Raw genomic sequence first — 115,343 nt, forward strand, 5'->3', positions numbered from 1 at the left:
TTCCGGGGCGCTGTATGTATTTTATGTCTGTAACCCTGAAGCCGTTTTTATTCGACTAATACGCCGACATAGTAGTTAAACGTATCGATATCAATATTATCTTTCGTTAATCCGGCGATTTTAATAGGTCTGAAACGTTGATCCAATTGGATAAGTTCTCTTTTCTGACCCTTTAGCCCAATATGTATAGGCATATGGAAGCCCTTGACTTCGCTGATCCAGCGGCCCAAGACTCTCCCTGAAGGATCTTGTTTGATTTCCAGTGTAGGAATGGCGGTATGCTGAACATACTGCTCAAATACTTTTAACAAGTCTAAACCAGACTGTTGGCTTACATAGTTGACAATATCATTATAATCGACTTGTTGATGATAAAACTTGCTGTTTAATCCCCGAAGAATATTCCGCCACTTTTCATCGTTGTCAATCATCGTACGGATCATGTTGAGCATAACACCACCTTTGGGATACATATCCCCAGATCCTTCTTTATTGACGTGGTAGGGACCCTGAATCGGGCTGTCATTTTGAATCCCGCTTCGGATACCATGGGCATAAGCCTGACTGGCTTCTTTACCATAGAAATAGTCGATAAATAAGCCTTCGGAATAATTCGTGAAGCTTTCGTGAATCCACATATCGGCCAGATCAGCGGAAGTAATATTGTTCCCAAACCATTCGTGACCAGATTCGTGGACTACAATAAAATCCCATTTATGTCCCCAGCCGGTTCCCGACGCATCCCCGCCACGATAGCCATTTTGGTAATGGTTTCCGTAGGCGATCGCACTCTGGTGTTCCATGCCTGTATGGTAGGTTTCAACAAGTTTATAGCCATCTTCATAGAATGGATATGGACCAAACCAATGTTCAAAAGCCTCCAGGGTTTGGTTGGCATTTTTTTGAAGATGGGCTTTCTTTTCTGCCGTATTGTTTTCGCGCAAAATATAGTAGTCTACATCCAATGGTCCTTTTTCACCTTTGTATTTTTCCTTAAAATGAACGTAGTCGCCGATATTGATAGCGACATTGTAGTTGTTGATCGGATTGGCGACTTTCCAGTGATATTTGGTGTAGCCATCCTTCATCTTTTCTACCTTGACCAAACGACCGTTGGATACATTCATCACCTCTTTGGGAACGGCGATGGAAATCAGCATACTATCCACTTCATCGGATTGATGGTCCTTGTTTGGCCACCAGACACTAGCGCCCATACCCTGGCAGGCCGTGGCTACCCAAGGCTTTCCATTGCTGTCTTTTTTCCAGTCAAAGCCGCCGTCCCAGGGAGCTTTGACCGCTTCTGTAGGATGACCTTCGTAATATACCGTAAATTCTTCCTGTGTCCCTTTCTTTATAGTCTCCGTAAATTCGACAAAGACAGCATTGTGTTCTCTGGTAAAAGAAAGCTCTTTCCCTTTATAAACGACTTTGTCTACTTTAAGATTTGCAAAAAGATCAAATTGCAGGCGATTAAAATCAGTAGTCGCCTTAAAACGGAAAAGGTTTGAACCCGAAATAAACTTGTTGTCTATATCCACCTTAACATCCAGATGATAGTATTGGATGTCGTAGCAGGTTCGCAGCGGTGACAGGTATCCACGCAGTGAATCCGCTCTGGTGAATTCATTTTTTTCTTTCATCAGCTGGGCCGCTGATTGCTGTATGCCTGCGGTCAGTAGACCGCAGGTTCCCAATGCATATAATAGTATTCTTTTCATCTGTAAATAATAGCTATTCAGTCTATCTTCCCCCCGGAGGGCAATGCAATTTTAGATAGTTTGTAAATAATGTTTTTAAATGCTCATGTGTACCTTGTCCCTCGCTTATTGAATGGCTTCGGTTCGGGTAAGACATCAACTGGAACTGCACGTTATTTTTGACAAGTTCATTGATCAGGACCTCCGCATTTTGATAATGCACATTGTCGTCTCCGGTTCCATGAATATAGAGTAAATTACCTTTGATGTTTTTTGCATATTTCAGTGGCGAGCCGTTTTCAAAGTCTGCCAGATTTTCTTGCGGAAGGCCCATGTAGCGTTCTTGGTATACATTGTCGTACAGTAACTGATTCGCTACAGCTGCAATGGCGATACCCGTTTTATAGATTTGCGGGTATTGTCCCAGTAGGTTGAGCGTGCTTGATCCACCACCGCTCCAGCCCCAAACGGCCACACGTGAATTGTCGACAAAGGGCCATTTCAGTATTTCTTGCGTTGCTAAAGCCTGATCGCGAATATTGAGCTGCCCGATATTGCGGTAGATGCTTTTTCGCCACAAGCTCCCTTTAGGCGCAGGCGTTCCGCGATTATCCAAAGAAATGTAAATGTAGCCGTCCCGCGCCATACTTCCTTTATATAGGCTGTTATAACCTGCACCAAAATTATCTATGACAGTTTGTGATGCCGGTTCGCCATATACCATAAAGACGACAGGATATTTTTTGGCCGGATCAAAATCCAGGGGTTTCACCATCCAGCCGTCCAATTCGACACCTTCGGTTGTTTTAACTTTAAAAAACTCAGCAATGCCATCGCTGACTTTCTTTTCACGTTTCAAGTCAAAGTCTACGAGTATTTTGTGAGTCGGTAATTCAATGACGGCGTTGTGTTTTAATGTCGCCCGGTTGCTAAAGCTGAAGATGGCAATTTTACCGTCCTTTGAAATATCATAATCGCAGGTGCCTTCGTATGAGGCCGGAGTCAGTCTTTTTGGAACCCCACCTTTCGTTGATACACTGTATAGGTACTTTTGCGTGGCATTGTTTGGCGAGGCGGTAAAATAAATAGTTTCATTTTTCGGATCGAAAAAGTCAAGATTGATCATATCATAGTCCGCTTTCATAACCAGCTTCTCGTTGCCCGATAAATCAATCTGATAGATTTTGCGCCAGCCGTCCTTTTCCGAAACCCAGATGAAGGCCTTTCCTCCTTGAACCCAGTCCCATCCGGACGGATCGTTGTTGTTCCAGCGTGCTTTGATATCAATCCACGAGTCGCTTTGCTCCTGATGTATATTTTGCGCTTTATTATCGGAGAGAGCGACGGTATAGATTTTACTCTCATTTTGTTTTCTGTTGAGCTGCTCTAGGATAACCTGCTTGCTATCAAGACACCATTCCATGCGGGGAATATAGTGCTGGTTGGGATCTCCCGGGATATTCAGCATCGTACTTTTTCCAGTGGCGATTTCATAGGTCCATATCGAACAGGCACTCGGTGACTGTCCGACTTTAGGATATTCCACGGGAATGGTGTAAGAGTAGAGGCTATCCGTATTATTGATCATCAGAAAATTACGGATGTTGCGAGCATCAAGCTTCCAATAAGCAATGGATGTACCGTCCGGCGACCAGCGGAAACCATCTTTACAGCCAAATTCTTCCTCGTATACCCAGTCGAACGTACCATTGATTAGACGGTCCGTGCCGTCTTTGGTAACGGCAACAATGCTGCCATTGGCGAGATCTTCCACGTAAACGTTGTGATCAGCTTTATTGACGTAGGCTACTTTATCTGCTTGCGGATTAAACTTCGCAAACATCAGTTGTGAAGCCGGAAATTTTTTGCCCAGCTGCTGTAATTGATTGGACTTCTTATTATAGACCCAATAATCACCTCTAGTATTCTCGCGCCAAACTCTTTTGCTATTGGTATAGAGTAAAATCAGTTCCCTGTTTTGGGAAATGGAAAAATTTTCCACCTTTAGCGCTTTCGTTGTACCTGTTGGAATAAGCGATTGTTGTGAAAGGAAGATGGAGCGCATCCCATTTTTGGGGTTGACCATTTCTATCCCCTTGTCAGAAAATTCATAATATTGATCACCATGGTCTGTCCAAAGTCGCTGCGCAAAAATGGAAGCTGGAACCTGAAAAATCAGTATTAGAATAATAAAGATCGACTGTTTAATGCTGTTCATTTGTTTATCTATTAGAGTTGACCCCAAAAGGTTCACTTTTCGGGATTATCACGATGTTGGTTCTTCGTTATTTAATCAATTGGATTGTCTTTGAGCTGATAGATTTCCTGGATTTCACGTTCAAGATATTTTCCTAAACGACGGTATCCACCTGTTTCAATCACATAATTATCTTCAATACGAACGCCACCGAAATCAAGATGTTTTTTTAAGAAATCATAATTAATAAAGTCCTTGTGTAAATTCTGTTGCTCCCAAAGCTGCGTTAATTCAGGAATGATATAGATTCCGGGTTCAACGGTGAGCACATTGCCAGCTTCCAGTTTCTTGCCTAGTCGCAGCGATTTGATCCCAAAAGTCTTGGTATCTTTTGGCTCAGCTTCGGTATATCCAACATATTGTTCACCAAGATCCTCCATATCATGTACATCAAGACCGAGCATATGGCCTAGTCCGCATTGAAAGAAAAGCGCATGCGCGTGATTCATGACCGCATCTTGCGCGTTGCCTTTCATAAATCCTGTTTGTATAAGTCCGTCTACAAGCGCTTCACAGGCTTTTAAATGGATCTCCTTAAAACGTATTCCGGATGTCAGCAGCTGCTCAGCTGATTTAAACGCATGTAAGACAATCTGGTAAATTTCCTCTTGTAAAGCCGTAAAACGTTTTCCTACGGGAAAGGTTCTGGTTAGGTCCGAAGCATAGCCCATGGCCGTTTCTACGCCTGAATCATTGAGCAGGAGATCACCTTCATCAAGTTGGTGAAATTGCATATGATTGTGCAGAATTTCACCCCGTTTTGTGACTATCGGCGGATAGGAGAAGGATGTTCCCTGATCTTGTGCAAAATGTTGCATAGCATTGCTGATCTGATATTCATAACGATCAGGTTTTGTCATTCGCATAGCAAGGCGGTGCATATCCACGGCAATATCTACGGCTTTTTCTAGTTCGATAATTTCTTCGGCCGATTTGATGCTCCGTTGTGCCACGACAGCTTCAATTAATGCGACGGAAGGCTGTAGCTGATTCGCAGAACGGCCAGTTAGCTGCTCCAGTAATAATTTATTATGCGATTGATAAGGAGGGAGGTAGTGAATCGCTTCCTGCGTTTCCTTCTGGAGGTAGTCAAAGAGTTGGTTGAAAGGAAGTACCTTGCTGATACCCGAAAGATCGGCCTTTTCAGCTAAAGTCTGCTGCTGTCCCATCCAGACAATATCGTCGATTGTCATTTCGTCGCCAAACAGTATGGTTTCGTTTTTTTCAGTATCCAATACCGCCGCCAAACGTGGACTTTTGATACCTATATAATATAAAAAACAGCTGTCTTGGCGGAATGGATAGGTATTGTGCTCAAAATTGATCGGATTTTCAATGCTACCTAGCAAAAGAATTTTGCCAGTTGTGATCTTTGATAATAGATGATTTCGGCGATTAAGATATATTTCTTTTTTAAACATAAGTTTTGAGAATTATTTGAAGTTGGATTGTCTACTTAGGTGCCTATTGTCTAATACGAATATCGTAAAATTTATGGGCTTCAAAATGATTTATTTAAGCTTCAAAATGATTTAATTAAAAGGTCTCTCTTTAATGTGTAGTGTTTGTTTTTGTTACAAATGATATGCTCTCCGTTTTCATACTAAAAATAGCTAATAACGAAATTTAATAAAGTTCAATCTTTCTATTGAATAATAATTAGCACAATTTATCAAAGTCTAATTGTATTTTAACCCATTTTTTTACTATTAACCCATTTTTATTGTGAATTCTCTGTTTCGTTGGTGCTATTATTAAAGGATTATTAAATATTGTCGAATTCTAAACATATTTTAGTATAGTTTTTTTATGTTTTATTTCTAAGTCGTGTTGTTGCTTTGGAGTTGTTATATTTATGTTAACTAAGCAGTAACATAAACTAAACAAACCTATGAAAACGCTCCAATTTAATGTGCCGACCATGCGAGGACAAAGTTTGACAATACAAGAAGATGTTTTGGAAACTTTTTATCCTCATTTTCATCGACATCAAGAAGCTCAATTAATGTGGATAAAAAAAGGTAAGGGAGTTTTGATTGTGGAAGACACGCTACATCCATTTAAGGAAAATGATATTTTCTTTTTGGGAGCGAATCAACCGCATGTATTTAAGTCGGCATCTCAGGACGGGTTCTCCAATGAATCTCGCTCTGTTTCCATTTTCTTCGATCCGAATGGCAAGTTGAAATCGTTGTTTTCTCTGGAAGAATTTGAATCGCTGAATCAGTTTATATATAATAACTCCAGAGGATTTAAGGTTCCAGAGAGATACTTTGAGCAGATATCAGAACGAGTTTGTCAATTGAAATCTGCGGACCAGATGGATAAATTGATGCATTTTTTCTATTTATTGCGATCTTTGGCCAATATTTCCCGTGAGGCGGAAGCGCTTTGTAACGAAAGGGTAGAAGTGGTTTTTGATAATATACAGGGACCGAATCGCATTAATTTCATCTGCAATTATATTAAAGAACACTATAGGGACGAAATTACCTTAGAGGATGTTGCGGATCACGCTAATCTTACGCCACAGGCGTTCTGCCGGTATTTTAAAAAGCATTGCGGAGTTACTTTTGTGACTTACCTCAATAGAATAAGAGTTAAGGAAGTTTGTAACCAGTTAAATGAGGACCATTTGGATAGTGTTTCTTTTATCGCCTATAACTGCGGGTTCAATAGCATTACTAATTTTAATCGGGTGTTTAAACAAATCGTGGGCTGCAATCCAAAGGAATATGTGCAGCAGTACAAACAAACACTCTATTCTATTATCTAGCACAGGATTTCCGTTGGGAACTGCGGAATTCCTTTCTGGACCCTATTCCAAACTCCGTGAATATGACTTCAGGGTGGTCGGTAAATTTACGGATTTATATTAACTAGATGTTAATTATGGTTTTCTCACTGAGCCTTCTTAAAGCTGTTCTTTTGAGCTGCTTTACAGTTCCAGTATGGATAAAGCACAGATAAAGCACAGATATAGCACGGATATAGCACTAAAGTCATACTAGGAGTTAGTGCTATAACAGTGCTTTAAACAAGCTTTATGTGTCTCTGAAATGGGTATAAAATGGTCAATTTTAGCTGAAATAAATGACTTGTTTTATTTAACTTTTAAGAAATTATTGGTTTAACTCGCGCTGCCTAAACATAAGATCAAATGCAACTTTTTCCCGACGTATGCTATACCTAAAAATAACGAATTGAAAAATATCTCGTTGGAACGTTTAATTGGCCATAGGATAGGAATGCATTAATGGAAACTATATTTAGTCGGTGTTGGAACTACTTTGGATCCTGATAAATTGACAACTGATTTGCGAAGGCGGTTTCTATCAATTGGAATAAGGAAGTAAAAAAAAAGGTTTTCAAACGGGGAGAATGAAAACCTTAAATAACCAATTATAAACCTAAATTATGATAGTACAAAGATAGTGTGTTTATTACACTCTGTCAAGTATTATTTCAAAAAAAATTAAATTTTTTTGAAAACGATACTCGAATTGTGCCCACCGAAGCCAAAAGCATTGCTCATTGCTGTATTTACGCTTTTTTCCAGTGGCTGATTGACCACAATGTTAACTCCTTCGGGAATCTCTGGATCTATATTTTCGATGTTGATCGTTGCGGGGATGACATTATTATTAATAGATTTTATGGCAATGATTGCTTCGATAGCTCCAGCTGCACCAAGTAGGTGTCCTGTCATTGACTTGGTAGAACTGACCCAAAGATTGTTGGACTTGCCAAAAGCACGTTGCATGGCTTTTAGTTCAGCGATATCTCCAACCGGAGTTGAAGTGGCGTGAAGATTTAAATAGTCGAGCTCGCTGGTATTAATTTGGGCCTCCTCCAAAGCCAGCGACATCGCCTTTGCTGCGGCCACTCCTTCGGGATGGGGGGAAGTCATATGGTAGGCATCTGCGGTCATTGAAGCTCCTACAAGTTCTGCGTAAATTTTTGCGCCTCTGTTCTTTGCATGTTCGTACTCTTCCAGGATGAGCGCACCTGCACCTTCTCCCATGACAAAACCGTCACGATCGCGGTCAAATGGTCTGCTCGCAGTCTGCGGACTATCATGCCGGCTCGACATCGCTTTCATGGCAGAAAAGCCACCGACAGAAGCGGGCGTAATGGGAGCCTCTGAGCCGCCGCTGATAAAGACTTTCGCTTTTCCTAATCGGATGTAATTGAAAGCGTCCATAAACGCAGTATTGGATGTCGCACAGGCCGATACTGTGGTGTAATTGATTCCTTTTAAACCATATTTCATCGATATCATTCCTGAAGCCATATTGACGATAAGTCGGGGAACGAAAAATGGGCTGAATCGTGGTTTGTAATCTCCCGTAACGTAGCCTTCTACCTCTTTTTCGAAAGTTTCCATTCCGCCCTGACCAACACCCCAAATGACACCGATGTCAAAAGGATCCATGTTTTCAGGTACGAGTCCCGAATCTTCCAGCGCCTGGGCCGCACTGTATAAAGCATATTGTGTGAAAAGATCGCTCCTTTTGATTTCATTTCTATCTAAATATTTTTCGGGTTGAAAGTGCTTAATTTCACTTGCAATCTGTGTTCGAAATAAGGAAGCATCAAAACGGCTGATCATTGCTGTGCGGTTTTCCCCGCGTAAAATATTGTTCCAGAATGTATCAATGTTTTCTCCCAGTGGGTTTATGGTTCCCATACCGGTAACTACAACTCTTTTCATCTCTTTTTCTTTTAATATTAATCCAATAACATACCGATTGGTATTTGCTTTTTGTAAAAAAAACTAGCTTTTGATCTCCCGATCAATCATTTCGCGCATTTTATCGATGACAATTGCTAAATCTTTTCCTCTTCCGGTAATTTTTGAAAGCAAAATTCCGCCCTCGATCATCGCTATAAATGTAATGGCGTAATTTTCAGCAGAAACATTTTGCTTAAATTCTCCATTTGATATTCCTTCCTCCAGAATCAGGATTAAACGCTGACGCCAGAGGTCAAATGAACGTCTGACTTTTGGCGTTAGGAAAGATAAAGAATCATCTGCTTCAACCGCAGCATTCATCATTGGACATCCACCAGAAGCCGCAATGGATTTAAAGTTATCTTTATAAAAATCCAGGAAAGACAATAGTTTTTTTAGTGCTGTTTTTTGCTGTGTAATCTGCTCATTAACGGCCTCTGCTATTTTTTTGCTCTGATAACTATAGACATGAATGGCCAGGTCGTCCTTATCTTTAAAATTACCATAGATACTTCCCTTGGTTAAACCGGTAGCTGTGGTGATATCTGACAGGGAAGTAGCAAAGTAACCTTTTTTATTAAAGATTGGGGCCGTTTTTTCAATAATGAACTGTCGGGTCTGCTCTGCTTTTGACATAATTATTCCACGTATTTTGATGCAAATATAAAAAATACTTTTTGGTATATTATTAATTTATTTGCTGTGTTTTTAGCAGGGCTGCTTTATTTCTTTTTCATGATGCGATATGTACAACGCGGAGCGCTGTCTATCATGTATTCCGTTCTGCTGATCACATAGGCCGGACCGATCAATTGTTGGAAATTATTTAGTTCTGAACGGCAAAATCCCTGACACTCAGTTGCCGCTGCACATATTGGACAATGATTTTCAATGAGAAGATAATGGTCACTTTCTTTTCTCCATTCCGCCATATAGCCTTCCTCAGTTCGTTTTGCGGCGATAACCTCAAGTTTTTTTTCAATAGATTCTATATTCAATAATGCCTCGGTGTACTTGTGATATACCTTCGACTCCCGGTCACTGATAAGTAAATCTAAAGCATTCTCGCCAAGCACTTGTTTAATCGATTGTAACAACTGTACCGTAATGTCAGCGTGACTATCCGGAAATCTTGCCATGCCCTGTGCAGACAGACTGTAGTAAGTCGAAGGACGGCCTATACCTTCGCTTCGGCTGTTGGAGACGATCAGGTTCTGATTTGCAAGGTTCAATAAGTGTTTACGGGCACCTTCTTTTGTTATCGCCAATTCTGTTGCGATCAAAGCTGCTGTGGCTTCTCGGCGCATTTTTAAGAACATTAATATTCGATCAGCTGGACTTTTCTGCATTTGACAATAAAAAAGTTGTTTTATAGACTATCAGCAAAGGTAGTGTTTTTATTTTTTGTATTAAAATAGGCGACAAGCAATGGTTTTGTGTTTTTAATTTATTTTTATGACTTTAATAAAACAACTTAATGGTTGTTTTATTAAAGCGAATTCTCTAGTTTTGACTTATCATAAAAACAATAAAACTATGTACAAATTTCAATTACCTCAGTTACCATATGCCTATGCGGCGCTTGAGCCTTATTTTGATCGTGAGACCATGACGATTCATCATCAAAAGCATCATCAAGCCTATGTCGACAATCTCAATAAGGCATTAGAAGGAAAGGAAAGCGAAGCCGGCGAATTATCGGATATTTTGGGAAAGGTCAGCGAATACGGTCCAGCGGTCCGCAATAATGCCGGCGGTCACTTTAACCACACGTTATTTTGGGAAATTTTATCGCCCAATCCAAAAACGGCACCCACAGGAAAATTAGCGGACGAAATAAACGCAGCCTTCGGTTCTTTGGATCAGCTCAAAGCCCAGATAAAAAATGCAGGACTTGGGCAATTTGGTTCGGGCTGGTCATGGCTTTATGTGAAGTACTCCGGTGCTTTGGATGTAGCAGCCACTCCAAATCAGGATAATCCGTTGATGGATACTCAATTGACCAGCAGAGGTTTCCCTATTTTAGGGGTCGATGTCTGGGAGCATGCTTACTATTTGAAATATCAGAATAAAAGGGCTGACTATTTGGATGCATTTTGGTCACTTTTGGATTGGTCTGTTGTGGAACAAAAATATGAGGCGGTAATCGCTAGTTTGGTGTAAAGACGACATGTTTGTAAACAAAGTTGAAAACACGGGCATATTGGCCTTAGATCTGATTGATTTTAAGACCAATCTGACGATCGAAAGCTTTGATATCAAAGCATTGCTTTATCAAGAGGCTATCGTCAGAGAAAAGGAATTTAGAGAAGCTTTGGCCGCAGTGGATTGGTCCGTTTTTGCGAATAAAGCCGTTGCCATCAGCTGTTCTGTCGATGCAATTATCCCGCCTTGGGTCTACATGACCCTAGCGGAGAAACTTCATCCTATTGCAGGTTATTACGATTTTAAGGATGTGGAGGCGCTGGCTATAGATCTATGGAGGCAGACTTTGCAATCGATGGATTTATCGCATTTTCAGAACCAAAAAGTTGTTGTACGGGCCCGTCCGGATATCCCGCCATCACTTTATATGTTAGCAACAGAACGTTTGGTTCCGATTGTACAAACGTTGATGTATGGTGAGGTGGGCATGCCTAAAGTTATTTTTAAAAAAAAGTAAAATATAATGAAAGCATTGATATTTAATGGTGCCTTGGAAAGAAGGCAAGAATCTACATCAGGAAAACTTTCGAATTATTTTTCCGAAAAATTGAACCAGATAGGCATCGATAACACGATTTTTAATCTAGCTGACAGCGGGATACCTTTATTTGATCTGAGTCTCAACCGCGTGCCTAATGCAGTAAAGATTATGAATAACTTATTTCTTGAAGCAGATGTACATTTTTGGCTGTCTCCTTTATATCACGGAAGTATTCCCGGCGTCATGAAAAACTGTCTGGACTGGCTAGAAGTGAGTGCCCAGAACAAACCTGCTTATCTAACGGACAAACATATTGGACTGGTTTGCTGGGCCGATGGTGTACATGCACTGCAAGGGATCAATGCTATGGATGCGATCGCAAAATCACTTCGCGCCTGGACATTGCCCTTTAGTGTCCCTATGATGAAATCGGCGCTTTTTGAGTCCGATAATCCAAATATGCTTTCTTCGGCCTATCAGTGTAAGCTGGATTTGCTGATCGATATTGCAACGAAAAAGAGCAGTGCATATCGTTGAAAAACGCCTCCCAAGCTATCGGGAGGCGTTTTTTTTTAAGGTGAAATGTGTTAGCTGGATATAAATACATTAGCCTATCCGTATGTTGGCAATTAATTTCAAAAAAGTAGAAGAATGTCTTTAGCAATTCATCGCGGAGATATATCTTTGTTTTTTGGACCCGCCGTTTGATTATGCGTTTTCCGGCCTATATTTTCTACTGTCGGCTTTGATGAAGTCTGATTGGCGGCGAATTTAGACGTAGATAGAAGTCTTGAACCAACATAAGACTTTCCGTATACATATTATGAAACCATAGGCTGAAAAGGCCCCATTTAGTTTAATTGTTTAAATGATATAAGATATTGGATTAATGATGTTTCAGTTGAAAGAGTTAATGAGGATAATTGCATTTTTTATAGTATACTTTATTATACATGCTGCAGCTGCCCAGAGTTTCCTGCCATTGGATGAGAACAAATATCGAACTGATGCAGAAAAACTATTGATGACAAGTTCGGATGACAGTGTAAAAGCCATGCAATGTTTTTATTTGGCAGATTACTATAGATTTAGAGATACAGCTAAATTTTGGGATCATATGCGAAAGGGGGAGCGTTTGGCCGCACCATTCCGGAGCTTACAGGCAATGGGAACGCTTTATAAAAGCTATTATTATGGTCAATTTCTGGATAGTAAAAACGCTGGAATTGAAGCCCAAAGATGTGTAGACCTGCTTGGAAATACGCAAAAGCCCTTTCAGCAGGGACTTTTGGCCAAAGCATGGTATAATCTGGGCCTGATTCGATTTCCTAAAAAAGGATTTGCTGATTTTCTGGATATCCTCAATGGGAAGTGCCTGCCATACGCCAAAGCACATGATCCCATCATGGAAGGTAGTATAAATACGATGATCGGCATGACATTTATGTCATCCAACCAGCTTGCAAAAGCTGATGAATACCATCAATTGGCGATCAAACAGCTCGAACAGCAACCACCGAGTGCTGCACTGGTTGTGGCTTATCTCAACGCCGTCAGCAATTATTGCTATCAAGTCAAATCCAAAGAAGCAAGAGCATTGTTGGACAAGGTCAAACTGCTGTTGAAAGATTATCCAAGTTCTTCCCAATTGCCCAATTACTATTACAACGAGGCCCTTTACTTTACGACAAAACAGAACACCGATGAAGCACTTCGCTTATTGGATATCGGGTTGGATTGGTCGGTGAAAATGAACAATTGGAAATTATTCCAGATGATGCGGTTCAGAAAGTTTAATGTGTATCTCCTGCAGAAAAAGTATGCCGATGCTAAACTGCAGTTGGAAGAAATCGTAAAAAATGGCTTATTGACCCGAGATCTTTATAATAGTAAAATTGTGTATAGTCAACTCGCGAGTGTAAATGAGCTAATGGGTAATTATCAGGATGCACTGAAGATGTCAACTATGGCAAATAAACTATCCGATAGCATTCAGAAGGTGCAATTGCTGGAAAAAATGAATGAGATGGAGACGAAGTATAAGACTGTTGAAAAAGAAAAAGAGATTCTGAATCTGCGCGCAGAAAAGGACCGGAACCAATTTCGGATTTTTCTAGTTTTGGGTATTGCCATTTTGCTTTTCTTTATTGTGTTATTTGTTGCTTTTTTCTATAGAAAACAGCGGAAGCTCAATACACAGATACAGCTCAACCACGAAATTGTATTGGAGAAACTGGAAAAGGAAAAGCAACTGCAAATTTCGGAATCTATGCTCAAGGGGGAGGAGCAGGAGAGGCAACGCATTGCTCAGGATCTGCACGATAGCATAGGTGGCATGTTGACAGGGTTAAAATTCAAGATTGCCGGCGACGTAGCAAAGAGTACACTCTTGGCGGATGAGGTACCTCAAAAGCTGAATGACATTTTAGGAGAAGTAAGGCGGATATCACATAATCTGATGCCCGAATCGTTGCGTCAGTTTGGATTGATAGCAGCCTTGGAGCAGTTGTGCGTGGCGATGAAAAATAGTCAAGTTTCGATCCAGTTTGAGAATTATGAACCTGAATTGAATGTGGATTTTCAAAAAGGATTGGCCATATACCGAATTGTTCAGGAAGCCATTTCAAACGCACTAAAGTATGCAAATGCAGATGCGATTATTGTTCAGGTAAGTAAATCGGAAGAAATATTGCATATACTCGTGGAGGATAATGGCAAAGGCTTCGATTCCTCTGTATTAAATTATGGATTGGGGTTAAATAATATGGTAAATAGGGTTAAATGGATCAATGGATCAATTGACATTCAGAGCAAGCTCGGATCCGGAACCCAAATCGAGATTGGTGTAACTGTGTAAATAGGCGGAGTCATGAAGATAATTGCAGTGTTAGACGATCATCCCTTATTGTTGGAAGGAGTTGTTTCTTTTCTCAATAATCAGGATGGGTATCGGGTATATCCTTTTTTGGAAGAGGTATCATTGATTGAATTTCTAAATACAACCAAAGTTGACCTGTTGCTGATGGATATGCAGCTTTTGAATATCAGCGGAGTGGAGGTCTGTGCACAGGTAAGGAAGCTGTTCCCTATGATTCCCATTGTCGCGTTAAGTAACCTGGCCGACGGCAACCTTATTTTTCAGTTTATGCAGGCTGGAGGAAATGGCTATATTTTAAAGGACGTGTCCAACGGGGAGTTTCTGGACTGTGTGCAGCTGGGGCTCGAGGGCAGAGAAGCCATCTGTGATCGTGCAAAAGAATTATATACCGGTGCAGTTTCTACGATGAAGAGCCTTCCCCGGCTTACACAGCGTGAAAAGGAGATTTTGATCCTGATCTCAAATGGTCTTACGACGAATCAGATCGCTGAACAGCTGTTTTTAAGTCCAGTTACCGTGGAAACACATCGACGCAATCTATTGACTAAATTTAAAGTAAAAAACATGATAGAACTTGTCCAGCTTGCGCTGAAACATAAACTATTGGGACTGTAATAAGAAACGATTACTTAGTGTTCGCCATAACCTACGTCATCCAGTTTACCTTTGAATACCCTGAACTGGATGATGAAATAGGCTACCACCAAAATAGCTGCAAACATAAACCAACCTAAACCGACCGAAAGACCATATTCATGTGCCGCGGCATTTTGAATAGTCAAGGAAGGATTTACGCCATTTGTCGAAGGTAACAATATGGGGAACATGGACGCAACAGTGGTCGCAAAACTACCTAGTATAAAAAGTGATGAAAATAAAAATCCAGTACCATCTCTTTTAAATGTTCGGATCCAAAATTGGCCAAGCAATCCGACTGTTGCGATAAGCGGAAATATCCAAAGCCAATAATGATTTTGAAGATTGTTTAAGGAGATGGGTTTTACATAGTGCCATACGTACGCCGATAGCATGACGAGAATAAGCAGGACAAAGTTGAGTTTAAAAATAATATTTTTTAATCTAGCATTGAGTGTGCTGGATGTTTTCAGGATTACCCATCCTGCACCGTGAATTGTTAAGGTAACTACGGCAACCAGACCTAATATAATAGTGAACCAGTCTATAATGCCTTGATGCTGGGCTAAAGGGTCAAATGTTGGGTTCCAAAGTGCTAAGAAGAAATAATGAGGTTCTTGCGTCGATACACCATTTTCCACCATACCCAGGTTGACTCCCCGGACGACATTTCCTAGGGCAGCGCCAAAAAAAAGTGCGAGCAATAAGCTTGCTAGTCCAAAGGCTCTGTCCCATAATGCTTCCCAGAGGCGGTGGTGAACCTGACCCCGCAGCTCGAGACTTATCGCTCTAAAAATAAGCAGCCATAATACAAGCATGAGTGGTAAGTAGAATCCACTGAACGAAGAAGCGTAGAGTGTAGGAAAAGCAAAAAATAATACCCCTCCGGAAGCAATGAGCCATACTTCATTGGCATCCCAAAATGGTCCAATGGAATTTGTTACAGCTTTTTTTTCCTGTTCGGTCTTAGCGAAGAACAGATGGACAATTCCCGCCCCAAAATCGTACCCATCGAGTACGATATAAATTCCCAGCATGAAAGTTAATACGATAAACCAGAATATTTCCATAGCTAATTAGGTTAATGCAACTGTCGTTTCAGGACCTTTTCTAATAATTTTTAGGACTAACATCAAGAAGAGCAGTCCCAGGAGAATATATAATCCGACGAAACCCAGAAAGGTAAATAAGGTGTTGCCGGAAGATACGGTAGGTGAGACCCCGTCGACCATCCGCATTAAATTATAGACGAGCCAGGGCTGCCGTCCGAGCTCTGCCGTATACCATCCGGCGGTATTGGCGATGTAGGGAAAAGGGATCATAAACATGATGATCCATAATAACCACTTGGTTTGATAGAGCTTGTTCCGCCAGAGCAAAAGAGCCCCAAGAACCATAATTCCAATAAATATTGTACCCAGACCGACCATAATATGATAACTGTAATACAACCCCGGCACGTTGGTTGGATGCAGAGACTGATCAAACTCATTTAATCCTTTAATTTCTGCATCCCAGCGTTGATAAGTGAGGAAACTTAATACGTTCGGTACCGCTATTTTATTGTCCAATTTTTTATTTTCCATGTCCGGCTGGCCAATCAGAATAATCTCTGATCCACCTTTTTCGGTTTTGAAAATCCCTTCCATGCCAGCGAATGCTGCGGGCTGGTATTTAACCACATTTTTGGCGGCAAGATCTCCCGTAGGAAATGCAAGCATCACCGAGGAGATTGCACCAAAGATGACACCGCTTTTAACGAATATCTTCCCAAATTTACTATGCTTGTCACTTAGTAGATAAAACGCGCCGATAGAAGCAACGAAAAATGAGCTAGTCACCAATGAGGCGGCTTGATTGTGGAGATAGGAGGGCCATAGCCAAGGATTGCTAAATAGTGAACTGAAGTTGTTGAGGACAAACTTGCCATTTTCGAGTATTTCATACCCAACGGGATGCTGCATCCAGGAGTGGGTGGCAATAATCAGAAAGCCGCTGGCCCAAGATCCAATAAAAACCATGAGCCCAGATAAAAAATGGAGCTTATGCCCGAGCAACTTCTCTCCAAAAAGAAACATCCCCAGAAATGACGACTCCAGAAAAAAGGAAAACATGCCTTCCATGGCTAACGTCTGTCCAATAATCCCACCGGTAAGTTCAGAAAATTTGGCCCAGTTGGTGCCAAATTGAAACTCCATCGGAATACCCGTTACAACACCCATGGTGAAATTCAGCGCAAAGATTTTCATCCAAAATTTTGAAGCATGGTTGTAATCTTCGTTTTGTGTTTGCAGAAATTTCCATTTGAAATAGACGATCATGAGGGATAAACCCATGGTCAATTGGGGGAATAAATAATGGAATGTAATTGTAAAAGCGAACTGAAGCCGATTATAGAGAATCATATCTTCCATGGATCCGAAGTTTTGGTTAAAAGACAGTTAAATATAGCCATTTTATTTGCGTATATATCCATGAAAAGTTTTATTTTTTGATAAAAAAGCTGGATTTCTGCTGATTTCTGTCCTGATTGTAAAATATGAAAGCCAACCGAAGCAATCCATCACTGTAATCTCTTTTTTATCTTATCTTCGTCCAAATTTTAAGATAATGGCGGAAGGGTAGAAGAGCATTAGGGAAATGAAGAAAGTGATGATTTTGATGGGTGTTTTATTGATACCCATACTTTTTATTATACTGAATAATACCGGGCGGGGAACAATTGCTAAAGATAATTTGGTATTCAGGGATAAATTATCTGATTATAATTTATTCAAAGGCAAAATCGCTGATCTTGTTCCAAATGACCAGGGTTTTTCCTACGAATTAGCTTCGGCCTTATTTACAGACTATACCGATAAAAAACGTGTCATCTTTCTTCCACAGGGAAAAAAAATGACAGCTTCAGACGATGGTTTACCCAGCTTCCCGGATGGGACCATCATTGCCAAAACTTTTTTTTATCCCCCGGGAGATACAGTAGAAAACTCAAAACTGCAACTGCTTGAAACGCGGCTTTTGATCCATAAAGACGGACAGTGGAATGCGGCTACCTATCAATGGAATGCGTCCCAAGATGAAGCGTTTCTGTTGATGGAGCGTGCTTCCGTACCGGTTTCGTTTTTGGACGACAAAGGTGTCGAGCGAAAAACAAATTATATTATTCCTTCACGGAAGGATTGTATGGCATGCCATCGGCAAGGAAACCATCTGCTTCCAATAGGGCCGAAGATCAGAAACCTGAACCGGATCATCGTTCACGATCGCGACAGTATTCCACAATTGGTGCTGTTGGCGAAGCAGGAAGCACTCGATCTGAAGTCCCTGAATGGCTTCAGTCATTTGCCGGCTTATGATGATACTGATCAATCGACCGTAGAACGCGCACGAGCTTATCTGGAGGTTAATTGCGCCCATTGTCATAATCCTAAAGGGACTGCTTATATGACAATGCTGGACCTTCGATATGAAAGCCCCCTGAATGAAACCGGGATTTGGTTGAAACAAGCCAAGATTATTGGACGGATGTCTACATTGGGAGAGATGCATATGCCTCAAAAGGGAACCACCGTACTGCATGATGAAGGCATTCTGCTGATTAAAACCTATTTAAAAACGCTAAAATAAGAACTCGCCGGTTAACCCCAATCGCCAATTCTGTAAAACTTACTAGCATGCTTTTGTAAAGCTCCGGCATGTCCTATTTATTATTTTAATAAAATCTATAGGATTAGTAGATTATATTAAAATTACTTCTATATTTGTGAAGAGATAACGGGTAGCTGTTGAAAATAGGTTACTTTTTCAGCGTACCGTATGAATATATTATTATGGAACATATCAATATTAGTAAAAGCACATTTTTCGTAAGTATTACTGCAAAGTCTTTGAAGGCTAAAACCCCTGATGTAAGAAAGATGCGAATGTGTTATATAGGATAATTTCCCTTATCTTTTCTCAAACTGACACTAGGGGAGGCGCTCGCTTCCCCTGATGTCTTCAAAATAAAAACAAGTTTTCGATTGGCGTTGGCACTTGTTCGTATTCACCATTAACACTTTATCTATGAAAAATCTTAGGGTACTCCGGTATTCTACCTTGTCGCTATGTTTACTATTATCTGGCCTTGGGCATCGGGTATATGCGCAAACAGATGTCAGACCGATTATCAATGCATCCTTATCAGGATATGTCTATGACAGCCAGCATAAGCAGCCGCTTGAAGGCGTAACTATTCAGCTCGAAGCGGTAACTCATGCGGTTACAACAGATCAAAAAGGATTTTTTCAAATTGTAACCGGACAGAAATTACCTTTTTCCATCACGCTCTCGCGCATCGGTTATAAAAAGAAGACCTTGTTAGTTTCCGAGTCTCCTACGAAAATTGAATTGGAGCCCATTACGCAGGATCTTGATGAGGTGGTCGTTGTTGGCTATGGAACACAGAAGAAAATTTCGCTGACCAATTCAATTTCTAGTATTGAAGGCGATAAACTGACGAAAAGGCCGGTTTCTAATACCCAACAGGCTTTACAGGGGCTGCTGCCAGGGATAACTGTTCAAGACCTTGGTGGAAAACCGGGGCAATCAGCTGCCAATATCCGAATCCGGGGATTAACGACATTTAATACCAATTCGAGCAGCACCAGTGGATATGATCTCAGCAAGAATAATGCTTTGGTTATTGTGGATGGAATCGAACAGCCCTGGTCCAAACTCAACCCGAATGATATCGCCTCAATTTCAGTCCTAAAGGATGCCGCTTCCACAGCGATATATGGTTCACGCGCGACCAACGGTGTTATCATTGTCACCACCAAAAGTGCAAAATCGGGACATGTCGTGATTGACTATAATGGCTATTACGCCCTACAGAAGTCAATTAATAAGCCTAAGCAAATGGATGCCTTATCTTATCTGCAATTGCAACAGGATGCTTACAGCAATGCAGGACTAGCGGTGCCAGCGCGATTTAGCGATGAATCCATCGCGGCCTATCGCACAGCAACAGACCGGGAAAAATACCCTTTACCGAATACCTGGTTTGACACGCTATTGAAAACAGCTCCGCAACAAGACCATTCATTGTCATTTGCTGGCGGGAATGAGATTCTCCGGTCCAGACTGGCGGTCCGTTATAATAAGCAGGATGGTATTATTGAGCACTATGGATCGGAGTTGGCTGACATACGTCTAAACAACGATTATAAAGCAACTTCTTGGCTCAATTTTACAGGGAGCATCAATTACCGGTACAGCAAAGCTTCGGAACCCGGACGTGATCCGATCAATAACTTTTTTCACGGTTCAATGTGGGTCGTGCCTAAATACGATGATGGTACATATGGATTGAGTACACAGGGCAATAATCCGTTGATGTTGATTGAAAAAAGCGGATTTAAGAATGTCAATGAAAATTATTTGAGCTCCATTGTGAAAACCGATATTCAGCTCTTGAAAAATTTGCTGTTTACCTCTCAATTTGGGGCAAGGATAAACTTTAATAATAGCAAGACATTTTTGAATGCATTTGAAAATAAGGATCGAAGTACGGGGGTGGTTAAGAGTTTTCCCATCAATTCACTGACAGAAATTCGCGATAATAGTAAGGAATATACTTGGAACAATTTGTTGACTTATCAGCTGGAGCTAGGTGCCCATCATATCAAGGCACTTGCTGGATATTCACAGATCCATAACGATCAAAATTACCTGAGTGCCTATCGCGAACGATTTTACAATAATGACATTACGTCTATTGGACAGGGAGCCGATGATGCGACAAAAAGTAATGGCGGGTATGATGTACAGTATGGTTTGCGCTCTTTCTTTGGACGGGTAAATTATGATTGGAATGGCCGGTATCTCCTGGAGGTGAATGGCAGATACGATGGTTCTTCCCGTTTTACCGGAGACAAGCAATATGGCTTTTTCCCTTCCGCATCCGCTGGCTGGCTCTTATCGAAAGAACAGTTTTGGACCCCGCTAAAAACCTGGTTAAACGAGTTTAAGCTAAGAGCCTCATGGGGTAAAACCGGAAATCAGTCGGTGGATCTATATAGCTATTATTCGGCCCTGATTGCTGCAGGTTACAATTTCGGCGGTAAATCGGTACAAGGCTATCGGCTGGACAGTTATGCCAATCAACAACTGGGCTGGGAATCGACGACGCAGTATGATTTAGGTCTGGACGTTTCTTTTCTGAACAATAAATTGACGTTTACGCTGGATTATTATAACAAGGTAACGGATGATATTCTGCTGAATTTGGATATTCCTGCGGTACTGGGATTGAAGCCATCACCCCAGAATGCAGGAACGGTACTTAACCGGGGCTGGGAATTCAGTGCCAATTATCAGAAAAGACCGAGTGCTCCGGGAGCCTTTGCTTATCAGTTAAACGCAAATTTTAGCATCAACCATAATGAGGTAACGGATCTAAAAGGTACTGGCCCATATATCTCGGGGTCGGATATAGATCCACGGTATATTATTGCCAAAGGGCTTCCGGTCAATACCTTATGGGGGTATAAAACCGATGGTCTTTTTCAATCTGCGGAGGAAATTAAAGCTTATGGAGCCACCTATGCGACAAATACCAAACCGGGTGATGTTAAATATGTCGATTTAAATGGAGACGGCGTTATTAATGCCGATGATATGACCGCTATTGGGAACTCTTTCCCGAAATATACGTTCGGCCTCAATGGTCATTTCACCTTCAGGAATTTTGATCTTGATCTGTTATTTCAGGGCGCCGCCAAAGTTGATACACGATTATCAGGAGCACTGGCAGAGATGGGAAACCAGGAAGGATTTACGCATGAAATATTTACGGCTGATTACTGGACACCAACACATACAGATGCACGTTTCCCGCGTGTTGTCAAATATGATCTGCGTAATGTAGCGACCGCTGATCGCCTAGTCGTCAATGGATCTTATCTGCGTCTGAAAAATATTCAATTTGGTTATACCATACCTTTACACGCCATCGGAAAAACAACGGTCAATAAACTACGTGTATATCTATCTGCGACAAATTTATGGACAATTTCAAAATTGAACGAATGGAATCTGGATCCGGAAGCAGAGTCCGGAAGAGCTGTTTACTACCCACAAACTGGACTCTATACACTGGGGGTGAATTTGACCCTATAATGTGATTGTTTATATCATTTATAATTGAAGAATAATGAATTTTTACAAATATCTATCTCCTAAAAGAAACTTGTTTTTTTACCTTGGACTTCTGTCATGCACGCTATTTGGCTGCGATAAGAATCTGTTGGATTCAGTACCCACTGACCGACTGTCTGAAAATATATTCTGGAAGAGTCAAGCTGATGCGGAACTGGCTGTCAATGCCCTTTACAATGATCTTGATGGCGCGGAAATATTCTATTTGGATGGCTTGACAGATATCGCCCATGTCAATCAGCCATTCGCTGTTGACGCCTATATCGAGCTCGGTACCTATGACGCTTCAAGTTCCCGCTTGTACAATACATGGAGCAATGCATACAAGGGAATTGGCGCGGCCAATTATTTTTTAGCCAATGTCGGCAAGATCGAGGGCAGCAAAGATGAAACACTGATTGCTCGATATATCGGCGAAGCACGCGTATTGCGTGCATACCAATACATCAAATTGGCCTATTTGTTTGGCGAGATACCTTTGGTAGAAGCACCGCTGACTTTGGAAGAAGGAAGGGCGGTAAAACGTGCGGACCTTAAAGAAATTTACGATTTTATTGACACCGAATTGGAACTAGCTGCGGCAAGTTTGCCTGAAAGTTACTCCAGTAACGATATCGGGCGCATAACCCGTTGGGCCGCATTGGGCCTGAAAGCAAGGGCAGATTTATACGCAGGACGTTTTGAAGCAGCAGCAAAAGCCGCAAAAGCTATTATCGATAGCAGACGATTTGAGCTATACCCTTTGTATGCAAATCTTTTTACGTATGCGGCCGAAAATAATAAAGAGGTGTTGTTAGACAAGCAATTTCTGGAGAATATATACACACAAAGTGTTTTTAACCTATTAGCACCTTATAGCCAGCAGAACGGACAGAGTACCTATGTGCCTACTAAAGCCCTGACAGATAGTTACGAAACTTCCGGTGGGCTTGTAATTACCGATGCGAATAGCGGATATGACCCCAAAAAACCCTATAAAAATCGAGATTCCAGGCTTGCTCTTTCAATTTTTTTGGATGGCGATCCGCTTCCAAATGGAGCTGTTTTCCATCCTGCACCCAACAGTGGTACTGCGGATGCGGTAGGGAGTACCTATATCGCTTCTACAACAGGCTTCAATATCAAAAAATATATCGATAAAAAAGATCTGGCCAATCCTTCCAAGAGTGGTTTGAATATTATACTATTACGTTATGCGGAAGTATTATTGACCTATGCGGAGGCAAAGATTGAGCTTGGCGAAGTTGATGCAAGTGTTTATGATGCCATCAATCAGGTTAGAAGCGGGCGTACTGATGTCAAACTTCCGCTAGTCAGTAATCAGCTCAATCAGTCTCAGCTTCGTCAGCTGGTTCGTCGTGAGCGTACGGTTGAACTAGCATTTGAGGGGCTGCATCTCGCGGATATAAGACGATGGAAAACTGCTGAAAAGGTTGTTCCCGGTAAAGTATATGGCATCACATATCAAAATAATAACGGCGAGGCAGTTGTTGTTGAAGCCGCTTCGGAAAGCCGTGTATTTGATGCGAAAAAGCATTATCTCTGGCCTATTCCACAACGGGAAATTAATCTCAATCCGAATTTAAAACAGAATCCAAATTGGTAAAAATTGTTATCTTGTGACACGATTCCAATTAACTCATATACATATGATGCGATACACTAAACTTATGACCTCTATGGCTCTATTTTTACTGGTGGCTTTGGCCAATGCCCAGCAAAAAAAGCCTAACATTATCTTGATTCTGACCGATGATCTCGGTTATAGCGACATTGGTTGTTATGGAAGTCCGAATATTTCCACCCCTTTTTTGGATTCGATCGCCAGTAAGGGTGTGAGAGCAACAAACTTTATGGTTTCTACGCCCTCCTGTACGCCTTCAAGAGCTTCATTACTAACCGGAAGATATGCTTCACGTTATAATCTTCCGGCACCCATTGGTCCAGGCTCCAATTTAGGCTTACCTGATGATGAGGAAACAATTGCCGAATTATTAAAAAAGGTAGGCTATAGAACCGCATTGATCGGAAAATGGCATCTCGGAGACAAACAGTCTTACCATCATCCCAATCAGCAGGGCTTCGATTCTTTTTATGGGATGCTGTATAGCCATGACTACCGCGATCCCTATGTAAAGACCGATTCTGTCATTAAGATCTTCCGGAATCGGAAACCTGAAGTCGTCGCTCCCGATGACTCGGACTTAAGCTCACTTTATCACAAAGAAACAGTGAAGTTTATAGAAGATCAAGATAAAGATCATCCATTCTTTTTATACTATGCGCATAATTTCCCGCATCTCCCTTTGGCATTTGCCAATAAGAAGAACAGATTTGCCGATCAGCAAAATGCAGGTCCGCTTGGTGCGGTGATGCAGGAACTGGATCATAATTTTTCGGAGCTCTGGAAAACCGTTGAGCGAAAAGGCCTTGCCGATAACACCATCTTAATTTTTTCAAGTGATAATGGCCCCTGGATAGCCTATCCATCGCGGATGTCTGACGATCATGCCACCAAAAATTGGCATGTGGGTACTGCTGGTGTCTTCAAAGGTTCAAAAGCCGAAACGACAGAAGGTGGTGTCCGGGTACCTTTCATTGTCTATGGAAAGGGCTATGCCCAAGAAGGGAAAGTTATTCGGCAAGCAATCAGCAACCTGGATGTGTTGCCCACAATAGCCAAATGGACTGGCGCATCATTACCCAAAAAATCCATTGATGGTCAGGCTATAGATTCTTTGCTGAATGGTAAATCGGAAGATTTAAAGACGCCACATAGACCTATATTTTTGGTAAATTATGGTCATGTTGAAGCGGTTAGATCGGGCGACTGGAAATATCGCCGGATAGCCGCGGGAGTTAATCAAATTTCGGGTAAGCCGTACGATGCAATTGAAGAGTTACATAATATTGCCTGGGACCCAAGTGAACGGACCAATATTTTAAAGGATTATCCGGAGAAAGCGGCCGAACTACGTTTACTGTTTGAAAGCTTTGATGGGAATATGAAATAGGTGAACTAACAATCATTCATCATAAACAAGGCGGCACTTATTCCTAAGTGTCGCCTTGTTTCTTATACAGATGCAAAAGATTTAAAGCAATTCAAACGCTTTTTCTTTGACATCGCGACTGTTGGAACCGATGTAGATTTTGAAATTTCCGGGTTCGGCCACATAATTCAGGTTGTTGTCAAAGAATTTGAGATTATCCACCTTGATTTTAAAGGTCACGGTTTTTTGCTCTCCTTTTTTGAGAAATATTTTTTGAAATCCTTTTAATTCTTTTACGGGACGGGTGACAGAGCCAACCAAGTCCTGGATATACAGCTGCACTGTTTCTTCAGCATCATAATTTCCGGTATTACTGATGTCGATACTTGCTTGCAGCGTACCTTTTTCATCGATTGTATTTCGGTCAAGGCGAATGTCGCTATAGGCAAAAGTTGTATAGCTCAGTCCATAACCAAAAGGGTAGAGCGGTGAATTGCTTACATCCAGGTAATTCGATTTGAATTTTTCAAAATCACCCGAGTTTCCATAAGGTCTGCCGGTGTTTTTATGCGCATAATAGATCGGAATCTGACCAACATTGCGTGGGAAAGTTGCTGTAATCTTTCCCGAAGGAACGACATCCCCGAATAACACATCGGCAACTGCTTTTCCGGTTTCTGTTCCCCCAAACCAAACATTTAATATCGCCGGTACGTGGGCATCTTCCCAGGTGAGCGTCAGCGGTCTACCCGTAAATAATACAAGTACAACTGGTTTTCCTGTGGCCAGCAATGCTTTTAACAGATTTTGTTGATTTTTTGGAATGTCCAGTTCTGAGCGACTGGAGCTTTCACCTGACATTTCAGACGATTCACCAAGTGCAGCAATGATCACATCGGACTGTTGCGCGACTTTCACGGCGTCTGCAATGATCTCTTCTTCTTTCCGGGAATCACGTGGGATCGTACGGCCAAACATCGTTGCGTGGTTTTGGTAAATAGGATCTTCCATCAGATTGCTTCCTAGGTGGCTGAGTATATTTACCTTATTGCCTAATACGGCCTTCATTCCCTCCACTAAAGAGGCTGTTTTGTCCAGCTCAGCACTGACGCTCCATGTTCCCGGCATATTCGGTCCCGAGTTGGCTAATGGTCCAATAACGGCCACTGTTCCTGATTTTTTTAATGGAAGTGCCTGATTTTCATTTTTCAGTAAGACAAATGATTTTGCTGCAATTTCTCTGGCCTTGGCATGATTGGCAGCCGATCCGATCACAGTTTTTGCACGTTTTTCGTCACAATAGCGATAAGGATCGTCAAATAAGCCTAATTTATACTTGGCTTCCAAAACAAAACGGCAAGCCCGGTCAATATCCGCAATTTTGACTTTTCCTGCATCTAAAGATTTTTTTAACGTTGTCAGAAATCCTTCTCCGACCATGTCCATATCAACGCCAGCATTCAGGCTTAAGGCAGAGACCTGTTGAAGGTCGCCGAGGCCATGTGCCGTTAATTCGTTTACGGCTGTGTAATCGGTTACGACCAATCCTTTAAAGCCCCACTGCTTGCGTAAGACATCCGTCATCAACCATTTATTTGCCGAGGCAGGAACACCATTGATATCGTTAAAAGAAGTCATGATACTTCCCGCTCCAGCATCTAACGCCGCTTTGTAAGGCGGTAAATACTCATTGTACATCCGGTGAAGGCTCATGTCCGTGCTATTGTAATCACGGCCACCTTCGGCAGCGCCGTATAAGGCAAAATGTTTGACACAGGCCATCATGGTGTTGTGTGCGGCGAGATTATCACCCTGAAAACCATGAACGATGGCTTCTGCAACCCGCGAGCTCAGGTAAGTATCTTCACCTGCCCCCTCGGAAATACGTCCCCAGCGTGGATCGCGTGAGATATCTACCATGGGCGAAAATGCCCAATTAATTCCATCGGCTGTAGCTTCTTCGGCTGCGATACGTGCAGATTGCTGAATCAAGTTCATATCCCAGGTCGCGGCAAGTCCTAAAGGAATTGGGAACACCGTGCGATAACCGTGAATGACATCCATCCCAAAGATGATGGGTATTTTTAATCGGGATTGTTTGATCGCTATTTCTTGTGTTTTGCGGATTTTCGCTGGTGTACTCATGCTGAAAATACCACCGATTTGACCATTTCTAATTTTTGCGTCGACATCGGTGGATACAGTCGTACCGGTTGTCGCTTCACCACCGGTGACCAGATTAAGTTGTCCAATTTTTTCTTCGACAGTCATCTTAGCCATAAGCTGATCAATGAATCGGTCCATTTTCTGATTGGACTGGGCCGGACTTGTATGCCAAGCTAGAAATGCAAGAAGGAAAGTACCTACTACTTTTTTCATTGTATTATTTTTTTTGTGCGCATGGATTTTGCTTTCCGCGCTACAGGGTAAGTGTATGCAATGCTATTTTCGTGGAAGGAACCATTCTCAACGTGTGACGGATTGAAAATGATTCCATAGACCACTATTTTAAATAAGGACTGGTAAAACCGAGTTTCTTTAGCCCCTGTTGAATTTCTGGGGCCTGCATAAATAAGTCCCAGATTTTACCTGTTCTGTAGTTTTCGATCATGACGATGATGGGGCCCTGATCGATTGCTAGATAACGCTGAGGATACCAATTTGCCGTTTCACTGTAGGCATCATAGTAGCCATATTTACCCCAGATTTTATTTCCGAGCTGTTTGTTTAAGTATTGAGCAAACTGAACGCTTTCATGCGGAGTGTAAGGCATAGACGATAAGGCCGCTGTCGGTGATATTACACCGGGATCGTTATCAGGATGATGTGCATCGTAGCCATTGATGGAATAGCTGGCCGTCCAGCCCCAGCCTTTAGCTGAACCATAACCTTTGTAACCTTTCGGGTTCAGATCTGCGTATGCCAAATTTATCTTGGCATGGTTGCTTGTGGCTTCCCAGTAATCAGCGTACTGATCTTTTAGCCCTTTGGGACTGAGTCCTAAATAGGAATAATGCTCCCAAAAAAGCGGACCGACTTCACCTTCTTTGGCATTATGTTTAAGTACGAGTGGAATGTCGTATTTTTTAGCACTGCTTTTAATGGCTCCAGATCTTGCCCAACCCTCGTGATATACATTCGGTGCAATCGGAAAAGTAGGAGAGGAGGCAGCTAGGATATAGGTAATGAGACATTCATCATATCCTCTGACGGGATGATTTTGCTGGAAGTTAAATTTTGGACTCCAATGCCAATAAATAACATTCTGTCCGTTTGTATAATGATTCCAATTGATTTCTTTCCATAGTTTATCTGCTTTTTGGGCAACCTGCTGAGCGGAATCACCTTTATCCTTTAGGTACTCCCGAATGGCAATCAGACCTTGGGCTAAGAAAGCGGTTTCAACAATGTCGCCGCCATTATCTTTTTCACTGAACGGTTTTGCTGTGCCCAGTTCTCCATCATACCAGTGGGCCCAGGCACCTTTGAATCTTTCGATTTTGCCCAGGTAATCCATGATGTGATCCAACTTTTGAACCCCTTGTTCTTGGGTGATAAACCCGCGTTCCATGGCGACAATCATACCCATGAGCCCAAAGCCACTGCCACCTATGGTGACGACATTGCGGTCATTTTGAGGGTAGACACCATCCATATGGATGCGTTCTCTCGCTAGGCCGGAAGTAGGTTCGGCACCTTCCCAAAAATATTGAAATGTATGCTGTTGAATATTGGTCAATAGCGAATCTTCATTGATTTTGTTGCCGTCGGTTGAATCAATTTTTGAGGGATTGTCTGGGCTACCAGTGGTCGCATTTTGGCATGAACTGCTGAGAATAAGCGCCAGAGCTATACCGGTAAGAGCAGGATATGCTGTTCGTTTTCTCATAGATATCTTGTTTAATTCTTGAAAAAATGTTCAAACGGCCTTTGGCCGTTTGAACGGAGTTATCTTTATTGATCTAATTACCAACCGGTATTTTGCGTCATTTCTGGCGTTTGGATACGTTGTTTTTCAGGAATTGGGAAAAGCATCATTTTATCCTGAAAAGTTTTACCATTTGCAGCCATAGCGGTTTTTGCCTGTTTTGTACGGATCAGATCGAACCAGCGATCGTGCTCAAATGCTAGTTCAAGGCGTCTTTCTTTCCAGATCAGTTGACGGAGCTGTGCTTGGTCTGTTGTCGTTACGTTTGCTAGTTTTACCCGTGTACGGACGGTATTCAGTGCATTGAGTGCTTCGCTGCTATTGCCAACCTCATTTGCGGCTTCGGCAAGGATAAGGTAAATTTCACCTAAACGGAGATAACGTACATTTTTATCGCCATCTGCGGCGCCTCCATTGGCAGACGAATACGCTTTTTCATTGTACATCGGATTTTCTACACCATTGTCAATCAGACGGCCATCGTAGAGGGTATCACCTCTGAAAATAATCGTTGCATCGCGACGGATATTATCTTTTTCGGCATTGAAGGCATCCAATAAGTTTTGACTTGGAATATTGAAACCCCAGCCTAAATTGACTGCTCCACCACGAGGTGCCTGTACTTGGCTATATTGTTGAATACCGTGTGCAATGGAAGTACCACGAGCCTGCCATTCAAAGAGCGATTCAGGGCCATTTTCTCCCGCTAAACGCCAGATTGTAGCATAATCCGGTTCGAGGCTGTATCCACCGGATGTGATAACAGCTTTCGCCATATCAGCCGCTTGTTGCCATTTGTTTTGGTATAAATATACCTTCGATAGCAGCCCTTGCGCAGCACCTTTGGTTGCCCTACCCAAATCTTTTGCTGCATAAGCAGATTTGACAGGCAAGTTGTCAATTGCAAATTGTAAATCCGCTTCAATATAGGCGTATACTTCAGCCGCGGGTTCTCTCTTTATATAATCTCGTTCTTGAATCGGAACGTCGCCCCAGCCGCGTACAAGATAAAAGTAATTGAGGGCGCGTAAAAAACGAGCTTCAGCGATTAGTCTATTCTTATAGGTTTCATCTGTTAAACCGTACTTCTCGGTGTATTCAATCGCTCTTGTCGCGCGACCAATTGATTTGTACCAGCGTGTCCACATTGATTCAAAAGAACCGGTAGTGGAAGTATACGTTAAATTGTCTAGACTCAGTTTATCTCCACCAGCATCTGTTTCGGAGCTTCCCTTGTCGGCATTATCGGACAGCATATCCGTAATACCTATGTAGGAAAAGGAATAATCCCAGTCGGTAAACATACCGTAAATCCCATTGACGTATTGTTCCGGCGTGTAAATTTCTTCACTATCCTCGGCTTCAACCAGTTCCTTTGACGGTACATCCAGGAATTTATTGTCTTTACAGCTCTGCATTGCAATTCCTGCAGTGAGTAAGAGCGCTATATAGAGTTTGTTAATTTTCATTGTCTTCAAAACTAAGGTGATTAAAATTGCATGTTAAGCCCAAAAAGGAAATTACGTGTGGTAGGGTAGGCCGAAAGCTCAATACCAGATGTTAGATTTGGACTGCCGTCTCCTGCAAGTTCAGGAGAGAAGCCGCTATAATTCGTAAACATAAATGGATTTTGTGCTGTCACATACAGTCGCAGTTTAGACTTTGAACTATAAAGGTTATTGAAAGTATATCCAAGTGTTATGTTGTTGATGCGGAAGTAAGCCCCCGATTCAAGAAAATAACTCGAAGCCCAATACGCTCTTTCTGCACCGGGATGTTCATTGGTCGAACCTGCACCAGTCCAGCGATTCTCAAAAGTTGATAAGGCAATATTCTCACCTGCATTGGAGCGGACGCTATTTAAACCATTATATACTTTGTTGCCAGCAACACCGTAACCCGAAACATTGAAATCGATCATTTTATAATTGACCCCAATATTGATACCGTAAGTAGAACTTGGGAGAAATGAACCGAAGAACTTTTTATCTCTTGTATCGATTACGCCATCGCCATTTTGGTCTTTGTATTTTAGGTAACCAGGTTTAGCTGTTCCAAATGCTGGAGTATTTGCAACATCTGCAGCATCTTGGTATACACCATTAGCTTCAAACATCCACCATCCATAGATCGGTTGTCCGACACGTAGCTGTTTGGTGATTTCGCCATTATTTAAACTTCCGCCAGTTGCGCCATCGAATGTATTGACGACTTCGGTTACCTTGTTTTTGTTGTAAGCGTAATTCAGTCCGACTGTATAGCTAAAATCTGGATTTATATTTTTATTCCAGTTCAACGCAATTTCGACACCTTGGTTCAATATTTTAGCTCCATGAGCATAATAATTCTTCTCGTCCGGTGAAGAATAGATAGGTGTTACATCTAGAATGGTATTTGTGTTTAGCTTATGATAGTAGTCAATGGATCCCGAAAGCTGGTTGTTCAGAAACGCAAAGTCTAAGCCGGCGCCCGTCTCTCTGGTTACTTCCCAAGTCAAATTCACCGCAGGTGTGCCCTTTGCACTTCCGTAAACCATATTCTGTTCAGGACCTAGCACATAGTTGTAGTTCGAGCTCTCAGGACTTGATAGGATTGTAGAAACATTCAATGGAATATCTTGATTTCCTAGTTTACCCCAGTTTCCACGAACTTTCAGTAAATTGATCCAGGTGGCGTCTTTCATGAAGCTTTCATTGGTCACGGTCCAGCCTAATCCAACGGAAGGGAAAGTACCCCAATATTTTCCTGTATTACGGAATACGCTTGATCCGTCACGGCGCAAGGTAGCTGTTAAGTAGTATTTACTGTCGTAATTGTATTGTAGTCGACCGAAATAGGACGCTAATGCCCTTGGTGTGTAATAGGTTTGTAAAGAGACAATACCATAATCATTCGTGCCCTTGGCTAAGTTAATATTCCAATACTGCTCTTGTTCGGGTACGTTATAGCCAGTTTGACTATTCATGCTATTAATATCGTATTTCTCCCGGGACATCCCTACGACAGCTTCAATATGATGTTTGTCAAAACTTTTGTTGAACGTTAAGAAATTCTCGAACGACCAGCGAAATTGCTCCAGATTTTCATATTTTAAGCTGTTGTCGACATAATCAATTGCTTTGGGATTTGCCTCTTTTAATGCGTTGAACCTCGATTCATCCAATAATGTGTTTGCATTTAACCATTGATCCTTCACATTATTGAAAATGCGTTGTTTTGAATAGAATTTATTCGCCCCAATACGTGAATTGATTTTTAAATAATCGGTTATTTTGAATTCTCCCTCAAAACTTCCCTGTAAACGTAGCGTATTTGTTCTTTCATTTTGACGTAAAACCTCATACACGGGATTTCCAATGGAATTGAGGTTTCCGATAGCTTGCCCTGGAGCGGCTTCAATACCTGCAACACCAGTTGTTGTATTTACACGACCAAGACCATAACGGCCATTATCAAACATAACGGGAGCAAGTGGTGATTGACGATAAGCGGTAGTGAAAGCACTGTATGGTTTCGGTGTCGCGTTTGTCAACGTAAGGTTTAAATTTTGGCTGAACTTGAGGCGATTGTTTAAAAATTTATAAACGTTGTTATTGCGTACCGTATTTCTGACAAATTTAGAACCGTCAAGAATACCATTTTCGGTATAATTGTTTGCTGATACAAAGTAATCCACTTTTTCAGTTCCCCCAGAAAGATTGACAGCATTATTGAATACGGAACCCGTACGCAATAATTCGTCATACCAGTCTGTATCATATTTTTGGTTCTCAGCCAAACGATACGATCCATTGGTCGAGGTGAGGTATTCATTGGCAAATATTCTAAACTGATCAGCATTAGCCATTTTTACGCGATTGAGGACATTTTTTATGCCTGCAAAACTTTCGTAATTAATGTTTGTTGTTCCAGTCTTACCTTTCTTGGTTGTTACAATGATAACACCATTTGCTGCTCTTAGACCATAAATAGAAGCGGAAGATGCGTCTTTCAAAACATCCATGGACTCAATGTCCGATGGATTGATATTATTGATATCTGTTTGGGCGATACCGTCCACGATATAGAGCGGATTTCGGCCCGACAAAGCTGTTCCCAGACCTCTGACAATAACGTTGGGTGATGACCCCGGAGCATCGTTGGCAATGATATTAATACCGGCAGCTTTACCCTGTATGGATTGCATGGCCGACATTGCTGGTTGTTTTGTGATATCGGAAGATTTCAATGAACTGATCGATCCCGTTAGATCAGCTTTCTTTTGCGTACCGTAACCGATAACCACCACCTCTTCCAATGCTTGATTTTGATTTTCTAAGAATACATTGAGTTGCGTTTGATTGCCAATGTATACGGTTTGTGTGCGATAACCTAAAAAGTTAAAGACCAGTGAATCCGTAGGAGAGGCGTTGATTTGAAATTTCCCCGTTGCGTCGGTTTTTGTAGATACTGCTTTCCCTTTGATGCTAATGGTGACCCCAGGCATGGATATCATGCTTGAGCCATCTTTGACCACTCCTTGTATAGAAGTTTGTCCATAGGCAACCGAGACGACCATGGATGTCAAAAATAATGCGGATAGATTCCTCATATCGTAAATTTTTGGTGTTTGTTTAAAATGCTTTGGTTATTTCCCTGAAGCAAATATGTTGATGTAGTACAACTTTGCCAAAATTTAACATTTGCACATCACTACTACACAAAATTTCCGCCTGCTCAAACCTATTTCGGTTTTGTGCTATTGATTTGATATATAGTTTTTTATATAGGTGTTTTTTGTGAAATAACGCGAGCTTTAGTGTGTTTTATACACTAAAGCTCGTGTGTGGTAATGATGTAGTGTTTGCAGGGAAAATTTAACGTTCCATCAGGAATTCGGACAGGTTTTTGTCTGTCGGGAGGCCTAGTTTCTTGCGTAAGCGATAGCGTCTAATCTCGACACCGCGGGTACTGATATTAAGCAACGACGCGATTTCTTTGCTTGACATATTAAGCCGTAAATAGGCACATAACTTTAGATCATTGGGGACTAGATCCGGAAATTCCTGTTTCAATTTCTTGAAGAAATTCTCATGTGATTCGTTAAAACTTCTTTCAAAGATATGCCAGTCACGATCGTCATTATGGGCGTCATCGATGAGTTTGTTGATTTTTTTCAGTTCATCTGAACTCAGTTTGTTCCCTTCCGCATCCTTGAGCTGCTTGAGCTCGTCGTGCAGGTTGTTCAACATCTCATTCTTGTAAACAATATTGAGTGCTGCATTGGCCAATTCTTTGTTCTTTAACTGAAGCTGATCTTCCAATTGCTGGTTTTTAAGTTTGATCCAGTCTTTTTCTTTTTGTTCGTTTTCACGTTCCAGGGCAATCTTCTTTTCTTCCAGCCATTTTCGACGTATCTGGAATTGCCGTTTGCGCTCCCGCTGAAGATTAAGCTGATAAGCTACATAGATGAGCGCTAGTATAGCTACTGCATAAAATGCCTTTGCCCACCAGGAGAGGTACCATGGATAGCGAATGGTAAAGGAAAATACCTGGACTTCCGAAATCAGTCCAGTATTGTTTTTCGCTCTTATTTTAATCTGAAACTTCCCATAGGGCAGGTTCGTGAAATCTTGATAGGCAATTTCGTTCCATTCAGACCAATTGTCTGAGTAACCTTCGAGATAATATTGATATTGAAGCGGCGAGGATGAATAGTATGGGCACGAAAAACTGATTCTAAGGTTATTGTCTGAAGACGATAATTTAAAAGAAGAATCCGGAATAATGGACTGACCGGTCGTCAGGTTGACGAGTTGTGATATTTGTGGAAGTGGCAAGGTATATTTTTGTGATTTATCGGAATGGCGATAGATCGCAAATCCATCATCCAGACCAATGAGATAATATTGATTTTCAATGGGAAGGATGTTCTCATAATTATTCATCATTCGGTCCTGTAAGGGACTGAGCAGATTGGAATCAATGTGCAACTTGCCTTTGCTGTCAAAATCTACTTTCGCAATTTTGGTTTTTTGAATAAACCAGTAACTGTTTGTATTGATCGGAATGACCTTATTTGAATTTTTATAGCTGCCTAATGCGGTATTTAATTCATCCGCATAACTGAATTTTTTTACAATATTGTCGAATTGAAGAAATCCGCTATCTGTCGCGAATACAATATTATTTTCTAAGGTATAAATTCCCGTAAATTGCCTCTTGGAGGCGATGCTATCCTGTTTGGAGGAAAACAAAATGTTCCCTTGCTGGAAACTTGGATCGAGTCCGAGAAGCTGTACCTGCCCCCAGTCTCCGATCCAAAAGGCATGGTTATCCTTTTGTGCCAAAAATCGGATCGGCTCCTTAATCCCTGCAAACTGTTGGACAAACCGTAAGTTTACACCATCAAAGGTAAACTTCGATAAGCCTGTATAGTTCCCCTGGAGTATATTTTTCGTGCCGAATATAGGCTTGAAAACCCATCCGCCAGTGATCTGTGATATCTTCTCAAGTCGGCCATCAACAAGCTTAAAGGTACCATCATTATGCCCGCAGATGAGCTCATCCCCAAATATAGCCAAGGTCCAAACTTGGCCGTTTGAATTGGGAATCTGGGTGAAATTTAGTGAATTGTAATTGTTTAGTCCTTTCCATTCGCTTGAAAATAAACCCTTGTTGGTTCCAAGATAAATTTTTCCCTGATATATAATCGATGTATAAACGGTACCAATTTTTCCAACAAAATCAGTGTAAAATGATAGTGGAGAGTTGATTTCAATGCGGTCAATGCCATTATCCAGTCCAACCCAGATATTTTTTTGATTGTCTTTGACCATACTGAGCACCGTGTTGTTCTGGAGCCCATTGTTTTTATTGATATGCTGAATGACCTGGCCATTTTTGTTGATGACAATAACACCGTTTTGAATGGTACCAAAGGCGTACTGTCCATCATACAGGTATATACCATTGTTTATCTGGGATTGACTTAAAAGCTGGTTTGCCGGAACCGACCAGGGTATGATCGTTCCGTCGGTTTTCATCAGATAAAGACCATTTCGTGAGGTGGCAATAAGCGACGTATTTGTATCGAAAGGCAATAGGGCAAGGACGTTTTTATCTTTCAGGACATCTTTTCCCTTTACGGGAATCAATTTACCCTGTTTAAATTCGTGCAGACCACTTGGCAACTGTTCAAAAAATAACTTGTCGTTCAGCTGATGCGGAAATAAAAAAGGTTCTCCTTTTGCCGTTAGCTGTCTTATGGTATTGTTTTCCCAAATGTAGGATTTAGAAAAAGTATGGAAAAATACCCGCTGGCCTTCCACGATGATTTTCCATATTTCTTCATTTGGAAAATAGGTTTTATCCTGCACAAGCTTAGAGAGGCTGTGGTAGGTTAAGTTGCCAAAAGATTTGGAAGTCCAATAACCAAATTCTCCTCTCCCGCCCGTATAGATCTTCCCATCTTTACCGATCGCAACACTCCGGACTGTTGAATGATTGGGAAGCGGAAATACACGCCAGTATTGTCCGTCAAATTGCAGCAGCCCTTCGGTATTTGCGCTATAAATACGGCCATCTTTATCTACTGCCAATGACCAGTTCTGATTGCCGGCTTTATACTGGCCTTTTTTGTATTGTTTTACAAAAGGTGTTCCCGTAGGTATGATTGTCTGGCAATAGCCCCTATGCAGCAAAACAAATAAAATGGTAAAAAACCAAAAGATATAGACGTTACTATATTTTTTTGTTGTCATCGGCTCCCTCAATTAAATTGATTTGGGCACAATATATCGATTTTATCGCAGAATTGATAATCTTCCGGGCGGTAGGGGGCTCTCGCAGGTTTCTCAGATCTCCACTTTATTTTGGCGCTGAAATGTTCGTCGGCCCGACGAAAAATCAGAAGATGCCGGGCGGTAGGTTCCTGTTTTTTTTAAAATCCATTTAATCGTGCTGAAAATCAGGAATGAAGCTATTTTTTCCACCTATTTGAACAAAAACTCCTCCTTTTGCTGTTCGCGATTTTTGATATTTGGGTTCATTTACTTCGTTAAATAACCAAATAAACCAAAATAACTATGATAACACCGATAACCAAAACGGTAGGCAAGGGGTTACTTTTATTTTCATTGATGAGTATGGCTGCACCCGTGGTGCTGGCTCAGTCACAATTAAAAATATCCGGAAAAGTAACCTCCCCGGGAGGAGAGCCTCTTGCAGGGGTCACAGTACAGATAAAAGGAGTGAAAACCGGAACGGTAACCGACGGGGCCGGCAATTATCAGATTCTTGCACGGGACGTTGATGTGCTAATCTTCACTTTGGTGGGTAGAGAGAAAGCTGAGGTTGCTGTCGACAAGAAGGATCATATTAACCTTGTATTGCAGGAGTCCAGTAGTTTGATTGACGAAGTGGTCGTCGTAGGCTACGGTACCCAGAAAAAAAGTAATTTAACAGGCGCTGTTGCTGCCGTTGATGGAAAGGTACTCAACAAGCGTATCGCCACGAATCCTTCACAATTGCTTCAGGGCCGCATGCCCGGACTCCGTGTTACCCAAGGTTCGGGAGAAGCGGGTAATGAAAATGTAAATCTACAGGTCCGCGGATTGGGGTCGTATGGGGCTTCTTCTGCACCATTGGTTATTGTGGACGGTATTCCGGGAAGCTTGGAAAATTTAAACCCCCAGGCAATCGAGAATATAACGGTATTGAAAGATGCTGCCTCAGCCGCTATTTATGGAGCAAGGGCAGCAAATGGTGTGATCCTCGTGACGACAAAGCAGGGCAAGGCAGGAAAGACGCAATTGAGCTATGATTACAATGTGGGAATTACCAAAGCCTCTGCTCTTCCAGATCTGGTCTATAATTCCGTGGATTATATGACCCTGTATAATCAGGCAAATAAAAACTCGGGTGTAACGAATCCAAATGCTTCTTTTAGCCAGGAGATGATTGATGCTTACAAAAATCCAACTGATAAAACATTATACCCCGATTTTAACTGGTTGGATGCTGTATTTAGAACTGTTCCTGTACAGACACACAATTTAAGCTTAAGCGGCGGGGCAGGAGGAACAAATTACAACGTCATATTGGGCTATGTAAATCAACCTGATATTATGATCGGTACTTCCTTTAAAAAGTATAATCTGCAGCTGAATCTGGGTTCTAAAATCAATGAGCGGATCACTTTTGGGTCAAGTATTACCCTGAACTATGGCGATCGAAAATATCCTAGAAACGGCAGTGAGGATCAGTTTTTGTCTACCATTAGTCAATCACCGTTATATGGACCTGTATTACCCGACGGCAGTGGCCGTTATACTTCTAGAGCATATCCTTTTCAATCGCCAAATAAAAATCCTGTTGCAGTCGCTGAAAATGCGTTTACGAGGCTGAACAATTATTTTATGCAGGGCAATATCTTCCTCAATGTGAAAATATTGGATGGACTGGATTGGAAGACAAGCGGTGGGTTGACGTATGGTTTTACAAAAAACTATACCAATAAGCCCGTGATTAACCAATATATGTGGTTTGCCAAACCTGATGACCTACCTGCCAGACAACTTGATGTGGGTGGTCAGGGGCTTGAAGTAACGGACGACAACAATGTGTATCCGGTGGGGTATACCCAACTGACGTACGATAAGTCCTTTGGAAATCATAACATCAAAGTGCTGGCAGGTACCCAGGCTGAATATAATAAAACACAAAAACTGTTCGGAAGCAGGCTGCAATTTCCCAACAATGACTTGCTTGAACTCGATGGTGGTGGAGCCGGACAACAGTCGAATAACGGTGTAACCAATGAATGGTCATTAAGGTCTTATTATGGTCGCTTAAACTATGACTACAAAGGCAAGTATCTACTGGAAGGGAATGCGCGTTATGACGCCTCTTCACGTTTCCCTGAAAATAGAAAATGGGCATTTTTCCCTTCCATATCTGGAGGTTGGAAAGTCTCGGATGAAGACTTTTTTGGTCCGAAATTAAAAGAAGTTGTTAATGAACTAAAGTTAAGAGCCTCCATTGGAACATTGGGTAATCAGAATATTGGTAACTATCCGTATCAGATTGTTTATAATTCCTCTTTTGCTTATCCTTTTGATGAAACGCTCCAACAGGGAGCTCGTCAGGTCGCCATGGCCAATGACCGGATCAAATGGGAGAGTACCAAAGTCTTGGATTTTGGTGTGGATATCGGTTTATGGAACAACAAGTTGACGGCTTCTTTCGATTGGTACAACAAGGTAACTTCGGATATTTTATCCGCTTCTACGGCTTTCCCGTCTTATATTGGTCTGACCGCACCGACAGTAAATTATGGAGAATTGCGCAATAGAGGTATTGAGCTAGGTCTTCAGTACCGTGATAACATTGGAGAGGTATCGCTGACGCTCAATGGAAATATTCAGGCCAATCGCAATAAGGTGATGAAATATGGTGCTGAGCGTATCTCGGGCAATACCATTATTCGGGAAGGATTGCCGTACGGAAGTTTTTATCTTCTGGAAAATACCGGCATATTCCGCTCGAAGGAAGAGGTGGCCGCTTCGCCGGTGCAGCAGATTCCTGCGCAGCCTGGCTACCTAAAATTTGCCGATGTGAATGGAGATAAAGTTGTAGACAACAACGATCGTGTTGTTGCGTCGGGAGCCTATCCAGATTTCGATTACTCCTTTAATGCGACTGCGGTATGGAAGAACTTTGACTTTACGGCCTTTTTCTTCGGATCCCAGGGACAAAAAATATTTGTGAGTGAATGGGGAATAGTACCATTCAGACAGGGAGGCACATTTACCCGCGACTGGATGGATGCCTGGACTCCAGAGAACCCGAATGCATCCCTGCCGATTGTAGGTGCAGAAAATACGCCTGCAGCGAACAATGTCAGGACCGCATCCACTTTCTTTTTAAAGGACGGGTCGTTTTTGCGTCTTAAAAACATTCAGGTTGGCTATTCTATTCCGCAGAGCAGTTTGTCTAAAGCTGGTATTTCAGGCCTTCGGATCTATTTTGCAGCAGACAACCTGCTGACGTTCTCCAAGTTTCCGGGTTTAGATCCTGAACGGGGAGTGTCTTCAAGCGGCGGTGCAACATCCGGTCGCTATGTCACTCATCCTCAAAATAAAGTGTTTGCGTTTGGGGCCAATATCACCTTCTAATATCGAGGTAACAAAAAAATATTTACAGATGAAAAATAACGTAAAAAAAACATATCTATATCTGAGCTTGGCCGCTTTAACGGCCTTAGGAAGCTGTACAAAAGATTTTTTAAATAAAAATCCAACAGATAAAATTTCCGAATCAAACTTTTGGAAAATGCAGGCTGACGCTGATTTGGCCTTATCAGGTTGTTATGAATTCCTTTGCCGAGGGTACAATTCGACATCTTCATCCAATGCACGCGGTGGTTGGGGGGGAGCCAGTATGTTTTGGGATGGACTTTCAGACGATGCCTTTGTGTCCAGTACATCCAATAATTTCAATATTATCTCGCGGTCAGGCATCTCCTCGACAACAGGCGGGATGCAATCGGAGGGATATGAGATTTCGTATCAGGCGATTGCGGCATGCAATAAATTGATTGCCAATATCGACCGTATTACCAGCATGAGCCAGCAGGACCGTGACCGATATAAAGCTGAAGCTCGTTTTATTCGCGCCCATTACTACTTTCTATTGACCAATCTGTACGGCGATGTGCCATTGACTTTAGAACCTCTGGGCATGGACGATGCGAGTATTCGGCTGGGTAGAACACCCAAAAACAACGTTGTGGACGCGATTTTAGCAGATTTAGATTACGCGAGTGAAAAACTGCCAAATACAGGGTATAAGGGGCATGCCGTGAGAGGATCTGCACTCGGATACAAAACAAAGGTGCTGCTGACAGCTAAAAAGTGGGCAGAGGCTGCCGCAACCGCTAAAATTATTATAGATGAAAACAAGTTTTCGATCTACCAGGGGGGATACCGCGATCTGTTTAGAAAGCCTGGGCAAAATGGTAATCCGGAAATCATGTTTTCGGCGCGATTCTTACCTCCCAATATGTACAGTCCGGCAGATATGATGTATTCCTATCTAAAAACGATACAGCCTTTGGGGTATCTCGTCGATTCATATTATGCCATCGACGGTAAGGATATTAAAGAATCTTCAATTTACGATGCTAAAAACCCTTACGAAAATAGAGATCCGCGTCTAAAGTCGACCATTATGTACCGCGGTGTTTGGCGTGGCACTACGGCCTCCTCCGCTTTCGATCCTGTCGCTGAGGGCGTATTGGGCGGGTTTCTACCGAGAAAGTATATCAATGAATCAAAATGGCCGACAAGTTATGCCACACAGAGTGATCAGGATTGGGTGTTCTTACGCTATGCTGATATTTTGTTGATGTATGCGGAAGCAAAGAATGAAAGTGTGGGACCCGACCAAACAGCTGTCGAAGCATTAAATACAGTACGATCCAGAGCTGATGTAAAAATGCCTTTATTACAGTTTGGTAACGCATTGACAAAAAGTGAATTTCGCGATATTATCCGCCATGAGCGTAGGATTGAACTGGCGCTCGAGGGACAGCGTTATTTTGATTTGAAACGCTGGGGACTGATCAAAGAGGTGATGGATAAAATCAAGGATCCAGATGGAGCTTCACGGTTATTTATGGCAAGAGATACCTTATGGCCAGTACCTCAATCTGAGGTAGACATGGCCAAGAGTTTAGGTAATGACAATTTTAAGCAAACAGCAGGTTTCTAAATTAAGGACTGTGAAAAATTCAGGTATGAAAGCTATATATAAAATGTTGCTGGCACTTGTCCTCATCATGGGCATGAGTAAGGGGGGATTGTATGCGCAAGTAAGTCGCATGCCCGATAGTGTACGCATGAAATGGTGGGAGGAAGCCCGATTTGGTATGTTTATCCATTGGGGGGTCTATGCCCAGTTTGGCGGTGTTTATAGCGGGCACGAGCAAGCACGCGGCGGAGCAGAGTGGATCATGAACCGATCTAAAATCCCGGTTGATGAATATCAGGCCATGGCCAAAGAATTTAATCCCATAGCCTATAATCCAGACGAATGGGTACGCATGGCCAAAGATGCCGGGATGAAATATCTGATTATCACTGCAAAGCATCACGATGGTTTTGCGCTGTTCGAAACAAAAGCGAGTAAGTGGAATATGGTGGATGCTACTCCCTACGGAAAGGATGTTCTGAAACCTTTGGCAGAAGCTTGCCGAAAATATGGTGTTAAACTGGGATTTTATTACTCACAAGCCCAGGATTGGAATAATCCCGGGGGATCTGCTGCTCGTAAATTAATGCGGGAAGGCTGGCCTAATCCAGATTCAACGCGCATTGATGCCTACACCTTAGCGCATCACGGTCATTGGGATCCAAAACAGGAAACAGCGAGTTTCAATGATTATATCAAAAACGTATCGGTGCCCCAAGTCAAAGAATTGTTGAGCAATTATGGTGATATTGCCGTATTGTGGTGGGATACACCGACCAATATGACCGATGAAGCGGCAAATATGCTTCAGGAACAATTGGCCTTGCAGCGAAATATTATTACAAATGATCGATTGAAGCGGCCTAATTTCCCAGGCGACACAAAAACACCCGAGCAGAAAATTCCGGATTGGAGTGAACTTGAAGGCAAACACTGGGAAACCTGTATGACGATGAATGGTACCTGGGGCTATCGTACATCCGATCAGAAATGGAAGTCGGCCGAGACCTTAATCCGTAATCTTGTTGACATCGCTTCCAAGGGTGGAAACTATTTACTGAACGTTGGTCCAAAACCAGATGGATCATTTCCACAGGAGAGTATAGACCGTTTGGCTGTCATTGGTAAATGGATGAAAACAAATAGTGAAGCCATCTATGCGACCAAGAGCAGTCCTTTAAAACCGTTTGAATGGGGAAGATGTACGATGAAGGAAGACGGAAACCGGACCTGTTTATATATATCTGTATTTGACTGGCCGAAAAATGGCCTAGTTGAACTTCCGATTGAAAATAAAGTCGTAAAAGCGAGCCTTTTAGCCAATAATCAGGTGTTAAAGGTAAAGTCGAATTCCAATGGTATTCAGATTGGTGTACCTGAGCAGGCCATTGATCCTGTTGCTACGGTGATTAAAATCGAAGTAGCAGGCAAATTCAAGCGCGACAAAGTGTCTAGAGCAAAGAAAATGAAAACCGGAGCCTTGGACGAGTAAGGCCGATAAGATAAAAAGCAGATACTAAAATAGCATAATGAAGAAAAGCAGATTGAATAAAATAGTTGCGTTGTTGTTGACTTTTGGAGTTGCTCAGCTCCACGCTCAGGAAGTTAAGCGGATTGATCAAGGCTGGGATTTCTTAAAGAGCGATCTGGGGGGAATCTGGGAAGCTGTAAGACCGGTGGGAGCCGGTAATCCCGAGTCTGTTCCATTGTGGCAGCAGGTGGATCTGCCACATTGTTATAATGCACTGGACGCTGTTGATCCAGCTATCAATTATTATCAGGGGCCAAGCTGGTATAGAAAATCACTGGCTATAGACAATCCCTATTTAGATGGTCGTACCCTGCTTCATTTTGAAGGAGCCGGACAAAAGACAGCTGTTTATATCCATACAATTAAAGTTGGGGAGCACGTTGGCGGATACGACGAATGGACTGTGGACATTACAGATGCAGTTGAAAAGTTTAAAAAAACAGATGCTTTCAAAAAACAATTTAAGGGCAAAATACCGCTTTCAATTCGTGTGGATAATTCACGTGATCTCGAAATGATCCCTTCTGATCTGTCTGATTTTAACGTCTATGGAGGTATTTACAGACATCTAAACCTAAAATATGTTCCGCAGACAGCCTTGGAACGTGTATTTGTTGAGGCGTCAGTAGGGGCCGATGGAAAGCAGGGGGTAGCCAACGTCCGTGGACGACTGATGCCATTTTCGACTCAGACAAATTTTGAAGTCGAAACGCAACTCTATGATCCCGCTGGAAAAATCGTGCAAACCCAGCAACCACAGGTAAATAAGGGGGCATTGAATCTTGAATTTGGACAATTCCTGGTCAAGAAGCCACAGCTTTGGAGCCCTGATCAACCGGCTTTGTACCGTTTGGTTACCACAGTCAAAAGCAATGGACAAGTATTTAAAGAAGAGACTGTCTTTGGCTTTAGACATGTAGCGTTTAAAGAAAAAGGCCCTTTTCTGCTGAACGGGAAAAGGCTTTTGCTTCGGGGTACGCACCGTCATGAAGATCATGCCGGTGTGGCTGCCGCAATGACTGATGAACAAATACTGCGAGAGATGACTCTGATGAAAGAAATGGGCGTAAACTTTATACGTTTGGGGCATTACCAGCAGAGCCGTAAAGTGCTTGAGGCCTGTGATAGTCTGGGTATTTTGGTTTGGGAAGAGATTCCATGGTGCAGAGGTGGATTAGGTGGTGAGGTCTATCAGCTTCAGGGAAAACGGATGTTAACCAATATGATTGAACAGCATTATAATCATCCATCGGTCATTATTTGGGGCCTCGGCAACGAAAATGATTGGCCGGGGGATTTTACGGAGTTTGATCAGGCGAAGATCAGAGCTTATATGAGTGAACTGAATACCTTATCTCATCAATTGGATCCGAGCCGGAAAACAGCGATACGACGTTGTGATTTCTGTAAAGATATTGTTGATGTTTATTCGCCATCCATTTGGGCTGGTTGGTATAGAGGTGTTTATACCGACTATAAAACAGCCTCAGAAGAAGAAATGAAAAAGGTAAAACATTTCCTTCATGTGGAGTGGGGCGGGGATAGTCATGCTAGACGACATGCAGAGGACCCTGATCGTGCTTTAGCTAAAATCAAAGGTGATGGAACAACAGATGAACGAGCGGGCGATGCGTCGCTCATTGGTGGGGCAGCACGCGTTTCTAAAGATGGCGATTGGAGTGAAAGCTACATTTGTAATCTCATCGATTGGCACTTAAAGGAACAGGAAACAATGCCTTGGCTCACGGGAACAGCCTATTGGCCATTTAAAGATTTTTCAACTCCGGTACGGCCAGACAATCCTGTGCCTTATGTCAATCAGAAGGGTGTTGTTGAACGGGATTTTACCAAAAAAGAATCTTACTACGTATTCCAGTCGTATTGGACAGCGAAGCCAATGCTGCATATTTATGGCCATACCTGGCCGATCCGTTGGGGTGAAAAGGAGGAGTCAAAAATGATAAAGGTGTATTCCAATGCAAAAGAGGTTGAGCTTTTTGTCAATGGAGTAAGTCAAGGGGTAAAGAAAAGAAACAGTCAGGATTTTCCAGCCGCGGGGCTAAGGTGGATGGTGAAACTGAACGAAGGAAACAATCAGATTAAAGCTGTAGCGAAAAACAGTCGGGAAATTCTCGTGGATGAAATTGAACAGCAGTATCAGACAAAAAAGTGGGGCAAACCTGCCAAATTGCTTGTCGAAAAGATTGCCACGGAAGGGGAAATGATCACTGTGCAAGCTCAAATTGTGGATAATACCAATACCCCTTGTCTCGATGCAAAGGATTGGATCTATTTTGGTTCAACCGGCGATGGTCAGTTGATCGTCGATCAAGGTACTTCTACAGGGTCGAAAAAAGTACAGGCCTACAATGGTCGCGCATTGATTAAACTTCGACTGCCTTCGGGAAGCGCTGTAGTATCCGGCCGGATGGAAGGATCAAAGAGTACCTTATTAACAATAGAAAAATAGCACAAGATGTTAAAAGCAACGAATCATTTGAACCTCTTTGTACTGCTCGGTCTCCTAGGGGCGATTGCCCCATGCCATGCACAAAGCAGTTCCCCGAAGCTCAAGCTTTGGTATAATCAACCGGCCACGCTCTGGGAAGAGGCACTACCGCTTGGCAATGGCACGACAGGAGCGATGGCCTTTGGTGGGCTAAGTAAAGATAGGTTTCAAATTAACGATAATACCCTGTGGTCGGGTGAACCAGATGCGGGCAATAATCCCAATGGCCCGCAGATTCTCCCCCAGGTACGCCAAGCCATCTTTGCTGGAAAATATGAAGATGCTGCAGTTCTTTGGAAGAAAATGCAGGGACCATATTCGGCGCGCTATCTGCCGATGGGCGATTTATGGTTGGATTTTCACCAAGATGAGAAAAAGGTTAAAGATTATAAACGGGAGCTGGATCTTGAGCGAGCGATCAATCAGGTCAGTTATTCCTATCAGGGTATTCAATACCTAAGAGAAAGTTTTGTCAGCTTTCCGGATAAAGCATTGGTTGTTCGACTGAAGGCAGACAAGAAAAAATCAATTACCTTGGACCTTTCCTTGACCAGTAAACTCAGGTATCGAGTTTCGACCCAAGGGGATAATCAATTAACTCTTCAGGGGAAAGCGCCAAGTTTTGTCGCCAATAGGGATTATGAACCTCTACAAGTCGTGTACGACAGTATTGGCGGAAAAGGGATGACTTTTGCGATACAGGTAAGCGTAAAAACTACCGGTGGTGTGGTAAAAAAAGAGGGGGATAAGCTTAAAATTATAGGCGCTGATGAGGTGACTTTATTTTTGACTGAAGCGACAAGCTTTAACGGTTTTGATAAGTCGCCGAGTCGGGAAGGTAAAGATGCCACATTGTTGGCGAAAAATCGCTTGAATAATGTCTCAAAAAAGAATTTTCAGACCTTATTCTCCGATCATCAAAAAGACTATCAGGCGCTATTCAAGCGCGTAGCTTTTGAGCTGGATGGCAGCTCGGCTCACGATAAATTGCCGACAGATCAACGTATCATGCAGTTTTCCAAAGGACCAGCCGATTTGGGACTACTGACACTGTATTATCATTTTGGACGGTACTTGTTGATTGCTAGTTCCAGACAAGGCGGAAGACCGGCAAATTTACAAGGTATCTGGAATGATCATGTGCAGCCACCTTGGGGGAGTAATTATACGACCAATATCAATACAGAGATGAATTATTGGCTTGCGGAAAATACCAATCTTGCGGAATGTCATCAGCCTTTGTTTGATTTTATGGATGAGCTGGCCATCAATGGGGCTAAAACGGCATCGATAAATTATCATATAGATAAGGGCTGGGTTGTTCATCATAACTCCGATCTATGGGCCAAAACTTCCCCTCCGGGCGGATACGATTGGGATCCAAAAGGAATGCCACGCTGGTCGGCATGGCCTATGGCAGGTGCTTGGTTGTGCACACATCTCTGGGAGCACTACCGCTTTACGGGCGACCGGACTTTCCTGAAGGAGAAAGCCTATCCCTTGATGAAGGGTGCTGCCCAATTTATGCTGCAATGGCTGATCGCGGATCCTGGAAATAAATACCTTGTTACCAATCCGTCCACTTCACCTGAAAATACAATCAAAATAGCAGGTAAAGAATATCAATTGACCATGGCTTCTACCATGGATATGGCGATCATTCGGGAGCTTTTCACAGCTGTGATCCGCTCCAGTAATATCCTGCAGGTTGATCCCGAGTTTAGATCGGCTTTAGAACAGGCGAAAGAAAAGCTTTATCCCTATCAGGTCGGCCAATATGGGCAGTTACAAGAGTGGTTTAAAGACTGGGATGATCCAAAAGATCAGCATCGCCATATTTCTCATCTTTTTGGACTGTATCCGGGCAATCAGATCAGCTTGGCAGAAAACGAAGCTTTGGCTGCAGCCTCCAAGCGTTCATTGCTTTTAAGGGGCGATGTCAGTACCGGCTGGTCGATGGCCTGGAAGACAAATTGGTGGGCGAGGCTTCAGGATGGAAATCATGCCTATAAAATCCTCAAGGATGCCTTAAATTTTATTGATCCTAAATTGGACCGTGCGCAGATGAGCGGTGGTGGAGCCTATCCGAATCTATTTGATGCCCATCCACCTTTTCAAATTGATGGGAATTTTGGTGCTACGGCTGGAATGACCGAAATGTTGCTGCAAAGTCATGACGGAGCCGTCCATTTGTTGCCAGCCCTACCTGATGAATGGTCTGCTGGGACGATAAAAGGAATTAAGGCCAGGGGAAACTTTACCGTGGATATAGCCTGGAAAAATAACCTGTTGACCGAAGCAATGATCGTATCCAATATTGGTGGTGTTTGTCGTTTGCGTACTCCTTTACCCGTTAAAGTTGTCGGTGTCGAATCAAATCACGTAGCTGTCACAGAGAATACGCTATTATATAAACCGGAACAGCTTCCGTATACGGTAGCGGATTCTTCCAAATTGCCATCGTTGGCATCTACGAAAACATTCGAAGTTCAATTTGAGACCATAAAAGGTAAACAGTATCGTGTTGTTCCAATGTAATTCAAAAACCAGGAAAAATGAAATCTACATCAATTGTTCGCGTCATGGGCTGTCTTCTTGGGATCGCAATTTTCCCCTTATTCTTGAGGGCAAAAATGAAGGAAGATATTTTTGAGCAGGAGATCATCCAGACGCTGCGCCCTGTTATCTTCGAGCAGTCCAAATGGGCGATGAAGCAGAAGCCAGTGACGGTGACAGCTTATAAGGCAGTTCGGAGTGCCGGGGGGATTCATGATTTTTATTCTGAAGGCGATTATTGGTGGCCCGATCCCAAAGATCCCGCTGCGCCCTATATCCAACGGGATGGGATGACTAATCCAGCCAATTTCGTTGAACATCGTAAAGCGATGATCCGCTTCAGCCGAATCGTGGGGGCGCTGGCCTCAGCTTATCGTTTGAATCCGGATAAAAAATACGTACAGCAGGCCCTTCGTCATTTAAAGGCTTGGTTTGTGGATGCCGAGACCATGATGAATCCCAATCTTCTTTATGCACAGGCCATACAAGGGCGTTTTACAGGGCGAGGGATAGGCATTATTGATACCATTCATCTGATGGAAGTTGCACAGGCTGTCAAGATCTTTGAAAACGACCCTAATTTTCCACAAGCTGCTAAGGATGCTATACATCGCTGGTTTGCGGCCTATTTACGTTGGCTTACAACGCATCAATATGGTATCGATGAAATGAATGCTGCTAATAACCATGGTACATGTTGGGTGATGCAGGTTGCTGCATTTTCGAGTTTAGTACAAGACTCTATATTACTCCAAAAATGTGCAGATCGTTATACGCAGGTGTTGTTGCCGAATCAAATGGAAAGCAATGGGAGTTTCCCGAGAGAATTGCAGCGTACAAAACCTTATGGCTACGCGTTGTTTAATCTCGATGCGATGACCATGATATGCCAGATTTTGTCCAAGACCAATCCCCCCCTTTGGCAGTATACTTTGCCTGATGGGCGGACAATAAAAAAGGGGGTTGATTTTATGGTTCCCTATATTGCAGATAAACAGAAATGGCCTTATCTGAAAGATGTCATGTATTGGGATCAATGGCCAATTGCGCATCCGGCACTTGTGTTTTCAGCCACGGCTTTCCAAAATAAAGCATACCTGCAGCTTTGGAAAAAGCTTGATCATGCACCCGAACAAGAAGAGGTTGTTCGAAATTTACCCATTCGTAACCCGATTATATGGCTGTGAATTTCCTGGCCTCCTTATAAAATAACTTAACCATTTCACCTTAAAAACCTACAGATAACATGAATGTTAATGCGACGTCTTTGCGAAGATATGCCCTCTTTTTGTGCTTTCGAAATTTAAAAAAGCTATCCATTGCCAAAGTAATTTTTTTGACGGGAATTTTGTGTTCTTTTCAAGACGTTGAGGCACAGAGTACCAAGCAGCTGCAAAAAGCTTGGAATCTAGCAGATCAACAAGCTCAACTGCTTTATAAAGAATTGCAGCTCTTGAAAAAAAGTGATTCATCCTTGGTTTCGCCACGTACGCTTTCCACAGATAACGAACTGGTTGCCGTGAAAAGGGGCGACTGGACCAGCGGTTTTTTTCCTGGCGTCCTGTGGTTTCTCTACGAAAAGACGGGAAAACAGAAATGGAAGGATCTCGCTTCAGAAACAACAAGGACGATCGAAGCGGAGCAATTTAATGGAAAGACCCATGATATGGGCTTTAAGGTTTACTGTAGTGTTGGAAATGGTTATCGGTTAACTGCAAATCCACAGTACCGGGAGGTGCTTGTACAGGCAGCCAAAACGCTGTCAACCCGTTTCAATCCAACAGTTGGCTGTATACGTTCGTGGGATCACAATAGTCACCGCTGGGACTTTCCGGTTATCATTGATAATATGCTTAATTTGGAATTACTATTTGAAGCAACTAAACTCACGGGAGATTCTACTTATTATCATATTGCAGTGAGCCATGCCAATACGACAATGAAAAATCATTTCAGACCAGATTACAGCACCTATCATGTGATAGACTACAATCCGAAAACGGGAGCTGTACAGCATAAAAACACCCATCAGGGCTTAAGTGACGAGTCAACATGGTCGCGGGGTGAGGCCTGGGCATTGTATGGCTATACCATGTGTTACAGAGAAACGGGAGATCCGAAATATTTGCAGCAAGCTGAAAAAGTCGCGCATTGGCTGTTTGCACATCCCAATATGCCGAAAGACTTGATCCCTTATTGGGATTTCGATGCGCCTAATATTCCAAATGAACCCCGTGATGTATCGGCCGCGACAGTCATCGCATCGGGACTTTTGGAATTAAGTACTTATAGCAATCAAGGGAAAGATTATCGTGCAAAAGCACAGACCATATTGGCTAATCTGATAGACGGTTACATGTCGGCACCAAATAAAAATAAAGGTTTTATATTGTTGCACAGTACAGGATCAAAACCTTCTAATACTGAAGTAGATAAACCCTTGAGTTATGCAGATTATTATTTTTTGGAAGCATTGCACCGGAAAGAAGAGCTACAATCAGGAAAAGTACAATCGGATCTGGTCCGGAAAAATCCAGCGGGACAATTGATCTGTTTTCCAGATGCACAGGGAAATGTCATCCCCGACTTTAGTCGCGTGGGCTATCATCAAGGTGATCAAAAGTTGCCCAATGTTCCTGTCGTGATTACGGTAAAACCCAGCGTAAATGTTGATGGTCAGCAAATTATACAGCAGGCGATTGATGTCGTATCAGCAAAACCGCTTGATAAAAATGGTTATAGGGGAGCTGTTTTGTTGAAAAAAGGCCTGTATACTATACCTGGAAGTTTGGAAATTCATGCCAGCGGTGTCGTGTTGAGAGGTGAGGGGGATGCCGAGGGACAAACCTTGCTTAAAGCAGCAGGCCAGCATCAACGAAGCTTATTGAAAGTTTCCGGTACGGGCAGCTATACATTGGACCAGGCTAGAAAACAGTTCGTTAAGGATGGCTATGGACCTGTAGGGGCTAACTATGTCCTAGTCGATCATACGAACGAATGGAAAGTGGGCGAGCAGGTACTGCTATCGTATGAGATGAACGACGCCTGGATCGAAGCGCTTCGAATGAACCAAATTGAAAAGAGAGAAGGGACGAAACAGTGGACGGCGCGGGAATACCAATTGAATTTTGAACGTACGATTTTGGCCATTAAAGGTGATTCCATCTTTTTTGATAACCCCTTGGTGATGGCGATTGATCCAAGGTACGGAAAGGTTGCGGTTATTCCTTACACCTTTGACGGACGTATACGTGAAGTCGGAATCGAAAATATACGTTTCGAATCTGATTTTGTGAGCGATGAGGACGAAAATCATGGCTGGATAGCTGTTGATATGAATAAAATAGAGAATGCCTGGGTCAGAAATATCACCGCCCGTTATTTTGGTTATGCGGCAGTGAGTCTGGGAGCTTTTGCCAAACAAGTTACCGTGACAACATCAAAATGCCTTGATGGAAAATCTCAGATTACAGGCGGGCGTCGGTATTCATTCAATAACGACGGGCAGCTTAATTTATTTAAAGATCTTAATACAACGGAAGGCCGGCATGATTTCGTTACGGGTGCAAGGACACTTGGCCCCAACGTTTTTAGCCATTCCAGTGCGCAGAGAACACATGCCGATATCGGTCCCCATCATCGATGGGCCGTTGGAACGCTCTACGATGAGATTGTAACGGATGGTGAAATTAATGTGCAGGATCGGGGTAACTGGGGGAGTGGACATGGTTGGGCCGGAGTGACACAGGTGCTGTGGAATTGTGAGGTCAAAAGTGCTGCTGTACAACAGCCTTGGGCTTCCGGGCAAAATTTTGCCATAGGAGTAAAGGGAGAAAAAGTAGCTGGAAGATTGAAAAATAGAAGTACCGGTTATTGGGAAAATCAAAATAAAAAAATGTCGATAGGATCACTTTATGAGCAACAATTAAAAGATCGATTAAAGTGATTCTTGTTCGTGTTTATTCAATGGAATGATTATTTTTATCATCCATTTCAATTATATACCTTATGATGCCAGTACGCTTTTTTTTGCGCTGTTTCTGCTGTGCGATAGCTTTGATTTCCGTTTTGCATGCACAGGAAAAAAACTACCGTTTTTTACACTTGGATGTCAACGAAGGTTTGTCTCAGGGCAGCGTTTTCGCTATAGCTCAAGATTATTTGGGTTTTATGTGGATCGGTACCCGTGATGGCTTAAATAAATACGACGCCCGGAAGTTTACGATTTATCGCAGTAATCCGCAAGATAGCCTTTCCTTAGAGCACAACTTTATTCAAGCGATTACGGAAGATAACAAAAAGCGCCTTTGGATAGGGACAATGACAGGTCTGAATTTATATAATCGTGCGTCAGACAATTTCATCCGTATACCCTTACCTACTGTGGAGAGCAGTAATGGAAAAAGGGATGTTAACGTTCACCAGATTTTTCAGGATTCCAATGGTAAGATTTGGATTGCGACAAATATAGGCTTGTATAAGATTAAAGAGGGCCGGCATCTCGAAGCGGAATTGGTTTTCAATGAGATTACCGTTGAAAGAAGCCAGGGAAAAGAATATTATCGTAATTTTCGAACCCTATATGAGGATCGCAGAAAGCGATTATGGTTTTGTACTGATGATGCCATTGTACTCATGCAGGCTGCATCGAAAGATGGAAATAGCTTAAAGGTGCTACGGACTTATTTTAAAGAGAAATCGGTAGATAATAAGGTTAATCAACGGTTTCAAGCAGTATTGGAAGTTAGTCCAGGTATATTTTGGGTAGGAACGAAATATAATGGTATTCGGATTATCAATGAGAATACAGGCGAAATATCCTCGTTAACCGAAGAGGGCAATCATACCGGTTTGGCCAGTCAAGATGTGCGCTCCTTAAAAAAAACAGATGATGGAAAGATTTGGATCGGAACATTCAATGGCCTCTACGTTTATCAAAATGGAAAATTGCTTTTTATTCAGGCAGACGATGGAAATCCCAATAGCTTAAGCAATAATTCCATTCGCCCTATATTTCAGGATAAAAGGGGATCTATTTGGATCGGAACCTACTTTGGAGGGGTCAATATCTATGACAAGGATATTCCTAATTTTCAGAATTTTACCCATCAATCTAAACGCAATAGCTTAAGTTACAATGTGGTGAGTGCTTTTGTTGAAAATGCTATGGGCGAACTTGTGATTGGAACTGAGGGTGGAGGACTGAATTATTTTAATCGGCATACGAATTCGTTTTTTAGTGAACGTTACGATAAAAATAACCTGAATGGCCTAAGTCATAACAATGTGAAGTCCATCTGTTTAGATAAGGAAGGGAATTTATGGGTAGGTACCTATGATGGTGGATTGAATTTAAGACGAAAGGGGCAACAAGGCTATGAACATTTTCGTTTCGATCCCAATGTAAGTAATGGCCTAGCAAACAATAATGTCTATGCGATCTTAGAGGATCGCAATGGCGATATTTGGATAGGCACGTTCGGTGGCGGACTACAGGTCCTTCGTAAAAACCAGAAAGCCGGATCTTTCCAAACATTTGATGTTGCAGGAAAGCAATTGAGTTCCAATATGGTGCGCGCTTTGTTAGAGGATTCAAAAGGTAATCTATGGATCGGTACTTCCAATGGATTAAATCTAAAATTAGCGGGGACCGATAAATTTGTTTCCTTTCTAAATGACAAGAAAGACTCTCTTTCAATTAGTGGAAATGATATTGTGAGTATCCATGAAGATCGAAAAGGACAGATTTGGATTGGTACCTATATGGGCGGGCTCAATCGCTATCTTCCAGAGAAGAAAGCGTTCAAAAGGTTTAATGAGCGAAATGGATTGCCGATCAACAATGTTTTTGCGATGCTGAGTGATCTGAAAAACAAATTGTGGTTGAGCACAAATACAGGGATTTCTTGTTTCGATCCCCAATCTGGTCATGTACGCACTTACACGAAGACCGATGGTCTTCCTGGCAACGAATATATTCAAAATGCAGCAGCAATGTTGCGGGACGGAAAACTCGCCTTTGGCAGTTTCTCAGGCTTCACCCTATTTAATCCGGATAGTTTAAGTGTCAATAATTATATTCCCCCCATTCAGTTTACGGAGTTGAAATTATTCAATAAAACAGTTCTCCCGGGCCTGGATGGTGTTATTCCTAAAGATATATCGATGATGAATGAATTGATACTTGATCACAATCAAAATGTTTTTAGTTTGGAATTCAGTGTATTGAATTATGTTCATCCGGAGAAAAATCAATATGCTTATTATCTAAAAGGCTTTGATCAAGACTGGAATTATGTGAGCAATCCCGTGGCTACTTATACCAATTTAGACCCTGGTACCTACGAGCTTTGGGTAAAAGGGGCCAACAACGACGGGATATGGAACGAAAAGGCAACGGTCTTGAAGATTAAAGTGCTGCCAGCACCATGGAAGACATGGTGGGCCTATAGCGGCTATTTTCTTCTTTTTGCTGGGGCCAGTTTTTTGGTTATCCGATTTTTCCACGGTCGGAATAAATTGAAACAGGACCTTTTGATTCGGCAAATAGATTCGGAAAAACAGGAGGAGCTCCATGAAGCAAAACTGAATTTCTTTACCAATATCTCCCATGAATTCCGTACGCCATTGTCATTAATTATCGGACCGTTAAATCAATTGAAAGGCGATCGATCGCTTTCAGCCTACGCACAAGAGCATCTAGGTTATGCAACGCGAAATGCAGATCGATTGATGAATCTGGTCAACCAATTGCTTGATTTTAGAAAACATGAAGGCGGCAAGATGAAATTGTTTTGCCAAAAGGTCCACGTTGCTGCGTATCTGGAAAACATTCTTTCAAATTTCCACTTTATTGCTGAGAAAAATAATATCCAGTTTTTTCTTGACAATAAAGTAAGCGATGATTACGTGGCGGGTTTAGATCCCGAACAATTTGAAAAAGTTCTTGTCAATTTGATCTATAACGCTTTTAAATTCACAGACAATGGTGGCAAAATAATGATACAGGTTGCTGTGGAAGGGGCAGGAGAACTGGAGAGATTGCTTGTTTCCGTGTGGGATTCTGGGCGTGGGATTCCGGCAAAAGATATACCTTTTGTATTTGAACAATTTTATCAAGCCAATGCGACAGGACTGTCAGCAACCAGTGGTGGAATCGGTTTGGCGCTTTCCCGTTCGATTATCAATTTACACGGTGGAACACTCACTGTTGAAAGTAACATGGCACATGAGTCGGCCGACTTCAATACGGTATTTCGGATCAGTCTGCCGCAAAGGGATATGGTCATCGAAGATCTATTGGTCTTAGGCGCTACCGTGGCGGCTGTAAATACAGACGCAACAAGCGCTCTTAGCTCGAATGCTGAATGTAGAGAAACAGCTGCAGAGAGTTCGGCTGCCGATGAAGACAAACCTGTCATACTTGTTGCCGAGGACAATGTGGAGCTCCGGTGTTTTCTATGTGAAAATTTAAGAAAGAAATACATTGTTCTAGAGGCTAATGATGGGAATGAAGCTCTGGAACTGGTGCAGGCGCGACAGCCCGATATTATCATCTCGGATGTCACTATGCCCAACTGTGACGGAATCACGTTACTGCAGCGGATTAAAAATGACAGCAGCTCGAATCATATTCCTGTGATTCTTTTGACAGCCCGTACAGCTGATCCTTATATCACTGAGGCGTTTGAAATCGGTACAGATGATTACATTACCAAGCCCTTTAGTATGCCGCACCTGACTCAAAAAATTTCAAACATCATCCAGACACGGAAACGATTGGAAGAGAAATTTGTGCAGGATTATCTGCTCGGCGCCCAAGGGGCAGACTTGCCCGAAAGAACCCGTTTCCTGGATCAGGTACTGAAGATTGTGGAGGAAAATCTAGGCTGCGAAGATTTTGGCGTGCAGGATCTCACCAAAGCAATCGGTGTAAGCCGTTCGGTATTGTATCGCAAGATTAAGCAGCAGACTGGACTGAACCTGATTGAATTTATTAATATGGTGCGTCTGAAGAAGGCTGCCTATATTTTGGTGAACGACACGGGATTGAGCATCAGCGAGGTCGCTTACCAGGTCGGATTTAACGATCCAAAGTATTTTAGCAAGACATTCAAGAAATTCTATAAAGAGAGTCCACGTACCTATGTGGAAAAATTCGGTATCAAAGAAAGCAGCAATTAAGTAAAATAAGCAAGGGGCTTCGTGATTTGGTAAGCATCGCCAGCCATGAAAGCAGACCGAAGTTTTTTTTGCCAAAAAAAAGGTTTTCAAACGGGGAGAATGAAAACCTTAAATAACCAATTATAAACCTAAATTATGATGGTACAAATATAGTTGTTTTAAATACTATTTTAAAAATAATTCACTTTTTATCATCGATTTTGTAGCTCGATAACTACAGCTGATTGCTGCTTTCCTGTTTGAAATATTTGGTCATAGGTTATATGCTTCTGACCAGTTTTTGAATAACATATAGCGTGATAAGTCCTAACAGGGCAAATATCCCATATCCTAATCCAATTTGAAACTGGGAAGAAGGGTTTACCAGACTTACTGTGATATAGCTTAGTGAAGATGTAAGCAGGTAGGTAATTCCGCCGACCAATCCGCCAGCGATACCAGCCGATAGAGGAAATCTACCCAAGCAGTAGCTGAAATAATTGTTAAAGACAAATCCCGCAGTACAATGGACAGCGAAAGCAAAGAAGGTTAATGTATATAAATTCGCTTGATAGAGCGATACAATAAGCATACATACGATAAGCAGAATTTGAATATAGTTGGCAATTCTCAATTTGGGGATCAATGCTTTCTTGATCAGCGCTTTGCCAATAAAACCACCGCACATCCACGCTAAGCCCATAATAAGTGAGGTATATCCTGTTGTGATCGCACTGTATCCGAGTTGATGCTCAATAAAAAAGGGACCGCTGAGGTTATAGAACATCACAAGACCATAAGATATGCCGCACATGAAAATGCCGAAGGTAAAATCATTGCTTTTTAGCATCATTTTAAATTCCCCGATGAGATAGTTCATATGGAGAGGTTTTTTCTGTTTGATCGTTTCGCTGGAAAAGATAAGTTCAAGCACGAAAAGTACAGCACTGTAAACGGCCAAAACCATAAAGTTAGAACGCCAGCCAAATTGAGTCTGAAGATAGCCGCCAATAAAAGGGGCAACAATTGGCCCGATTGACCAGACGATGGTCATAATACTCAGGTAGTGTTTGCGCTGTTCACCCTCATATACATCTACGAAATAGGCTCTTTTGGAGATAACGACAAACGCCGATAGCACACCCTGAAGGATTCGCATGAGGTAAATAACCCAAATATCCTGCGTGCTTGCTGTGATCCAGAAGCTGAGGATAAAAAGGAAAAGCGAGATCAGATTAATTCGGTATCTTCCCCAGGCATCCACCAATGCTCCGGTAAAGAACTGAGCAACACCATAGCTGATTAGAAAAAGCGAAAGTGTTAGCTGGATTTTACTTTCATTTAAGCCAAGTTCCTGCGCCATTTGTGGCATCGACGGAAGGTAGATATCAGTGGCAAGCCCCGTGATAGGAACAAGTGCAAATGCAAGTATCGTTGGGATAAAAGATTGCTGCGGTTTAGTGTTTTTTTCCATCCTTTATATTTTTTTTAATTACGCGTCTCTATGGACGTTGAGGCTGTCAAAGACGGCCCATTATGACGGGAGATTTTTTATTCGCCTAAACGGCTTTTTTCTCTTTCGTCATGTGAATAATATGTCGACAAAAGTAGCTTCATTGCCTGTTTCGAAAGATATACAATTCAAACAAATTATTGTGAAAATCAAACAGGCCTGTTGCGGAAAGCTAAAGGCGGTATGCCCGCATGCTTTTTGAAATAATTACTGAAGTTTGCGGGTTCTTCAAAACCCAGGGCATAAGCGATTTCATTGATATTCCAGCTGCTATGCTGCAAAAGTGCCTTCGCCTCCTGTGTGATGCGCAGTGCGATCAGTTCTTGCGTTGTTTTCCCTGTATTTTGCTTCAGAGCCCTGTTTAAAGAATTGACATGGATATTGAGCTGTTGCGCATAATCTGTCGCATTCTTAAAGCGGAGCAAATTTTCGGTATCAATCGGGAACTGGCGCTCCAACAATTCCAAAAAAAGATGAGAAATGCGTTGGTTTGCATTTTGATAGGGTGATATGCCCTGATTTGGCACTAATTTTAATGTTTCTAAAACCAATAACTGTAATTGATTTCGGATAATTTCATATTTGTAGGCAAAATCGGAGTGGAGCTCGGTCTCCATACGCCGAAAAATGCTGTCGAAAAGATGAACCTGTTCTTTCGTTAAGAAATAGACCGGGCTGCCGCTCGGGTTGAAAAAATGACTTTCGAGGATATTATGATTGTAATGTTTGTCTTCCTGAATGAACTTTTGTGTAAAAAGGCAGAACCATCCCTTCTGATCCGGATTGTCTGTTTCCCAGGAATACGGAACGAGCGGACTTGAAAACACAAGTGCGGGACGGTCGATGGGGATCCATTGATCGCCATAATGCAATTGACCCTCGCCGATCATAAGGGATATTTTGAAATAATCTTTTCTATTGTAAGGTGATTTTAAGGGACAATGCTCACGTGAAAATACGTTAAAATGAGAAATTTGTTCGGGTGAGGAACCTATTGGGTAATTGGATTCTCGAAATACCCGTTGATAGAAATCAATTATATTTTCAGAAGTTGTCATGATGCAAAGTTATAAAAATCAAACATTTCATGCTGCGCACTATTGCTCTTAGTCGGTCATTGATTCGTAAAATATGAATTGGAATAAAAAGAAAGGTCCCATCACGTCGTCAGCCATGACTAGCCCGGGTGATGAGACCTTATAAAAGGAAGCGATTATTAGGATCTCGATTTTAAAAATTCCTTGACAAATTCGTCGTCGTTTAAGTCCGGGTAGTCTTTATATACACGATCAATTTCTTCTTGCTGTCCGATGGATAGATTTTCGTCGGGATTCAGACACCAGATACCTTTCATCAAACCTTGTCTACGGAGCACCTCATGTAAGCCTGGTATACAGCCATGGAATGCATTTGCTGGGTCAAAAAATGCTGCATTACTGTCTGTTACAGCAATCGCTTTGCTCAGAAGGTGGCTCGCATGGAAGTTGTTGGGGTTCTGTTTGTATGTTTTTATTTCCCGAAGGAGTTCAACGGCTTTTGCCGTCCAAACAGCCCAATGGCCTAGTAATCCGCCTTTAAATTCTATGGAGACGTTTTCTCCAGCTACAGGGAAATTATACACGCTCATCAGATCGTTGACAATGTTGTCATCATTGCCCGTGTATAGGGCAATTTGGTTTCGCCGGCTGGAGTTGGCTATTGCGCGCATGACGTCTAATGTCTGGTACCGGTTGAACGAGGCGCACTTGATAGCGACGACGTTGTCGATTTCGGCAAACTGCTGCCAAAAAGAATACGAGAAAATGCGGCCACCAACAGCGGGTTGAAGATAGAATCCAAAAACAGGAATAATGGCTGCTATTGCTCTAACTCGATCTAATATGGCATTTTCGGTCCAGCTTTGAAGTCCGCCCATACTCAAAAGTCCGATATCATAACCGTATTTAAGTGCCGTGTTTGCCTCCTGTATCGCTTGTTCTGTGGCACCGCAGATGCCCGCAATTTTGATAAATGGTCGTTGGAGCTCAGCTTTATCGACTTCTTCGCTAGCCCATCTCAATACGGTTTCAAAAAGGTTGATCTCAGGGTCCCGAATTTCAAACTGGGTTGAATGTACTGCGACAGCGATTCCGCCCGCTCCACTGGCTATGTAGTACTGTGTCAGGAGCCGTTGATGTACTTCGTCAATGCTGCGGTCCTCATTTAAGGCAAGGGGGTGTGCCGGAATAACCGTCCCTTCCCAAAGCAACTGTTGTAATTTGTTGTCTAAAGTTTTCATTAGAATTTTCCTTTTCGTTCTTGAAAGTGCGTGTCTTTATTCCATAGTTCGCCACCTTGGTTCAACCATTTGGCTGTAATGTCTATCGCTTCCCGTATGGTTGTTTTAGGATAGCCAAATAAACGATGGCATTCGGACGCGTTGTTTAGTAAAGCGGTTCCGGCGGGTTCATTCACAAAGATCGGCTTTGTGCTGAAATGCTCAGCAAAACGCTCTGCGATCCATCGTGTAGAAAGGATTTCAGGCCCTGTGACATTTAGTATTTTGGCTGGTGACTGACAATGCAGTAATGATCTTAAGGCAATTTCGTTGGCATCTCCCTGCCAGATAACATTGACGTTTTCGGTTGTCAAATCTATTGGGAGTTGCCCTTTGACCGATTTAGCAATTTCTACGAGCACGCCGTAGCGAAAATCCACCGCATAATTCAATCGGTAGATCAGGGTAGGTGTACCATTTTTCTTCGAAAAATACTCGAATATGCGCTCTCTTCCCAAACAGGATTGTGCGTATTCACCGACAGGCTCGGGAGTTCTTTCCTCGGAAACGCCGGCATTGCTTATCGGCACAAATGGCAGTACGTTACCCGAAGAAAAAGCAACAATGTTGGAGTCTCGAAAATGAGAAGCCACCATTCCTGGAAGATAGGTATTCATCGCCCAGGTGAAATCTTCATTTCCTGTGGTGCCGAATTTATGTCCTGCGAGGTAAATGACATTCGGAACTTGCGGAATCTTTTTGAGTTCTTCCTCATTCAGTAGGTCACAAGCGATGGTCTTTATGCCTAGATCTTCCAGTTCCTGTTGAAGTTCCTTGGTGGAAAAACGCGAAACACCAATGACCTTTTTGTCTATTCCTGCAGCTTGGATAGCCCTCATGGCTAGTTTTGCCATGCTTGGCCCCATTTTTCCGCCAATACCTAAGAAAAGGATATCACCTGTTATCTTTTTTATATCTTCAATTAGATCTAATGATGGTGCAAGTATTTGCTGTTCCAATTCCGCTAAATTGTTATGGTCCATGTCTGAATTATTTGATTAAATTATAGAAATTACTAAAAGCTAAAAAAACGAGTAATAGGAGTCCGAGGATAGCCCATAACCGCGTTAAGGGGCTGTTTCTGAGCGCGCCCATAATTTCTTTGTCGTTTGCGATCAGAAAGAGGATAATGCCAATAAAGGGAACTAAAAAAATGGTGATGCTTTGCGCAAAAACAATAAGCTCCAAGGGAAGATTTCCGAAGATCAGTGCGATGGCAGATCCAAAAATCATGACCAGCGAAATAAAGAGCTTCACTTTAGGGTGATTGAGATTGTTGCCGAAGCCAAAGGTATCGCCCAGTAACGAACCGCCTAATACGGCATTGCCAATCAAGGAAGAAAAGGAGGCCCCAAAAAGACCGATAAAAAAGAGGTGCGAGGCATAGGTTCCCAAAAGTGGTTCCAGTGCACGGCCCATCTCAGCGGCAGAATTTAATTTGATCCCTTGGGGGTGAAGCGTATTTGCGGCGCAGACCATAACGGCTGCGCTCATGATCCCAAGAATAATGATCCCTATCCGGCTTCCGATAATCTGCCGATCTGATATTTGTCCATTGGCGGATAATTTTCTTCTTGACTGAACGAGATAACTTTGATAAAAAGCGCCCACAATTGAAAAGCAGGAAGCTGTGAAAGCGATGATTAAGCCAACTGAAGAGGGAGGAATGCTCGGAATAAAGCCTAAGAAAAAGTCCTGTGCCGGTGTCTTTATCATAATCGCGGTGGAAAGAAAAGCAAATAACATCAGGATGATAAGTCCAAGCATGAGCTTTTCCAATAGTGCATAGAAGGACTTGAAGAACAGCAGTAAAATGCCGATGACATTAAAAACGATGATCCATATTTTGGGATTTGTCCCTGTTGCTTCCGAAACAGAAATGGAGACCCCAGTGGCATTTCCAGATTGAAAACAGGTTGCAACAAGGAAGATTCCGAGGCCGATGATGATGGCCGTTGTTTTACCAAATTTCTGGCGAATTAAAGTAAGTAAAGATTCGTCTCTCGCGATGCCGATACGTGCCGCCATATTGGTGAAAACCATCATAAAAAAGATCGCGACGACGACAACCCATAACAGGGAGAAGCCATAATCTGCACCCATTTTTGATGTGATGGTCATTTTGCTGGGCCCGAAAACCAGGGCGGCGGTAATGATGCCGGGCCCCAAGATGGATAGCCAATTTTTAAATAAGGATGGTTTTGGCTCGAGGTTGTTTTCCATGAGATTTATCGTAATGAAGTTAAATGCTGTTGGTTAATTTTAGGGGCAGAATTTCCAAAGTGTGTACGGATATAATTGGTGATTTCAATGACCTCTTCATTTTTTAGGAATGAAAAAGATGGCATTGCGCTCTCGTATTTGATCTTGGCTATTGTTTTGTCTTTCAGTCCATGGAGGATAACCTGCAATAAAGGTGCTGGGTCGCCGTTGACAAGAGGTGAGTTGGCCAAAGGGGGGAAGGTATTTGTTAGCCCCATTCCATCTGCTTTATGGCAAGAAGCGCAATAGGCTTCGTATAAGGCTTGACCACTTTTGGCAGGGGAGTTGACCGCATTGGCAGCGACGGGTTTAATCATTGGTGCAGCGGCTTTATCGGTAATACGCAGACGATAGATCACGTCGTCATCGGGCTTTGGAAATCCCTTTTGCGGATTCCAGTCACGGTTGCTTGAACAGAAATAAATGTCCCCATTGGGTAAGGTCAATACGGATCTTAGCCGACCAAGCTGATCTTTGAATAGGATCTTCTCATCGACGATCTGCTGCCCGTTGGCAGATAATTTTAGGATACGTAAGGACTGATTTTTTAAAGTCGCGAGCAATAAACTGTGTTTCCATTCAGGGATAACGTTAGAACTGTAATACGCCATACCGGATGGTGCGACGACTGGAGTCCACGATTTAATAGGTTCCTGTCTTGGGGAGCTTTTGGCAATAGCTTTTTCCTTTTCCGTATCAATCATACCTTCGATCTGTGGCCAGCCATAATTTTTTAGCGGTTGGATCAGGTTGATTTCATCTTCGATGGCATCGCCATGTTCAGATGTGTAAATTAAGCCTTTCGCATCATGGGTAAGTCCTTGCATGTTTCGAAATCCCCATGCATATACATAGCTGTTTGCAATTGGATTGTCTTTTGGGATGCTTCCGTCGAGATTGAGGCGTAAGATTTTGCCATTTAATGAGGTGCTGTCTTGCGCAAAGGTATCACTTGCTGCATCACCTGTAGCCCAATACACTTTTTTGTCTGTCGAAACAATAACCCTGGAACCGTTGTGTCCGGTGTTTCCAGGAATCTGTAAAAGCAATTTTGGGTTTGACAACTTGCCTGCCGTATTATAATCGTAGCGATATAAGTTGGAGAAAATGAGGCTGTCTTTTTTACTGGTGTAAGAAAGGTAAAGATAGGCTTGTTGCTGTTCGGGTTGATACAGTGCCATCCCTAATAGTCCCAGGGTGCGCTGGTGGTAAACGTCGGTCAGGCTGTCCACCAAAGTAACAACTTTTGTTTTCGTATCCAGCCTTCGTATACTTCCTCCGATTTCAGAAAACAGAATGGCGTCGTTGACCCGGTCATATTGTAAATCCCATGGCACATGGAGTTTTGTAGCTTCTTTGGTTAGCGATAGTATGCTGTGCTCCAGTTGGATGTTGTTTATTGGTTTACTTTCTCTTTCTGTCTCGGAAGAACAGGAAGATAGTAGCGGGATCAGCGATACAAGCCAAATATAGGTTTGTTTTTTCATATAGGATCTACGGTTATTCCTTTGATTTATTTGGTTAGTCAAATGTAGTTGAATAAAAATAAATATACAAAAAATAAGTTAAAATGTATACAAAAATATTTTATCAGTCTACAGTAAATACGATTTAGTTTATAATTACACAGCTAAAAGAGCGGCGTTGTGGAATTGTCGAGAACTTGTTAGCCGCCCTATTTTTGTAAAAAAGTAAAAAAAATATTGAATTGTATACAAAAAATATATATTATTGTATTCACTATGATAATTATGGAAATGCAATTTAGACCATATTAGGGTCGAGCGTTATGTTTCCTGAAAAAATACCAATAAACTAAAGAGCTTATAAATCATTTATTTAACCACTTTAACCTGAGTATTCATGATACTAAAGCAGATTAAAATCCGGGATGTAATAAACAGGAGTTGCCTTTTGGTGGGGCTACCTTTTATTTCGATGGGTGCATTGGCAAATGTTCCTTCTTCCCTCAGTAATGGAAAGATTCCGATATCGAATGTGTTAAACCCTTCGCGGGATTTAACCAGATTTCAGCAGCAGCTTGTGGGCCAGGTGCTGGATGCCAAAGGACAGCCGCTGTCTGGTGTAGAGGTGCGCAACCTCAAAAATGCGGCGGTTGCTGTTACGGATCAAGAAGGTCGATTTAAATTAACTGGCTCGGTCTCGGATCAGATTCAATTTCGGCTAATCGGTTTTAATACAAAGGTGGTATCAGGAAAAGACGTACAGGCTTTGGTGCTTGATGCAAGTGAAAGTGCCTTGGATGAAGTGGTTGTGGTCGGATATGGAAAGCAAAAAAAAGGGAGTTTGACTGGTGCAGTGGCCAGTGTCAACTTTGATCAGTCGACTTCAAGCCGCGGTCTTTCCAATGCCTCCCAGGCATTGCAAGGTGTTATCCCCGGCCTGGCAGTAAGTCAAAACTCAGGAATGGCCGGAAATAATGCAGCGGATCTTTTGATCAGAGGTTTAGGGACGGTCAATAGTGCCGGACCGCTGATCGTGGTCGATGGGATGCCCGATGTGAATATGAACCGGGTCAATGTGAATGATATTGAAAGTGTGACCGTACTAAAAGATGCTTCTTCCGCTGCAGTATACGGTTCCAGAGCGGCTAATGGGGTGGTGTTGATCACGACAAAGTCTGGTAAAAGAAATAGCAGGACAGCTATTTCCTTCAGTGCCAACAAGTCGCTGGTGAAACCGACCCGCTCTTTTGATTTTGTCAATAATTATGCAAAAGCAATGACGGCCACACAAAGGGCGCAAGCCTACAACACCGCGGCAGCAGCATTCAACTTTAAGAACGGAACCATTGATGAGTGGCTGGCATTGAGCATGGTCGACCCGAGATTGTATCCAAGTACCGATTGGTGGGATGTTATTCTCCGCAATGGTCAAAGTGGAAATTATAATGTTTCCATTAATGGGGGGACTGAAAATAATAATTACTATTTGTCTGTCGGTATGCTGGATGAGAAGGGGATACAGATCAATAATGATTTTAAACGTTATAATGCTGCATTTAACTTCGAAACAAAAGTAACCAATACCATTGGTGCTGGGGTCCGGTTTTCAGGCAACTGGTCTGATTACCGGTATAATTATGAGGACGGCATGACCGCCAACTCCACGAGCGGGATGGATTTGTTTACCTCACCAGCAGGTATATTGCCTTATGACCCTATTACCGGTTTTTATGGTGGCGCAATGTCTTACAACGAGAGTCCGCAGGCCAATAATATTTATGCGGATTACATGACGCGTAACCAGAACCATATGAATCAAAAGCAGGCTTTGGTGAATGGGTACTTAAATTGGAAACCGTTCAAAGGATTTGAGGCTAAAGTAGATTATGCCTTAAATTATGATACGCGTTTTCAATGGAAAGCGGATATGCCCACAAAATTATATAACATCCGCACAGGGCTGTCTATCCGGGATCTTGTTCCGACAAATGATGGGATATACAATACGGACCGAAACAATTACAAAACACAGCTGAACTTCAAGCTGAGTTACGACCGTAAGTTTGGTGCCAACCATGATTTCTCTGCTTTGGCGGTGTATTCAGAAGAATATTGGAACAGCCGTATTTTGGCGGGTAGCCGACTGGATCGTCTGCACCCGAGCCTGCATGAAATTGATGGTGCATCGGAGGATGTGCAAAATGTGTCCGGATCGTCCTCAGCAGAAGGTTTGCGGTCATATATCGGACGACTGAATTATACGGCTTTTGGAAGGTATATGTTTGAAGGGAACTTCAGGGTGGATGGTTCATCACGATTCTTGCCGGGTGATCAATATGGATTCTTTCCTTCTGCCGCGGTAGGCTGGCGTATCTCGGACGAAGCATTTATGACAGCCTTTAAGGATAAAATCAGCATGAGTTCAGCCAAATTTAGAGCTTCTTATGGTTCTTTGGGTAATAATAGCGGTGTGGGCCTGTATGAGCAAAAGCAATCCTTGGTCTCCAGTCCTTATTATTTGATCGATAACAGTACGGGGACAGGTTCTGTAGTGAAAGGCCTGATCAATAAAAAACTGATCAACTATGATCTTACATGGGAAAAGACCCGTGTGTTTAACCTTGGACTGGATCTTGGATTCTTTAAAAATAAACTGACTGCCGAGCTTGATTACTACGAAAGAAAGACAATCGGCATGAACAGGCCTTCGGATGTATCGATGCATCTGACAGGTTTATTTACCGCTCCCCGTCGTAATATTGGCGATATGATGAATAAAGGGCTTGAAGCAAATGTGACCTGGAATGATCGGAAGGGTGATGTGGGCTATATGCTGAACTTCAATGTCGGATATAACAAGAATAAGCTGCTGTCCTGGAATGAGCAGTTGCAAAGAGGTTCGGTATTTATTGATATGCCTTATAATTTTATTTATGCCTTTGAGTCGCTGGGTATCGCGCAGTCGTGGCAAGATGTCTATAATGCTGTTCCCCAGGGTGCTTCTCCGGGAGATATCTTGTTGAAGGATGTCAATGGAGATGGTAAACTGGATGCGAATGACAGGGTTGCCTATCCGGCTTATCAATTGGGCAGACCAAAGGTGAACTATGGGTTTAGGGGTTCAGTGGATTACAAAGGCTTTGATTTCTCTTTCCTGTTGCAGGCTGCTACCGGACGAAAAGAATTTTGGATGAACAAGGCGAATTCGAACTTTTTAGGAACGGCAAATCAGGCTATTACTGAGGACCAGTGGAATAATATGTGGAGCCTGGACAATCGCGATGCTGATTATCCTAAGTTACTTCCAAGTACATTAGGATCGACGAGTCCAAACGCCTATCTGAGTACATTTTGGCTGCAAAACATGTCTTATTTAAGGGTGAAAAATCTGCAGCTTGGCTATACTTTTAAGAAAGAATTACTGATGAAGCTGGGTATCCAGAAATTACGTGTGTTTGGTTCGGTAGATAATTTGGCCGTATTGACAAGTTTCAAAGGTTTGGATCCGGAGAAAAGTACCTATACCAATGATGCATATCCAATGACGAAGAGTTTTGTGGTTGGACTGAATGTAGACTTATAATATTTGAACTTATGAAATCAAGATATAACAAATTATTTATTTCTTCTTTGCTACTGCTTGGTTTATCGGCTTGCCGCAAAGATTTGTTAAATCAAAATCCAACAACAACGCCGAGCTCCGAAACGTTCTGGGTGGACGAAAATGATGCGCTCGCTGCATTAATGGCAAATTACTCCATCTTCAGACCTTGTTTTGATCGCGACTATCATTTTGATGGACATGGTGATTACCTGAAGATGTACAATACCGGAGCGGCACCTATTTCAATGACCGTCAATAGTCCCATGAATTATGGCTCAGGTGCTTCGGCGATGTATAGAGCCTTATATGGATCTGTATTCAGCTCCAATTTTGTGATCGAAAATACCAATGCGCGCCTGCTACCCGTGGCAAAAACTGACGCGGTAAAACAAACCTTGGAGACCATCGTGGCGGAAGCCAGATTGCTGCGTGCTATTGCCTACTTCCGATTGATTTCCCTCTGGGGAGATGTGCCTTATTTTTTTAAGTCGGCACCTGCTCCAGCAGAGGCTGATACGGTACGGAGAATGCCTATTGCGCAGCTGAAAGATTCCATTATGGCTGATCTGAACTATGCGGTGGACAAATTACCGAATAAGGGGGCTGCAATTGGACGTGCCGGTAAGCCCGCTGCATTGGCCTTCCGTGGTAAGTTTCAATTGTACTGGGGTTCGTGGAAGAAAAATGGATGGCCCGAATTGGATGGGTTCGTGCAATCTGCTGCAGACGCTAAAACGGCCTATACTGCGGCCGCCGCGGATTTTAAGCGTGTGATCAATGATTTCGGTATCAAGATGTTTAGAAATGGTGATCCGGGTCAGTGGGGGGAATTGGGAAAGGCAGATGTGCTTCCTAATTATTACTATATGTTTATACCTTCCACCGGCAACCTGAGTCAGGATGAAGAGATGGTCATGGTGCTGATACATGGCGGGGTGGGGACAAAACAGAGCGAGGAATACCAGCGCGTATGGACCGGACCATTGGTTTCTTTGGGACAGAATCAGGCTATTCCCCGTTATGAGCTGGCCGACCGTTATCAATCTACCATTACGGGAGATTTCTTGCCTAAGATGGTTCAGCTAGATCCAGTAAAAAATCCAGCGGCACGTACGACGGCAAACTCAGCGGTGAATCCCGAGTCGTACCGCAATCGCGATTATCGCATGAAAGCGACTTTGTTGTGGGACTATGAACTGATAATGGGTATGAGTCCGACGGAAACAACAGGCTATATTCCTTTTATCTACAAAACCTGGGGTGCTGCGGTGACCATCAACGGTGTATCTTACAAAACCTCGTTCACCGATAATACCACAAATCTCTCGGGATTACAATCGCGTAAGTTTGTGCGCAATTATGGTGGTGTGGCACGCAGTGATGGAAATTACAATTGGCCTTTGATGCGTATAGCTGATGTATACCTCATGTATGCTGAAGCAACCAATGAGATTGGTGGCCCACAGGCGGATGCGATTGATTTGGTTAATAAAGTCAGGCGTCGTGGTAACCTACCGGCGCTTGCGGGTGCTAAAACCTCGTCTCGTGATGCCTTTTTTGACGCCATAGAACAGGAAAGGATTGTCGAGCTTTTTGGTGAAGGGCAGCGTGTATTTGACCTGAGGAGATGGCGTAAACTGGAAACCGTATTTGGTAAACCTTACGGGGACGGGAAATGGTTCCAGGATAGCTTTGGAAATAATTGGGAGCGCTTTTTCTTCAATGAGTCTGAACTGACCTATCAAAGGTGTTATATCTATCAGATTCCTGAAACGGAACGTTCGAGGAATCCGAATTTAACACAAAATATACCTTGGAAATAATATGGTAACACTTGATTGTACAAAAATGAAATATACGTTATTTTTAATCGGAACGCTGCTTGTAAGCTTGTCCGCCTGTAAGGATAATTATCCAATAGATGAAGATGGTTTGCTGATCACGACGAGGTCTGAATGTTATGTCAGTAGTTTTGAACTGTTAGGTGCCGATTTTCAGACGGTGCGCACCAAAGCTGCGGTGGTAGATACCGTTGCACAAACCATAAATGTAGAGGTACTTTTTGGTACAGATCTGAAAAGTTTATACCCGCAGTTTTCATTGGTCACTGATGCGGTGCTGGATCCCAAGATTTTAGGAAAAGAAGATTTTTCCAATTTGGGGACACCCCGTGAATGGACTGTCGTATCTGGAAACAGAAAGGTTCGGAAGACTTATAAGGTTTATTTGACAGTACAAAAATAAGGAAGCTGATGAAAACAAATTATTTAAAAATAGGACTGCTGTCCATCGGGTTTGGATTCTTATTGTTGGGGTCTTGTAAAGAAGACGCTTATGAAATTCCAAAAGCTAAGGATGGTTTGCAAAACGATATTATTAAGCGCTCTTTAGGGCCAAATGTGGTTGGGGCTACCATAGACTTTGCTTATGCTGCGGCGATTTTGCCAGATCAGGGGAAGCTCACATCGATTGCTGTGGAAGCCAGCATTGCGGGTGATGAGGGTACTGTGCTTGAAAACAAATCGTACTATACCAGTAGTACAGGGGCTGATGTCGGTGTCGTAATCGGCGATCCAGCAACCGTAAATGATAATCGTATGGAGGTGATCTTTACAAAAGACACCTCGGCCTCAACGCTGCGCTATAGCTACAAAATACCGGCAGCGGCAAAGGGTAAATCCGTCACCTTTACATTTAGGGCTAAGTCCAGTAACGGACAGGAGATCGTATTGAAAACAGAAGCTTATGCGATTCGTAATATGGATATGGCTTTGGACTTGATCGGGAAAGACGGCGCGGCCTGCTTTTTTTCTGTGGCCGACCTAAAATGGTATACTGCTACCGAAGCGGCAGCAAACCCGGATAAGATTGATTTGGTCTATTTGTACCGGGCATTGCCAACGGTGACTTATGCACATTCTTTGGTTGCTCCCACGACGGATGCCAGTTATTTGCCGAGTTTCACCTTACCTGTGGGGTTGACAAATAAAACGAAGATCGTGAAGGCTTGGACCGTGCGCGATCAACAATTAGCGCGATTGCAATACAGTGTATTTGTGGACGATGTGGATTTGAAAGATAAATCGTTCGTAGATGCGCCTGATTTTGCGATTAATTTAAAAGCTGAATCAGGAATATGGCTGCAAACGGCTGATGGTAAATACAATGCTTATGTATTTGTCAATAGCGTAAATAATACCACGAAAGAAATGAAGATCAGTGTAAAAAGGTTGCAAGTAAAATAAAGATATGGGTGCAAGGATATGGATAAAAGTTAAAGGTACTATGCTGGGGATCGCTTTTATGGCGATCCTTGGAACGTCCTATGGGCAGCAGGCAAAGGTTACTTCGATAAAGGGAAATGGACAACGCCTGCAGGTTCAGGTGGATATTCCGACGGCCGGTGTCTATACCTTGGTTTCTGAAGGCGAGGTTACCGATTTGGATAAAATTAAGGCGGCAGATAAAACAGGTATGATGACGCTGTATGCGATGATTGATGTTCGCGCTGCACGATCGACCAAACGGATCGTATTTGACAGCTTTAAAGGCGCGAAGCAAGATCTTGGTAAATTTTATTTTGAGAAAGGGAAGCAGATGATCGGCATGCAATTGCCAGCTTATTTTAAGATTAAAGCTGTTTCGATCAATGCCTTTGTGCCTCCAGTTGCGCCAGCTGCGGCAGAAAATTATAAATCAAAGATTGTTCCGCCTGCAGGTCACCCGAGACTATGGGTTAACAAAGAATCTTTGCCGGTCGTTAAGGCGCGGTTGGAAGAAGCGGAGCATCTAGAAGCTTGGGGGAAAGTGAAAACACTTGCGCAACAACCTGTTCAATTTATTTTTGATCCGAATAAGGAAATGTTTTACGATGAAAAGCTCGAACGTGCCATTGAATCAAAAGCGTTTTATTACCTCATGTCCGGTGACGAAAAAATAGGTAGGGAAGCGGTCAGGCTGGCAGATCAATACTTGACGATGTTGGAATTTGGGAATGTTTCCTATGGTGATATTACACGCGAGTTGGGTCGTGCAATTTATACGGGAGCATTGGTGTATGACTGGTGCTTCTCGTTGTTGGATGTACGCGTTAAGACCAATCTGCATAAAAATATGATGCGTCTGGCGCAGGATATGGAGATTGGCTGGCCTCCTTTTTTTGGTATCGAAAGTATCATCAATGGACATGGGAATGAGGCGCAAGTGTCGCGCGATTTGCTAGCAATGAGTATTGCGTTATATGATGAGGATCCTGTGCCTTACAAGTATACTTCGTATTCTATTTTGGAAGAGTTGGTGCCGATGCGCAAGTTTGAGTATCAGTCGCCGCGCCATAATCAAGGTGTTGATTATGGTGGCTATCGCTTTGGATGGGAAATGCATGGCGCCTGGTTGTATTATCGCATGCTTGGCTATCCGGTTTTTGACGATAACATCAAGAATATGCCGTATTACTGGTTGTATATGCGAACGCCTGACGGAAAAATGTTACGCGACGGGGATATGTTTAATGTAAAGTACAACAGCAGTGCTGATTTTTATTGGAAAAATCCGCAGACCATGTTGCTTTGTTACGCCTATTCAGGCAATCCGGTAATCAAGGCTGAGTTTGTCAAGCAGGGCGGTTTGCCCGACAATCCAATCTTGTTTCTCCTCTTGAATGATCCAAAATTGAAGCCGGATTTTGACCGAGAGAAAATGCCGTTGACCAAAGATTTTGGACCTGTTCTGGGATCTATGGTTGCCCGGACAGGTTGGAGTGAGGAGAAAGGTAGTTCGGATGTGGTTGCTGAGATCAAGGGCGGGGGCTATCATTTTGGCAATCATCAGCATGCTGATGCAGGGGCTTTACAGATTTATCATCATGGTATTCAGGTTGGTGATCTTGGTTTGTATCTTTCTTATGGCTCCCCTTATGATTTTAACTTTAATAAGCGATCGGTTGCGCATAGTATGCTTTTAGTACGTGATCCTGCTGAGCCGCTGTTATTTAGGACGAAAACAAACGATGGTGGGACTCGGTTTAGCCAGCGTTTTCCACGCACGGTTGAGGAGGTGTTAAGTGACTCCTGGTACCATACCGGAGAGATCAGGGCATCGGCATTTGGCAAGGATCCCATTCAGCCGAGCTATAGCTATTACAATATGGATCTAACGGCCGCATATACTGCTAAAGTAAAATCCTATGCAAAAAGCTTCCTGTTTTTGAATTTGAAGCGGAAGGATGTGCCTGCTGTCATTGTCTTATTGGATGAGCTTGAGACCAATGATAAAAAATTCGAACCCTACTGGCAAATCAATACGCTTGAAAAGCCTGTACGAAGTGAAACAGGTTTTGTGTTGACCAGTAAATTTAAAAATGTTGCTGGTGCTACCTATGTTGATCTGCTGAAGCCGCAATTAAAAGACTGTGCAGTGAAATTGTATTCGGGTGATTCTACTGCTTTTGTTTTTGGTGATCTTTATCAGGTCAAGTCTCCTTGGCCTGAGGCTAGGGGAACACGGATTATGGTTTCGCCTAAACAGGAAAGTGATCAGGTTAGTTACGCTTCGGTTTTTCAGATGACGGAGAGTGGCTCATCAAAATTACCGGTGTATGCTGAGGAAAAAGCGAATTATTACCTCATAAGAGTGGCTGATCGTTTACTGGTGGTGGCCAAACCAAATCAATATCTTAATGAACCCATTGAATTTGCTGTGCCGGGAGATCAATCGTATGAGGTTGTTGTGGTGGGTTTGAAAGATGGTTTCTGGAATATGAAAAGTTCATTAAAAAATAGTAGCTTTAATATAAATGTCCTGAAAGGGAATCATACAACCAGTTGGAAATCTAAAGCCGAAACTATTTATTTATCGCCAGGGAGACAGTATGGTGCCCAAGAAGGAAAGAATAATTAAAGAATACATTGTTTAAATTTTTTTAATGATTTTGTATTCTTATTTTTGCATAAAATTGTATACAATATGAAAGAGGATTCGCTTGCCTATAAAGTTTATTTAGAAGTACGTAAGAAAATTTTGTCCAGTCAGCTAGCTGGAGGGGCAAGATTGGTAGAGAGTGCTTGGGCGGATAAGATGACGGTGAGTCGAGTGGCTGTTCGTGAGGCTTTTATGCGGTTAGCAGGTGAGAGTCTAGTTGAATTTGGCGAAAAAGGCGGCTGCTTTGTGAAAAAAATGACTGTCGAAGATGTGAAGGATATTCGTGAGTTGCGTGAGCTGCTGGAGATAGGGGCACTGAAAATTCTTTTTTCAAAGAAAAGCAAAGAGCTTATACAGGATCTGGAATTGATCTGTAATGACTTTTCTGACATGGTCAGCAAGGGGTATTATGGTGGAGCGTGTGAGGCTGATGTACGTTTTCATGAGCGGATTATTGAGGGGACCTGCAATTCAAGATTAATTTCTATTTACAAGAATAGTAACATCCCCTTATTTCATATGAAACTCGGGGCTATTATGGGGCAGATGGAAGATTATCTGGATACAGAGAAAGAGCATCGGGCGATTGTGGATGCACTGAAAGCGGATGATTGGAATAAAGCCTATACAACCCTGGTACATCATTTGGATCGCGGAGAACAGGAAGCGCTGGAGCTGGTTTAATAATTTTTTTGGTTTTTATAGGGGGTCTATTGTTTACAATAGACCCTTTTTTGTGCTGTTCCACTGTAATAATTGTCCTTTTTCAGCTTCTGTAATCATAAGTCCCTGAATGCCTTTTGGGTCTAAAGCACAATTTGTTGGATTCTTCCCCGGTGTAGGTATTTTCTCGGTCGTCTTGTTTTTGGTATTAATGGATAGGATGTGTTGTGATCCATAGATAGCGGCATAAAGCTGGTTGTCCTGATCGAAAGCGATTCCATCTGGGCCAATAAGACCTCCTGTTTCTATGAATTTTTCGATGTTTTCCACCTGTTGTGTCAAGCTGTTCCAGTGCATTTTCCAGATCCATTTTGTGCCTGTTTCAGCGACAAAAAGCGTGCGCTTGTCTGCCGCAAAGGCCAATCCGTTTGGGTAAAAAAGGCCTGTGTGGATTTTCGTAAGCTCATCCTGTTTATTTAGACAGCATAGGTAGCCTGTGCCATCTTCCAGGTCATTTCCAGGACAGGTGAATAGTAGGTTTCCGTCGGTGTCAAAACATAAGTCGTTGGGCATTTTTAATGGCTTTCCTGCGATTTCTGTAACTATTGTCGTTGTGGTTTTGTCGAAGGGATCATAGCGACGGATGCTGTTTTGTTGTGAGTCGCAAAACCAAATCACTCCTTTCTTATCGATTGCAATGCCGTTGGGATGTCCGCCCACAGTTATCCTGCTGTGCTGATTGTCTTTGTAATAAACTAAGTTTCCTGCTTCTTTCTCCACAAGCCATATGCTACCCGCTCGGTCGAAAGCGGGGCCTTCTGGGAAAAGAAGTCCTTCAATGAGAATGTTCATTTTTAAAAATTTTAAAATTTATTTTAAATGTATACAAAAATATTGTAATTTGGTATACATAAAGTAATAGGTATTGAAATACATATTACTGATGACTGCAGCATGTTTAGCAGTCATCGTCCAATTATAACAATAACAAATAGCAAAACTTTTAATAGGCATGCAAGAAAATGAAAAATCAGCCGCAATACTGCGGGAGAATGCAAGATGGATACCTGGTGGAGTGGTATCGTTAAATCGAAAGTCAGATCCGAATATCTGCTTCGTCAAAGGAAATGGTAGTTTGGTCGAAGATATTGACGGGAATAGCTACATAGATTATCAAGCTGGATTTGCCGCATCCTTTTTGGGACATAATGACCCGGATGTCAATGCCGCCGTGTTACAGACATTGCAGGAACAGCAGGTATTGATGGGGGCTGGGCCAACTTTACTGGAAGGTGAGTTTGCGGAGCTTTTTTGTCAGTCTGTTCCTTCGGTGGAGAGTGTTCAGATTACAACGACAGGATCGGAAGCGACTTACCATGCGATCCGTATTGCCCGTGCGGTAACAGGGCGTGATCATGTGATTGTTATGCAGGGGGGCTACAATGGTTGGCATAACGATGTTGCCTGCAATGTGATCAGTCAACGTGCAGATGTGGGTTCATATCAAAGTCCGGGGGAATATCCATTCGATTCATTAAGTGCTGGCGTTCCCAAAAATCACAGCGATTTAGTACACATTGTCAACTACAACGATTTGGAAAGTGTGCTGTATGTGGTTCAAAAATATGATGTTGCCTGTATTTTGTTGGAGCCTATTCTGCAGAATATCGGTATTGTAAAGCCGAAGGAAGGTTACTTGGAAGGCTTACGCAAGATGGCGGACGAGCATGGATTTCTGTTGATCTTTGATGAAGTGAAAACTGGATTTAGACATGCGCTGGGAGGCTATCAGTCGATCTGTGGTATTCAGCCGGATCTTTCAACCTTCGGAAAGGCGGTTGCAAACGGCTACCCATTGGGTGTTATTGCAGGAAAGAAAAAATATATGGATTACTTTGTCGATCCTGATAAGTCGAAGCGCGTTATGATTGCCGGTACTTTTAATGCTTTTCCTTTAACGACTGCGGCGGCGATTGCAACATTGAAAAAATTAGGAAGCGCCGAGCATCGGGTTTATGAGCACGTAGATGCACTTGGTGCGCGTTTGGAGCAGGGATATAACGAAATATTTCCTAAATTAGGCGTACCATTTTATGTTGCACGTCAAGGATCTGCCTTCTGTACATATTTTATGGACCATGCGCCAGTCAATTTTCATGATATTTTGGATAACCACAACTTTGAACTGGATACCCAATATCGTAAAAAGCTTATTAAAGAAGGGATTTTCAATTTCCCGGCACCAATTAAACAAGGAAGTATCTCCTTTGCGCATACGGAGGATGATATAGACAGAACGTTGGAGGCAACTGAACGCGTAATAAAAAGTTTGTAAACCCTAACTATGAAAATAACCGCTATTGAAACCTTTGTATGCCATGCGCGCATGCGAAATTGGATTTTTGTCAAAATTATGACCGATCAGCCCGGACTTTGGGGCTGGGGCGAAGCCACCTTGGAATGGCATACGCAAAGTGTGGTCGGAGCAATCAAAGATATTTCTCAATTGTTGATCGGTGAAGATCCGCGTCGTATTGAATACCTGTGGCAGATGATGTATAGACAGCACTTCTGGCATGGAAACGGGATCGTTCGCGGTACGGCCATCAGTGGTATCGACATCGCTTTATGGGATATCTTAGGAAAAATTCACAATGTTCCTTGTCACGAGTTGTGGGGAGGTCGTGTACGTGATTATATCCGTTTGTATTGTCATTTAGGGGGAGGTCGAATGGAGGATTTTTATGAGACTGCTCCGGATGATGCCAAACGATTTGGTGATCTTGCACTAAAAGCTGTTGATGAGGGTTTTACCGCTTTTAAATCGATGGCTGTTCCAGAGACAATGTCCTTAGAAGGTCTACGCCCAATTAAATATGCTGAAGCTTGCGTGAAGGCGATGCGTGACGCTGTTGGCGATGATATTGATATTATGGTGGATTGCCATGCGCGGCCAAGCCCACGAATGGGGATGCAATTTGCGAAAGCATTGGAGCCGTATGGTCTGTATTTCTTTGAAGAGCCATGCTGGCCAGAGACCATGGAAGATATTGCCTTGATCCAACGTGCTGTCTCAACACCAATTGCTTCTGGAGAGCGTTTGATTGGTGTACATGCATTCCGGGATATGCTCGAAAAGCGTGCTGTAAGTGTTATACAGCCAGATATTACCCATTGTGGCGGTCTGACTGAAGCGCGTAAAATTGGAGCCTTGGCCGATGCGTATCGGGTATCTATGGCACCACATAATCCACAGGGACCCGTGAGTACGGCAGCTTCCATTGAACTGGGGTTTGCAACACCATCCTATATTATTTGTGAAAGTGTGCATAAGGACGTCGAATGGCGCCAGGATGTGGTTACCGAAGGATTTACGGTGCAAGAGAAAGGGCGGATTGTTCGTCCGAATACGCGCGCTGGTTTGGGCATTGAAATCAATGAAGCAGAGGTAAAGAAGCACCCTTTTCAACAGGAAATATTACAGCGAACCTTCTATAAAGACGGTAGTGTAGGGGATTGGTAGTCTAAAAATAGCGATAATGGAGGAATATAAGAATAAAGTCGTATTGATCAGTGGGGGGCTTGGTGATATCGGAAGGGCCATGGCTGAAGCATTTTTGACCCAGCAGGCCATTGTATGTATCTCGGATCGGTTTGAACCTCATGTGGCTAGAGCGCGGTGGCCCTTGTTGGATGACGCTGGAGCGAGCCTATTTTATGATCAGGTCGATGTGGCGGATGGTAGACAGGTGGATGCTTGGGTGACACGGATAAGGCAGGAGCTGGGGGCAATTTCCATCTGTATCGCGAATGCCGCATGTGTCACGATTAAAAATTTCAGCTCGTTAAGCAATGAGGAATGGAAGAATGAAATGGCCGTTAATCTCGACGGTTCATTCTTCTTGGCGAATGCCTGTGCGAAGTCATTTGTGGAGACTGAGCTTGCAGGTTCGATCGTTTTTATGGGTAGCTGGGCCGCACATGCCGTACATCAAAATTTACCGGCCTATAGTGTCTCTAAGGCTGGCCTGCGTATGCTTTGCCAGGCCATGGCTCTTGAATATGCAGCATATGGAATTCGTGTCAATGAGATTGCGCCGGGCTATGTCAATGCGGGGTTAAGCAAAGTGGTCTGGTCATCGAATGCTGAACTTCAGGAGCAGGCAAAGGCTGTGGTGCCGCTTGGACAGATTATCGAAGCCGAAGAAATTGCCAAGCAGGTCCTTTGGATCTGTTCGGACAACTGTAAACATATGACTGGCACGGCTGTCGTAATGGATGGCGGCCTGTCCTTGATAAGACCTTAAGCATGAAACAGAAGGAGCTCTTAAAAGAAACAACAGGTAGTCTGCTTGCACAGTTCGGGCTTAGTCAATGTGATATTACGCCTCCTATCGGCATTTATTCACGTAATTGGGGCGCGGCTGCTTTTGATCAGGCAACCGCTATTCACCAGCCTTTGCTCATGCATTGTTTATACATGCAACCGGACGATGGCTTGCCTGCGATCCTATTAACAGCCGACTTAGGCTGGTGGAAAAATGCAGCTGATGAACAGAACTTGCGCTTAGCGCTGCTCAGTCATTTTGACCTGGAAGAATCCCAGCTTATTTTTGCACTGTCACATACGCACGCCGGGCCGAGTATCTGTTCGGCAGATGTAGGGCAGCCTGGAGGTGAACTGATTTCGCCCTATCTTGAATTCCTCAAACAACAGGCGATATCTTGTGTTGAAATGGCACAAAGTGGGCTGTTTAACGGAAGTCTAACCTGGAGTTATGGTGTATGTGATTTGGCCAGTAATCGCGATCTGGAAGTGGACTCGCAATATCTAATTGGTTATAACCCATTAAAAGAAGCAGATACAACCTTGTTGGTTGGACGCTTATATGATAAAACTGAAAGCTTAAAGGCAGTCATCTGTAATTATGCCTGTCACCCGACGAGCTTTGCCCATGAGAATGACTTGATTTCTCCGGATTTCGTCGGGGAAATGCGAAATACGGTGGAGCGTGTGCTGGCAGTTCCTTGCCTTTTTTTACAGGGGGCCTCGGGTGATCTGGCTCCGCGCAGACAATATGTAAAGGATCCGGCACTTGTAGAAGCCAATGGACGGCAGCTGGGCTATGCTGTTCTCGCTACTTTGGCCCAAGAAGTGCACGGTAACAAAAATTGGGTTTTTAAAGAGCCGTTGATTTCTGGGGCGCCACTGGCCTGCTGGGGATTTCAGGAACAGATTGCTTCGGCCGATTTTAAACAAAATATATTATCAGTTAGCGTGCCTTACAAAAAGTTGCCTCGTCCGGAAGCAATTTTAGAGGAGTATGAAAACTGTACGGACCGTGTGATGAAAGACCGTCTATGGCGAAAATATAATACCTGTAAATCTATCGGTGACCAGCAGGAAGCAATTATTCCGGTGTGGATATGGAAAATGGGGGATGCGGTTTTGGTGGCACAGGCCAATGAAGCCTATTCCTGTTACCAAACGGAGGTAAGAGCTGAATTTCCGGATTATACAATCGTTTTTATCAACATCGCAAATGGATATGTTGGTTATCTCGCACCAAAGGAGCTCTACGATCAGAATATTTATGCGGTTTGGCAAAGTCCTTATGCCAGCGGAAGCCTTGAAATACTTATTGAACAAACGAAATTAGGAATTCAAACATTATTAACCGATGAAACTCGATTGGATTGATGTCATTATTTTTGCCGTATATATTATTGGTATAGTTGTATTGGGGCTGTACGCATCGAGAAAAAACGCCAGCTCGAAGCGTGATTATTTTTTAGCAGGTGATAAGTTGCCTTGGTGGATGATCGGAGGAAGTATCATCGCCGCAAATATCAGCAGCCATCATCTCGTCGGTGCTATGGGGGCTGCCTATAGCCGCGGTTTTGTCGCCATAACTTTGGAATGGGGGGCAATTTTAATCGGTTTTAATGCATTGCTATGGATTTTTCTGCCTTTTTACATTCGCAATGGTTTCTATACAATTCCTGAATACCTCGAAAAAAGATACGGGAATGCAACCCGTGTGCTTTATGCTATCTTGATCCTGTTTACTTATGTATTCGTAGAAATTGGGGCCGTTCTTTATCTGGGAGGCCTGTCGCTGCATGCTTTGTTCGGTATTCCTATTTTATACAGTATTTTTGGAATGGCAATTTTGACCGGTTTATATACCGTATTAGGTGGACTAAAAGCGGTGATATGGACAGAGATGGTACAGCTTGTCATTTTGGTGCTAGGAGGCATCGTTTTAACTTTTGCAACCATTGATGCAGCAGGAGGTTTTCAGTCTGTGGTAGAATCCTCCAAGGATTGGAAAATGTTTTATCCCGCATCTGATCCTGATTTTCCTTGGACCATGTATTTAGGCGGATTGTTGTGTATCAGCGTGTTTTATTGTGCTACGAACCAGTTTATTGTACAACGCGTATTGGCGGCAAAAAATGAATGGCATGGGCGTATGGGAGTTATCTTTGGTGACTATCTTAAATTTTTGGTTCCTTTGATTATTACTATTCCAGCATTGGTTGCGCCCAAATTTCTGCCACATCTCGATCAGCCTGATCTACTGTTTGCAACACTGGTGGAGACCCTATTGCCTAAAGGTCTGGTTGGATTGGTGATGGCGGGATTGATCTCGGCCATCATGTCCCATATTTCAGGGGCGATCAATTCCTGTACAACGATTCTGACGGTTGATATCTATAGCCAGTATATTAATAAAAATGCCAGTGACCACGAAGCGGTTCGCTTTGGTAAGCGGTCGGGAGTGGCCATTATTATCCTTGGAATCATGAGCGCGGTTGTGCTGATCAGTTATTCGGATAAACCTGTTTTTCTTTACCTCATGAACCTCTATGGTCTTTTTACACCGGGCATCGCAACGATGTTTCTAATGGGCGTTTTCTGGAAAAGAACGACCTCACAGGGGGCTTTGACCGCAGGTTTACTGACAATTCCGCTTTCATTGCTTTTGGAATATGCATTGCCGGAAATGCCGTTTTTTAATAGGACCGGTATTGTATTCTGGACCTGTATGATTGCTTGTGTGGTGGTCAGTTTATTGACACCGGCGGTTGCAGAAGTACGGTTGAAAAACCTGGTACTCACAAGCGATTCTTTTCAGGTGCCGGATCAAGATAAAGCCGCTTATCGCGGGTTTCGAAACCCTACCTTATGGTGGTTAATTATAACCGTGTTGGTGCTGTACTTTTATGTACGTTATTTTTAGCTTAACTTGTTGCAGGATTTATTTTTTAAACGCATCAAATGAAGGAACACATGCTGAACGAATTGCACGAAAAAATTGAACATATTTTTCCAGGAGTTGTTGAAATACGCCGTAACATCCATCGGAATCCCGAATTATCTTTTCAGGAGTTTGAGACGAGTGCCTATATTCAGCAGCAACTAGCGGCGTTGGATATACCCTTTGAGCTGGTGGCGGGTACAGGCGTCGTTGCTGTATTGACCGGAGAAAAATCTCTTAGTGATGATATTGTGGTCTTACGGGCTGATATAGATGCTTTACCAATAGATGAACAAAATACGGTCAGTTATAAGTCCGAAAATAAGGGTGTCATGCACGCCTGTGGCCATGATTTTCATACGGCTAATCTGCTGGGTGCGGCATCCATCTTAAAGGATTATAAAAAGGAGTTTTCCGGTAAAATTGTGTTGTTGTTTCAGCCTGCGGAAGAAAAAATACCGGGGGGTGCGATCCAGATTTTGGAGTCGGGCATTCTCGAGTCTTTTGGCGGTACGATTAAAGCTGTGTTGGGTTTACATGTTAGTCCGCGTGTCGCTGTCGGAAAAGTAGGCTTACGTGCAGGGCGTTTTATGGCGTCAAGTGATGAGTTTTATTTTACAATCAAAGGCCGGGGTGGACACGCTGCAGAACCTCATCGCGCTATTGATCCAATTATGATAGCGGCGCAGCTGCTGACTACATTGCAGCAGGTTGTCAGCCGAAAAGCCAATCCCGATGTCCCTTCTGTATTGACATTTGGACGTTTTATTGGGGATGGGGCGGCCAATGTTATTCCCGAGGAAGTAAGATTAGCCGGAACATTCCGTACAATGGATGAAGCGTGGCGCAAGGAGGCGCTGGAAACGGTTGCGGAAATAGCAAGTACACTTCCTGTATCGCTAGGTGCAAAGGTAGAAATTGAAGTACGGCACGGTTACCCTGCACTTTATAATGATCCTGCATTAACACAAAAAGTCAATACAATTATTGCGGAGACGATGGGGAGTGATGTGCCGCAGGAACTGGAGATCTGGATGGCAGCCGAAGATTTTGCCTATTATTCTTATCGTTACCCTTCGCTGTTTATGTTGATCGGAACAAATAATGAGGATTCTTCAACCCAATATGGACTCCACAACCCACAATTCAATTTAGATGAAAAGGCTTTCGAAACATCCATAGCTGTTTTGGTCAATGCAGCTATTTCTCTTTTGAATGAATCCGATGAATAGAAAAAAATTCCTGATGTCCTTTTTTGCATTTGGACTATCCTATGCCGTTAATGCGAATAACAAGGTGTTCTCGAGACAAGAGAACGTAAAAAAAATAGGAATCATCGGACTGGATATTACACACGCCGTTGCTTTTACAAGAGCGATTAATACGGCTGCCAGCAATCATCCCTATGGAAAATTCAGGGTTGTTGCGGCTTATCCCTATGGAAGCAAAACAATCCCTTTAAGTATCGAGCGTATTCCGAAAATTACGCAGGAGGTGAAGCAGTTTGGTGTTTCTATCGTATCGAGCATTGCCGATCTATTGAAAAAAGTAGACTATGTGTTTTTGGAAACAAATGATGGAAATCTTCATTTGCAGCAGGCGCTTGAAGTGATCAAAGCTAAAAAGCCTTTATTTATCGACAAACCTGTTGCCAATTCTTATTCGGACGCTCTGAAAATTTTTGAAGCAGCAAAAAAGTACGCTTGTCCTGTTTTTTCCTCAAGCTCATTACGTTATATTACTGGACTTCAGGAACTGGATCGAGCGAATATCGTTGGAGCTGATGTTTATTGTCCTGCGGTAACCGAACCTTCCCATAAAGATCTGTACTGGTATGGCATCCATGGGGTGGAAATGTTATTTGCTTTGATGGGGCCTGACTGTCATGCTGTACGGACTATTCAGGAACAGCGTACATCGCTTTATGTCGGTGAGTGGGGAGACGGAAGGATTGCTTCGCTGCGGGGGATACGTGAGGGAAAGGATGATTTTGGCGGGACCGTATTTTTAAAGGATCGGATTGTGCACCTGGGACAGTTTATGGGCTACGGCCCGTTGCTGGATAAAATCCTTCCATTTTTCGAAACGGGCGTAAGTCCGGTGGACGAAAAGGAAACCTTGGCAATATGCGCATTTATTGACGCCGCCGAAGAAAGTAAATTAAACGGTGGCAAGGCAGTTCTGCTTCAAAAATAGAGGCGGCGGTTTCAAAAATAAAGGAGAAAGTCTGCTTAATAATTACTCGCCACCGTAATCAACAATGGACTATTAAAGATTGAGGCGGGGGATATGACGGTTTCGTTTAGGGGAACAGTATTGCCATAACGCTCTTTGAGCTTAGTTTTCACTTCAGGACTGGTTAAATCAAAATCCTGTAGTTTTTCAAGTTTCCCAACTTCAATGCCTGCTCCGCGCTGGTATATTTTCCAGATCAATTCGGAGCAATAAATCTTATCGTCTGACCATTCGAATGTCGCATCGTAATTTTTGCCAATAAAATTTTTACCGATTGCTTTCATTTTAGCTAATGTCGAACTGGCCAGTACCTGGTTTGCATTTTTGAGGCGTTTGACCGCGTAATGCTGCTGTTCGCCACGCGCAATCCAATGTTCCAGCTTCGTTACAGTTACAGGCTGTACGGCTTCCAGCACGTAAGGTTTGCCTCGCTCGTAAAAAATAATCCCACAATGGGAATACGGAGAACGCGTTGCTAATTGGATCGCCTTGCATTGCGGTGAAATAGAAGACTGAAAGATCATATCCCCATCATTGAACAGCGGTAATTTTGAATGAGTTTTCGATTGCTTGGAAACCATTGGCTTTTTTTGCGCATGGACTGGTAGCGTCAGTGCTGCTGAGGTCACAAGATAACTAATAAGGGATATGGCGTAAATAAGTGTTTTTTTCATCGGTCAGTTTATCTAATTAATGGAATAGTTTGATGATTTTCTCAGACTTGGTTCTTTGGGCGAGCTGACTTGCAGATAGCACCTCGGATTCATATTGGTATACGTTGTCCGTCGCGGCGCCTTTCTGTAAAAGATAATCTATGGCTATTTTGTTTTTCATTAGAATGGCTTTTCCAAGTAATGTGCATTTTGTGAAGCTATAATCCGCTTTAACTTCATCTATACCCAGCCGGTTCAGACTATTTAAAGAAACATGACGGATAAAATCCATGTCGTTTTTTTCTATCGCGGTCTTCAGTACTTCGAAGTCATTGAATTGTCTATTTCTAGTCAGAAATAAGCGGTAAAATTGTTTGGCAATCGCGTACTGCCCCTTTTCTAAAATCCGATGAATGGCATTGTTACTAAATTCCTCTACAGTGGAAAATCCATGCAGCTGACTAAAAAATAAAAGTATATTTTCAAAAGGGAGCTTGGTCACTTCCAGTTGCTGCAGGCCATCGAGATCATTCGTGTCAAACAGAGCCTCCATGTGCTTTAGGCTATCCATCGCCATCGTGCGAACTACCGGCTGAAAGGCCGGTGGCCAGCTTGAAGATTTAAATACAACAAATCTGTTGTCGGTAATCTTATAATTGGCGGAAATGGGAGGAGTATCAAAGCTAATGATCGTTATTGCCGTATCGGATAGCTCATAGTGCTTTGATCGGAGATGCTCTACCGTTGAATTTGTAAATACCGCGTTTAAATCAACCTGAATTGTGTTGATTTGATTCTTCCCGGCCGATAAATTGTAACAAAGTAGTCCTTGGTCGTTGATGTAGAAGGGCAGTCTGTTGCCTGTCTGTTGCTGTGTATCAAACACCATCCTGTTTTGGGAAGAAAAAAGCACCATTGGCAGGAATGATAGCCAACAAAGTAGGCAAAGACCTGGTTTTAGCCATTGGCGATTAATAGGATAAAGTGTCCGCATAATTAATCGTGGTACTGTTCTAAAAACTGATTGATCTGATTGGTTATACCGAAAGATTCTGTTTCCAATAAATTGATTTCAGCCTGTATCTCGGTTGTCGTTGGTGATAGCGTGAGCTTTTGGTAAACCTGAATATCCAGTTCCAAAACAGCTAATTGCAGTGCTAAAAGATGCTTGCCCTCGGTTGTATTGAGCTGCAGTTCATTGAAGGCATGCTTTAAACGTTCTAGTTCAGCAATTGATTTTTGAAAGTCATTTTCATCGGCCTTGCCAAAGTTTGGATAGGCTTCTCCCAAGGTACGAAAAGCATCGAGGTATTCTTCCTCGGACATTTCATAAATATTCGAATAGAGCATATTGTACGCATCGATGGCGTCAAAGGTCTCCGCATCCATTAAGTCTTCGCGATAGTCCTCGACCAACTGTTTGATGTCTTGAGATTCAATTTGTAAGATTGACTCAATATCCTGTTTTATAAGATTGGCTAATTCCATGCTTTATGCTTAAGTAATTCAAAATTCTTTGTCAGCACATTTTTGTGGGCTGACAAAGAATTTTGTGACTATGGTATAGACAAAGATCATGTTTTATCGTAAAATTTCCATCCCTATAATCAGCTAATTTTTATTGAAACTGTCTTTCTGTGTTTTTTTATTACCGAAGTATCTCCTATAAGCGTGTAAAGTAGGTAATTCCAGCGCATTTTTCTGTCTGCAGTCAGGATTTTTCTTTCTGTCGTCCATCAAAAGAACAACGGGAAACTGTAGCAGTAAACGGTAATCAGATAGGGGGCAAATTCTGCCTTTTGACAATGCTTGTTCAGTGATGGCTCAGTGATGGCTCAGTGTAAACTGAATAATCATTGACTTTTTACTGTCTAAATATTGATTAAAAATTGTTTTTAGGTAATATTTGGTACCCATGTGTTTCGGGTTTATATCTACCTTGATTATCCATACGTTTCAAACCGGCCCAAATAGTACTCCTTCGTTGTCCGGAGCGGAGTAGCTAATCACAAAATCAGATTCATGGCTAATATGTTGAAATGTTGGCGGAGTAGTTAAGTTATACGATCTTTGTTAAATTATTTAGCTGATTTTCAATATGATCCGTATTGTTTCGAAGTTTATGAGTAAAAAGTACTCAATATGTTTTGCAGGCTTAAATTTAATTCTCATATTTGTTGAGTAAAAAGTACTCAACAGTAGAAAGCAAAATTAAAGCTATGATTGTATTAAATAAGCATCAGATAGTCACAGAGCAATTTCCAAATGGGGAGACAAAAGTGAAAGATTTTGATCAGTTGATCTTAAAGAACAATCTCATTGAATTTACCTATCAGGAGGATGGGGATTTAATCCGCTTGCTTTTTGTCAAAAAGCGATTGGACGAAGTATTCTCCGAATCTTGCCGCTTACTGATCCGTTATATGCCCTATAGCCGTATGGATCGTAAAATTGAAGGCGATTTGTTTACCTTACAGTATGTGGCTGATTTTATAAATAGTTTACAGTTTGATACGGTATCTGTTGTCGAGCCACATTCCAATGTGACGTTGGAGCTACTGGCGAACAGTGTAGGGGTTTATCCGGCATTGGACTGGTTGCCACAATTAATGGAAAAACTTGATTTTTCAGATCAAGATCGGATTGTTTTTCCGGATAAAGGAGCCGCGGCGCGTTATATCAATAGCGGCTATGAAAATAGCTGTGTTTTTGAGAAGAAGCGGAACCCGCAAACAGGCCGAATCGAGGGGATGGAACTTAAGACTGGAGATATTCCGCTCGGGGCAAAATGCATTATTGTCGATGATCTATGTTCTGCAGGTGGAACCTTTCTCTGGGCAGGGAAAATTTTGAAAGAAATGGGCGCCAGTGCGATCTATCTTTTGGTTACACATTGTGAACCTCGCATTTTTAAAGGCGCATTGTTGGATGATGATTCACCGATATCCTGTGTTTTTACCACCAATTCAATGATGGATACCGTCCATCCTAAAATAAATTATATCAACTTAACGAATGAGCACCATGTTTAAATCGATGAACGAAAATCCAATGCTTTGGACAGATGGTTATAAATTGTGTCATAAGGATCAATATCCGGATCATACACAATGGGTGTATGAGACTTGGACACCACGGATGTCCCGTATAGAAGGGATTAGTCATGTTGTTTTCTTTGGACTGCAGGGGGCGCTGGCCGAAATCACCAATTCATTTGATGTGCACTTTTTTGCACAGCCGGAAGAAGAAGTTGTCGCTGCGTATGAGGAAGCGATCGCATCTGTTTTTGAAAATACAAATGCTAATTTTGCCTCGACTCACGAGTCGAAACATATCCGCGACTTGCATCGATTGGGCTATCTTCCGATCAAAGTCAATGCGTTGCAGGAAGGTAGTTTGGTACCCGTTGGTGTGCCGATGTTTACGATCGAAAATACACATCCAGATTTTTTCTGGTTGCCTGGATATCTCGAGACACAGCTGTCTGCTTATATCTGGTCATCGATGACTGCGGCTACAATAGCGGATCAGTATAAAAGATTATTGACGGGCTTTGCGGAGAAAACGGGTGACGTTAATAAAGTGTTCACACAAGCCGGAGATTTTTCCATGCGCGGCATGGGTTCTCCCGAAACAGCTTATCGTACAGCTGGGGGACATCTATTGAGCTTCGGAGTCTCGGCTACGCTTTCTGTCAGAGAGTATCTGAAATCCTATTATCATGCAAAAAGTGATGTGATGATGTATACCCCATCTACGGAGCACAGCGTGATGTGTTCCTATGGAGAGGACGAAGTGGAAGCATTTCGGCATCTGATCACCAAGGTATACCCAAGTGGAAATATCTCCATTGTATCGGATACCTATGACCTCTGGCATGTGGTCGATTATGTATTGCCACAGCTGAAGGATCTTATTATGGCAAGAGAAGGTAAGGTCGTCATCCGACCCGATAGTGGCGATCCGGTAAAAATTATCTGCGGTGATGTGGCATCTGATCGCAGTACTGTTCAGAAAGGTATCGTCGAAGGTCTATTTGAACTTTTTGGCGGCACGATCAACAGTAAGGGATTTAAGGAGCTGGATCCACATATTGGCGTGGTTTATGGAGATTCCATAACGGTGGATAGGGCCGATAAAATCTGTCAAGGACTGTTCGATAAAGGCTTTGCTTCCACCAATACCATATTGGGAATAGGTTCTTATACCTATCAATATGTCACACGCGATACGTTTGGTTTTGCATTGAAAGGAACTGCCGAAATTGTGAATGGAGAATTTAAAGCAATTCAGAAACGTCCGGCTACAGATACCGGAAACTTCAAGAAGTCCCAAAAGGGCATGGTGGCTGTTGTATTCGAAAATGATGAATTTCGTTTAATAGACAACCTGAACCCACAAACTGTAGCTGAACTGGAAAATAGAAACTTGCTGAAAGAATGTTATTTGAACGGTGAATTTATTCACACGTCTAGCTTTGAGGAACTAAGAAATAGATTAAAAACTGAAACAATTCGAGTATATGGGAAATAGCGTAAACAAACCGTTTTTCATCCAGGATGAAAACGTAGCACAGTATGCACAATTAATGGCATCCTGGATTGCTCAGCAAGTGAAATCGGCCGGCCGCAAAGGACTTGTATTGGGAATGAGCGGTGGTATCGACTGTAGTGTTGTGGCTTGTTTATGCCGGCTTGCACAAGTAGATGTGCACTTGGTCATGATGCCCTATGGCAGTGATATGAATAATAGTAAAAGTCACCAGCATGCGATGGAGCTTATTCAGAAGTTTGATTTTCCCTATCATGTATTTGATATTCAACCCGCAGTCGATGCCTTGATGATCCAGCGAGAGGAGTTTATAACGGAAGCCACAGCAGCAAACAGAGCCTTGAGTCTGGCCAATATCCGTCCACGTGTGCGGATGACCTATTTGTATCAATTTGCGCAGCTGGGAAGCAGATTTGTTATCGGCACAGGTAATATGGCTGAAGCTACTGTAGGTTATTTTACGAAATGGGGCGATGGAGCCTACGATCTGAATCCGCTGGCAATGGTCACGAAACAGGAAGTGTATACATTGGCAAAATACCTGGGCGTACCCGAATCTATTCAGTATAAAAGTCCGTCTGCAGGTCTTTGGGAAGGGCAGACAGATGAAGATGAACTGGGGATGACTTATGCTCAAATCGATGGCTTTATTCTGAGCGGTACATCGGGTGACCTTGCGATAGACGAACTTATTCGTAAGCGTAGGGAACAATCTGCACATAAGTTTGCTGCGGTACCTACTTTTAAGGGGTAGTTTTAAATGCTTAAGAATACTAGTTCAAGCGCGCTCACTTAGAGCGGACCGCAAAGACAACTAGCATTTTAACGGAATAAATACTGACTTAAAGAAAATGAATAGCATGAAAACACCATTTGATCGGATTGTCGATGTGCAACATATTGCCAGCGGCAAAAGTGATAATATACCGGCAATGCTGGCCTTGGCACAAGAGGAGCAGGTCCGGCCTGCCGCTTTGGACGTGAAACGGACGCTGCTTTTGGCGATAGATGTTCAGAACGATTTTATGGAATCTATTGGGAGCCTTGCGGTCAATGGTTCCAAAGCTGACGTACAGCGTCTAACACAGTGGATGTACCGCAATTTGGGATCTTTGACACAAGTGATGTGCAGTCTTGATTGTCATTCGATGATGCAGGTTTTCCATGCCGACTGGTGGCTGGATACGGAAGGAAATCATCCGGATCCATTTACCATCATTCGCTATGCGGATGTCCGCGACGGTATATGGCGTGCTGCCAATGGCAATACAGCCTTATCGCTGGATTATCTCCAGCATTTGGAATCTGAGGGGAAAAAACAATTGTGCATCTGGCCATACCATTGTCTGGAGGGAACCTCGGGTGCACAGCTCGAGAGTCAATTTACCAATATGCTCTATTTTCATAGTGCTGTGCGTCAGGTAAAACCGATCTTAGTCCATAAGGGACAGGATCCGAATACCGAGATGTATGGTATTATTAAAGCCGAATATGATGATAATAAATTTGTAAACCATGCCGTACTTGAAGCAATACGTACATACGATGCTATTTATATCGCGGGCGAGGCTTCAAGCCATTGCGTATTGGCTTCGGCAGTACAGATTTTGGAATATTTTGAACATGATCGGTCAATTACCTCCCGTATTACCTTATTGATAGATTGCATGTCGCCTATTGCGGGATTTGAAGAACAAACCTTACAGCAGTTTGACGCTTTAAAAGAAAAATATGGGATACAGACCAAATTGTCAACCGAAGTAAATTTGTAGTACATGACAGTCTCTGTGAAAAAATATGCATACGAGTATCCGAGGCCAGCAGTTACAGTTGACTGTGTGATTTTCGGTTTTGATAAAAACCAGCTCAAGGTATTATTGACCAAAAGGGCAATAGAACCTTTCTTGGGAAAATGGGCGTTTCCTGGCGGTTTTATCCAGGAAGAAGAAACAGCCGATTGCTGCGCGATTCGTAAGCTGCAGGAGGAGGCCGGCCTCCAGGATATTTTCCTTGAACAGCTTTATACGTTTTCAGACTTAGCACGTGATCCACGCGGAAGAGTAATTAGTATAGCTTATTACGCCCTTGTTAAGCCTGAAGCATATGTATTGGAAGCAGGGTTGGACATTGAAGCGGTAAAGTGGTTCGGCATTGATGAAAACCTGGACCTCGCTTTTGACCATCAACAGATCTTGAGCGTCGCGATCGAAAGACTGAAGGGGAAGATACGTTATCAGCCGATCGGTTTTGAGCTTTTGCCTGAACAGTTTACTTTGCCCGATTTGCACAATTTGTATGAGACCGTTTTGCAGCGGTCAATTGACCGGGGAAACTTTCGAAAAAAAATCCTCAGCATGGGTTTATTAATCGATCACAGCGATAAGCAAAAAGATCGGCCTGCCAGGGCAGCGAAGATCTATAGTTTTGACAAAGTAAAATATCAGGCGCTTACTGAATCAGGTTTCTATTTTGAAGTATAGGTTTTAACGACCTGAGCAGGCGGTAATGAAATTAGCTACTGCCTGCTTTGATTTCTGTCGGTTTCTTTTAAGATTTATGCCAAGATTTGGGACAATTTATTGCAACACGTTATTGTTAGGTCGCGTCACGTTAAGGCTAGCCCTGAAAATCACCACAATCGTGGATTTCGAACTGATCAATCAAAGCTTTCTGTGTGTAATATTTTGAGATACGTTTATTCTTTAGCAAAAGAGAATCTCCCTTTATTTTTAATTCAAAAATAGGCTCCTTCTCAACTCGCTTGAAGATAAATTCATTGTGCGGGGTCTTTATGGTTAAGCCTGCATCGTTGCTGTTGGTGGTAAACTCTCTAATCTGATAGATTTCATTAGAATCACAGACATTGACAAAATGAAAGACATCCTTACTCAGTGTAATCTCTGCAAGATCGCAGGCATAGCAGATTCCTGAGAATTCAATGCCATATTTCTTAAAACTATTTTTGCTTTCCGGCTGAAGAATAGCAATGGGATAGAGTTGCTTGAAGAGCGCAAGGTCGTCATCGGATAGGGATGTTATCTCTTTTTGTTTCTGTATGGAGTCTATGCTCGTGGTGCTGCTGAATGCGGTAACTGATTTTTTCGCCTCATTCTTTTGTTGACAGCTAAAAAACAATGCTATGCAAGGCAGAAAAATAGTCTTTATGGTTAACTTCATCGTTGATTTTTTTTAGTAATAACTGTTATTGCTCATAAACATACAGATTGAGAAATGTCCTTCGTTATTCGATCTCGATCCATTTTTTTTCAAAATAGATATTGCACACCGGTATTTCGGTCGCATCGATAAATTTGGCTTCTACAAAATCGCCTCTTGTGCCAATATATTTTAATTTTAAGCCTTTATTGTCTAAACCAGAGGTATCGTAATAGGCACCCAGTTTGAGCTGAAATGGATTGTCTTTCACATCGTTTGTAAAGATGGAAAACAACAGTAATTTCGTCGAATGTGTATCTGCTTTCTCATAGCCAAAAAAGCGGTGATCTAAACGGATATTGGATTGCAGGCGTATGATACTGTCTTTAGAACTCAAGTTTACGTAAGCTTTGGTGACTTCGTCAGACTCCAGTACACTTTGTGCATTGGCGTGGTCAACGCTATCCAGTTTGGAACGGTTTGGCAATAGGCTTTCTTTGAGGACAGTATCTTTGACAAGGCTTTCCGTAGTTTTTGCCGGAGCGATGTGTGCTTCGCCTCGTTTTGATTTTTCCTGACAAGCAATTTGCAATGAAAGGAGCAATAATGCGCCGATATAGTAACTGTATTTGAAATGATTCATTGCTTTTTTGTGTACAAAATCCAAACCAAAGTTGTTGAAAATAAGAAGAGAAAAAAATCCCTGTTTTCCGCTAAACAAAAGATATGATAAATACGGTATTTTTACAACATTCGCATGATCCTACTGAATGAATTAGGGCAAAGCGACAGACGGACAAAAAGAAAAACTAAGGCATGGCACATCGCATTTATATTTACAATGTAAATCTCAGGACCAAACAAACATATCCTTCTTATCTGGCCGAATGGAATTATGAAATTCCTGTTCTCATGCGGCCTTTATTTTCCGCTAATATCCGATCCAAAGGTAGCCAGCTTTATGCAGATAAGGAAGATGGGATCGCAAGGCTTCGCTACTTTTATGCATTGTTGGCGGATAGGTATCAATTGCATTATAAAAAGAAATATTTTGAGCCTGTAAACAGGATGTTTGAATTTTTGGAAGCCCTGCCTTTCGATACATTTCAGATCGATGGACGTGATGTGTTTAGTATGAATGAGGAGAAAGATACCCAACAGGCTAAAGACTGGGCGGAAGAAATTAAAATTCAGGCCTTATTGTATGAGCAAGCTGTCGATGAACAGTCCTTAGATCCGCTGGACCCGCTAATAAAAGAGTCTGGCTATGCTTCTTTTTTGGACGCTCTTCAAACCGATTGGATTGATTATGGATTGGGAGTCTGGGCGGAAGAGCTTTTGCGGGAGAAAGGAGCTGAAGTTTTTGAAGAGGGAGGAAAGCATGGGTTAAAAAATGCGAACGGCGATCTCCTGATCCCAGCAGTTTATGATGAAATATTCGAATTCAATGAGCAGGGGCTTGCGGTCGTTGAAAGAAATGGTCAATACGGCTATATTAATGTAAGCGGCGCCGAGCTGGTACCTTGTCAATATCGAGAGGCTTTTGATGCCCGATATATCAACGGGAATAATTACGCGGAAGTGGAAGTTTCAGGGAAACGTGGGGTACTGGATATTGATACCACCCAGCTGAGTATACCGGCAATCTATGATGAACTCGACTGGATCGCCTATGGCTTTTTAAACGCAAGACAAGGGGATGGCAACCTGCTCCTTTCGGTCGAAGGACGATTGATTATTCCAGATCCAGCACCTGAGTCGTTTGTGTATGACTATAACAAACTGTTTTATACCCGGCAAAAAGGAACGATAAAAAGAAGATATTACCGAATGGACGGGCAGTATTTGGGAACTTTTCTGGAAGGTAGCCTGGAGCCGTTACCCAATCAATATTTTTGGATTAGACCAAATAAGCTACAGCCAAAAATTGCTGTTATTAAACCGGATGGTACGGTATTGGATGAAGACATTGACCGAATTATTGTACTGGATGACTACCGAAGTATCGCGTATCTCAAAAATAAAAGATGGCAGATTTATGCGCTTGAACAGAGGGTATTTCGCCTAAAGGATAGTCTGATAGACAAGGTAGGAGTAGATAGTATACAACAGCACCGTAAAGACATTTTTGTTGTAAGCTGCTCTCAAGGGCAGGGGATTTATGATGCGCATCGGGGGGAATGGTTACTTGAACCTGCTACTGACCATCAGAAAATCGAACATTGCTTTTTGGACTTTATGCGCATACACTGCCCGCGGGGAATGTACTATTTCGATACGAAGCTTAACTTTTGCAGTGAGCTTTACGATTATATTTGCTCGCCTTTTCATTATCCAGCGCCAGAGGCAATCTCAGGTGAACTCCTGTTGCTTTTTAAAGGAGACAAGTTGTTTCGTCTCGACATGCAACGGAATATCGTTGAGATTCCAGAAACGGAATTTGGATATTTATATACGGAACGCTATCAGCTACGGGGGCGCGATCAAAGCTATTTTGTGCAGTTTTATCAAGCCTGGACGAAACACAAGGGTGATGGATATGAACAGTATTTCGATAATGACACACTGCTTGAAAAGGGGAAGAAGCTCGATGCTGAAGGGAAGGTCTCCGATGCCATTCGTTTACTCACGATCGGGGCTGATCGCGGTAGTGCAGACTGTCAATATTTCCTTGGAAATATATATACAGATGCAGATTACGAAGGGATGGATATCGCAAAGGGAAAGTTCTTCTATGAACAGGCAATGGCGCAAAATCATGCGCAAGCATGGAATAATTGGGCATTTTTATATGCGACAGCGCATGGTGTTGAACTCGATATTCCGAAAGCTTTAAAAGGGTATCAGCAAGCTGCTGCGTTGGGAGAAGCACAAGCCATGAGCAACTTAGGGAATTGGTATTACGAAGGTGCCTATGTAGAACAGGACTATGCCTTAGCTTTAGATTACTTTAAGCAAGCTGAAAAAGCGGGTATTGCCAATGATGCGCAAATGGCAGAAATCCATTATCAAAGACAAGATTACGCGAACTTATTGCGTTATTTGAAAAGGGATACGGCAAATCAATTTGCCGCTATCTATTATGGGATTTTGTATGAGGAAGGACTGGGCGTTAAACAAAGTTTGTCAAAAGCCATCCGTTACTATGAACAAGCCAATAAAGAAAACGTGTATGCCTATGCTGTCAGTCGTTTGCTACAACTGTATGCTGCGCACGGTGCTGCTGCAAACGCAGATAAATACGAGTTTTGGTCACATTTTGCTAAGGAAAATGCTGTTGTAATTGATCAATAGCAAAAGAATTATTATCGCATAGAAAATGGCTCATCGCATATATATTTACAATACAGATAAAAAGGATCAAGATTATTTTCCTCATTATTTAGGGGAATGGAACTATGTGATTCCCCCGCTCTTTTTTCCCTTATTTGCCGCTAATCCAAGGGCAAAAGGTACCTTAGTCTTTTCAGAAAAGGAAGCGGGAATCCGCAAGCTTCGCACTTTTTATGATTTGCTCATCCATGAATACGGGTTAAATTCCGATGCGCTGGCCATGGCAGCTATCGGGAAACTGTTCGATTTTTTGAATGGTTTACCCTTCGATTACTTTCAGTTGAATGCAAGTGATGTATTTAACATGAGCGATGTTAAACATAGTCAACAGGCAAAAGATTTTGCATTTGAAATCTATGAGAAGAATTTGCCCTATGAAAAAGCAATCGAAAAACAGTCCATAGCTGAACTCGAATCTATTTTGGCCCCCGCTGGTTATACTTCTTTTTTAGCGATGCTTGAACTGGAATGGAGCAACTACGGCTTGGGCTGGTGGAATAGAGATGCGATTGACAGTCTGGATAATCAATTTTTTGAAGATCAGGGTCTTTGGGGAATACGCAATGCAAAAGGAGAGGTGAAGGTCGAAGCAAGCTACCAGGAAATTGGTGATTTTGATTATGAAGGGATCGCTGTCATACAGAAAAATCAGCTGTTCGGTTATTTAAACAGGGGCGGAGAAGAAACTATTCCTTGTATTTATTCATCGGCAGCACCAGTCCAATATGGAGCTGGATCGATCGTTGGTAAGGTGAGCTTAGACGAAAAATATGGATTGGTCAACGTTGAGAACAGAGAAATAATCATACCGCTTGAATATGATGAACTCGAAGATCTTGCTTCCGGTTATTATCAGGGGAAGAAAGATCAGCAGTATTATATCATTGATGCCCAAGGACTGCTCTTCAATGTTGTTGGTGCTGATAGACCGTTTGACATCGATTACGAAGGATTTATCTACCAAGAGATTGCCGGAAGTAAACTGCGCCGCTATTATTCAAACAAAGGTATTTTATTGGGCGTTTTTGCTGGTGGCGTATTAAGCGAACTGCTGTTTGATTTTTATGCAGTCAATTTGACTAACAAAAAGAAAAAATCAGTTTTGTCTCCCGAGGGAACTTTCTTGGTCAAAGATGTTGATTTACTCAATGCCGGAAATGGCCGAGCTGCGTTATCCTTTGTTGATTCCGGCAGAATCCATCTGTATGATCTGGAAGCTCGGGCCTATGTATTGCAAGATATGGTCATTCAATCCCTAAAGGGTGGGACCGATTTTGATAATGGCGCCCGGGATTGCTATATCATTGAAACAGCTGCCGGAAGAGGAATCTATCAGGCTGCTGAAAAGGCCTGGCTGGTGCCGCTCTCAACGCACTATGCAAAAATTGTTTATGGTGTGATGGATTATTTTATTCTGAAAGACAATGCGGGAAGGTATTACTACTATGACGCAGAGCAGAAGTCGCTCAGCTCCGCCTACGATTATGTCTGTGCAAGTGTTGATCATTATCAGGATCTGATGTTGCTGCAAGGTGACTTGCTGTATAAAAAAGGGTATGATGGCGTGGAGGTAATTCCGGAAGATCAATACGGTCAGTTTCTGAAAAAACTGGATCAATTGTCGGGGGAAGATTTTGATGTATCTAATCGTTTTTTTGAGCGGTGGAAGGCTGCGAAGGGCGATAATTTTGAATCCTGTTATGATAGTTATACCTTATATCATATGGCCTTGGACTGCTGCCGGCAAGGCGATGTCGAAATGGCGATACGCTATTTTACCTTTTCCGCCGACCAGGGTAATGAAAGCAGCATGCATGAACTGGGGAATATCTATACGGATACCGATAGCGAACACAATCCTTATTTAGATTTGGACAAAGGAATTCAATATTATGAACAAGCGGCCCAAAAAAATTATGCCGCTGCATGGAATGAGATTGGTTACCTTTTTCAATATGGTATTGGTTATAAAAAAGATCTGAAAAAGTCATTTGATGCGTACATGAAAGGAGCTGAATTGGGGAATGGCTATGCTTTATCCAATTTAGGCTACTTTTATTCAAGTGGAACCTATGTGGAAGAAGATCTGGAAAAAGCCCTCACTTATTATCAGAAAGCTGAATTAAAACTAGTGGAAAACAATAGCAATATAGCCTCTATCTATTACAGTTTGGAAGATTACGATCGTCTATTGGTTTATTTGAAAAGAGATAAAGAAAACAGCTATTCCAATATTTATTATGGACTGCTCTATGATCAGGGACTGAAATTTAAAAAGGACAGCAAAAAGGCGATAGGCTATTTTGAACGCGCCAATGACTATGGCGTTTACGAAAGTGCCACAGCTCGCTTATTGGATTATTACAAGAATGATCCTACATTTAGAAATCAGGAAAAATTTGTCCATTGGTCAGATTTTGCGAAAAGCAATGAACTGGATATCGAACCGGATTTATTGCAATGGGATAGCCAGCCTGAAGATTCGGGCGCAAGTCCTTCCTTTTTTAGCAAACTATTTAAAAAGAAAAAGTAAATCATGTTATCATCAGCAAATATAGATTTTAGTGGCATTCTGATCGACTTGGTGCTGATTGTATTTTTTGGATTTGGAGGGGTGTATACCTTAACGGTGGGTATTATTCATCTCGTAAAGAAAAAAACACGCACTGTAGGGTATTATTTGCTGTCGTTTTTGCTGTCGGGTCTTATTGGGCTCCTGGTTGCGGGATTGCTGGCGTTTCTGTGGGCGATGTCGCTTTAGCAATGTAGAGCAGTGACGTAAATTTATCGCAATGATCCATTTACCAGTAGTGAAATGATCATTGCGATAGATGTGATTGCTATTAATGGTTTTTGGCATTGACAATATGCATGAGGTGGTGGTTGCAATGCCATGCATATAGGCCTATATTGACCTTTAAAGAAATTAGTCTTTTGGTAACGGGGTGAATAAAACCCCTTTCGAGTTGTTCGGCTGAAAGGCTTTTCAACAGTATGACCCAACGTTCATGTAAGCCTTCGAGCAATTTTACCGAACTTTCGATAGGTATTATTTTGGCGTCGGGAAGTTCGGCCCACAGCTTTTCTTCATATAATTTGATGGTTGGGTCTTCTTCTGTTAGGGCCAATTTGAATCGGACAAAGCTATTCATGTGACTATCGGCACAATGGTGAACGACCTGACGTATCGTCCAACCGTCGGGACGGTAGCGCTTTTCTAGGGCACTGTCCGTAAGGTCGCCGACTTCGGATTTTAACCGAGCCGGAAAATCTGCAATTGTCTTGATCCAGTCATTCAACAGGGGGTTGTCAATTACATCGGGTATCGCGAAACGACCTATAGGGTATCTGAGTTTTTCTAATTCATGTTGCATAACCTAAAATTACTTAAAATAGATGCAAGGTTCCTAATGTTTATGTTTTCGATGAATATTTTTTTTCAATCTGTTCTTGTACAAGCTGTAATTTGGATGCGATAAAGAATTGTGGTAATTTCGGCAAATTGATAAGGACAAGAAGCCTCCCGTTTGGTTGGAGGATATTGATCTTAGCGTACAAAAGCACAAGAAATGAAAAGTCTAAAAGAACTGATTGATTTAAGTAATTCGGGATGGAAGCTAGTTGAGGGCTGGTTGAAGGAAGCGACAAATTCATATGAAGTGCTTCCTCCAAATCCTAAACGGGCTGATGAGGAACTTTTAAGGGCACAAATTACGACAAAATCTCCCATGGGAGCCATTATTCATCAAACCGGCGGTATGCTAATCGACGGTGGCTGGTTGCGGATTTTAGGCTCAGGATCGCCGCAATTAAACCGCGGAATTATGGAGTGGAATAAGGGTAAGAGCTTTGACAAAGAAGGTGAAAAAGGAGGATTTCTACTTATTGCTGACGATGTTTTGGGGGGGTATTTTGCCATCAATGCTGGCGCTCTGGGAGATGCAATTGGACAGGTTTATTATTTTGCTCAAGATACCTTGCAATGGGAAAGTCTGGAATGTGGCTATTCGGACTTTGTCTTTTGGGCTTTAAAAGGGGATATCAGACAGTTTTATGAAACATTTAAATGGAAAGAGTGGAGCGAAGATATTAAATTCCTGAATGGTAATCAGGTTTTTTCGTTTTACCCTTTTCTATGGACTGAGGAGGCACGCGATTTTCGTAAAGTAGACCGTAAGCCAATGGCCATTGATGAGAACTACCACTTTACGATGGAATTTGCGGGCAGACGTTAATTTTTATTTCAATACGACAAACCTTCAACGTAATGCTTTGATACGGTAATAGGACAACAATATATTGTCCTATTACCGTATGGCACAAAGGGTAATGTCCCTGAATTATATTAAACTGATTTATTTTGAAGGCTAAAGCTAACCTCGTTCAGTTTGACTATTTGTATTTGTATCCCCTCGGAAAGGCCAAGTTTGGTCGCCGCTTCTTTTCCTAATTTAAGTACATGAAATCCTCTGCCTCGATAGGTGAAATTACATTCGTATTCTCCGGCATTGATCATAATCCTTAATTTTTGAGATTTAGTGGGAAATAAAGGTTTGAATTCTTTTGTAATCCTTATTTGCGATTTTTTAACATCATCTGCAGTAATTTTGTTGCCCTCTGAAGGAAACAACATGTTTGTAGGTAATGCCTGTACTACGGAAGGTAAGGGTTCGTCTTTTTGTTCCTGAATTTCCTGAACATTTGGAACTTCGTTTTGTATCGCTTCAGAACTTGTTGCGTTCTGGCGTTTCTTGTCTTGTCGCCCCTTCTTTCTATTATTTTGATTTGCAGTTTTTCCCGTGGTTTCTGTAGGAGGTACAGAAGGGGGGGGAGAAGAAGGCGTTTTGTGTTCGGTTTCCGCTGCTTGAGCCGGGCTGGTCATTGCTAAAGGACGTTTAATAATATTACGGATGTAATAGTGTTTTATACGCGATTTGTCGGTGTTGCGTTCCTCAATTTCAAAATCTTCCTTGTAGGCTTTGAAAAGATGGGACATCTTGTCGTATCCGTAATTTCGCGCATCAAAATCAGGTTTCCTCTTATTGAAAAGACTTCCGATTTCGCCTAGGAAAGCCCAGCCATTTTCATCGGCCGTATCATCAACGGTGTCTTTTAAAAGTTCGAGAGTTTCCTCATCCAGTACCGCTATACTTGCCGGATTATCAACGGGGGCAGGCTTGGGGGGAGTTTGCTGTTTTTTCTTTGCAACGGTTTCTTTCTTTTGATTTTTTTCAAAAATTTCTACGTAGATAAACTTGTCGCAGGAGGCGATAAAAGGCTTAGGTGTCTTTTTCTCACCGATACCAATAACGAGCTTACCTGATTCACGGAGGCGCGTGGCCAAGCGGGTGAAGTCGCTGTCACTCGATACGATACAAAATCCGTCCACTCTGTCCGAATGCAGAATATCCATGGCATCAATAATTAATGCGGAATCGGTAGAATTTTTGCCTTGGGTATAACTGTATTGTTGTATGGGGGTAATCGCATGGGTGAGAAGTTTGTCCTTCCATTTTTCAACATAAGGGTTGGTCCAGTCTCCGTAGATGCGCTTGATGGTTGGAATCCCGTATCTTTTGACTTCATTCAAAATCTCTTCGATCTTTCGATAAGATACATTATCCGCATCGATTAGTATTGCGATTTGCAAATCCCCATGTTCTGCCATAGATATTTAGTTTACTTTTTCAATTTTTAAATTCCTTTCTATTCTTATGGACTGTCTCATCCGAATATATATGCTAAAAATACAGTATTGTTAAAGAATTTCTTGAATTTTTTGAGAATTAATTTAAGCTATATTTATCGAGAACAGGAAATCAGCTTCTTTTGTTTGGACATGGGAGAGGTATTTAATACGTCTAAGGGTGCAGAAATGATTTAAAGGAGGGTGAAAAGAAATAAAAAAAGGTTTTCAAACGGGGAGAATGAAAACCTTAAATAACCAATTATAAACCTAAATTATGATGATACAAAGATAGTGTAAATATTACACCTGTGCAAATTTTCTCTTCTATTTTTTTAGCCTGTAAAGATTTTTGTAGCTTTTTAGCTACAAACGAGATCTTTTGAGCCGAAATTAATCCAGCATAAATGCAGAAGGCCTGTATTTCATTACAGCATAAAAGCTATTGGTGAAGGCTTGTACGCTTTGATAACCGACTTTATAGGCTATTTGAGAGATCGTGAATTGTTTTGTACTTAAAAGTTCCAGGCTCTTGATAATGCGGAGCAATTGTTGATATTTTGCAAGTGTCATGCCTGTTTCTTTCTTAAAAAGACGCTCAATTGTTCGAAGAGAAAGATTAGACAACGTAGCGATCTCATCCATTCTGATTGCTTCTGTATAATGATCATGCAAGTGATTGAGCACAGTCTGTAGTCTATTTTCATGAGGGAGCGTGATCTCCAATTGGAGCAATTGTGTGCAAAAACAGGGAAGTTCATTCATCAATGCTGTTAAGAATATTTTTTCATGTTCATTTTCTTCGATCAGTTTTGACCATTTTTCAGTATATAAAATCATTTCCCGTAACACTTTGGGAGCCGAGAAGATCTGTACGCGCTGGAAAAATTGATCTTCTCCGGAAACATCAAAAAAAATGACCATAAGCTTAATGCTTTCCGAATGAGAGTTAGTCTTATGTAAAGCATCGGAGGGAATCCAAGCAACGTGATTTTGTGTTAGCAGATACATCTTTCCCTCGACAGTAAGGTATTGAAATCCCTGTTCGACGTAAATCAGCTGACCCTTCTGATGACGATGCAATTCGTTGTCGTGAATCCAGTTTTCCTCAAACCATACAAAGGTAGATTTTTTGATGCGCTCTATTGTCAATGTATGATTGATAGGATTCATGTCGTTTTAAATTAAATCAATGGCAAATTTAATTAAATTTCTAGGGATATCTTTGCAATCGATTATCAAGTGTTTAGATAAGTTTTTAGGATGAAAGAAAATGAAAAAATATCCACAGCTGTCTCCTGGAACTGGTTATGCGTCTTGGTTGTTATATTAGTTTCAACCAATCTACGATCGCCAATTACAGCGGTGGGTCCTGTACTGGGGCAGATCAGTGAAGATTTACAATTGAATACTTTTCAGAGCAGTTTATTGACGGCAATTCCGCTTTTTATGTTTGCGAGCTGTTCTGTTGCCGTGAGCCGCTATTCCCATATACAGGGCATGCATCGTTTTTTGCTATTTGGTTTGGTCATATTGAGCGCCGGAATAATACTTCGGGTATGGGGCAATATTCCGATGCTGTTTACGGGATCTTTTTTAATCGGCTTAGGGATCTGTGTTGGCAATGTCGTGACACCGGGTTATATTAAAACCAATTTTCCAAAGCAGATCGGACTAATGACGGGCATTTTTGCAGTTGCTATGAATCTGACGGCAGCTTTTGCTTCGGGCTTTAGTCTGCGATTGGGAACGTGGACGGGACTTGAATGGCGGGGCTCCTTGGGTGTTTGGGTGATTTTGGCATTGTTATCTCTTTTGGCTGTTTTCTTTGATGGCCTGAGCGGCCGGAAAGTCATTACTATAACTGAAAACAAACAAGCAGCAAATGGAATTGGGCATATTTTTAGATCACGATTAGCCTGGTACATCAGCCTATTTATGGGCATTCAGTCTTTAGTATACTATAGCTTGATTTCCTGGCTACCCAACGTGCTGGTCGATTACGGTATGCCTTCGAAAGATACCGGCTGGTTGCTGTTTTTGATTCAGATTGCGATGATTCCCATTATGTTCATTGGACCTATTTTGGCAAATCGAATGAAGGATCAGCGTCTTATGGCAAGTCTTGTTGCTATAGGCATGCTGGGAAGTATCTTTATATTTTGGCATTACAAGCTTCAAGGAATTTATGTTGCCGCTATATTGCTGGGACTTTCCAATGGACTGTCGTTTAGTCTGTCCATTCTTTTCTTTACCCTGCGCGCCAGATCGACCGCCAATGCAATCAAAATATCAGGCATGGCACAATCCGTCGGTTATCTGATTGCTGCATTTGGTCCACCGGTATTCGGTAAACTACACGAAATAGATGCTACTTGGAATTCTTCCTTCTATTTTCTCGCTGGAAGCATTTTACTCTTATTGTTTGCCGGATGGAAGGCTGGAGAAGACAGGTATGTAACAGAAGATTAAATGACGGCCACAACAGCTATCGGCATATAAGCTATTGCCGATGTCTGATGTGGCCTTTTGTAATGTGGTTTTTCAAGGATCGCTTTTAAAGCTTGTTATTAATCCTTGAGAATTGCAAATTCGATGTATGTGGCATTGTTCACGTCATGAAAAATCCGTTGGGTAGCTTTTCGGAAATCCGCTTTGGTGGCGGTGTAAGGCGCTAGGAATACCTGTGGATTTCGTTCTGCCAAAGGAAACCAGGAGTTCTGCACCTGAACCATGATGCGGTGTCCTTTTTTGAAAGTATGTGCGACATCAGGCATTTCAAAATTTACCTTTTCAATCATTCCCGGTGTTAGGGCCTGTGCTTTTTCAAAACCATTTCGGTATTTCCCGGCCATGATTTCTCCACGTACCATCATTTGGTATCCGGCCATTGTTTTTCCCTGATAACTTGGTGCATCATTAGGATAAACATCAATCAGTTTGACGACATAGTCGGCGTCTGTTCCTGTCGAAGAGACTTTGAGAAAGTTTTTGATTGGGCCTACAATTGTCAGATCTTCTGTCAAAGGTTCTGTTTGATACACCATGACATCAGGACGACTGGCTGCGAAACGTTGATCATCAACCATATATTCCCGCGTGCGGTTTTGAATCAGTCCGCCTTGATGTGGGACAGGTTTATTCGGGTCAGTTACATATTCATCCCAGGAATCAGTACGTTGAACTTTGTCAAATCCAAGTTTTCCCTGCGGTTGGAAGTATAGTTTTTTTGTTTCTGTATTTTTAGGTGGCCATTGTTCAAAATGTTTCCATTCGTTGGTTCCTGAGACAAAAATATTGGCTTCAGAAGGAGCGAAGTTTCCTTCACCTTTGAGATGATATTTAAAAAATGGTTGTTCAAATTGTTCCTGATAGGTAATACTTGTTTTTTTCTCAAATTGGATATCACCCAGATAGTTTCCTTCTGCTCGAACCCAGCCCCCATGATACCAAGGGCCGGCCACTATAATCGAATTGTTTTTTTTGCTTTTATCTTCAATCGATTGATAGGTCTTAAATGTGCCATAGGCATCTTCTGCATCGAAGAAACCCCCGACGACCATCACTGCTGGTTTCACTTCCTGTAAAGAGTTGGTGATCACACGTGATTTCCAAAAATCGTCGTAATCGGGATGTTTAAACAGGTCATTCCAGAATTGAACAGAATCGCCAAAATACTTTTCTTTGAGTTCTCGTGCTGTTCCTGCTTCTAAAAAAAAGTTGTATTTGTCCGCTTCTTTGATCTGAATTTTACTTTTAAATTGATCTGGTGTAATGGGTTTTGGACGTGGGACACCAAAGGTTGACATAAAGGTGAATGCATCCTGAAGAAACAATACGCCATTATGGTGGAAGTCGTCGCCGATATACCAGTCTGTTACAGGAGCCTGCGGAGAGACTGCTTTCAAGCTTGGATGTGTTTTGACGAGCCCCACGGTAGAATAGAAGCCTGGGTAGGAGATCCCATAAAGTCCCGCCTTACCATTATAGTTTTTAAGATTCTTTTGTAGCCATTCAAGTGCATCGTAGGTATCCGTACTTTCATCGATTGCTTTTTTATCTTTGCTGTGTGTAGTCGGACGTATATCCTCAAAATCACCTTCACTCATCCACTTACCGCGGACATCCTGATAGACGAAAATATAACCTTCACGCATCATTGCCGGAAAGTTACCCAAGCTTTTTTTATAGTCGTTTTGGCCATAAGGAGAAACCGTATAGGGCGTCCTATTGAGCAGAACCGGATACTTCTTGGATTTGTCTTTTGGACTGTAGATAGCAGTAAACAACTTTTTGCCATCTCTCATGGGGATTGCTACTTCGGTCTTTTCATAATGATCTCTAACATAAGCAGAGTCGGCAGCTGTTTGAGCATGTAACTGGCTTGTGCATAAAAGCGTTAAAGTTAGGTACGAAATTGTATTTTTCATTCAGATAATTATTTGTTCGGTACTTTTTTGATGTAAAACTATTCATACACCCGGTTTCGTTTTTAGCAATGCTATGGAGACTTTATATGTTAGGCTGTATGCGTTACAGGTAAAATTTGTCTTAACATTATCGTTTGGTAGGCCATTTTTCCGTCGACAGTTGAATGGTCAGTGGCTGTTGGTTTATAAATGAACGATACATTCATTGCTAGTATTTAAATTTTAAGCTAAAGGTAGTGCTCGTAAAGCCATTTTCCAATTTTATTGTCATATTTATAGGAAATAGAAAAAGAAAAATTGACCAATTTTTAAGAAAGAAAAACTTTTTTTGGATTGAATTTGGATTAGTTTTCGAATGTTGATATATTGAGTAAAATTATCGGGATTTGTTTTTCGGGTTAACAAGTTTAGCTAAAATCGTTAAATTTCAGTCAGATGGAATAGTAGAGTACTAAATAATAATTCATTTTCGGATTATTTCTTTCGGTTTCGAATAGACTTTGCATCGGTAATTGTCACGATTTTATAAATAAAGTGCGGGGTGGTATGAAATATGTTTTTTTAAGCTAATTTTAAGAATTATTTTATCATAATACATCAATTAAATAACAATTTAAGTATATAGAATTAATATGGGACAACAAGTGAAAGATGCCAATGGAAAATTGGGTATTCTTATTCCGGGATTAGGTGCTGTGGCTACAACATTGATCGCTGGTGTGGCATCTATAAACAAAGGTTTTTCAAAACCAATTGGATCTGTTTCTCAATTGAGCAGAATCCGTCTGGGCAAACGCACTGAGAATAGAAATCCATTAATTAAAGATTTCGTCCCTTTAGCAAAATTGGAAGATGTTGTTTTTGGTGGATGGGACGTATATGAAGATAACGTTTACGAGGCTGCATCAAAAGCACAGGTATTGGAACAAGGTCAATTGGATGCTGTTAAGGCGGAATTGGAAGCTATCCAACCAATGAAGGCTGTGTTTGACCGCAATTTTGTGAAAAACTTGGACGGAACACATATCAAAACTGAAAAAACTCGCCGTGAATTAGCAGACGCTGTACAACGTGATATTCGTGAATTTAAAGAGAAAAACGGATTGGACCGCGTAGTATTGGTGTGGTGTGGATCGACAGAACGTTATATTGAGACAAACGAAGCTTTCTCAACATTAGCTAAATTAGAAGAAGCTTTGGATAATGACGATCAACGTATTCCACCAAGCATGATCTACTGTTATGCTGCGTTGAAAGAAGGAGCTCCTTATGTAAACGGTGCACCAAATTTAACTTGTGATGTTCCAGCTATTGTTGAGTTGGCTCATGAAAACGGTGTAGCAATCGCAGGTAAAGACTTTAAAACAGGTCAAACGTTGATGAAAACAATCGTAGCACCAGGTCTTCAAGCAAGAGCTTTAGGTGTTGAAGGTTGGTTTTCGACGAATATTTTGGGTAACCGTGATGGATTAGTATTGGATGATCCTGAAAATTTCAAAACAAAAGAAGTATCTAAATTATCGGTATTGGAAGAAATTTTAGATGCGAAGAAGAACCCTGAGTTGTATGGTGATCTTTACCATAAAGTACGTATCAACTATTATCCGCCACATGGTGATAATAAAGAATCATGGGATAACATCGATATTTTCGGTTGGTTGGGCTACAAAATGCAGATCAAAATCAATTTCTTGTGTCGCGATTCAATTTTAGCAGCTCCAGTAGCTTTGGATTTAGCTTTGTTTATTGATTTGGCGCAACGCGCAGGTATGTCAGGCATTCAAGAGTGGTTGTCATTTTATTTGAAATCTCCTCAAACTGCTCCGGGATTACCTCCAGAGCACGATATCTTCAAACAATTAATGAAATTGCAAAACACATTGCGTCACATTATGGGTGAAGATTTAATCACGCATTTAGGATTGGATTATTATCAGGAGCTTGTAGATAGCATTCAATAAGCTACCTAAATAAGATAGGGGAAACAATTGTTTACAAACAGTTTTTCCCCTTTTTCTTCGACATCATTTAAGAAGTTGAAGATGGAATATAACCCTCTGTAAACTTTTGCGCTTACGAACGCTGAGATAGTGACGGGGGTTTTGCTTTTTTTAAAATGATTTTATTTTGCAATTAGAAGAAATGGAATTTGCAATTATAGCAGCGGGAGAAGGTTCTCGATTGCGAAAAGAGGGATTCAATTTACCGAAACCCTTGCTACCATTACATGGGGTTCCATTAATTGAACGATTGATTCGTGTGTTTGTCAAGGAAGGGGCACAAAAAGTTCATGTTATCATCAATAAACAATCTCCCGAACTGAAATTGTTTTTGGAAAAAACGACTTTTGAATTACCTATTGTGTTGATCGAAGAAGATACTGCAAGTTCCTTGCATAGTTTTGCTTTGCTTGTTAAAAACAACCCCGATTGGTCGTCCTGCTGTCTTACGACAACAGATACGGTGTTTAGGCCACATGAATTTCATGCCTATTTAGATGCTTTTCATCAACACAAAAATGCAGATGCTTTTATGGCAGTTACGCCTTTTGTCGATGATGAGAGCCCACTGTACGTGAATACAGATTCACAGCTTCGTGTGGAAGCATTTTTGGATACAGCAACTGCAGAAACGAAATATGTTTCTGGTGGAATTTATTGCTTTCGCCAAGCGGCGATGGACTGTGCGTTAAGCTCCGTTGAAGCTGGAAATTCGAGAATGCGTAACTTTCAGCGCGCTTTATTGGAAAACAATTTACAAGTAGAAGCATTTGTTTTTGAAAAAGTCGTCGATATTGATCATCTAAAAGATCGTGCGGTTGCAGAACAATTTTTGAGTGAGGAAGTTAGTTAGTAAAATGAGCGAAATGATTTCTATTTTAGGCGTAACTCGAAAAAATCGCTTTTCACCCAATCATGTGGGGAATGATGCCGCTATATTTAATGAAGTAGTTTTAAAACTGACCGAAAAAGGTGCGTCGGTCGAAGTGTGTAATGAAGATGAATTTTTGTCTTCTACATCTATAAAGCAGAAAAATATTCTGACGATGGGGAGAACAAAGACTTTGGTTAAAAAGTTACAATCTCTTCAAAATAATGGGATCAATGTTTTGAATTCCGGTTTTGGAATTGAAAATTGCTTTCGGAAAAATATGACACTTAAGCTTTTGGAAGGCGGCGTTCCTTATCCCAAAAGTATTGTGATCTCTACAGTTGCAGATATTCAATCTATTTTTGAGAAACTGAAAGGAAAGGGGGTATGGATCAAACGCGGTGATTTTCATGCTATTCATAAGGAAGACGTTACGTTTGCTGGCAGTCTGAAAGAAGCACAGCATATCTTGAATGAATACGCGCTTCGCGGGATTAAAGAAGCTGTTATTTCTGAACATCTTGCCGGTGACCTGCTGAAGTTTTATGCGGTACGGGGAACGGATTTCTTCTTTTATTTCTACCCCTATGAACATAATCATCACAAATATGATTTGTATGAACAAATTAATGATGAGGTAGTACACTTTCCTTTCGACCTCGACAATCTCAAAAAAGTCGCCAATCGTGCTGCAGAAGTTCTGGATGTACATATCTACGGCGGTGATGTGATTATTGATGCAAATGGAGATTTCCATATTATTGACTTAAACGACTGGCCAAGTTTTGCGCCATGTCGGGCAGAGGCTGCTGAGGCCATTGCTCAAATGGTTTACCATAAATTTACTGAAAAGAACCACAATGCAGAAAGAACAAGTTAATGTAATCGAAGAAGAGAATTTGAGTGCATTCGAACAATCTTTAAAATCCAATGATACAGAAGAGCGAATTGATATCTGGTTTTACCGACCTATAGGCTATCGTATAGCGCAAGTCTGTGCTAAAATCGGTATTACACCTAATGCAGTGACGATTATTAGTATTTTCTTTGGCGTTGCGGCGGGTATTTTATTCTATTACCCTGCGTTGTGGATTAACGTTATCGGTATGCTTTTATTGGTGTTTGCCAACTCTTTGGATAGTGCCGATGGACAGCTAGCAAGGATGACAGACAATAAAAGTCGTTTTGGCCGTATATTGGATGGTTTTGCTGGGGATTTTTGGTTCGCATCTATTCATATTGCGATCTGCTTGCGCAGTATCAATGAAGGATGGCCACAATGGCTATGGGTATTTTGTGTACTTGCGGGTGTATCGCATATGATTCAATCCGCAATGGCTGATTATTACCGTAATGTCCACTTATATTTTATAAAGGGGAAAGCCGGTAGCGAATTGGATAATACGCGTGATTTGAAAGTGGACTATGATGCCTTATCCTGGCGTAAGAATTTTTTTAGCAAATTTGTGTTGAATGGCTATATGGGCTACACGCGCAACCAGGAAAAGCTATCTCCAAAACTGCAAAAACTACTGCATATTGTTAAAGGTCGTTATAAAGATGAATTGCCAAAACAATTGATGGTAGACTTTAGGACTCAGAATAAACCATTGATGAAGTACACCAATATTGTACAGTTTAATACACGAGTAATCTTTCTATTTGTTTGGTTGTTTATCGGTCAGCCTTGGATTTATTTTTTCTTTGACATGTTTGTCCTCAATCCGATTTTGATTTATATGTGCAACCGACAGGAAAAAGTAAGTGGTTATTTTGTTGACAAATTAACAAACGATCCAACCTATGGGTAGTAAGATCTATAAAGTACTCTTTATGCTGATTGGTATAGGCACTCTTGCCTATATGATTCATGCTATGGGCATTGATGAGATTTGGAACAACCTCGAAAAAATTGGCTGGTGGTTTTTGCCTGTACTTGGCAGCTGGGCAGTGCTCTACTGGATGAACGCAATGGCGTTTAAGGCAATTATTCAGGAGCCGCAATTGCCCCAGACAAACGTGCCATTTTGGAAAGTATTGCAATTGACGGTGTCTGGTTATGCCATTAATTATATTACACCATTTGTTGCTTTGGGGGGAGAGCCTTACCGTATTATGGAGCTTAAGAATTACGTCGGCGGTTCGAAGGCCGGTTCTTCCGTACTTTTGTATGGTGTGATGCACATTTTGTCGCATATTTTATTTTGGGTCGCTTCTGTTTTCCTCATTCTTTGGTTTGTGCCTGCAAGCACTATGGTGAATGTGGCTTGTGCTGTGATTTTTGTGATGGCCATTATTTGTACTTGGCTATTTACAAAGTTTTATAAGAAAGGAATTACAGTTTCGCTATTGAAAGCTTTGTCTAAACTACCTTTTGTAGGCAAGAAAGTCGATAATTTACTAGAGTCGAAGTATGAAACGTTGAATGACGTGGATCAACAGGTGAAAAATCTCTTTCAAAATCGTAGGGATCGTTTCTACACGGCCCTTTTTTGGGAATTTGTAGCACGTGTTGTCGGCTGTTTCGAGATTTATTTTATCGGTTTGGCTTTGGATATCAATATTGACTTTGTTGATGCCATGATTATTAGCTCGGGATCTTCTTTATTTGCCAATCTGGTTTTTTTCTTTCCAATGCAATTGGGAACACGGGAAGGTGGATTAGCTATGGCTGTGATGAGTATAGGATTGCCAGCGAAAGTCGGTATTTTTATGGGAGTTGTTACGCGAATTCGGGAAATCGTCTGGATTATGATCGGTTTAGGCTGGATGAGTTTAGTAAAAAAGAAATAACATGGATAAGTTTAATATTAAAGGGATTATTTTTGATTATGGCGGTACCTTGGATACCAATGGTGGCCATTGGGGAGCTGTTATCTGGTCAGGTTATGAAAAATACCAGGTCCCTGTAAATTTGAACGCTTTTCAGGAAGCTTATGCTTACGCTGAACGTCAAATGGCTCTACAGCCTATTATTAAGCCGGACTTTAATTTTTTAGAGGTACTTGAAGCAAAGCTTAACGTACAATTTGAATATCTAATTGCTGCGGGTTATGAATTGGATAAAACATTAGCTCATAAAATTGCATTTGATGGCTATTCACTAGCGAAGAGTACAGTTGAACAGGTAAAACCGCTGTTAACTTCACTGAACGAAAAATATCCGATTGTCATGGTATCCAATTTTTACGGTAATCTGAAATCTGTTCTCGCTGATTTTGGGATTTTGTCTTATTTTCAGTCCGTTGTAGAGTCAGCGGTGGTTGGCGTGCGCAAACCTGATTCTGCAATCTATGCTTTAGGTGTCACCAAAATGGGACTTCCTGCACATGAAATCCTTGTCGTAGGCGATTCTTATAGTAAAGATATGGTACCTGCTAAAGCCGTTGGGTGCCAAACCTTATGGTTGAAAGGACAGACCTGGGGTGAAGATAAATTGCAGGATACCTCAGCTGCAGACCAGCAGTTTACGAGTATCTTTGATTTAATCGACTTTGTTTAAATAGAGATTCTGACGAAATTCTTTAGGCGAGATCCCAACATTTCGCTTAAAGAATTTACCGAAAAAAGACTGATCCGAAAAGTGTAATTTCGTCGCAATTTCTCGTATCGAAAGCCCCTGGCAGAGCAAAGATTTTGCTTCTTCTACTAAAACATTTTGAATAAGTTCTATTGCTGATTTTCCTGTAAGCTCTTTGGTAATTACCGAAAGGTGCTTTGCCGTGATGCCAAGTTCCATCGCATAAAATTGCACCATATGTTCTTTATGGAATGACTTTTTTAGCAACAAATGAAAATTGGCAAGTATCTCTCGTTTCCGGGAGGGAATAGCTGCTGTATTTCGTAGGTTCTGACTTCCTAAGCGGGCAATTTCACAAAATAATATTTCCGTTAAAGACTTTATAATCTGATTTTTGAAGAGATAGCTAGACTCTTGCCGATCGTAGTGAATAAACTGCTTGAATAAGTTGGAAAGGTTGGTCGAATCCTGGTTGGATAGCGACCAGATATAGCTATCATTTAAGGCTAGGGATTTTTTTGTCACTTCGAAGAAATCTTCCTGAAAATCCAATTTAAAGCTGAAATCCAGTGTGAAGAAAATGAGATACACTTCACAATCCCAAGATTTGGAGACCGAAGAGCCATTGACCCTCGAAGACGGATTGGTTAGCAGCAGGTGATTTTGAGCGACCTGTATCCGTTCGTTATTAATCACAAAGGAAGTCTCGCCCTTTTTTATTAAACAAAGTGAGTAGAGCTCGCCTTTTGTTAAAATGTGCTGCTGCTCGGAACTAAAAACGGGTTTTGATTTGTTGCCCTTAAAATGAAAGACATAAAAGCCCTTATTTTCGAACGGTATTTCCTGTACAGACATGTTTATTTTACGATAAAATCAAAATAAGTTTTACGATAGGGCTCATTTTGCAGCGTGTAGTGCCACCACTCCTTATCGTAAGCTTTGAAGCCAAACTTAGCCATAGCTTCTTTTAAAATCTTTCGATTTTCTTTTTGCTGGGCTGACAGATTCGCATACTGATGATGGGATACTGCTCCGAAAAAATCAAATGGACCGCCCATATCAATTTCTTTGTGATCCTTTAGGTTGATAAGCGTAAGATCCACTGTACTGCCGCGGCTATGACCTGATTTGGACGCAATAAAACCTAAATTAAACAAATTCTTCTTATCGAGAAGTGGATAAAATTCTCTTTTTGCAATGGTATCGTCGGTTTTTAATGACCATGACTTGAAGTTGTCGACAGCGCGTTGCGGACGGTAAGCATCGAATATTTTCAATCCCAGGCCTTTTTTATTCAAATGGCTCTCTACTTGCTGGAGTGCTAATGCAGCACGCTTGGTTAAAATTGCAACAGGTTTCTCATAACCCCGAATCGGCCTTCCAGTGAAGTTGTGGCTGCCGAAATAACGCATTTCTAAGTTTATGGTAGGTATAATGTCCTTGACGTATACAAAATCTGAAGGCATGGTCTTTTCCTGCGCACTGAGGCAAAGTGTGAAAAGACTTAAACCAAGTGTAAGACACAAGTTGAATTTCATGGAATGAAGATACAACTTGTGTCTTAATTAATATAATAAAAACGGTGATTCTCGTCCGTATCAATAGGAATAAACCTAAATTCGGTGTATTGATTAACTTGCTGTCATTTTGGTAAACATGTCCTTAATGATCAGCCAATTTTTTTCGTAAATAATTGTATATTTCAATCTGCGAACGACACGGTGCCTTTTTATTCTCCACGTAATGATTGCTAAGCGAATTGTTGAGTATGCGCGCTTTGACATTATCACTGAGCTGTATTTGAAGCATTTCTTTTAAATCTTCCTTGATTTTTTTGCTTGTTATTCTGACAGCTGCTTCAATACGGTGATCCAAATTTCTTGTCATCCAGTCGGCGGAGGAAATAAATAGCTGTTCTTTGCCAGCATTGTAAAAATACATCACACGGGCATGTTCCAAATATTCATCGACTATTGAAATGGCATTCATTTGCAATTTAAACGTCTTTTGATTTGTGGCACAGTAGATTCCACGGATAATAAGATCTATTTTGACACCAGCCGTTGCCGCCTCATAAAGCTTTTTAATCATTTCTTTATCACTCAGTGAATTTACCTTGACAATCATATACGCTTTTCGACCAGCCTTGGCTTCAGTAATTTCCTGGTCGATATAGTGCAGGAGTTCCCTGCGCATATCCGTAGGGCATATTAAAAGACTTTTGCAGTTTTTAATCATCTCTGCAGGATTTGATTTAGGACGTCTTAGGTAATTGAAAACTTTGTTTATATCAGCAATGACATCCCTGTTGCTCGTTAAAAGACAATAGTCACCATATAATTTGGCCGTTTTTTCGTTAATATTTCCTGTGCTAACAAAACCATATTGAATCGTTTTCATTCCAATACGTTTTTTTATAACACATAGTTTTGCGTGTACCTTTTTATTCGGGATACCGGTCAACACTTTAATGCCTTCCAATTCTAGTTTCTCTTTCCAGTCTAGATTATTTTCCTCATCAAATCTTGCGCGCAGTTCGAGCATCACGGTGACTTCTTTGCCATTGCGGGCTGCATTAATCAAGGCATTTGCAACCTTTGAATTCGAAGCTAGGCGGTATGCCGTAATCTGGATCGTTTTTACATCTGGATCCATTGCTGCTTCCCGAAGAAGATCAATGATCGGTCTGAATTCATGGTATGGAAAAGAGAGCAGTACATCTTTTTTCAATATGGTATCCGTTACGCGTTCGTAATTCTGAAAATAAGGATGTGGAAAAGAAGTGCGTTCCAAAGGTTTGTTATAGGATTTAAACACATTTGGGAAATCCATAAAGTGTTTAAAATTATGTATTTTTTGCCCAGGAATAATACTGTCCTTTTTTGAAAGGTTGAGTTTCTTGATCAGGAATTCAACCAATTTAACGTTCATTTCTTGATCGAATATAAATCGTGTAGGCTTACCCTTTCTTCTATTTTTTACTCCTTTGCTGATTTTCTCAACAAGTGTCGTGTTGATGTCGTTGTCAATATCGAATTCGGCATCTTTTGTTACCTTAAACACATGTGCATTGAATACATCAAAACCAAAATAGGAGAATATTAGTGGTAGATTAAACTTAATGACATCTTCAAGCAGGATGATATGTTTTTCATCTTTTGGCGAAGGTAACTGCACAAAGCGTCCATTTTGACTGGTCGGGATCTCGATGAGTGCAAATTTTGTTTCATATTGCCATTCCTTCTTTCCCATTGCAATACCCAGATAGAGACTCTTGTCCCGAATATAGGGCATAGGACGTATGTCGTCCAATATCAACGGAATGACGTTAGATTCGACTTCATCCTGATAATAGTCACTCACAAACTTTTGCTGTTCGGGATTGAGTTCTTCAC

The 115,343-nt window shown here is 42.0% G+C and carries 79 protein-coding genes (1 of these 79 running past the window's edge); 47 read left to right on the forward strand and 32 right to left on the reverse strand.

Annotated elements, in window-relative coordinates; translation table 11 throughout:
- Window positions 1–47: 47 nt before the first annotated feature.
- From B3C94_RS01080 to B3C94_RS01090, 3 genes are all read right to left on the reverse strand, one after another.
- Window positions 48–1,721, reverse strand: a complete 1,674-nt coding sequence (locus B3C94_RS01080; RefSeq protein WP_293897634.1) for a M1 family metallopeptidase — start codon at window positions 1,719–1,721, stop codon at window positions 48–50.
- A 22-nt stretch (window positions 1,722–1,743) separates the two neighbouring features.
- A complete protein-coding gene (locus B3C94_RS01085; protein ID WP_293897637.1) occupies window positions 1,744–3,918 on the reverse strand; it encodes a S9 family peptidase in 2,175 nt (724 codons plus the stop codon).
- A 71-nt stretch (window positions 3,919–3,989) separates the two neighbouring features.
- On the reverse strand, window positions 3,990–5,378 hold the full coding sequence (locus tag B3C94_RS01090; protein WP_293897640.1) for an aminopeptidase P family protein: 1,389 nt from the start codon (window positions 5,376–5,378) through the stop codon (window positions 3,990–3,992).
- 470 nt (window positions 5,379–5,848) lie between these two features.
- Between B3C94_RS01090 and B3C94_RS01095 the strand changes: the two genes are divergently transcribed.
- Window positions 5,849–6,733, forward strand: a complete 885-nt coding sequence (locus tag B3C94_RS01095) for an AraC family transcriptional regulator (protein WP_293897643.1) — start codon at window positions 5,849–5,851, stop codon at window positions 6,731–6,733.
- Window positions 6,734–7,432: 699 nt separating this feature from the next.
- Here B3C94_RS01095 and fabF read toward each other — a convergent pair.
- From fabF to B3C94_RS01110, 3 genes are all read right to left on the reverse strand, one after another.
- The gene (gene fabF / locus B3C94_RS01100) at window positions 7,433–8,671 is read right to left on the reverse strand and encodes a beta-ketoacyl-ACP synthase II (RefSeq protein WP_293897646.1); all 1,239 of its coding nucleotides are present in this window, start codon (window positions 8,669–8,671) and stop codon (window positions 7,433–7,435) included.
- Between the two features lie 63 nt (window positions 8,672–8,734).
- Window positions 8,735–9,328 carry a TetR/AcrR family transcriptional regulator gene (locus B3C94_RS01105; protein WP_293897649.1) on the reverse strand — a complete coding sequence of 198 codons (594 nt, stop codon included), beginning with the start codon at window positions 9,326–9,328 and terminating at the stop codon, window positions 8,735–8,737.
- 86 nt (window positions 9,329–9,414) lie between these two features.
- On the reverse strand, window positions 9,415–9,999 hold the full coding sequence (locus B3C94_RS01110; RefSeq protein ID WP_293897652.1) for a helix-turn-helix transcriptional regulator: 585 nt from the start codon (window positions 9,997–9,999) through the stop codon (window positions 9,415–9,417).
- Between the two features lie 229 nt (window positions 10,000–10,228).
- On the opposite strand from B3C94_RS01110, the gene B3C94_RS01115 reads away from it, so the two are divergent.
- The 5 genes from B3C94_RS01115 (at window position 10,229) to B3C94_RS01135 (ending at window position 14,871) form a co-directional block, all read left to right on the forward strand.
- On the forward strand, window positions 10,229–10,855 hold the full coding sequence (locus tag B3C94_RS01115) for a superoxide dismutase (protein ID WP_293897655.1): 627 nt from the start codon (window positions 10,229–10,231) through the stop codon (window positions 10,853–10,855).
- 7 nt (window positions 10,856–10,862) lie between these two features.
- Complete coding sequence (locus B3C94_RS01120) at window positions 10,863–11,354, forward strand: DUF2480 family protein (RefSeq protein WP_293897658.1); 492 nt, start codon at window positions 10,863–10,865, stop codon at window positions 11,352–11,354.
- Window positions 11,355–11,360: 6 nt separating this feature from the next.
- Window positions 11,361–11,915, forward strand: a complete 555-nt coding sequence (locus B3C94_RS01125) for an NADPH-dependent FMN reductase (protein WP_293897661.1) — start codon at window positions 11,361–11,363, stop codon at window positions 11,913–11,915.
- Window positions 11,916–12,267: 352 nt separating this feature from the next.
- Window positions 12,268–14,235, forward strand: coding sequence for a sensor histidine kinase (locus B3C94_RS01130; RefSeq protein ID WP_293897664.1), 1,968 nt, complete (start codon window positions 12,268–12,270; stop codon window positions 14,233–14,235).
- Window positions 14,236–14,247: 12 nt separating this feature from the next.
- Window positions 14,248–14,871: a response regulator transcription factor gene (locus B3C94_RS01135; protein WP_293897667.1), complete on the forward strand. Its 624-nt coding sequence runs from the start codon at window positions 14,248–14,250 to the stop codon at window positions 14,869–14,871.
- A gap of 14 nt (window positions 14,872–14,885) precedes the next feature.
- Here the strand turns inward: B3C94_RS01135 and cydB are convergent, their stop codons facing one another.
- Both cydB and B3C94_RS01145 read right to left on the reverse strand, forming a co-directional pair.
- Window positions 14,886–15,962, reverse strand: a complete 1,077-nt coding sequence (gene cydB / locus B3C94_RS01140; RefSeq protein WP_293897670.1) for a cytochrome d ubiquinol oxidase subunit II — start codon at window positions 15,960–15,962, stop codon at window positions 14,886–14,888.
- A 6-nt stretch (window positions 15,963–15,968) separates the two neighbouring features.
- Window positions 15,969–17,306, reverse strand: coding sequence for a cytochrome ubiquinol oxidase subunit I (locus B3C94_RS01145; RefSeq protein WP_293897672.1), 1,338 nt, complete (start codon window positions 17,304–17,306; stop codon window positions 15,969–15,971).
- A 226-nt stretch (window positions 17,307–17,532) separates the two neighbouring features.
- On the opposite strand from B3C94_RS01145, the gene B3C94_RS01150 reads away from it, so the two are divergent.
- From B3C94_RS01150 to B3C94_RS01165, 4 genes are all read left to right on the forward strand, one after another.
- Window positions 17,533–18,519 (forward strand): hypothetical protein, encoded by a 987-nt coding sequence (locus tag B3C94_RS01150; RefSeq protein ID WP_293897675.1) that lies wholly within the window; start codon window positions 17,533–17,535, stop codon window positions 18,517–18,519.
- 438 nt (window positions 18,520–18,957) lie between these two features.
- Window positions 18,958–22,053 carry a SusC/RagA family TonB-linked outer membrane protein gene (locus tag B3C94_RS01155; RefSeq protein WP_293897678.1) on the forward strand — a complete coding sequence of 1,032 codons (3,096 nt, stop codon included), beginning with the start codon at window positions 18,958–18,960 and terminating at the stop codon, window positions 22,051–22,053.
- 34 nt (window positions 22,054–22,087) lie between these two features.
- Complete coding sequence (locus tag B3C94_RS01160; protein WP_293897681.1) at window positions 22,088–23,698, forward strand: RagB/SusD family nutrient uptake outer membrane protein; 1,611 nt, start codon at window positions 22,088–22,090, stop codon at window positions 23,696–23,698.
- 73 nt (window positions 23,699–23,771) lie between these two features.
- Window positions 23,772–25,106, forward strand: coding sequence for a sulfatase-like hydrolase/transferase (locus B3C94_RS01165; protein ID WP_293897684.1), 1,335 nt, complete (start codon window positions 23,772–23,774; stop codon window positions 25,104–25,106).
- An 81-nt stretch (window positions 25,107–25,187) separates the two neighbouring features.
- On the opposite strand, the gene bglX is transcribed toward B3C94_RS01165, so the two are convergent.
- From bglX to B3C94_RS01190, 5 genes are all read right to left on the reverse strand, one after another.
- Entirely contained in the window at window positions 25,188–27,464 is a 2,277-nt protein-coding gene (gene bglX / locus B3C94_RS01170; RefSeq protein ID WP_293897687.1) for a beta-glucosidase BglX, read from the reverse strand.
- Window positions 27,465–27,588: 124 nt separating this feature from the next.
- Window positions 27,589–28,974, reverse strand: a complete 1,386-nt coding sequence (locus tag B3C94_RS01175; protein WP_293897690.1) for a glucoamylase family protein — start codon at window positions 28,972–28,974, stop codon at window positions 27,589–27,591.
- Between the two features lie 77 nt (window positions 28,975–29,051).
- Window positions 29,052–30,482: a RagB/SusD family nutrient uptake outer membrane protein gene (locus B3C94_RS01180; protein ID WP_293897693.1), complete on the reverse strand. Its 1,431-nt coding sequence runs from the start codon at window positions 30,480–30,482 to the stop codon at window positions 29,052–29,054.
- A gap of 20 nt (window positions 30,483–30,502) precedes the next feature.
- On the reverse strand, window positions 30,503–33,604 hold the full coding sequence (locus B3C94_RS01185; protein ID WP_293897696.1) for a SusC/RagA family TonB-linked outer membrane protein: 3,102 nt from the start codon (window positions 33,602–33,604) through the stop codon (window positions 30,503–30,505).
- Between the two features lie 265 nt (window positions 33,605–33,869).
- Window positions 33,870–36,755, reverse strand: coding sequence for a helix-turn-helix and ligand-binding sensor domain-containing protein (locus tag B3C94_RS01190; protein ID WP_293897699.1), 2,886 nt, complete (start codon window positions 36,753–36,755; stop codon window positions 33,870–33,872).
- Between the two features lie 324 nt (window positions 36,756–37,079).
- On the opposite strand from B3C94_RS01190, the gene B3C94_RS01195 reads away from it, so the two are divergent.
- From B3C94_RS01195 to B3C94_RS01230, 8 genes are all read left to right on the forward strand, one after another.
- Window positions 37,080–40,169 carry a SusC/RagA family TonB-linked outer membrane protein gene (locus B3C94_RS01195; protein ID WP_293897702.1) on the forward strand — a complete coding sequence of 1,030 codons (3,090 nt, stop codon included), beginning with the start codon at window positions 37,080–37,082 and terminating at the stop codon, window positions 40,167–40,169.
- A 28-nt stretch (window positions 40,170–40,197) separates the two neighbouring features.
- Window positions 40,198–41,766 carry a RagB/SusD family nutrient uptake outer membrane protein gene (locus tag B3C94_RS01200; RefSeq protein ID WP_293897705.1) on the forward strand — a complete coding sequence of 523 codons (1,569 nt, stop codon included), beginning with the start codon at window positions 40,198–40,200 and terminating at the stop codon, window positions 41,764–41,766.
- Window positions 41,767–41,791: 25 nt separating this feature from the next.
- A complete protein-coding gene (locus B3C94_RS01205; protein WP_293897708.1) occupies window positions 41,792–43,237 on the forward strand; it encodes an alpha-L-fucosidase in 1,446 nt (481 codons plus the stop codon).
- Window positions 43,238–43,274: 37 nt separating this feature from the next.
- The gene (locus B3C94_RS01210) at window positions 43,275–45,746 is read left to right on the forward strand and encodes a glycoside hydrolase family 2 protein (protein WP_293897711.1); all 2,472 of its coding nucleotides are present in this window, start codon (window positions 43,275–43,277) and stop codon (window positions 45,744–45,746) included.
- Window positions 45,747–45,752: 6 nt separating this feature from the next.
- Entirely contained in the window at window positions 45,753–48,323 is a 2,571-nt protein-coding gene (locus tag B3C94_RS01215) for a glycoside hydrolase family 95 protein (protein WP_293897715.1), read from the forward strand.
- Window positions 48,324–48,340: 17 nt separating this feature from the next.
- Window positions 48,341–49,528, forward strand: coding sequence for an alginate lyase family protein (locus B3C94_RS01220; protein WP_293897718.1), 1,188 nt, complete (start codon window positions 48,341–48,343; stop codon window positions 49,526–49,528).
- 149 nt (window positions 49,529–49,677) lie between these two features.
- Window positions 49,678–52,287, forward strand: a complete 2,610-nt coding sequence (locus tag B3C94_RS23455) for a glycoside hydrolase family 88 protein (RefSeq protein ID WP_349679110.1) — start codon at window positions 49,678–49,680, stop codon at window positions 52,285–52,287.
- A 62-nt stretch (window positions 52,288–52,349) separates the two neighbouring features.
- Window positions 52,350–56,525 (forward strand): hybrid sensor histidine kinase/response regulator transcription factor, encoded by a 4,176-nt coding sequence (locus tag B3C94_RS01230; protein ID WP_293897721.1) that lies wholly within the window; start codon window positions 52,350–52,352, stop codon window positions 56,523–56,525.
- Between the two features lie 259 nt (window positions 56,526–56,784).
- Here the strand turns inward: B3C94_RS01230 and B3C94_RS01235 are convergent, their stop codons facing one another.
- The 6 genes from B3C94_RS01235 to B3C94_RS01260 form a co-directional block, all read right to left on the reverse strand.
- Window positions 56,785–57,978: an MFS transporter gene (locus B3C94_RS01235; protein WP_293897724.1), complete on the reverse strand. Its 1,194-nt coding sequence runs from the start codon at window positions 57,976–57,978 to the stop codon at window positions 56,785–56,787.
- Window positions 57,979–58,166: 188 nt separating this feature from the next.
- On the reverse strand, window positions 58,167–59,075 hold the full coding sequence (locus tag B3C94_RS01240) for a helix-turn-helix domain-containing protein (protein ID WP_293897727.1): 909 nt from the start codon (window positions 59,073–59,075) through the stop codon (window positions 58,167–58,169).
- 158 nt (window positions 59,076–59,233) lie between these two features.
- A complete protein-coding gene (locus tag B3C94_RS01245; protein WP_293897730.1) occupies window positions 59,234–60,295 on the reverse strand; it encodes a dihydrodipicolinate synthase family protein in 1,062 nt (353 codons plus the stop codon).
- The gene (locus B3C94_RS01250) at window positions 60,295–61,317 is read right to left on the reverse strand and encodes an NAD-dependent epimerase/dehydratase family protein (protein ID WP_293897733.1); all 1,023 of its coding nucleotides are present in this window, start codon (window positions 61,315–61,317) and stop codon (window positions 60,295–60,297) included. Before B3C94_RS01250 ends, B3C94_RS01245 begins: the two co-directional genes overlap by 1 nt.
- Window positions 61,318–61,324: 7 nt before the next feature.
- Window positions 61,325–62,557: an Nramp family divalent metal transporter gene (locus B3C94_RS01255; protein WP_293897736.1), complete on the reverse strand. Its 1,233-nt coding sequence runs from the start codon at window positions 62,555–62,557 to the stop codon at window positions 61,325–61,327.
- A gap of 5 nt (window positions 62,558–62,562) precedes the next feature.
- Window positions 62,563–64,083: a PQQ-dependent sugar dehydrogenase gene (locus B3C94_RS01260; RefSeq protein ID WP_293897739.1), complete on the reverse strand. Its 1,521-nt coding sequence runs from the start codon at window positions 64,081–64,083 to the stop codon at window positions 62,563–62,565.
- 376 nt (window positions 64,084–64,459) lie between these two features.
- Here B3C94_RS01260 and B3C94_RS01265 point away from each other — a divergent pair, with 376 nt between their 5' ends.
- The 6 genes from B3C94_RS01265 to B3C94_RS01290 all read left to right on the forward strand — a co-directional run bounded on the left by B3C94_RS01265 (window position 64,460) and on the right by B3C94_RS01290 (window position 74,269).
- Window positions 64,460–67,645, forward strand: a complete 3,186-nt coding sequence (locus B3C94_RS01265; RefSeq protein WP_293897742.1) for a SusC/RagA family TonB-linked outer membrane protein — start codon at window positions 64,460–64,462, stop codon at window positions 67,643–67,645.
- Between the two features lie 11 nt (window positions 67,646–67,656).
- Window positions 67,657–69,489 carry a RagB/SusD family nutrient uptake outer membrane protein gene (locus tag B3C94_RS01270; RefSeq protein ID WP_293897745.1) on the forward strand — a complete coding sequence of 611 codons (1,833 nt, stop codon included), beginning with the start codon at window positions 67,657–67,659 and terminating at the stop codon, window positions 69,487–69,489.
- Window positions 69,490–69,514: 25 nt separating this feature from the next.
- A complete protein-coding gene (locus tag B3C94_RS01275) occupies window positions 69,515–69,910 on the forward strand; it encodes a hypothetical protein (protein ID WP_293897748.1) in 396 nt (131 codons plus the stop codon).
- Between the two features lie 8 nt (window positions 69,911–69,918).
- The gene (locus B3C94_RS01280; RefSeq protein WP_293897751.1) at window positions 69,919–70,911 is read left to right on the forward strand and encodes a DUF4466 family protein; all 993 of its coding nucleotides are present in this window, start codon (window positions 69,919–69,921) and stop codon (window positions 70,909–70,911) included.
- 4 nt (window positions 70,912–70,915) lie between these two features.
- Complete coding sequence (locus B3C94_RS01285; RefSeq protein ID WP_293897754.1) at window positions 70,916–73,564, forward strand: hypothetical protein; 2,649 nt, start codon at window positions 70,916–70,918, stop codon at window positions 73,562–73,564.
- Between the two features lie 66 nt (window positions 73,565–73,630).
- Window positions 73,631–74,269, forward strand: coding sequence for a GntR family transcriptional regulator (locus B3C94_RS01290; protein ID WP_293897757.1), 639 nt, complete (start codon window positions 73,631–73,633; stop codon window positions 74,267–74,269).
- A 33-nt stretch (window positions 74,270–74,302) separates the two neighbouring features.
- Here B3C94_RS01290 and B3C94_RS01295 read toward each other — a convergent pair whose 3' ends face one another.
- Complete coding sequence (locus B3C94_RS01295; RefSeq protein ID WP_293897760.1) at window positions 74,303–75,100, reverse strand: SMP-30/gluconolactonase/LRE family protein; 798 nt, start codon at window positions 75,098–75,100, stop codon at window positions 74,303–74,305.
- Window positions 75,101–75,260: 160 nt separating this feature from the next.
- Here B3C94_RS01295 and B3C94_RS01300 point away from each other — a divergent pair, with 160 nt between their 5' ends.
- Genes B3C94_RS01300 through B3C94_RS01330 form a run of 7 tightly spaced genes read left to right on the forward strand, consistent with a single transcriptional unit; the run spans window position 75,261 to window position 83,709 of the window.
- Window positions 75,261–76,583, forward strand: a complete 1,323-nt coding sequence (locus B3C94_RS01300) for an aspartate aminotransferase family protein (RefSeq protein ID WP_293897763.1) — start codon at window positions 75,261–75,263, stop codon at window positions 76,581–76,583.
- Window positions 76,584–76,592: 9 nt separating this feature from the next.
- Window positions 76,593–77,771, forward strand: coding sequence for a galactonate dehydratase (gene dgoD / locus B3C94_RS01305; protein WP_293897766.1), 1,179 nt, complete (start codon window positions 76,593–76,595; stop codon window positions 77,769–77,771).
- A gap of 16 nt (window positions 77,772–77,787) precedes the next feature.
- A complete protein-coding gene (locus B3C94_RS01310) occupies window positions 77,788–78,555 on the forward strand; it encodes an SDR family NAD(P)-dependent oxidoreductase (RefSeq protein WP_293897769.1) in 768 nt (255 codons plus the stop codon).
- A 2-nt stretch (window positions 78,556–78,557) separates the two neighbouring features.
- A complete protein-coding gene (locus B3C94_RS01315) occupies window positions 78,558–79,949 on the forward strand; it encodes a hypothetical protein (RefSeq protein ID WP_293897772.1) in 1,392 nt (463 codons plus the stop codon).
- Window positions 79,930–81,495: an SLC5 family protein gene (locus B3C94_RS01320; protein ID WP_293897775.1), complete on the forward strand. Its 1,566-nt coding sequence runs from the start codon at window positions 79,930–79,932 to the stop codon at window positions 81,493–81,495. Before B3C94_RS01315 ends, B3C94_RS01320 begins: the two co-directional genes overlap by 20 nt.
- A gap of 38 nt (window positions 81,496–81,533) precedes the next feature.
- The gene (locus B3C94_RS01325) at window positions 81,534–82,745 is read left to right on the forward strand and encodes a M20 metallopeptidase family protein (RefSeq protein ID WP_293897778.1); all 1,212 of its coding nucleotides are present in this window, start codon (window positions 81,534–81,536) and stop codon (window positions 82,743–82,745) included.
- Entirely contained in the window at window positions 82,738–83,709 is a 972-nt protein-coding gene (locus B3C94_RS01330; RefSeq protein ID WP_293897781.1) for a Gfo/Idh/MocA family oxidoreductase, read from the forward strand. The genes B3C94_RS01325 and B3C94_RS01330 overlap by 8 nt, the downstream gene beginning before the upstream one ends.
- Before the next feature lie 35 nt (window positions 83,710–83,744).
- Here the strand turns inward: B3C94_RS01330 and B3C94_RS01335 are convergent, their stop codons facing one another.
- The 3 genes from B3C94_RS01335 to B3C94_RS01345 all read right to left on the reverse strand — a co-directional run bounded on the left by B3C94_RS01335 (window position 83,745) and on the right by B3C94_RS01345 (window position 85,889).
- Window positions 83,745–84,422: a YiiX family permuted papain-like enzyme gene (locus B3C94_RS01335; protein ID WP_293897784.1), complete on the reverse strand. Its 678-nt coding sequence runs from the start codon at window positions 84,420–84,422 to the stop codon at window positions 83,745–83,747.
- 16 nt (window positions 84,423–84,438) lie between these two features.
- Entirely contained in the window at window positions 84,439–85,290 is an 852-nt protein-coding gene (locus tag B3C94_RS01340) for a hypothetical protein (protein WP_293897787.1), read from the reverse strand.
- Window positions 85,291–85,397: 107 nt separating this feature from the next.
- A complete protein-coding gene (locus B3C94_RS01345) occupies window positions 85,398–85,889 on the reverse strand; it encodes a hypothetical protein (protein WP_293897790.1) in 492 nt (163 codons plus the stop codon).
- A gap of 731 nt (window positions 85,890–86,620) precedes the next feature.
- On the opposite strand from B3C94_RS01345, the gene B3C94_RS01350 reads away from it, so the two are divergent.
- The 5 genes from B3C94_RS01350 to B3C94_RS01370 all read left to right on the forward strand — a co-directional run bounded on the left by B3C94_RS01350 (window position 86,621) and on the right by B3C94_RS01370 (window position 91,432).
- Window positions 86,621–87,433 (forward strand): hypothetical protein, encoded by an 813-nt coding sequence (locus tag B3C94_RS01350; protein ID WP_293897793.1) that lies wholly within the window; start codon window positions 86,621–86,623, stop codon window positions 87,431–87,433.
- Window positions 87,434–87,437: 4 nt separating this feature from the next.
- On the forward strand, window positions 87,438–88,934 hold the full coding sequence (locus B3C94_RS01355; protein ID WP_293897796.1) for a nicotinate phosphoribosyltransferase: 1,497 nt from the start codon (window positions 87,438–87,440) through the stop codon (window positions 88,932–88,934).
- Window positions 88,924–89,706, forward strand: coding sequence for an NAD(+) synthase (gene nadE, locus B3C94_RS01360; RefSeq protein WP_293897799.1), 783 nt, complete (start codon window positions 88,924–88,926; stop codon window positions 89,704–89,706). The genes B3C94_RS01355 and nadE overlap by 11 nt, the downstream gene beginning before the upstream one ends.
- 106 nt (window positions 89,707–89,812) lie before the next feature.
- Window positions 89,813–90,724: a hypothetical protein gene (locus tag B3C94_RS01365; protein WP_293897802.1), complete on the forward strand. Its 912-nt coding sequence runs from the start codon at window positions 89,813–89,815 to the stop codon at window positions 90,722–90,724.
- A 3-nt stretch (window positions 90,725–90,727) separates the two neighbouring features.
- Window positions 90,728–91,432, forward strand: coding sequence for an NUDIX hydrolase (locus B3C94_RS01370; protein WP_293897805.1), 705 nt, complete (start codon window positions 90,728–90,730; stop codon window positions 91,430–91,432).
- Window positions 91,433–91,568: 136 nt separating this feature from the next.
- On the opposite strand, the gene B3C94_RS01375 is transcribed toward B3C94_RS01370, so the two are convergent.
- The gene (locus B3C94_RS01375) at window positions 91,569–92,129 is read right to left on the reverse strand and encodes a hypothetical protein (RefSeq protein ID WP_293897808.1); all 561 of its coding nucleotides are present in this window, start codon (window positions 92,127–92,129) and stop codon (window positions 91,569–91,571) included.
- A gap of 64 nt (window positions 92,130–92,193) precedes the next feature.
- On the reverse strand, window positions 92,194–92,751 hold the full coding sequence (locus tag B3C94_RS01380) for a hypothetical protein (RefSeq protein WP_293897811.1): 558 nt from the start codon (window positions 92,749–92,751) through the stop codon (window positions 92,194–92,196).
- 173 nt (window positions 92,752–92,924) lie between these two features.
- Here B3C94_RS01380 and B3C94_RS01385 point away from each other — a divergent pair, with 173 nt between their 5' ends.
- From B3C94_RS01385 to B3C94_RS01395, 3 genes are read left to right on the forward strand one after another with little or no spacing between them, the layout of a single operon-like run.
- Window positions 92,925–95,402, forward strand: coding sequence for an SEL1-like repeat protein (locus B3C94_RS01385; protein ID WP_293897814.1), 2,478 nt, complete (start codon window positions 92,925–92,927; stop codon window positions 95,400–95,402).
- A 25-nt stretch (window positions 95,403–95,427) separates the two neighbouring features.
- Complete coding sequence (locus B3C94_RS01390) at window positions 95,428–97,974, forward strand: tetratricopeptide repeat protein (protein WP_293897817.1); 2,547 nt, start codon at window positions 95,428–95,430, stop codon at window positions 97,972–97,974.
- A 3-nt stretch (window positions 97,975–97,977) separates the two neighbouring features.
- Window positions 97,978–98,202: a hypothetical protein gene (locus B3C94_RS01395; protein ID WP_293897820.1), complete on the forward strand. Its 225-nt coding sequence runs from the start codon at window positions 97,978–97,980 to the stop codon at window positions 98,200–98,202.
- A gap of 82 nt (window positions 98,203–98,284) precedes the next feature.
- Here B3C94_RS01395 and B3C94_RS01400 read toward each other — a convergent pair whose 3' ends face one another.
- On the reverse strand, window positions 98,285–98,815 hold the full coding sequence (locus tag B3C94_RS01400; RefSeq protein ID WP_293897823.1) for a YfiT family bacillithiol transferase: 531 nt from the start codon (window positions 98,813–98,815) through the stop codon (window positions 98,285–98,287).
- Window positions 98,816–99,010: 195 nt separating this feature from the next.
- Between B3C94_RS01400 and B3C94_RS01405 the strand changes: the two genes are divergently transcribed.
- On the forward strand, window positions 99,011–99,676 hold the full coding sequence (locus B3C94_RS01405) for a DUF2625 domain-containing protein (protein WP_293897826.1): 666 nt from the start codon (window positions 99,011–99,013) through the stop codon (window positions 99,674–99,676).
- Window positions 99,677–99,786: 110 nt separating this feature from the next.
- Here B3C94_RS01405 and B3C94_RS01410 read toward each other — a convergent pair whose 3' ends face one another.
- Together B3C94_RS01410 and B3C94_RS01415 are read right to left on the reverse strand one after the other, a co-directional pair.
- Window positions 99,787–101,109 (reverse strand): NYN domain-containing protein, encoded by a 1,323-nt coding sequence (locus B3C94_RS01410; RefSeq protein ID WP_293897829.1) that lies wholly within the window; start codon window positions 101,107–101,109, stop codon window positions 99,787–99,789.
- 411 nt (window positions 101,110–101,520) lie between these two features.
- Window positions 101,521–102,300, reverse strand: a complete 780-nt coding sequence (locus B3C94_RS01415) for a helix-turn-helix domain-containing protein (protein WP_293897832.1) — start codon at window positions 102,298–102,300, stop codon at window positions 101,521–101,523.
- A 90-nt stretch (window positions 102,301–102,390) separates the two neighbouring features.
- Between B3C94_RS01415 and B3C94_RS01420 the strand changes: the two genes are divergently transcribed.
- Window positions 102,391–103,599 (forward strand): CynX/NimT family MFS transporter, encoded by a 1,209-nt coding sequence (locus B3C94_RS01420; protein WP_293897835.1) that lies wholly within the window; start codon window positions 102,391–102,393, stop codon window positions 103,597–103,599.
- A gap of 98 nt (window positions 103,600–103,697) precedes the next feature.
- Here the strand turns inward: B3C94_RS01420 and B3C94_RS01425 are convergent, their stop codons facing one another.
- Window positions 103,698–105,557, reverse strand: coding sequence for a CocE/NonD family hydrolase (locus tag B3C94_RS01425; RefSeq protein WP_293897838.1), 1,860 nt, complete (start codon window positions 105,555–105,557; stop codon window positions 103,698–103,700).
- A gap of 632 nt (window positions 105,558–106,189) precedes the next feature.
- On the opposite strand from B3C94_RS01425, the gene B3C94_RS01430 reads away from it, so the two are divergent.
- From B3C94_RS01430 to B3C94_RS01455, 6 genes are all read left to right on the forward strand, one after another.
- Window positions 106,190–107,518 carry an inositol-3-phosphate synthase gene (locus tag B3C94_RS01430; RefSeq protein WP_293897841.1) on the forward strand — a complete coding sequence of 443 codons (1,329 nt, stop codon included), beginning with the start codon at window positions 106,190–106,192 and terminating at the stop codon, window positions 107,516–107,518.
- A 166-nt stretch (window positions 107,519–107,684) separates the two neighbouring features.
- Window positions 107,685–108,410, forward strand: a complete 726-nt coding sequence (locus B3C94_RS01435) for a nucleotidyltransferase family protein (protein WP_293897844.1) — start codon at window positions 107,685–107,687, stop codon at window positions 108,408–108,410.
- A gap of 13 nt (window positions 108,411–108,423) precedes the next feature.
- Complete coding sequence (locus B3C94_RS01440; RefSeq protein ID WP_293897847.1) at window positions 108,424–109,308, forward strand: hypothetical protein; 885 nt, start codon at window positions 108,424–108,426, stop codon at window positions 109,306–109,308.
- Window positions 109,289–110,239, forward strand: coding sequence for a CDP-alcohol phosphatidyltransferase family protein (locus B3C94_RS01445; RefSeq protein WP_293897850.1), 951 nt, complete (start codon window positions 109,289–109,291; stop codon window positions 110,237–110,239). The genes B3C94_RS01440 and B3C94_RS01445 overlap by 20 nt, the downstream gene beginning before the upstream one ends.
- Window positions 110,232–111,221, forward strand: a complete 990-nt coding sequence (locus B3C94_RS01450) for a lysylphosphatidylglycerol synthase transmembrane domain-containing protein (RefSeq protein WP_293897853.1) — start codon at window positions 110,232–110,234, stop codon at window positions 111,219–111,221. Before B3C94_RS01445 ends, B3C94_RS01450 begins: the two co-directional genes overlap by 8 nt.
- Window position 111,222: 1 nt before the next feature.
- Complete coding sequence (locus B3C94_RS01455) at window positions 111,223–111,930, forward strand: HAD family hydrolase (protein ID WP_293897855.1); 708 nt, start codon at window positions 111,223–111,225, stop codon at window positions 111,928–111,930.
- Here the strand turns inward: B3C94_RS01455 and B3C94_RS01460 are convergent.
- From B3C94_RS01460 to ppk1, 3 genes are all read right to left on the reverse strand, one after another.
- Window positions 111,913–112,803: an AraC family transcriptional regulator gene (locus B3C94_RS01460; protein WP_293897858.1), complete on the reverse strand. Its 891-nt coding sequence runs from the start codon at window positions 112,801–112,803 to the stop codon at window positions 111,913–111,915. The genes B3C94_RS01455 and B3C94_RS01460 overlap by 18 nt on opposite strands.
- 2 nt (window positions 112,804–112,805) lie before the next feature.
- Complete coding sequence (locus B3C94_RS01465) at window positions 112,806–113,486, reverse strand: M15 family metallopeptidase (RefSeq protein WP_293897860.1); 681 nt, start codon at window positions 113,484–113,486, stop codon at window positions 112,806–112,808.
- 124 nt (window positions 113,487–113,610) lie between these two features.
- Window positions 113,611–115,343 carry the 3' portion of a polyphosphate kinase 1 gene (gene ppk1 / locus B3C94_RS01470; RefSeq protein ID WP_293897863.1) on the reverse strand. 337 nt of this gene lie beyond the right edge of the window, so 1,733 of the gene's 2,070 nt are visible here — the last part of the coding sequence; the start codon falls outside the window, past its right edge — the gene reads right to left on this strand; the stop codon is at window positions 113,611–113,613.

Origin of the sequence: Sphingobacterium sp. UBA5670, assembly GCF_002420705.1 — a bacterium.
GTDB lineage: Bacteria > Bacteroidota > Bacteroidia > Sphingobacteriales > Sphingobacteriaceae > Sphingobacterium.

Bases quoted from the DNA above. Each gene is read 5' to 3' on its own strand.
- B3C94_RS01110 (WP_293897652.1), bottom strand. From the start codon at position 9,999: ATGCGCCGAGAAGCCACAGCAGCTTTGATCGCAACAGAATTGGCGATA.
- B3C94_RS01460 (WP_293897858.1), bottom strand. From the start codon at position 112,803: ATGTCTGTACAGGAAATACCGTTCGAAAATAAGGGCTTTTATGTCTTT.
- B3C94_RS01105 (WP_293897649.1), bottom strand. From the start codon at position 9,328: ATGTCAAAAGCAGAGCAGACCCGACAGTTCATTATTGAAAAAACGGCC.
- B3C94_RS01355 (WP_293897796.1), top strand. From the start codon at position 87,438: ATGAACGAAAATCCAATGCTTTGGACAGATGGTTATAAATTGTGTCAT.
- B3C94_RS01165 (WP_293897684.1), top strand. From the start codon at position 23,772: ATGGCTCTATTTTTACTGGTGGCTTTGGCCAATGCCCAGCAAAAAAAG.
- B3C94_RS01385 (WP_293897814.1), top strand. From the start codon at position 92,925: ATGGCACATCGCATTTATATTTACAATGTAAATCTCAGGACCAAACAA.
- B3C94_RS01430 (WP_293897841.1), top strand. From the start codon at position 106,190: ATGGGACAACAAGTGAAAGATGCCAATGGAAAATTGGGTATTCTTATT.
- B3C94_RS01175 (WP_293897690.1), bottom strand. From the start codon at position 28,974: ATGAGAAAACGAACAGCATATCCTGCTCTTACCGGTATAGCTCTGGCG.
- B3C94_RS01210 (WP_293897711.1), top strand. From the start codon at position 43,275: ATGAAGAAAAGCAGATTGAATAAAATAGTTGCGTTGTTGTTGACTTTT.
- B3C94_RS01395 (WP_293897820.1), top strand. From the start codon at position 97,978: ATGTTATCATCAGCAAATATAGATTTTAGTGGCATTCTGATCGACTTG.
- B3C94_RS01215 (WP_293897715.1), top strand. From the start codon at position 45,753: ATGTTAAAAGCAACGAATCATTTGAACCTCTTTGTACTGCTCGGTCTC.
- B3C94_RS01405 (WP_293897826.1), top strand. From the start codon at position 99,011: ATGAAAAGTCTAAAAGAACTGATTGATTTAAGTAATTCGGGATGGAAG.
- dgoD (WP_293897766.1), top strand. From the start codon at position 76,593: ATGAAAATAACCGCTATTGAAACCTTTGTATGCCATGCGCGCATGCGA.
- B3C94_RS01240 (WP_293897727.1), bottom strand. From the start codon at position 59,075: ATGACAACTTCTGAAAATATAATTGATTTCTATCAACGGGTATTTCGA.
- B3C94_RS01415 (WP_293897832.1), bottom strand. From the start codon at position 102,300: ATGAATCCTATCAATCATACATTGACAATAGAGCGCATCAAAAAATCT.
- B3C94_RS01365 (WP_293897802.1), top strand. From the start codon at position 89,813: ATGAAAACACCATTTGATCGGATTGTCGATGTGCAACATATTGCCAGC.
- B3C94_RS01420 (WP_293897835.1), top strand. From the start codon at position 102,391: ATGAAAGAAAATGAAAAAATATCCACAGCTGTCTCCTGGAACTGGTTA.
- B3C94_RS01245 (WP_293897730.1), bottom strand. From the start codon at position 60,295: ATGAAAACTTTAGACAACAAATTACAACAGTTGCTTTGGGAAGGGACG.
- B3C94_RS01330 (WP_293897781.1), top strand. From the start codon at position 82,738: ATGAATAGAAAAAAATTCCTGATGTCCTTTTTTGCATTTGGACTATCC.
- B3C94_RS01250 (WP_293897733.1), bottom strand. From the start codon at position 61,317: ATGGACCATAACAATTTAGCGGAATTGGAACAGCAAATACTTGCACCA.
- cydB (WP_293897670.1), bottom strand. From the start codon at position 15,962: ATGGAAATATTCTGGTTTATCGTATTAACTTTCATGCTGGGAATTTAT.
- B3C94_RS01440 (WP_293897847.1), top strand. From the start codon at position 108,424: ATGATTTCTATTTTAGGCGTAACTCGAAAAAATCGCTTTTCACCCAAT.
- B3C94_RS01230 (WP_293897721.1), top strand. From the start codon at position 52,350: ATGATGCCAGTACGCTTTTTTTTGCGCTGTTTCTGCTGTGCGATAGCT.
- B3C94_RS01135 (WP_293897667.1), top strand. From the start codon at position 14,248: ATGAAGATAATTGCAGTGTTAGACGATCATCCCTTATTGTTGGAAGGA.
- B3C94_RS01390 (WP_293897817.1), top strand. From the start codon at position 95,428: ATGGCTCATCGCATATATATTTACAATACAGATAAAAAGGATCAAGAT.
- nadE (WP_293897799.1), top strand. From the start codon at position 88,924: ATGGGAAATAGCGTAAACAAACCGTTTTTCATCCAGGATGAAAACGTA.
- B3C94_RS01090 (WP_293897640.1), bottom strand. From the start codon at position 5,378: ATGTTTAAAAAAGAAATATATCTTAATCGCCGAAATCATCTATTATCA.
- B3C94_RS01295 (WP_293897760.1), bottom strand. From the start codon at position 75,100: ATGAACATTCTCATTGAAGGACTTCTTTTCCCAGAAGGCCCCGCTTTC.
- B3C94_RS01130 (WP_293897664.1), top strand. From the start codon at position 12,268: ATGATGTTTCAGTTGAAAGAGTTAATGAGGATAATTGCATTTTTTATA.
- B3C94_RS01195 (WP_293897702.1), top strand. From the start codon at position 37,080: ATGATAACACCGATAACCAAAACGGTAGGCAAGGGGTTACTTTTATTT.
- B3C94_RS01410 (WP_293897829.1), bottom strand. From the start codon at position 101,109: ATGGCAGAACATGGGGATTTGCAAATCGCAATACTAATCGATGCGGAT.
- B3C94_RS01095 (WP_293897643.1), top strand. From the start codon at position 5,849: ATGAAAACGCTCCAATTTAATGTGCCGACCATGCGAGGACAAAGTTTG.
- B3C94_RS01425 (WP_293897838.1), bottom strand. From the start codon at position 105,557: ATGAAAAATACAATTTCGTACCTAACTTTAACGCTTTTATGCACAAGC.
- B3C94_RS01285 (WP_293897754.1), top strand. From the start codon at position 70,916: ATGGGTGCAAGGATATGGATAAAAGTTAAAGGTACTATGCTGGGGATC.
- B3C94_RS01200 (WP_293897705.1), top strand. From the start codon at position 40,198: ATGAAAAATAACGTAAAAAAAACATATCTATATCTGAGCTTGGCCGCT.
- B3C94_RS01340 (WP_293897787.1), bottom strand. From the start codon at position 85,290: ATGGTGTTTGATACACAGCAACAGACAGGCAACAGACTGCCCTTCTAC.
- fabF (WP_293897646.1), bottom strand. From the start codon at position 8,671: ATGAAAAGAGTTGTAGTTACCGGTATGGGAACCATAAACCCACTGGGA.
- B3C94_RS01150 (WP_293897675.1), top strand. From the start codon at position 17,533: ATGAAGAAAGTGATGATTTTGATGGGTGTTTTATTGATACCCATACTT.
- B3C94_RS01260 (WP_293897739.1), bottom strand. From the start codon at position 64,083: ATGAAAAAACAAACCTATATTTGGCTTGTATCGCTGATCCCGCTACTA.
- B3C94_RS01465 (WP_293897860.1), bottom strand. From the start codon at position 113,486: ATGAAATTCAACTTGTGTCTTACACTTGGTTTAAGTCTTTTCACACTT.
- B3C94_RS01155 (WP_293897678.1), top strand. From the start codon at position 18,958: ATGAAAAATCTTAGGGTACTCCGGTATTCTACCTTGTCGCTATGTTTA.
- B3C94_RS01220 (WP_293897718.1), top strand. From the start codon at position 48,341: ATGAAATCTACATCAATTGTTCGCGTCATGGGCTGTCTTCTTGGGATC.
- B3C94_RS01080 (WP_293897634.1), bottom strand. From the start codon at position 1,721: ATGAAAAGAATACTATTATATGCATTGGGAACCTGCGGTCTACTGACC.
- B3C94_RS01120 (WP_293897658.1), top strand. From the start codon at position 10,863: ATGTTTGTAAACAAAGTTGAAAACACGGGCATATTGGCCTTAGATCTG.
- B3C94_RS01185 (WP_293897696.1), bottom strand. From the start codon at position 33,604: ATGAGGAATCTATCCGCATTATTTTTGACATCCATGGTCGTCTCGGTT.
- B3C94_RS01375 (WP_293897808.1), bottom strand. From the start codon at position 92,129: ATGAAGTTAACCATAAAGACTATTTTTCTGCCTTGCATAGCATTGTTT.
- B3C94_RS01370 (WP_293897805.1), top strand. From the start codon at position 90,728: ATGACAGTCTCTGTGAAAAAATATGCATACGAGTATCCGAGGCCAGCA.
- B3C94_RS01180 (WP_293897693.1), bottom strand. From the start codon at position 30,482: ATGAAAATTAACAAACTCTATATAGCGCTCTTACTCACTGCAGGAATT.
- B3C94_RS01085 (WP_293897637.1), bottom strand. From the start codon at position 3,918: ATGAACAGCATTAAACAGTCGATCTTTATTATTCTAATACTGATTTTT.
- B3C94_RS01350 (WP_293897793.1), top strand. From the start codon at position 86,621: ATGATTGTATTAAATAAGCATCAGATAGTCACAGAGCAATTTCCAAAT.
- B3C94_RS01345 (WP_293897790.1), bottom strand. From the start codon at position 85,889: ATGGAATTAGCCAATCTTATAAAACAGGATATTGAGTCAATCTTACAA.
- B3C94_RS01335 (WP_293897784.1), bottom strand. From the start codon at position 84,422: ATGAAAAAAACACTTATTTACGCCATATCCCTTATTAGTTATCTTGTG.
- B3C94_RS01255 (WP_293897736.1), bottom strand. From the start codon at position 62,557: ATGGAAAACAACCTCGAGCCAAAACCATCCTTATTTAAAAATTGGCTA.
- B3C94_RS01270 (WP_293897745.1), top strand. From the start codon at position 67,657: ATGAAATCAAGATATAACAAATTATTTATTTCTTCTTTGCTACTGCTT.
- B3C94_RS01235 (WP_293897724.1), bottom strand. From the start codon at position 57,978: ATGGAAAAAAACACTAAACCGCAGCAATCTTTTATCCCAACGATACTT.
- B3C94_RS01445 (WP_293897850.1), top strand. From the start codon at position 109,289: ATGCAGAAAGAACAAGTTAATGTAATCGAAGAAGAGAATTTGAGTGCA.
- B3C94_RS01325 (WP_293897778.1), top strand. From the start codon at position 81,534: ATGAAGGAACACATGCTGAACGAATTGCACGAAAAAATTGAACATATT.
- bglX (WP_293897687.1), bottom strand. From the start codon at position 27,464: ATGAAAAAAGTAGTAGGTACTTTCCTTCTTGCATTTCTAGCTTGGCAT.
- B3C94_RS01205 (WP_293897708.1), top strand. From the start codon at position 41,792: ATGAAAGCTATATATAAAATGTTGCTGGCACTTGTCCTCATCATGGGC.
- B3C94_RS01280 (WP_293897751.1), top strand. From the start codon at position 69,919: ATGAAAACAAATTATTTAAAAATAGGACTGCTGTCCATCGGGTTTGGA.
- B3C94_RS01265 (WP_293897742.1), top strand. From the start codon at position 64,460: ATGATACTAAAGCAGATTAAAATCCGGGATGTAATAAACAGGAGTTGC.
- B3C94_RS01400 (WP_293897823.1), bottom strand. From the start codon at position 98,815: ATGCAACATGAATTAGAAAAACTCAGATACCCTATAGGTCGTTTCGCG.
- B3C94_RS01300 (WP_293897763.1), top strand. From the start codon at position 75,261: ATGCAAGAAAATGAAAAATCAGCCGCAATACTGCGGGAGAATGCAAGA.
- B3C94_RS01190 (WP_293897699.1), bottom strand. From the start codon at position 36,755: ATGACAACAAAAAAATATAGTAACGTCTATATCTTTTGGTTTTTTACC.
- B3C94_RS01450 (WP_293897853.1), top strand. From the start codon at position 110,232: ATGGGTAGTAAGATCTATAAAGTACTCTTTATGCTGATTGGTATAGGC.
- B3C94_RS01380 (WP_293897811.1), bottom strand. From the start codon at position 92,751: ATGAATCATTTCAAATACAGTTACTATATCGGCGCATTATTGCTCCTT.
- B3C94_RS01145 (WP_293897672.1), bottom strand. From the start codon at position 17,306: ATGGAAGATATGATTCTCTATAATCGGCTTCAGTTCGCTTTTACAATT.
- B3C94_RS01455 (WP_293897855.1), top strand. From the start codon at position 111,223: ATGGATAAGTTTAATATTAAAGGGATTATTTTTGATTATGGCGGTACC.
- B3C94_RS01315 (WP_293897772.1), top strand. From the start codon at position 78,558: ATGAAACAGAAGGAGCTCTTAAAAGAAACAACAGGTAGTCTGCTTGCA.
- B3C94_RS01275 (WP_293897748.1), top strand. From the start codon at position 69,515: ATGAAATATACGTTATTTTTAATCGGAACGCTGCTTGTAAGCTTGTCC.
- B3C94_RS01320 (WP_293897775.1), top strand. From the start codon at position 79,930: ATGAAACTCGATTGGATTGATGTCATTATTTTTGCCGTATATATTATT.
- B3C94_RS01290 (WP_293897757.1), top strand. From the start codon at position 73,631: ATGAAAGAGGATTCGCTTGCCTATAAAGTTTATTTAGAAGTACGTAAG.
- B3C94_RS01310 (WP_293897769.1), top strand. From the start codon at position 77,788: ATGGAGGAATATAAGAATAAAGTCGTATTGATCAGTGGGGGGCTTGGT.
- B3C94_RS01160 (WP_293897681.1), top strand. From the start codon at position 22,088: ATGAATTTTTACAAATATCTATCTCCTAAAAGAAACTTGTTTTTTTAC.
- B3C94_RS01115 (WP_293897655.1), top strand. From the start codon at position 10,229: ATGTACAAATTTCAATTACCTCAGTTACCATATGCCTATGCGGCGCTT.
- B3C94_RS01125 (WP_293897661.1), top strand. From the start codon at position 11,361: ATGAAAGCATTGATATTTAATGGTGCCTTGGAAAGAAGGCAAGAATCT.